The organism is Streptomyces sp. CA-106110 (assembly GCF_050936285.1).
GTDB lineage: Bacteria > Actinomycetota > Actinomycetes > Streptomycetales > Streptomycetaceae > Streptomyces.
In genome coordinates this window covers 1-112,085 of sequence record NZ_JBNJNB010000001.1, presented here as the reverse complement: position 1 = coordinate 112,085, position 112,085 = coordinate 1, and the positions used below count along the sequence as shown (strand labels likewise).

The 112,085-nt window shown below is 68.7% G+C and carries 103 protein-coding genes and 11 pseudogenes (1 of these 114 running past the window's edge); 47 read left to right on the top strand and 67 right to left on the bottom strand.

What is annotated here, in order from left to right; translation table 11 throughout:
• On the top strand, window positions 1-1,329 hold the 3' portion of the coding sequence (locus ACQEXA_RS00570) for an IS1380 family transposase (protein ID WP_433128096.1). 78 nt of this gene lie to the left of the window's left edge; the window shows 1,329 of its 1,407 coding nt (coding positions 79-1,407); the start codon falls outside the window, past its left edge; it ends in the stop codon at window positions 1,327-1,329.
• A gap of 100 nt (window positions 1,330-1,429) precedes the next feature.
• Here ACQEXA_RS00570 and ACQEXA_RS00565 read toward each other — a convergent pair whose 3' ends face one another.
• Window positions 1,430-2,047 carry a glycosyl hydrolase gene (locus ACQEXA_RS00565; RefSeq protein ID WP_433128094.1) on the bottom strand — a complete coding sequence of 206 codons (618 nt, stop codon included), beginning with the start codon at window positions 2,045-2,047 and terminating at the stop codon, window positions 1,430-1,432.
• A 387-nt stretch (window positions 2,048-2,434) separates the two neighbouring features.
• On the opposite strand from ACQEXA_RS00565, the gene ACQEXA_RS00560 reads away from it, so the two are divergent.
• Window positions 2,435-3,475: a LacI family DNA-binding transcriptional regulator gene (locus ACQEXA_RS00560; protein ID WP_432938474.1), complete on the top strand. Its 1,041-nt coding sequence runs from the start codon at window positions 2,435-2,437 to the stop codon at window positions 3,473-3,475.
• Between the two features lie 232 nt (window positions 3,476-3,707).
• Complete coding sequence (locus tag ACQEXA_RS00555; RefSeq protein WP_432938476.1) at window positions 3,708-4,448, top strand: class I SAM-dependent methyltransferase; 741 nt, start codon at window positions 3,708-3,710, stop codon at window positions 4,446-4,448.
• Between the two features lie 103 nt (window positions 4,449-4,551).
• Here ACQEXA_RS00555 and ACQEXA_RS00550 read toward each other — a convergent pair whose 3' ends face one another.
• A complete protein-coding gene (locus ACQEXA_RS00550) occupies window positions 4,552-5,316 on the bottom strand; it encodes a transposase (protein ID WP_433128092.1) in 765 nt (254 codons plus the stop codon).
• 138 nt (window positions 5,317-5,454) lie between these two features.
• Here ACQEXA_RS00550 and ACQEXA_RS00545 point away from each other — a divergent pair, with 138 nt between their 5' ends.
• Both ACQEXA_RS00545 and ACQEXA_RS00540 read left to right on the top strand, forming a co-directional pair.
• Entirely contained in the window at window positions 5,455-7,596 is a 2,142-nt protein-coding gene (locus tag ACQEXA_RS00545) for a zinc ribbon domain-containing protein (protein WP_433128090.1), read from the top strand.
• A gap of 175 nt (window positions 7,597-7,771) precedes the next feature.
• Window positions 7,772-8,002 (top strand): hypothetical protein, encoded by a 231-nt coding sequence (locus ACQEXA_RS00540; RefSeq protein WP_433128089.1) that lies wholly within the window; start codon window positions 7,772-7,774, stop codon window positions 8,000-8,002.
• Here ACQEXA_RS00540 and ACQEXA_RS00535 read toward each other — a convergent pair.
• The 4 genes from ACQEXA_RS00535 to ACQEXA_RS00520 all read right to left on the bottom strand — a co-directional run bounded on the left by ACQEXA_RS00535 (window position 7,999) and on the right by ACQEXA_RS00520 (window position 10,916).
• Complete coding sequence (locus ACQEXA_RS00535) at window positions 7,999-9,438, bottom strand: NF041680 family putative transposase (RefSeq protein ID WP_433128087.1); 1,440 nt, start codon at window positions 9,436-9,438, stop codon at window positions 7,999-8,001. The two genes, ACQEXA_RS00540 and ACQEXA_RS00535, sit on opposite strands and share 4 nt — an antisense overlap.
• A 77-nt stretch (window positions 9,439-9,515) precedes the next feature.
• Complete coding sequence (locus tag ACQEXA_RS00530) at window positions 9,516-9,767, bottom strand: helix-turn-helix domain-containing protein (RefSeq protein WP_433128085.1); 252 nt, start codon at window positions 9,765-9,767, stop codon at window positions 9,516-9,518.
• A gap of 145 nt (window positions 9,768-9,912) precedes the next feature.
• Window positions 9,913-10,422 (bottom strand): DinB family protein, encoded by a 510-nt coding sequence (locus ACQEXA_RS00525; protein WP_432938486.1) that lies wholly within the window; start codon window positions 10,420-10,422, stop codon window positions 9,913-9,915.
• The gene (locus tag ACQEXA_RS00520; RefSeq protein ID WP_432938488.1) at window positions 10,419-10,916 is read right to left on the bottom strand and encodes a hypothetical protein; all 498 of its coding nucleotides are present in this window, start codon (window positions 10,914-10,916) and stop codon (window positions 10,419-10,421) included. Before ACQEXA_RS00520 ends, ACQEXA_RS00525 begins: the two co-directional genes overlap by 4 nt.
• 291 nt (window positions 10,917-11,207) lie before the next feature.
• On the opposite strand from ACQEXA_RS00520, the gene ACQEXA_RS00515 reads away from it, so the two are divergent.
• Window positions 11,208-11,714: a DinB family protein gene (locus tag ACQEXA_RS00515; RefSeq protein ID WP_433128083.1), complete on the top strand. Its 507-nt coding sequence runs from the start codon at window positions 11,208-11,210 to the stop codon at window positions 11,712-11,714.
• 106 nt (window positions 11,715-11,820) lie between these two features.
• Here the strand turns inward: ACQEXA_RS00515 and ACQEXA_RS00510 are convergent, their stop codons facing one another.
• The 9 genes and pseudogenes from ACQEXA_RS00510 to ACQEXA_RS00470 form a co-directional block, all read right to left on the bottom strand.
• Window positions 11,821-13,137 carry an RNA polymerase sigma factor gene (locus tag ACQEXA_RS00510; protein WP_433128080.1) on the bottom strand — a complete coding sequence of 439 codons (1,317 nt, stop codon included), beginning with the start codon at window positions 13,135-13,137 and terminating at the stop codon, window positions 11,821-11,823.
• Window positions 13,134-13,481 carry a YciI family protein gene (locus ACQEXA_RS00505; RefSeq protein WP_433128078.1) on the bottom strand — a complete coding sequence of 116 codons (348 nt, stop codon included), beginning with the start codon at window positions 13,479-13,481 and terminating at the stop codon, window positions 13,134-13,136. Before ACQEXA_RS00505 ends, ACQEXA_RS00510 begins: the two co-directional genes overlap by 4 nt.
• A 301-nt stretch (window positions 13,482-13,782) precedes the next feature.
• Window positions 13,783-14,157: pseudogene (locus tag ACQEXA_RS00500) on the bottom strand (transposase); the annotation flags it as partial.
• A 110-nt stretch (window positions 14,158-14,267) separates the two neighbouring features.
• Window positions 14,268-15,158, bottom strand: coding sequence for a S41 family peptidase (locus ACQEXA_RS00495; protein ID WP_432938496.1), 891 nt, complete (start codon window positions 15,156-15,158; stop codon window positions 14,268-14,270).
• A gap of 325 nt (window positions 15,159-15,483) precedes the next feature.
• Window positions 15,484-16,101, bottom strand: a complete 618-nt coding sequence (locus ACQEXA_RS00490; RefSeq protein WP_433128076.1) for a mycothiol-dependent nitroreductase Rv2466c family protein — start codon at window positions 16,099-16,101, stop codon at window positions 15,484-15,486.
• 366 nt (window positions 16,102-16,467) lie between these two features.
• Complete coding sequence (locus ACQEXA_RS00485) at window positions 16,468-18,282, bottom strand: S8 family serine peptidase (protein ID WP_433128074.1); 1,815 nt, start codon at window positions 18,280-18,282, stop codon at window positions 16,468-16,470.
• A gap of 60 nt (window positions 18,283-18,342) precedes the next feature.
• On the bottom strand, window positions 18,343-18,816 hold the full coding sequence (locus ACQEXA_RS00480) for a hypothetical protein (protein ID WP_433128072.1): 474 nt from the start codon (window positions 18,814-18,816) through the stop codon (window positions 18,343-18,345).
• Window positions 18,817-19,100: 284 nt separating this feature from the next.
• Window positions 19,101-19,364, bottom strand: a complete 264-nt coding sequence (locus tag ACQEXA_RS00475) for a hypothetical protein (protein WP_433128070.1) — start codon at window positions 19,362-19,364, stop codon at window positions 19,101-19,103.
• 126 nt (window positions 19,365-19,490) lie between these two features.
• Entirely contained in the window at window positions 19,491-19,685 is a 195-nt protein-coding gene (locus tag ACQEXA_RS00470; RefSeq protein ID WP_433128069.1) for a hypothetical protein, read from the bottom strand.
• A gap of 27 nt (window positions 19,686-19,712) precedes the next feature.
• Here ACQEXA_RS00470 and ACQEXA_RS00465 point away from each other — a divergent pair, with 27 nt between their 5' ends.
• A complete protein-coding gene (locus ACQEXA_RS00465; protein WP_432938506.1) occupies window positions 19,713-20,087 on the top strand; it encodes a helix-turn-helix domain-containing protein in 375 nt (124 codons plus the stop codon).
• A 172-nt stretch (window positions 20,088-20,259) separates the two neighbouring features.
• Here ACQEXA_RS00465 and ACQEXA_RS00460 read toward each other — a convergent pair whose 3' ends face one another.
• Entirely contained in the window at window positions 20,260-21,153 is an 894-nt protein-coding gene (locus ACQEXA_RS00460) for a helix-turn-helix domain-containing protein (RefSeq protein WP_433128067.1), read from the bottom strand.
• A 100-nt stretch (window positions 21,154-21,253) separates the two neighbouring features.
• Between ACQEXA_RS00460 and ACQEXA_RS00455 the strand changes: the two genes are divergently transcribed.
• Together ACQEXA_RS00455 and ACQEXA_RS00450 are read left to right on the top strand one after the other, a co-directional pair.
• Complete coding sequence (locus ACQEXA_RS00455; RefSeq protein ID WP_433128065.1) at window positions 21,254-21,496, top strand: hypothetical protein; 243 nt, start codon at window positions 21,254-21,256, stop codon at window positions 21,494-21,496.
• A gap of 188 nt (window positions 21,497-21,684) precedes the next feature.
• Window positions 21,685-22,341, top strand: a complete 657-nt coding sequence (locus ACQEXA_RS00450) for an SDR family oxidoreductase (RefSeq protein WP_432938512.1) — start codon at window positions 21,685-21,687, stop codon at window positions 22,339-22,341.
• Between the two features lie 95 nt (window positions 22,342-22,436).
• Here the strand turns inward: ACQEXA_RS00450 and ACQEXA_RS00445 are convergent, their stop codons facing one another.
• Complete coding sequence (locus ACQEXA_RS00445) at window positions 22,437-23,660, bottom strand: IS110 family transposase (RefSeq protein WP_433134396.1); 1,224 nt, start codon at window positions 23,658-23,660, stop codon at window positions 22,437-22,439.
• Window positions 23,661-24,690: 1,030 nt separating this feature from the next.
• Here ACQEXA_RS00445 and ACQEXA_RS00440 point away from each other — a divergent pair.
• Window positions 24,691-26,154 carry an aldehyde dehydrogenase family protein gene (locus tag ACQEXA_RS00440; protein ID WP_433128063.1) on the top strand — a complete coding sequence of 488 codons (1,464 nt, stop codon included), beginning with the start codon at window positions 24,691-24,693 and terminating at the stop codon, window positions 26,152-26,154.
• 160 nt (window positions 26,155-26,314) lie between these two features.
• Here the strand turns inward: ACQEXA_RS00440 and ACQEXA_RS00435 are convergent, their stop codons facing one another.
• Together ACQEXA_RS00435 and ACQEXA_RS00430 are read right to left on the bottom strand one after the other, a co-directional pair.
• Window positions 26,315-28,675 carry an FtsX-like permease family protein gene (locus ACQEXA_RS00435; RefSeq protein WP_433128061.1) on the bottom strand — a complete coding sequence of 787 codons (2,361 nt, stop codon included), beginning with the start codon at window positions 28,673-28,675 and terminating at the stop codon, window positions 26,315-26,317.
• Window positions 28,672-29,364 (bottom strand): ABC transporter ATP-binding protein, encoded by a 693-nt coding sequence (locus tag ACQEXA_RS00430; protein WP_432938519.1) that lies wholly within the window; start codon window positions 29,362-29,364, stop codon window positions 28,672-28,674. The genes ACQEXA_RS00435 and ACQEXA_RS00430 overlap by 4 nt, the downstream gene beginning before the upstream one ends.
• A 203-nt stretch (window positions 29,365-29,567) precedes the next feature.
• Between ACQEXA_RS00430 and ACQEXA_RS00425 the strand changes: the two genes are divergently transcribed.
• Both ACQEXA_RS00425 and ACQEXA_RS00420 read left to right on the top strand, forming a co-directional pair.
• Complete coding sequence (locus ACQEXA_RS00425; protein WP_433128059.1) at window positions 29,568-30,806, top strand: sensor histidine kinase; 1,239 nt, start codon at window positions 29,568-29,570, stop codon at window positions 30,804-30,806.
• Window positions 30,803-31,519 (top strand): response regulator, encoded by a 717-nt coding sequence (locus ACQEXA_RS00420; RefSeq protein WP_432938524.1) that lies wholly within the window; start codon window positions 30,803-30,805, stop codon window positions 31,517-31,519. The genes ACQEXA_RS00425 and ACQEXA_RS00420 overlap by 4 nt, the downstream gene beginning before the upstream one ends.
• Window positions 31,520-31,558: 39 nt before the next feature.
• Here ACQEXA_RS00420 and ACQEXA_RS00415 read toward each other — a convergent pair whose 3' ends face one another.
• On the bottom strand, window positions 31,559-31,921 hold the full coding sequence (locus ACQEXA_RS00415; protein WP_432938527.1) for a Tn3 family transposase: 363 nt from the start codon (window positions 31,919-31,921) through the stop codon (window positions 31,559-31,561).
• On the opposite strand from ACQEXA_RS00415, the gene ACQEXA_RS00410 reads away from it, so the two are divergent.
• From ACQEXA_RS00410 to ACQEXA_RS00400, 3 genes and pseudogenes are all read left to right on the top strand, one after another.
• Window positions 31,920-32,048, top strand: coding sequence for a hypothetical protein (locus ACQEXA_RS00410; protein WP_432938530.1), 129 nt, complete (start codon window positions 31,920-31,922; stop codon window positions 32,046-32,048). The genes ACQEXA_RS00415 and ACQEXA_RS00410 overlap by 2 nt on opposite strands.
• A 360-nt stretch (window positions 32,049-32,408) precedes the next feature.
• A pseudogene (locus ACQEXA_RS00405) lies at window positions 32,409-32,859 on the top strand (CoA transferase subunit A); the annotation flags it as partial.
• A pseudogene (locus ACQEXA_RS00400) lies at window positions 32,856-33,492 on the top strand (3-oxoacid CoA-transferase subunit B). The pseudogenes ACQEXA_RS00405 and ACQEXA_RS00400, both read left to right, overlap by 4 nt.
• A gap of 20 nt (window positions 33,493-33,512) precedes the next feature.
• On the opposite strand, the pseudogene ACQEXA_RS00395 reads toward ACQEXA_RS00400, so the two are convergent.
• The 3 genes and pseudogenes from ACQEXA_RS00395 to ACQEXA_RS00385 all read right to left on the bottom strand — a co-directional run.
• Window positions 33,513-33,663 (bottom strand): annotated as a pseudogene (locus ACQEXA_RS00395) (IS982 family transposase); the annotation flags it as partial.
• Between the two features lie 348 nt (window positions 33,664-34,011).
• Entirely contained in the window at window positions 34,012-35,388 is a 1,377-nt protein-coding gene (locus ACQEXA_RS00390) for a Ni/Fe hydrogenase subunit alpha (protein WP_433128057.1), read from the bottom strand.
• Window positions 35,385-36,176, bottom strand: coding sequence for an oxidoreductase (locus ACQEXA_RS00385; protein ID WP_432938535.1), 792 nt, complete (start codon window positions 36,174-36,176; stop codon window positions 35,385-35,387). Before ACQEXA_RS00385 ends, ACQEXA_RS00390 begins: the two co-directional genes overlap by 4 nt.
• Before the next feature lie 184 nt (window positions 36,177-36,360).
• Between ACQEXA_RS00385 and ACQEXA_RS00380 the strand changes: the two genes are divergently transcribed.
• Complete coding sequence (locus tag ACQEXA_RS00380; protein WP_433128056.1) at window positions 36,361-37,581, top strand: RNA-guided endonuclease InsQ/TnpB family protein; 1,221 nt, start codon at window positions 36,361-36,363, stop codon at window positions 37,579-37,581.
• A gap of 62 nt (window positions 37,582-37,643) precedes the next feature.
• Here ACQEXA_RS00380 and ACQEXA_RS00375 read toward each other — a convergent pair whose 3' ends face one another.
• From ACQEXA_RS00375 to ACQEXA_RS00360, 4 genes are all read right to left on the bottom strand, one after another.
• The gene (locus tag ACQEXA_RS00375) at window positions 37,644-38,450 is read right to left on the bottom strand and encodes an FAD/NAD(P)-binding protein (RefSeq protein WP_432938541.1); all 807 of its coding nucleotides are present in this window, start codon (window positions 38,448-38,450) and stop codon (window positions 37,644-37,646) included.
• A complete protein-coding gene (locus tag ACQEXA_RS00370; protein WP_432938543.1) occupies window positions 38,447-38,896 on the bottom strand; it encodes a cyclic nucleotide-binding domain-containing protein in 450 nt (149 codons plus the stop codon). The genes ACQEXA_RS00375 and ACQEXA_RS00370 overlap by 4 nt, the downstream gene beginning before the upstream one ends.
• Before the next feature lie 28 nt (window positions 38,897-38,924).
• Window positions 38,925-40,088 (bottom strand): 4Fe-4S dicluster domain-containing protein, encoded by a 1,164-nt coding sequence (locus ACQEXA_RS00365; RefSeq protein ID WP_432938545.1) that lies wholly within the window; start codon window positions 40,086-40,088, stop codon window positions 38,925-38,927.
• Between the two features lie 204 nt (window positions 40,089-40,292).
• A complete protein-coding gene (locus tag ACQEXA_RS00360; RefSeq protein WP_432938548.1) occupies window positions 40,293-40,814 on the bottom strand; it encodes a hydrogenase maturation protease in 522 nt (173 codons plus the stop codon).
• Window positions 40,815-41,192: 378 nt separating this feature from the next.
• Between ACQEXA_RS00360 and ACQEXA_RS00355 the strand changes: the two genes are divergently transcribed.
• The gene (locus ACQEXA_RS00355) at window positions 41,193-41,459 is read left to right on the top strand and encodes a hypothetical protein (protein WP_432938550.1); all 267 of its coding nucleotides are present in this window, start codon (window positions 41,193-41,195) and stop codon (window positions 41,457-41,459) included.
• Window positions 41,460-41,539: 80 nt separating this feature from the next.
• Here the strand turns inward: ACQEXA_RS00355 and ACQEXA_RS00350 are convergent, their stop codons facing one another.
• Together ACQEXA_RS00350 and ACQEXA_RS00345 are read right to left on the bottom strand one after the other, a co-directional pair.
• Window positions 41,540-42,001, bottom strand: a complete 462-nt coding sequence (locus tag ACQEXA_RS00350; RefSeq protein ID WP_432939990.1) for a universal stress protein — start codon at window positions 41,999-42,001, stop codon at window positions 41,540-41,542.
• A 116-nt stretch (window positions 42,002-42,117) separates the two neighbouring features.
• A complete protein-coding gene (locus ACQEXA_RS00345) occupies window positions 42,118-42,993 on the bottom strand; it encodes a universal stress protein (RefSeq protein WP_433128054.1) in 876 nt (291 codons plus the stop codon).
• Between the two features lie 258 nt (window positions 42,994-43,251).
• Between ACQEXA_RS00345 and ACQEXA_RS00340 the strand changes: the two genes are divergently transcribed.
• Together ACQEXA_RS00340 and ACQEXA_RS00335 are read left to right on the top strand one after the other, a co-directional pair.
• Entirely contained in the window at window positions 43,252-44,169 is a 918-nt protein-coding gene (locus ACQEXA_RS00340; RefSeq protein ID WP_433128052.1) for a pyridoxamine 5'-phosphate oxidase family protein, read from the top strand.
• A gap of 1,067 nt (window positions 44,170-45,236) precedes the next feature.
• Complete coding sequence (locus ACQEXA_RS00335; RefSeq protein WP_432938556.1) at window positions 45,237-45,953, top strand: CBS domain-containing protein; 717 nt, start codon at window positions 45,237-45,239, stop codon at window positions 45,951-45,953.
• A 214-nt stretch (window positions 45,954-46,167) separates the two neighbouring features.
• Here ACQEXA_RS00335 and ACQEXA_RS00330 read toward each other — a convergent pair whose 3' ends face one another.
• From ACQEXA_RS00330 to acsA, 7 genes are all read right to left on the bottom strand, one after another.
• Window positions 46,168-47,721 (bottom strand): AAA family ATPase, encoded by a 1,554-nt coding sequence (locus ACQEXA_RS00330; protein WP_432938559.1) that lies wholly within the window; start codon window positions 47,719-47,721, stop codon window positions 46,168-46,170.
• Window positions 47,722-47,937: 216 nt separating this feature from the next.
• Complete coding sequence (locus ACQEXA_RS00325) at window positions 47,938-48,612, bottom strand: CBS domain-containing protein (RefSeq protein ID WP_432938562.1); 675 nt, start codon at window positions 48,610-48,612, stop codon at window positions 47,938-47,940.
• A 273-nt stretch (window positions 48,613-48,885) separates the two neighbouring features.
• Entirely contained in the window at window positions 48,886-49,131 is a 246-nt protein-coding gene (locus ACQEXA_RS00320; RefSeq protein WP_432938565.1) for an acyl carrier protein, read from the bottom strand.
• Window positions 49,131-50,594, bottom strand: a complete 1,464-nt coding sequence (locus ACQEXA_RS00315; protein WP_433128050.1) for a dihydrolipoamide acetyltransferase family protein — start codon at window positions 50,592-50,594, stop codon at window positions 49,131-49,133. Before ACQEXA_RS00315 ends, ACQEXA_RS00320 begins: the two co-directional genes overlap by 1 nt.
• Window positions 50,587-51,576, bottom strand: a complete 990-nt coding sequence (locus ACQEXA_RS00310; RefSeq protein WP_433128048.1) for an alpha-ketoacid dehydrogenase subunit beta — start codon at window positions 51,574-51,576, stop codon at window positions 50,587-50,589. Before ACQEXA_RS00310 ends, ACQEXA_RS00315 begins: the two co-directional genes overlap by 8 nt.
• Window positions 51,576-52,613: a pyruvate dehydrogenase (acetyl-transferring) E1 component subunit alpha gene (gene pdhA / locus ACQEXA_RS00305; RefSeq protein WP_432938572.1), complete on the bottom strand. Its 1,038-nt coding sequence runs from the start codon at window positions 52,611-52,613 to the stop codon at window positions 51,576-51,578. The genes ACQEXA_RS00310 and pdhA overlap by 1 nt, the downstream gene beginning before the upstream one ends.
• Complete coding sequence (gene acsA / locus ACQEXA_RS00300; protein WP_432938575.1) at window positions 52,610-54,475, bottom strand: acetate--CoA ligase; 1,866 nt, start codon at window positions 54,473-54,475, stop codon at window positions 52,610-52,612. Before acsA ends, pdhA begins: the two co-directional genes overlap by 4 nt.
• 434 nt (window positions 54,476-54,909) lie before the next feature.
• Between acsA and ACQEXA_RS00295 the strand changes: the two genes are divergently transcribed.
• Window positions 54,910-55,353 carry a universal stress protein gene (locus tag ACQEXA_RS00295; RefSeq protein WP_432938577.1) on the top strand — a complete coding sequence of 148 codons (444 nt, stop codon included), beginning with the start codon at window positions 54,910-54,912 and terminating at the stop codon, window positions 55,351-55,353.
• 682 nt (window positions 55,354-56,035) lie between these two features.
• Here the strand turns inward: ACQEXA_RS00295 and ACQEXA_RS00290 are convergent.
• Together ACQEXA_RS00290 and ACQEXA_RS00285 are read right to left on the bottom strand one after the other, a co-directional pair.
• The gene (locus tag ACQEXA_RS00290) at window positions 56,036-56,761 is read right to left on the bottom strand and encodes a CBS domain-containing protein (RefSeq protein WP_432938580.1); all 726 of its coding nucleotides are present in this window, start codon (window positions 56,759-56,761) and stop codon (window positions 56,036-56,038) included.
• A gap of 263 nt (window positions 56,762-57,024) precedes the next feature.
• The gene (locus ACQEXA_RS00285) at window positions 57,025-58,014 is read right to left on the bottom strand and encodes an Acg family FMN-binding oxidoreductase (protein WP_432938582.1); all 990 of its coding nucleotides are present in this window, start codon (window positions 58,012-58,014) and stop codon (window positions 57,025-57,027) included.
• Window positions 58,015-58,375: 361 nt separating this feature from the next.
• Here ACQEXA_RS00285 and ACQEXA_RS00280 point away from each other — a divergent pair.
• Both ACQEXA_RS00280 and ACQEXA_RS00275 read left to right on the top strand, forming a co-directional pair.
• A pseudogene (locus ACQEXA_RS00280) lies at window positions 58,376-59,201 on the top strand (universal stress protein).
• 94 nt (window positions 59,202-59,295) lie between these two features.
• Window positions 59,296-59,565: an SHOCT domain-containing protein gene (locus ACQEXA_RS00275; protein WP_432939995.1), complete on the top strand. Its 270-nt coding sequence runs from the start codon at window positions 59,296-59,298 to the stop codon at window positions 59,563-59,565.
• Between the two features lie 77 nt (window positions 59,566-59,642).
• Here the strand turns inward: ACQEXA_RS00275 and ACQEXA_RS00270 are convergent, their stop codons facing one another.
• The 3 genes and pseudogenes from ACQEXA_RS00270 to ACQEXA_RS00260 form a co-directional block, all read right to left on the bottom strand.
• Window positions 59,643-61,769, bottom strand: a complete 2,127-nt coding sequence (locus tag ACQEXA_RS00270) for a heavy metal translocating P-type ATPase (RefSeq protein ID WP_432939998.1) — start codon at window positions 61,767-61,769, stop codon at window positions 59,643-59,645.
• A 326-nt stretch (window positions 61,770-62,095) separates the two neighbouring features.
• Window positions 62,096-62,296 carry a DUF1918 domain-containing protein gene (locus tag ACQEXA_RS00265; protein ID WP_432938584.1) on the bottom strand — a complete coding sequence of 67 codons (201 nt, stop codon included), beginning with the start codon at window positions 62,294-62,296 and terminating at the stop codon, window positions 62,096-62,098.
• Window positions 62,265-62,345 (bottom strand): annotated as a pseudogene (locus ACQEXA_RS00260) (hypothetical protein); the annotation flags it as partial. The pseudogene ACQEXA_RS00260 and the gene ACQEXA_RS00265, both read right to left, overlap by 32 nt.
• Window positions 62,346-62,932: 587 nt before the next feature.
• Here ACQEXA_RS00260 and ACQEXA_RS00255 point away from each other — a divergent pair.
• Window positions 62,933-63,391 carry an Hsp20/alpha crystallin family protein gene (locus ACQEXA_RS00255; RefSeq protein WP_432938586.1) on the top strand — a complete coding sequence of 153 codons (459 nt, stop codon included), beginning with the start codon at window positions 62,933-62,935 and terminating at the stop codon, window positions 63,389-63,391.
• Window positions 63,392-63,515: 124 nt separating this feature from the next.
• A pseudogene (locus ACQEXA_RS00250) lies at window positions 63,516-64,121 on the top strand (CBS domain-containing protein); the annotation flags it as partial.
• Between the two features lie 58 nt (window positions 64,122-64,179).
• On the opposite strand, the gene ACQEXA_RS00245 reads toward ACQEXA_RS00250, so the two are convergent.
• The 9 genes from ACQEXA_RS00245 to ACQEXA_RS00205 all read right to left on the bottom strand — a co-directional run bounded on the left by ACQEXA_RS00245 (window position 64,180) and on the right by ACQEXA_RS00205 (window position 71,964).
• Entirely contained in the window at window positions 64,180-64,809 is a 630-nt protein-coding gene (locus tag ACQEXA_RS00245) for a V-type ATP synthase subunit D (protein ID WP_433128046.1), read from the bottom strand.
• On the bottom strand, window positions 64,806-66,215 hold the full coding sequence (locus tag ACQEXA_RS00240) for a V-type ATP synthase subunit B (protein ID WP_433128044.1): 1,410 nt from the start codon (window positions 66,213-66,215) through the stop codon (window positions 64,806-64,808). The genes ACQEXA_RS00245 and ACQEXA_RS00240 overlap by 4 nt, the downstream gene beginning before the upstream one ends.
• Window positions 66,212-67,900, bottom strand: coding sequence for a V-type ATP synthase subunit A (locus ACQEXA_RS00235; protein WP_432938595.1), 1,689 nt, complete (start codon window positions 67,898-67,900; stop codon window positions 66,212-66,214). Before ACQEXA_RS00235 ends, ACQEXA_RS00240 begins: the two co-directional genes overlap by 4 nt.
• Window positions 67,901-67,962: 62 nt before the next feature.
• Window positions 67,963-68,481: a hypothetical protein gene (locus ACQEXA_RS00230; RefSeq protein ID WP_432938598.1), complete on the bottom strand. Its 519-nt coding sequence runs from the start codon at window positions 68,479-68,481 to the stop codon at window positions 67,963-67,965.
• The gene (locus ACQEXA_RS00225) at window positions 68,478-68,741 is read right to left on the bottom strand and encodes a V-type ATP synthase subunit F (protein WP_432938601.1); all 264 of its coding nucleotides are present in this window, start codon (window positions 68,739-68,741) and stop codon (window positions 68,478-68,480) included. The genes ACQEXA_RS00230 and ACQEXA_RS00225 overlap by 4 nt, the downstream gene beginning before the upstream one ends.
• Window positions 68,738-69,154, bottom strand: coding sequence for an ATP synthase subunit C (locus tag ACQEXA_RS00220; RefSeq protein WP_432938603.1), 417 nt, complete (start codon window positions 69,152-69,154; stop codon window positions 68,738-68,740). The genes ACQEXA_RS00225 and ACQEXA_RS00220 overlap by 4 nt, the downstream gene beginning before the upstream one ends.
• Entirely contained in the window at window positions 69,139-70,602 is a 1,464-nt protein-coding gene (locus tag ACQEXA_RS00215) for a V-type ATPase 116kDa subunit family protein (RefSeq protein WP_432938605.1), read from the bottom strand. Before ACQEXA_RS00215 ends, ACQEXA_RS00220 begins: the two co-directional genes overlap by 16 nt.
• Window positions 70,589-71,449, bottom strand: coding sequence for a hypothetical protein (locus ACQEXA_RS00210; protein ID WP_432938608.1), 861 nt, complete (start codon window positions 71,447-71,449; stop codon window positions 70,589-70,591). The genes ACQEXA_RS00215 and ACQEXA_RS00210 overlap by 14 nt, the downstream gene beginning before the upstream one ends.
• A gap of 77 nt (window positions 71,450-71,526) precedes the next feature.
• Window positions 71,527-71,964, bottom strand: coding sequence for a hypothetical protein (locus ACQEXA_RS00205; RefSeq protein WP_433128042.1), 438 nt, complete (start codon window positions 71,962-71,964; stop codon window positions 71,527-71,529).
• Window positions 71,965-72,131: 167 nt separating this feature from the next.
• Between ACQEXA_RS00205 and ACQEXA_RS00200 the strand changes: the two genes are divergently transcribed.
• The 3 genes from ACQEXA_RS00200 (at window position 72,132) to mgtA (ending at window position 76,119) form a co-directional block, all read left to right on the top strand.
• Window positions 72,132-73,055: a CBS domain-containing protein gene (locus tag ACQEXA_RS00200; protein WP_432938612.1), complete on the top strand. Its 924-nt coding sequence runs from the start codon at window positions 72,132-72,134 to the stop codon at window positions 73,053-73,055.
• Window positions 73,056-73,389: 334 nt separating this feature from the next.
• Entirely contained in the window at window positions 73,390-73,566 is a 177-nt protein-coding gene (locus ACQEXA_RS00195; RefSeq protein ID WP_432938615.1) for a cation-transporting P-type ATPase, read from the top strand.
• A gap of 18 nt (window positions 73,567-73,584) precedes the next feature.
• On the top strand, window positions 73,585-76,119 hold the full coding sequence (mgtA, locus tag ACQEXA_RS00190; protein ID WP_433134394.1) for a magnesium-translocating P-type ATPase: 2,535 nt from the start codon (window positions 73,585-73,587) through the stop codon (window positions 76,117-76,119).
• Between the two features lie 304 nt (window positions 76,120-76,423).
• Here mgtA and ACQEXA_RS00185 read toward each other — a convergent pair whose 3' ends face one another.
• The gene (locus ACQEXA_RS00185) at window positions 76,424-77,266 is read right to left on the bottom strand and encodes an IS5 family transposase (protein WP_432935809.1); all 843 of its coding nucleotides are present in this window, start codon (window positions 77,264-77,266) and stop codon (window positions 76,424-76,426) included.
• 226 nt (window positions 77,267-77,492) lie between these two features.
• Here ACQEXA_RS00185 and ACQEXA_RS00180 point away from each other — a divergent pair, with 226 nt between their 5' ends.
• Window positions 77,493-78,890: an IS1380 family transposase gene (locus ACQEXA_RS00180; protein ID WP_433128040.1), complete on the top strand. Its 1,398-nt coding sequence runs from the start codon at window positions 77,493-77,495 to the stop codon at window positions 78,888-78,890.
• Between the two features lie 122 nt (window positions 78,891-79,012).
• Here ACQEXA_RS00180 and ACQEXA_RS00175 read toward each other — a convergent pair whose 3' ends face one another.
• The 5 genes and pseudogenes from ACQEXA_RS00175 to ACQEXA_RS00155 all read right to left on the bottom strand — a co-directional run bounded on the left by ACQEXA_RS00175 (window position 79,013) and on the right by ACQEXA_RS00155 (window position 82,695).
• Window positions 79,013-79,351, bottom strand: a complete 339-nt coding sequence (locus tag ACQEXA_RS00175) for an ATP-binding protein (RefSeq protein WP_433134824.1) — start codon at window positions 79,349-79,351, stop codon at window positions 79,013-79,015.
• Complete coding sequence (locus tag ACQEXA_RS00170; protein ID WP_432938617.1) at window positions 79,243-79,641, bottom strand: PAS domain-containing protein; 399 nt, start codon at window positions 79,639-79,641, stop codon at window positions 79,243-79,245. The genes ACQEXA_RS00175 and ACQEXA_RS00170 overlap by 109 nt, the downstream gene beginning before the upstream one ends.
• A gap of 53 nt (window positions 79,642-79,694) precedes the next feature.
• On the bottom strand, window positions 79,695-80,000 hold the full coding sequence (locus tag ACQEXA_RS00165) for a PAS domain-containing protein (protein ID WP_432938620.1): 306 nt from the start codon (window positions 79,998-80,000) through the stop codon (window positions 79,695-79,697).
• Between the two features lie 209 nt (window positions 80,001-80,209).
• Window positions 80,210-81,636: pseudogene (locus tag ACQEXA_RS00160) on the bottom strand (IS1182 family transposase).
• Window positions 81,637-81,975: 339 nt separating this feature from the next.
• On the bottom strand, window positions 81,976-82,695 hold the full coding sequence (locus tag ACQEXA_RS00155) for a response regulator (RefSeq protein WP_432938623.1): 720 nt from the start codon (window positions 82,693-82,695) through the stop codon (window positions 81,976-81,978).
• A gap of 521 nt (window positions 82,696-83,216) precedes the next feature.
• Here ACQEXA_RS00155 and ACQEXA_RS00150 point away from each other — a divergent pair.
• Window positions 83,217-85,910 carry a GNAT family N-acetyltransferase gene (locus tag ACQEXA_RS00150; RefSeq protein WP_432938625.1) on the top strand — a complete coding sequence of 898 codons (2,694 nt, stop codon included), beginning with the start codon at window positions 83,217-83,219 and terminating at the stop codon, window positions 85,908-85,910.
• 13 nt (window positions 85,911-85,923) lie between these two features.
• Window positions 85,924-86,655, top strand: a complete 732-nt coding sequence (locus tag ACQEXA_RS00145) for a CBS domain-containing protein (protein WP_432938627.1) — start codon at window positions 85,924-85,926, stop codon at window positions 86,653-86,655.
• Window positions 86,656-87,198: 543 nt separating this feature from the next.
• Here ACQEXA_RS00145 and ACQEXA_RS00140 read toward each other — a convergent pair.
• A pseudogene (locus tag ACQEXA_RS00140) lies at window positions 87,199-87,327 on the bottom strand (NADPH-dependent FMN reductase); the annotation flags it as partial.
• 129 nt (window positions 87,328-87,456) lie between these two features.
• Between ACQEXA_RS00140 and ACQEXA_RS00135 the strand changes: the two are divergent.
• The gene (locus ACQEXA_RS00135; RefSeq protein ID WP_433128038.1) at window positions 87,457-88,752 is read left to right on the top strand and encodes an ISAs1 family transposase; all 1,296 of its coding nucleotides are present in this window, start codon (window positions 87,457-87,459) and stop codon (window positions 88,750-88,752) included.
• Here ACQEXA_RS00135 and ACQEXA_RS00130 read toward each other — a convergent pair.
• The 3 genes from ACQEXA_RS00130 to ACQEXA_RS00120 form a co-directional block, all read right to left on the bottom strand.
• Window positions 88,745-89,269 (bottom strand): flavodoxin family protein, encoded by a 525-nt coding sequence (locus ACQEXA_RS00130; protein ID WP_433134392.1) that lies wholly within the window; start codon window positions 89,267-89,269, stop codon window positions 88,745-88,747. The genes ACQEXA_RS00135 and ACQEXA_RS00130 overlap by 8 nt on opposite strands.
• A 296-nt stretch (window positions 89,270-89,565) precedes the next feature.
• Entirely contained in the window at window positions 89,566-90,648 is a 1,083-nt protein-coding gene (locus ACQEXA_RS00125; RefSeq protein ID WP_433134390.1) for an alkene reductase, read from the bottom strand.
• 151 nt (window positions 90,649-90,799) lie between these two features.
• Window positions 90,800-91,573 (bottom strand): DUF899 family protein, encoded by a 774-nt coding sequence (locus ACQEXA_RS00120; protein ID WP_432938632.1) that lies wholly within the window; start codon window positions 91,571-91,573, stop codon window positions 90,800-90,802.
• Window positions 91,574-91,970: 397 nt separating this feature from the next.
• Here ACQEXA_RS00120 and ACQEXA_RS00115 point away from each other — a divergent pair, with 397 nt between their 5' ends.
• The 5 genes and pseudogenes from ACQEXA_RS00115 to ACQEXA_RS00095 all read left to right on the top strand — a co-directional run bounded on the left by ACQEXA_RS00115 (window position 91,971) and on the right by ACQEXA_RS00095 (window position 95,144).
• On the top strand, window positions 91,971-92,489 hold the full coding sequence (locus ACQEXA_RS00115) for a winged helix-turn-helix transcriptional regulator (protein WP_432938635.1): 519 nt from the start codon (window positions 91,971-91,973) through the stop codon (window positions 92,487-92,489).
• 350 nt (window positions 92,490-92,839) lie between these two features.
• Window positions 92,840-93,589 (top strand): ABC-three component system protein, encoded by a 750-nt coding sequence (locus ACQEXA_RS00110; RefSeq protein WP_432938638.1) that lies wholly within the window; start codon window positions 92,840-92,842, stop codon window positions 93,587-93,589.
• Window positions 93,586-93,900: a DUF2326 domain-containing protein gene (locus tag ACQEXA_RS00105; protein WP_433134388.1), complete on the top strand. Its 315-nt coding sequence runs from the start codon at window positions 93,586-93,588 to the stop codon at window positions 93,898-93,900. The genes ACQEXA_RS00110 and ACQEXA_RS00105 overlap by 4 nt, the downstream gene beginning before the upstream one ends.
• A gap of 156 nt (window positions 93,901-94,056) precedes the next feature.
• Window positions 94,057-94,494, top strand: a pseudogene (locus tag ACQEXA_RS00100) (IS1380 family transposase); the annotation flags it as partial.
• A 443-nt stretch (window positions 94,495-94,937) separates the two neighbouring features.
• The gene (locus tag ACQEXA_RS00095; protein WP_433128036.1) at window positions 94,938-95,144 is read left to right on the top strand and encodes a three-helix bundle dimerization domain-containing protein; all 207 of its coding nucleotides are present in this window, start codon (window positions 94,938-94,940) and stop codon (window positions 95,142-95,144) included.
• Window positions 95,145-95,197: 53 nt separating this feature from the next.
• Here ACQEXA_RS00095 and ACQEXA_RS00090 read toward each other — a convergent pair whose 3' ends face one another.
• A complete protein-coding gene (locus tag ACQEXA_RS00090; protein WP_432938642.1) occupies window positions 95,198-95,545 on the bottom strand; it encodes a YidH family protein in 348 nt (115 codons plus the stop codon).
• 523 nt (window positions 95,546-96,068) lie between these two features.
• Here ACQEXA_RS00090 and ACQEXA_RS00085 point away from each other — a divergent pair.
• Both ACQEXA_RS00085 and ACQEXA_RS00080 read left to right on the top strand, forming a co-directional pair.
• Window positions 96,069-96,680, top strand: a complete 612-nt coding sequence (locus ACQEXA_RS00085; RefSeq protein ID WP_433128034.1) for a hypothetical protein — start codon at window positions 96,069-96,071, stop codon at window positions 96,678-96,680.
• Window positions 96,681-97,349: 669 nt separating this feature from the next.
• Window positions 97,350-98,318 (top strand): ferritin family protein, encoded by a 969-nt coding sequence (locus ACQEXA_RS00080; RefSeq protein ID WP_432938648.1) that lies wholly within the window; start codon window positions 97,350-97,352, stop codon window positions 98,316-98,318.
• Window positions 98,319-98,423: 105 nt separating this feature from the next.
• Here ACQEXA_RS00080 and ACQEXA_RS00075 read toward each other — a convergent pair whose 3' ends face one another.
• Window positions 98,424-98,588: a hypothetical protein gene (locus tag ACQEXA_RS00075; RefSeq protein ID WP_432938651.1), complete on the bottom strand. Its 165-nt coding sequence runs from the start codon at window positions 98,586-98,588 to the stop codon at window positions 98,424-98,426.
• Window positions 98,589-98,817: 229 nt separating this feature from the next.
• On the opposite strand from ACQEXA_RS00075, the gene ACQEXA_RS00070 reads away from it, so the two are divergent.
• Window positions 98,818-99,468: a DUF305 domain-containing protein gene (locus ACQEXA_RS00070; RefSeq protein WP_433128032.1), complete on the top strand. Its 651-nt coding sequence runs from the start codon at window positions 98,818-98,820 to the stop codon at window positions 99,466-99,468.
• A gap of 395 nt (window positions 99,469-99,863) precedes the next feature.
• Here the strand turns inward: ACQEXA_RS00070 and ACQEXA_RS00065 are convergent, their stop codons facing one another.
• Together ACQEXA_RS00065 and ACQEXA_RS00060 are read right to left on the bottom strand one after the other, a co-directional pair.
• Complete coding sequence (locus ACQEXA_RS00065; protein WP_432938656.1) at window positions 99,864-100,037, bottom strand: hypothetical protein; 174 nt, start codon at window positions 100,035-100,037, stop codon at window positions 99,864-99,866.
• A gap of 505 nt (window positions 100,038-100,542) precedes the next feature.
• Window positions 100,543-101,322 carry a transposase gene (locus tag ACQEXA_RS00060; RefSeq protein ID WP_433128030.1) on the bottom strand — a complete coding sequence of 260 codons (780 nt, stop codon included), beginning with the start codon at window positions 101,320-101,322 and terminating at the stop codon, window positions 100,543-100,545.
• A 66-nt stretch (window positions 101,323-101,388) separates the two neighbouring features.
• Here ACQEXA_RS00060 and ACQEXA_RS00055 point away from each other — a divergent pair, with 66 nt between their 5' ends.
• From ACQEXA_RS00055 to ACQEXA_RS00045, 3 genes are all read left to right on the top strand, one after another.
• Window positions 101,389-102,318, top strand: coding sequence for a transposase family protein (locus ACQEXA_RS00055; RefSeq protein WP_432922089.1), 930 nt, complete (start codon window positions 101,389-101,391; stop codon window positions 102,316-102,318).
• Window positions 102,319-102,435: 117 nt separating this feature from the next.
• The gene (locus tag ACQEXA_RS00050) at window positions 102,436-103,701 is read left to right on the top strand and encodes an IS701 family transposase (protein WP_433128028.1); all 1,266 of its coding nucleotides are present in this window, start codon (window positions 102,436-102,438) and stop codon (window positions 103,699-103,701) included.
• Window positions 103,702-103,884: 183 nt separating this feature from the next.
• Entirely contained in the window at window positions 103,885-105,591 is a 1,707-nt protein-coding gene (locus ACQEXA_RS00045; protein ID WP_433128026.1) for an ISAzo13 family transposase, read from the top strand.
• 14 nt (window positions 105,592-105,605) lie between these two features.
• Here the strand turns inward: ACQEXA_RS00045 and ACQEXA_RS00040 are convergent, their stop codons facing one another.
• A complete protein-coding gene (locus tag ACQEXA_RS00040) occupies window positions 105,606-106,436 on the bottom strand; it encodes an ISL3 family transposase (protein WP_433128024.1) in 831 nt (276 codons plus the stop codon).
• Window positions 106,437-106,563: 127 nt separating this feature from the next.
• Between ACQEXA_RS00040 and ACQEXA_RS00035 the strand changes: the two genes are divergently transcribed.
• The 3 genes and pseudogenes from ACQEXA_RS00035 to ACQEXA_RS00025 all read left to right on the top strand — a co-directional run bounded on the left by ACQEXA_RS00035 (window position 106,564) and on the right by ACQEXA_RS00025 (window position 108,732).
• Complete coding sequence (locus tag ACQEXA_RS00035) at window positions 106,564-107,655, top strand: integrase core domain-containing protein (protein WP_433128022.1); 1,092 nt, start codon at window positions 106,564-106,566, stop codon at window positions 107,653-107,655.
• A gap of 31 nt (window positions 107,656-107,686) precedes the next feature.
• A pseudogene (locus ACQEXA_RS00030) lies at window positions 107,687-107,872 on the top strand (transposase); the annotation flags it as partial.
• A 299-nt stretch (window positions 107,873-108,171) separates the two neighbouring features.
• Window positions 108,172-108,732: an NADPH-dependent FMN reductase gene (locus ACQEXA_RS00025; protein ID WP_432938664.1), complete on the top strand. Its 561-nt coding sequence runs from the start codon at window positions 108,172-108,174 to the stop codon at window positions 108,730-108,732.
• A gap of 182 nt (window positions 108,733-108,914) precedes the next feature.
• Here the strand turns inward: ACQEXA_RS00025 and ACQEXA_RS00020 are convergent, their stop codons facing one another.
• Window positions 108,915-110,159 carry an IS110 family transposase gene (locus ACQEXA_RS00020; protein ID WP_433128020.1) on the bottom strand — a complete coding sequence of 415 codons (1,245 nt, stop codon included), beginning with the start codon at window positions 110,157-110,159 and terminating at the stop codon, window positions 108,915-108,917.
• A 318-nt stretch (window positions 110,160-110,477) separates the two neighbouring features.
• On the bottom strand, window positions 110,478-110,897 hold the full coding sequence (locus ACQEXA_RS00015; protein WP_432938669.1) for a transposase: 420 nt from the start codon (window positions 110,895-110,897) through the stop codon (window positions 110,478-110,480).
• Window positions 110,898-110,950: 53 nt separating this feature from the next.
• On the opposite strand from ACQEXA_RS00015, the gene ACQEXA_RS00010 reads away from it, so the two are divergent.
• On the top strand, window positions 110,951-111,631 hold the full coding sequence (locus ACQEXA_RS00010) for a hypothetical protein (protein WP_433128018.1): 681 nt from the start codon (window positions 110,951-110,953) through the stop codon (window positions 111,629-111,631).
• A complete protein-coding gene (locus ACQEXA_RS00005; protein WP_432938674.1) occupies window positions 111,631-112,032 on the top strand; it encodes an integrase core domain-containing protein in 402 nt (133 codons plus the stop codon). Before ACQEXA_RS00010 ends, ACQEXA_RS00005 begins: the two co-directional genes overlap by 1 nt.
• Window positions 112,033-112,085: the final 53 nt, after the last annotated feature.

The following is a 112,085-nucleotide window of genomic DNA, read 5'->3' as shown; positions in this document are numbered from 1 at the left end:
CCGGTGATGCGACTGGCCGAGCGGTGCGGGCTGGCCCGTCTGACGGCGGAGAAGGTGAAGCTTGGCGGGGCGAAGAACAGCGCGGGGGCCGCAGCCGACGCCAAGGTCATGAGCATCGTGGCCGGGATGGTCGCGGGCGCGGACAGCATCGACGACCTGGACGTCCTGCGGCACGGTGCAATGTCCCTCCTGTTCGACGGGATCCGTGCCCCGTCCACGCTGGGCACGTTCCTGCGTGCGTTCACCCACGGTCACGCGCTCCAACTCCACGCCGCGCACCGCCAGTTCCTGGCCGCACTGACCGCACACACCCCGCTGCTGCCCGGCGCGAGCGAGAAGGCATTCATCGATGTCGACTCCACCCACAAACGCGTCTACGGCCGGACCAAGCAAGGCGCGCAGTACGGCCGGTTCAAGGGAGTGCGCACCCTGCACCCCCTGCTCGCCACGATCTGCACCCCCAACTCGAGGCCGATGATCGCCACGGTGCGGATGCGGCGTGGCAAGGCAGCCGACTCCCGGGGCGCCCCGAAACTCGTCAGTGAGGCCCTGGCCACCGCCACGGAGGCCGGCTGCACCGGCCTGCGCGTCCTGCGCGCGGACTCTCAGTTCTACAACGCCGGCGTGATCGCCGCCTGCCGCCGGGCCAAAGCCCGCTTCTCGATCACCTGCAGCATGAACCCCTCCATCAAACGGGCCGTCCTGGCCGTCCCGGACAAGGCATGGCAGCAGATCACCTACCCCACCGCCGTGCCCGACCCCGACACCGGTGAGCTCATCTTCAATGCCCAGGTCGCCGAGATCCCCGCCTACACCGCGTTCACCGGCCGCAAGAAGGCCGAGCAGGTCACCGCCCGCCTCATCGTGCGCCGGGTCCGCGACCTGGCCAAACCCGCCACCGTCGGCGAGCAGGGCGAACTGTTCCCCGTCTGGCGCTACCACCCGTTCTTCACCGACAACCCCGCCCCCACCCTCCAGGCCGAGCGGGAACACCGCCACCACGCCGTCATCGAGCAGGTCATCGCCGACAGCAAAGCCTCCGCCCTGGCCCACCTGCCCTCGGGACACTTCCACGCCAACGCCGCCTGGCTGACCCTGTGGGCCATGGCCTACAACCTGCTGCGGGCCGCAGGCGCCCTGGCCTCCACCTTCCACGCCAAAGCCACCACCGCCACCCTGCGCGCCCACCTCGTCCGTGTCCCCGCCCGGATCGCCCGCTCCGCCCGGCGCTTGACCCTGCACCTGCCGAGACAATGGCCCTGGCAGGACCCCTGGACGCAGTTGTTCGCCACCCTCCACGCACCACCCGAAGCAGCCCGACGTTCCTGACCACTTCGCCCGCCAGGGCCCGACCGGAGCCGAAATCGTGGAAAAGCTGGGCAGACCAGCGGACACCTCCTGCCCATACCCGGGCCCCAACCTCAGAAGATCACTTCATGAGCCGACCGGTGGATCGAGGCTTAGACGGCTGCGCTGGGGGGAGCGTTTCGCCGGGCACGGAGGCGAACGTTAGGGCGCTGGCGCCCTGGTAGTAGTTCTTGTTCGCCGGCGGGCGCGGCAGGTGGACGTCTCCTGCCTGGCCGCTGGTGACCAACGTCTCGCTCCGTACCAGCTGCTGCATGGACAGGGCCGGTGTCACACCGGGCTCTCTGTTGGATGACCAGCCGGAGCAGTCATGGAGTGTCAGGTCGAGACCTAGGCGATGCGCCTCTGACAGGGCGTGGTTTTTCAGGTCGAGCCAATCGGGGCTGTAGTTGACCACGGGGCCGGGAGGCGTGCGGTCGCTGATTGCGAAGAGATGGACTTCCCCGGGGCCGGAATCGGCGATGGCTTCCAGGTCACGAGTGATGCCTTCGCTGGTGACTCTGTCGTTCATCCATTGCCGCCAGGTGTGCGGCTTGGTTGCAGCGGGAGGAGCGCCGAACGGATCGCCGCGGCCGTAGCGGAGTCCGCCATCACAGCCGTTGAATCGATATTTCTTGAGACGTCCAGGGCCATTGGAAGCGCTGGCCCCCGTTCTGAGGTAGTTCCTGCGGTTCAGGTCCACTGCGCGCTCCTTCGGAGCCTAGCTACCGCCTGCCTAGATCATTGGACTGACGCGTTGAGCTGGTGAAATGAAAGCAGACCAGCAAGCGCGCAGCCCTGATCCATGCACTGGCAGGCGCATGACACACCACTGTCGAGACCATGCCTCAATTGCGATTGAGCGATTGAGCGATTGAGACGATTCAACGATCCGTTAACGTAGAGCACAGAAACGGCGAGCGCTAGACACCGAACGAAGATCATTCGTACGGCCTCCTGTGCGCCCGGGGCTTCTCCCAACCGCAATCCCGGCGGGCTGAACGGCTTCGGGCGCTCCCGTTACCATGGTCAAGACATCTCGCGGGGCTGACCGGGGGCGCATGCCCAACCGGTAGAGACGTGCTGCCCGATGCGTGACGGTGAGGAGCAGGCCGTGGTGGTCGGGATCAAGGATGTGGCTCGCCATGCCGGCGTCTCCTCGGGCACTGTTTCCAACACGCTGAACCGACCCGACGTCGTGTCTCCGGCGACACGGGCGAAAGTACTCAAGGCGATCAAAGAGCTCGGCTACGTGCCGGACGAGTCGGCCAGACTGTTGCGTTCGGGCGAGAGTCGCCTGCTGGCCGCGCTCGTGCTCGACCTTGCCAATCCCTTCTTCGTCGACGTGGTGCGCGGCGCAGAGCTGGCGGCGCAGGAGGCCGGCCTGAACCTGATCACGTGCAACAGTGCCCAGAAAGCTGAAAGCGAGGCCTCACACCTCGAGATGCTCGCCCAGCAACGAGTGCGCGGCGTCTTGCTGTGCCCCGTCGACGACGACAGCGGACGCAGTATGCGCAGCATAGCCCGCAGCATGCTGCCCCACGTCCTGATCGACAGCAATCCTTCCCACTATGCCGCCTGTTCGGTGCTGGTGGACGACGTCCGAGGCGGTCAGCTCGCCGCCCAGCATCTGCTCGAAATGGGACATCGCCACATCGCGCTGGTGAACGGGCCGATGCGCCTTGCGCCGTGCCGCGACCGCGAGAAGGGCGTGCGGACGGTGATTGAAACGAGTACGGAGCGCGCCCGGCTGACCGTGTTTTCCGCGGAGGGCCTGGACGTAACCGCGGGACGGGAAGCGGGCCAGCGTCTGCACGAGGTCGCCGACCGTCCCACCGCGGTGATCTGCGTCAACGACCTCACCGCGCTGGGCGTCCTGCAGGCCATGACCGCAGCGGGCGTGCGGGTCCCCGACGAGATGGCCATCGTGGGATACGACGACATCGAGTTCGCCTCGGCCGCGGCGGTGCCATTGTCCTCCGTGCGGCAGCCGACCCGGCAACTCGGCCGCAGCGCAGCAAGGTTGCTGATCGAGGAGACCGACGCAACCAAGGCGGCCGACCACCAGCACCAGAAGGTGGTCTTCCTTCCTGAGCTCGTCGTACGGGAGTCGAGCCGACTCCAGCGGTAGCGGGCTGCCCGCCCCATCATCCAGGCCATCCGTCTCTGCACGAAACCCTTGACGCGGCAGACATAGCTGGCTAGCTTCTGGGGCCATCTTAAAAGGATTCAATCAAGAGTACCTGTTGCGCCTAGGGCTCGTCCGGCGAATCATGGGCCGAGCCTGGGCCGGACCGAGGCGAGGGCTGGCCAGTGCCCTAATCGTGTTGACCACCCCCGGCAGGCAGTGCTGGAGTCGGCACGTGGACAGCATCCCCGCCAACCGGCGGCTCTGGAACCAGATCAGCAGCGCCTACCAGCACGAGCACGACCCGCAAATCGGCGCCACACCCCGGCTGTGGGGCATGTACTCCATCCCCGACGCGCACCTGCACGCCCTGGGCGACGTCACCGGCAAGCGCGTCCTCGAACTCGGCTGCGGCGCCGGCCAGTGGTCCAGGGCGCTCGCCGCCGAGGGCGCCACCGTGGTCGGGCTCGACCTGTCCGAAGCCCAACTCGCCGCAGCGGCCCGCGCGATGGGAGCGGTCCGCTACCCGCTAGTGCAAGGCGCCGCCGAACAACTCCCCTTCGCCGCCGACAGCTTCGACCTGGTGTTCTGCGACTTCGGTGGGCTCAGCTGGGCGCCCCCGCACCTGGCCGTCCCGCAGGCCGCACGCGTCTTGGGCCGAGGCGGGCGCCTGGTGTTCAACGTCGCCAGCCCATGGTTCGAAGCTTGCTACGACGAAGCCGCCAGCCGCGTGACCACGACGCTGCAGCAGGACTACTTCGGGCTGAACACCATCGCCGAAGACGACGGCGCGACCAGCTATCAGCTCACCTACGGCGACTGGGTCAAGGTCCTGCGCGGCGCGGGTCTCATCATCGACGACCTCATCGAGCCGCGGCCCGAACTCGGAACACCCAACGGCTACAACGAAACCGAACCACCCGACTGGGCACACCGCTGGCCGGCGGAACTGCTCTGGGTAACCCACAAACCGTAAGTTCCGCCGCGCCGAGACGTGAAGGCATCCCCTCGCCGGACAGGCCCTAAGAGATATCCCGTTATGCGGTTCGGTGCGTGCCTCACCACCTCCGGGGCTTCAGTTAGCTGATGTCGATCTTGAGGTTGTGAAGCGCCGCGACGCCGGCGACGGCGTGGTTGATGGCGTCGCCGCGGCGGCGGCATTGCCGCAGGATTTGATGGTCTTTGAGGCGTGCGATGGTGTGTTCGGCTACTGCTCGCCGTTTCCGGAACCGTTTGTAGGTCCGATCTTTGATGATGCGGCCGTCTGGTCCGCGACGTGGTGTTCTGATGTGAGCGCAGCCGCGGTAGCCGCCGTCGCCGGCGAGCCGCGGGTGAGCTGGAAGGGTCCGGCCGAGAGTTTCCCGGAAGACGACGATGTGGTTGCGGTTCCCTGGCCATGCGTCACCGAGTGCGACGATGCGTCTGTCCCGGGCCCGGCAGACGACCTGCACGTTGACGCTGTGCCGGTAGTTCTTGCTTTTCGCGGTGTGCGTGTGGTCGTGGACGGGGATGAGGGTGCCGTCGACGACCCACAGCTCCCGCCGGTCACCCGGGGGCGGCCCCGGGAGTTCCCCGAGGAGCGGTGCGAGAGGGGAAATCACGCGGTGCACGGTGGAGTCGGTTGTTTCGAACAGTGACGCCAACTGCTGCCTTGTGAGGTTGGTCCGGTAGGCGAGGACGAGCAGCAGGACCCGGTCGGGGAACGGAAGCGCCCAGTTCCGGCCGTGGTCGGCGTCTGGTCTCCGTTCCCACAGCTGCTCGAGGAGGTGCTGCATCTGTGGCTCGGTGAGCCCGGTGAAGGCGCGGAGTTCAACGCTCGTGCAGCGGGCCGGAGTCAGGCGCATAAGGGCACGTTAGAACGCCAAGCACGTCCGTCGCCCAGCCGTTGTCAGTGGGCGTCTGTAGCTTTGGACTTGCTTGCCGGAGCTGCCAAGTTCCGGACAGGTCGTCGCCGTTGCCGTAGACAAAGGAGGTGGGATGCCGTGAGTGCAGAGCTGCTCGACCCGGTATCTGCCTGTGACGTGTCTGCCCGCCGGTTCCGTGGGAAGAACAAAGGCAAGCGGTGGACGCGTGGCGAGGGCACCGGGCTCGCGGTAATCCGGCTGCCGCTCGAGGTGAGAGGGCTCGAGGGCCAGTTGCGAGTAGAGCAACTGTACTGGGCGATGTGGTCGGTCAAACGCGCGTTGCAGCGCGATGCCCGGGCCGCGGTCGACGCGTACTGGGCCGGGGACGTGCGCCGCGATGTCGACGCGAAAGGGTGGCGTGTCGAGCTGGGCCTGTCCCGTGCGGGCATGGAACGCCGCGGGTACCGACACATGGAACGCTCCCGGCATCTGGGCCGGCACGTCACCAAAGCTTTGGTGATGCATCAGGCCGATGAGGTGTGGGAAGGCGTCAGTCGGCACCTGTTTCCCGATGAGTCCGGTCGCCGGTTCGGGCGGCCGAGGACCGGCACCTGGTGGGACTACACCCGCATCCCCGGCCGTGCCCGCTCGCACACCACGGCCCGCAAGTGGGAGACGTTCCGCCTGCACGGCACCCTTGCCGGGCATCTGGACGCCTACCGGCACCGGGACCTAGACCAGGCCATCACCACCCCGGAGCAGGCAGCCGGGCTGGCGCCGACCACGAGTGTTCTCGCGCAGCCGCGGCGCATGCCCGTGCCCGCCAGGCCCCGCCGAGTGGAGACCGGCGACGTCAGCGCGAAGGGAAAACCAAAAACCCGGGCTGCGACATGGTGGGACCACACCGGCCCGCTCGTCCTGGTGTTCACCGGCGGCGCCGACTCCCAGTTCGGCGACCTCGTCCTGCCTGTGCGGCTGCCTTCCGGTGCCGGCCGCTGGCCGCGGCTGGTGCACTTCTTGAACAATCCGACGACGTGGCACACGGTGGACCTGGTCCGCCGCCGAGACGCCTCGTCTCCTGGTGGGTGGGCATACGAGGCGCACCTGATGGTCCTCACCAGCGGATACGCGTCCCCAGCCACGAAGGCGCGGCGGGCTGCCGCAGCCGACCTGAACCGGGTCGGTGGGATCGACGGCAACGTCTCCAACCTGTCCGTCGTCTCCTTCCCAGACACCTTCGACCCAGCCGACGGCGCAGTGAGCTCGACCAGGGTCGAGCTCACCAATGACGAGCTGGCCTCACTGGAAAAGGCCCGCCGCAAGGAACGGGGCCGCAAACGTGCCCTCGACCGGTCCCGCCGCTCCACCAACCCCGCCCAGTACACGCCGTCAAAACGCCAGCAGGACCGCGCAGCGCGACGTGAAGCCGCCGACCTGCCCGAACGGCAGGTCCAGACCCCCGGCGGTGCGCGGGCGGCGAACAAGGCCGGGGTACCGAAACAGGCATACCGCCGGGACACCCTCTCGGCCGGCTACCGCTTCAACCGCGCCCGAATTGCCGAGGCCGCAGCCACCGCGGCCGCGGCCAGAGACCACCGGGCCCGGCGGATAGCCGAACGGATCGTCGCCGAACACGGTGCCAACCTGGTCGTCGAGGACTGCGATATCCGCACCTGGTTCCGGCTGTGGGGTCGCCCCCTGCAGGCCACCACACCAGGGCGGCTCATTGCCGCCATCGGCACGGAGTGCGAGAAGACCGGCGGACGCCTGCTGCGCGCGTCGACCTTCAACACGAAGCTGTCCCAGACCTGCCTGTGCGGCGCTGAAGTGCGGAAAACCCTCTCCGACCGGGTCCACACCTGCACCTCCTGCGGCCTGATCGCCGACCGCGACATGGTCTCCGCCGCACTCGCTGCACACGTCCGACTTGAAAACCCGGACGAACCCAGCACGGCGGGCCTGGACACTGTCCAAGCCCGCACCACACAGACCTTGTTCTCACCAGGGCTGCAAGAAGCCCTGTCGAGTCAACCGCAGCGCGGTGGCCGCCCCAGCAGGGGCCGCACCCACGCGGCAGCCCACGGTCCGGGAATCCCCGGCCAGCGGGCCTCTGCTCGACGAAACACCCCCGACCGGCACCGGCCCACCCCGAATGAGACCCGACCCGCGAATCAGCGGCACAAGGACCACGTCGGAACAGCCGCCCGCGCAGGAAACACCGCAGCCCGCGGCGGTATCCCTGCGCGGGAACTGATCGGGTGGCATCCCAATACGGGATGACTCTTAGCTCGTTACCTCGCCGGGCGCGATACGCCGGGGCGCTACCGGGGCTCGCCACCGGCAGGCCGAGGCATCTCGTCCGGCGCGTCCGGGCCGGAAGGCGGCCGGGAGTTCCGTACAGGACGAGGTCGACGAGCCGTTCGGGATAGTCGGTGGCGCCGACGACCATCGCCTCGTGCAGGTGCGCGGGCGTGCTGGCGACGTGGTTGATGACACCGCCGGCGATCGCGTCGAGGATCAGAGTCGGAGAAGCGTCCGGTGCGAGTTCGCCGCGGTCGATGGCCCGGCTCGCTGTCACCTGCTGCGCGAAGATCGACTCGACGATGCCCTCGAACAGCTTGGGTTGCGTGAGCGCCTCGACCCGCATGCGCAGCCCCGCGATGCCCCGGCTCAGCTTGATCTTTAACCTGCACGGTTCTTGTGTTCCGCGATGCTGAGATCGCGTTTCACGGTTTTACCGACGTCGTGGTTGGGTGCCCGGCGGCGGTTCTTCGAGCCGGTCGGGCGTCCGGGGCCGGGCCGGGAAGGTTTGGGTGCGGCCGCCGGACGGGCCGTCTTCGCTCGGAGGTTCCGAAACCCCCGCCGCACCCGCGCGGGCGTGAGCCGCCCCGGCTCGGCGGGCTTCTCCCAGGGGCGGCGAAGATCCTCGGCGAGTGGGCGGGCGAGCCGGAGCTGCGTGTGGGCGATGATGACCAGCCAGGTCCAGCGGTCCGCCGTATCGGGCTCACGGACCTTCGGACGGGTCCAGCCGAGCGTCTGCTTGATCATCCTGAAGGTGTGTTCAAGATCGAACCTTCGCAGGAAGGCCTGCCAGAACACATCGACCAGTCCAGCGCTCGCACCGGTGACCGACGACCACAGCCAGACCGGCTTGGGGTCACGGTCACCGGGCAGGTACTCGACCCTGAGGCGGATCAACGTGCCATGCAGAACGGGGAGGTCGCCCTCGTGGTCCAGCCAGGGCCCGCGGTGGGTGAGCCGGGGATGCATCCGGTCCCATGCCATCGCCTCGGCTTTCCCATAGCGGGTGGTGTCGGTGACGGTCGCCACCTCCGGCTCGTGCCAGGTGTCGGACTTGGCCAGGGTGAAGGTTCCGCCGTGCTTGCGGGGCCGGCCCCCCTTGGGGCTGTAACGGTGCGGTGGTGCGGGTCGAAGCAGCACCCGGTCGGAGCGGAGACGGCCCACCAGCTCGACCGGCAGGTCCGTGAGGACGAAAGCGAGGCGGGTGACGTCGTAGCCGGCGTCCATCACAATCAGGATGTCCGGGTCACCGTCGCTCCAGTGCCCTGCAGCGATGATCCGGTCGACAACTTCGCGGAGCTGGGCGGCGGTCACCGCAGTGGCGTCGTCGGCCGGGCCCAGCCGCACCGCGTCCAGCAGCGCGGTCCAGGATGTGCGTCCGGTCTCCAAGGCAGCGACGAAAGAGTAGGGCCAGCCCGGGATGAACTGCGAGTTGCTCTTGGCCCGCCCGTAGACATGACAGAACAGCCGCTCCGCGCTGGTCGGCGCATCGGGCCGCAGCCACGGCGAGACATCGACCGCCAGCACGATCCTCCCATCGGCCGCCCTGGGTAGCGGCAGGGACGCCAACGACCGGCGCAGACGTTCCACCTGGAGGCGCCCGCAGTTCAGCGCGTCGTACATCGCGCCGTGTCCCCGCTGGTGCTCCGCCACCAGCGTCAGGTCGACCAGCGAGGTGACCGGGCCGTCGGCACACAGAACCGCATCCGTCAGCTCGAACAGTGCATCCGCCCGCCGGGACAGGCAGGCATGGAAGTCCTCACGGAAGCAGGACAACACGGACAGCGACTCGACGCGGGCGGCGTCATCCAGAACACTCATCACAGCGGCCGTTTCTTGGTGCTTCGTTGCTCGACACTCCGAAGCCTCAAGGACGGCCGCGCCCTCTGTCCGGCGAATCAAGAACCCCGACAAGAAACGATCTTGCCGAGGTTAAAGATCAAGCTCAGTTGATGTTTCAGTACGATCCGCGCGAGGGTGACCAGGTCTTCGCAGACCGAGCCGGTGTCGATCGGTTCCAGTGGTACTTCCGTCACGGACAAGGCGGCGATGAGGATCTCCTCCTTGGACTTCCAGCGCCGGTAGACGGCGGGCTTGCCGACGCCCGCGCGGTTGGCCCGTGCCCTGCATGCCTGCCTGTGCTGGCGCAACGCCGGCGTCCGCCATCCCGATGTCCCTTGTCGCCCGGCGCCGTGAACGCGCTCGTATCCGCGGCGAGGAGGGCATCCGTTGGGGCGGATGCCTCCTGGCCGCTGTGGGCTGAAGAACTTGGCGAGCCTGATCCGGTCACTTCGATCAGCCGGTGTAGGGGTTGCCGCCGAGCCAGGTGGTGCCGTCGATCAGTTCGCGTGTTGCGTCCAGGTGGCCGCTGTGGCAGGCGACTTCGGTGAGTACGTGGATCAGGATGTGCCGTACGTCGGGCAGTCGCCAGGTCGGCCAGATCTGAACGGGCCAGGCGGCGGGTTCCTGTTCGGGCGTGGCGGCGGCGAGCACGGTGTCGGCCCGTGCGATGGCCGCCCGGTAGTCGGCGAAGACCTCTTGGGCGCTGATCGCCTCGGGTAGGTGCCAGTGTGCCTGCGCACCCGCCGTGAGCTGTTCGGTCACATCCGGCTCGCCCGCGATGACCCCCAAGAACCAGAAGCGTTCGACATCCAGGGTGAGGTGGCGCAGCAAGGCCAGGCAGCTCCAGCCGCTGGGCAGCATCGGCCGTCGCAGGTCCTCCTGGGAGAGCCCTTGGAGGATCCCGAGGACGTGCTCGCGCTGGCGGTCCAGGGCGTCCTTGAGGGCGGCGAGTTCGGCGTTCACCGGGTGGCGCACAGTTCGGCGAGGCGTGTGAGGGTGCTGGCCATGTGGGTTTGCCACCAGGCGCGCCCGCTGTTCACTTCCGCGCGTTTGTCCTGCGGCATGCGCGTACCGTCGAAGATCTCGGTCACGACCGTCGCCCCGGCCCGGTGTGGGAGCAGGTCGAAGATCCACCGGTGGCCCCACGCGGCCTTGGGTGTGGAGGCGTCCGGGTGCCCGGGACCGGGCCGCGGTTCCCAGCCGATGCGGCGGCCGGGCTGGTACTCGACGACGTGGTTGTTCATCTCGTAGTCGCCGTAGCGCTCGTCGTACATCCGCATCACGAAGACGTCCCCGAGGCCCGAGATGACGGCGCCGGCGACGCCGCCGCGCAGCATGCCCGAGCCGTCGATGTCCGGGTGCTGTCCGGGGTCGGCCAGGATCTGGAAGAGGTCTGCTGCCGGGGCGTTGATGCGCCGGGAGACCACCACCAGTGGCTCGCCTGTCGTCCTCGTCATCCCCGGCTCCTTCGTCAACCGCAGAGCATGAACCTGACCTTGGCCCGGACGCTACACCCCGGGTAGGACAACGCCGGGCCGAGAACCTGCGAGCCCCGTCCTGTGCCAAGACCCACCGAACCGGCTCGAGGAAGGACTGACAGCACGGGGGGTGTCCGGCGGATGATGCCGGGCGGCCTTGCCGGCGCCAAGTTGCTGGAGCGACCTGCCGGACAAGGAGGTGGGGGAGCAGGGCGGGCCTGTCGGTAATTGCCTCGACATCGGCCACGGTGATCGGCCACGCTTCGCGCGATGACCAGAATCGATGACACGCCGCCCGCGTGGGACGAGCGCACCCAGCTCACCACGTTCCTGGACTACGCACGTGACACCGCCCGCGCCAAGTGCGAGGGCGTCTCCGCTAAGAACGCATGCAAGGCGCTTTTGCCGGGCTCACCGCTGATGACCCTGAGCGGAGTGGTCAATCACCTCCGCTGGGTCGAGTACTACTGGTTCCAAGTGGTCTTCCTCGGCGAGGAAGACCGGGGCCCCTGGACCGAGGAGGACCCCGACCGCGAGATGCGGATCGCCGTCGACTTTCCGCTGGCGCAGTTGCTTCACGAATACGCCGAACAGAGCGCCCGCTACCGCGAACTGGTCGCCGGGAGCAGCCTGGACAAGCGGGCCCAGCGAGCCGTCCGCGACGGCCTCCACGTCGACCTGCGCTGGATCCTGCTCCACCTCACCGAGGAGACGGCCCGCCACAACGGCCACCTGGACATCCTGCGCGAGATGCTCGACGGCACGATTGGCGACTAGGCACTGTCTCCTCGATCTCACCCGGCCATGACCGATGAGTTTGGCGGGCCGCTATGTGTGCTTCCGCGCCGACCTGGTGTTCTCGAAAAGGGGTGAAGCAAGTGCGCTACGGCGGCGTCAACGAACTGCCCTTACGTGGGGTGGTCTGCTGATGGGTGAGGCGCGCGGCGAGGAACGCGCGCTCCGCCTCGTTGCCGGTCAGCTCCAGCGCCTCCCGGTACGCGGCCGCCGCCTGGTCTGTACGGCCGAGTCGCTGCAGCAGGTCCGCTTTGATCGCCGGCAGGTACTGGTACCGGGAGAGCGCGCCGTCTTGCTCCAGCGCCTCGACCTGCGCCAGCGCGATGGCCGGTCCGTGGGCCATCGATACCGGCACCGTCCGGTTCAGTGCGACGACCGGTGAGGGCCACAGCGACAGCAGCCTGTCGTAGAGGGCCACGATCTGTGGCCAGTCCGTCTCCTCGTACGTCGGCGCCTTGGCGTACAGCGAGGCGATCGCCGCCTGCAGCAGATAGCGCCCCGCGCGGCCCCCTCGCAGCCCGGCCACGATCAACTCGTGCGCCTCGGCCAGCGCGGCGCGGTCCCACACAGAGCGGTCCTGCTCCTCAAGCCGCAGCAGCCGGCCGTCGGCGCCGGTCCGGGTCGCGCGCCGGGCGTCGGTGACCAGGAGCAGCGCCAGCAGCCCGCGGACCTCGGGCTCGTCGGGCATGAGGTCCCGCAGGGCGCGGGCCAGGTGCAGTGCGCGGTCGGCCAGGTCGGTGCGCATGAGCGCGGGGCCTGATGGGGCGGTGTGCCCGGCGGTGAACAGCAGGTGGATCACGCCGAGCACGGCCGTCAGCCGGTCCGGCAGCTCCGCCGGGCGCGGCACCCGGTAAGGGATACGGGCGGCGGAGATCTTCTTCTTCGCCCGGGTGATCCGGGCAGCCATCGTCTGTTGCGACACCAGCAGCGCCCGAGCAACGTCCGGTGTCGGCAGCCCGCACACCAACCGCAGCGTGAGCGCGAGTTGCGCCTCCTGCGCGAGCGCGGGATGGCAGCAGGTGAAGATGAGCCGCAGCCGTTCGTCGGGTACGACACCCTCCGAGTCCACGACCTGCTCCTGCTTCTGTTCGCCCAGCTCGTCCAAGGCGAGCTCGTCGACGGCCTCTTCCGGCTCCACCAGCAGCGGCAGCTTCGAGCGGAACGTCCGCTCGCGGCGGATCGCGTCCATCGCCCGGCGCTTGGCCGCGGTGGTCAGCCACGCCGCGGGGTTGCCCGGGACCCTGTCGCGTTCCCAGGCCGACAGCGCCGCGGCGTACGCCTCCTGTACACACTCCTCGGCCAGGTCCAGGTCGCGGGCGACGCGCACTGTCGCGGCGAGCACGAAGGCCCACTCGCGCCGGTGCGCGTCGGCGACCGCCTGTCCTGCGTCCGTCGCAGCCGTCATCGCGCCATGGGCGTGATGCCGCCCGCGACGGGCCGCACCTCGACACCGCCGCGGCCCCACTGGACGGCGGGGTTACGACGCGCCAGCTCCAGGGCTGCGTCCAGGTCGGGAGCCTCGATGATGCAGACGCCGGCGATGACCTCCTTGGAGTCGATGAAGGGGCCGTCGGTGACCACATCACCGCGCAGCGAGGTGGCGGTGTCGGCGGACTGCAGCGCGTACGCCGTGATCATGGCGCCGGAGTCGATGAGGTCGTCGGCGTGGCGCTTGCTCGCCACCTGCTGGTCCAGGGTGTAGTCGCCGGCCGCGGCGTTGTCGAAGATGAGGATCGCATACTGGGCCATCACGGGTCTCCCTGGCTGTGTGTCTGGTCGGTACGCCTCTACGTCGGACGAGCGACGCGAATTCGACAGGCCTACCCGAAGTTTTCCAGATGCCCCCCCGGGCCGGCTCCCGGTACCTCGGCCGCTGAGGGGCGTCGGTCCTGGCATGACGACGTTCGTCCCGACGTTCCTCAACCCCCAGAACCGGGGCGCGGCTATGTGCGCAGCCAGATCATGAGCGCCGCCGCGGTGACGCTGCCCAGGAAGACGTAGCCGCGCGTGTCGAATCTCGTGGCCAGGGCCCGGCAGCTCCTCAGCGCGTTGATCGTCCGGCCGCTTCGCCGCCTCCGGGAGCCTTGGTGAGGGCGCCGTCGATGGCGATCTGGTCCAGGACGAGACCGACGACGCGGTCGTAGGCATCCAGCGCGATCCGCTTCAACCGCGCGAAGGGGCCCAGACGTGTCCACTGGTCGCGTGGGTTGCGGATGGTCGTGGCCGAGCACGTGGAGTCCGTGATTGCCTCGTACGAGCAGCCGCATCGCAAAACCTGGGGCAGCTTGTCGAACACGGTCCGGTCACTGATCCGGCGTCGGTGGCAGCCCGGCGGGTGGGTCGGTTCGAACTGTGGTCGCTGCGGCAGCAGGGCGGCGAATGGGTCCCAGAGCGGTTCGATCAGCCATGAAGGCAGCGCAGGCACAGATTTCTCCAGTGATCGCAGAGCGTCGCAACTCCATGATCACGGCACCTGTACCTGCCCCATCCGCCCCCGGCTTCCCCGCTGCTTGTCTGCACAGCGTCGAATGCTGCTCAGCCGGTCCGCGTGTGCAGGTGCTCCAGCGCCGCTTTGAGCGCGTCCCCGGCTGCGACGGCCAGGTCGGGCTCGACACCGACGCCTTCCCAGTTGGTACCGGTGACCGGGTTGATCGAGCGGGCGGCGGGAACGGTCACGGTCACGTGCGGGGCGACCGGAATACGGTCCGTAGGGTGGGCGCCACCGCGGGTGGTCTGGCCGATCAAGGTGGCGCGCCCCAGCACCTTCAGGTTGTACGCCAGCTCCTCGCCGCCGGAGAAGGTGAGGTCGCTGGTCAGCACGGTGACCGGGCGGTCCAGGTAGCGCGGTGCGGTCAGGTGCCCGAGGGTCCAGTACTGGCGGGTCGAGTCAGTGGCCCGCTCGTAGATGTCGTTCAGGTGTACCCCGTCGCCGGCGAAGAAGTAGCTGCACCACAACTGCACGCCCTCCGGTGAGCCGCCCCGACACTGCCGCAGGTCGATGACCAATGCCTCGGTGCCAGCGAGCAGTTGCATGGCGGCAGCGATCGCGGGACCACCCAGATCGGCGGGGGCGATCATGCGCAGGTCGAGGTAGCCGATGTTGTCGTCGAGCTGCTCCACCCGCCGGATACCGTAGTTGCTCTCCCTTGCGTACTGCTCGAAACGGGCGCGAGCGACGTCCCTTGGCTCCTCGTCCATCGACTGTGGTTCCTCGGTCCACAACAACCGCAAATGCTTGTCTGGGCAGACATTCTGGAGGTCGTCCGTGACTTGCTCGCACAGCTCCCGCACGTCCAGGTCCTGATATGCGCCTTCGTCCAGCCGACGCCGGATCGCCGCGTCGATGGCAGCCGTCTTCTCGGGGAACACGTAACCGGCGGTGATCTGGGCCAGCGCGGCTTGGAGTATCTCGTGATGAGTCGTCATGCGCGCGATGGTAGGTCCGGGTCGAACGGGTGCCCAACGGATTTCACGGCCGCTTGTTCACGTGCTCCGCTCACCGGCTTCCTCGACGATACGACCACCCAGCAGCGGACGCTGTGCGACGGCCCGCCTCATCCAGACCGCCTACCTGCGCAACCTCTGAGCGTCTTTGACCGTCGGTCAGGGCGTGGCGCCGGGGGAAGCGTGGAAGCGGCCGGTACGTCGGGTGGGGCTTCGGCGACGGGCTCTTCCCGCCTCTGAGTGCCCTGTGGCAGGGCGTCGTCGACGCGGGGGGCGTGGGTTGGAGTCTGGCCGCGCCGGACCCTGTTCAGTCGAAGGAAAGGCCTCCGGTCCTGGTTCGCTTGAGTTCGAAGAAGTCGGGGTGGGCGGCCAGTACCCGGAAGCTGTCGAAGAGTTGTGCGGCCTTGGCGCCTCGTGGGATGGCTCGTAGCACGGGACCGAACCATACGGCGCCGTCGACGTGCAGGGTGGGTGTGCCGACATAGCCGCCCGAGTCGGGTTCGGCGCCTGTGTCGTGGCTGCGGCGTACGGCCTCGTCGTACGCCGGATCGTGCGCGGCGGCGGCGAGGTCGGCCGCAAGTCCGAGTTCGGCGAGGGATTGGGCCACCACCTGGTCGAAGTCCTCTATTTTGCGCTCGTGGATTCGGGTGCCGAACGCGGTGTACAGGTCCCGCAGCACCTTGTCGCCGTGCCGCTGGGCGGCGGCCGCCGCGACCCGCACCGGGCCGATCGACTTGTCCACCAACTCTCTGTACCACCCGGGGAGTTCGTTCCCGGTGTTGTGCAGGTACAGGCTCATCGCATGGAAGCGGAGGTCGAGCGGGCGCTCGCGTTCGACCTCCAGCAGCCAGCGGGAGGTGATCCAGGCGAAGGGGCAGGCGGGGTCGAAGTAGAAGTCGACACGGGTGGGTGCGGTGTTCGTCATGTCCGTCACGCTAGTCGCGCAGTGGTCTGCCGGCTTGGGCCATTGAGCGGCGATGTCATTGGTCCATTTCGGCTGGCGCCGTCTGGCGTGGGTCGCATCCGCTCGCCGCCGGCGCGCTCTCGAAGAGAGGGGCGTCGACGGGGCGGCGCCCGGGGCGGCGCATCCGTCGTAGGGGCGGAAGGGATCGCCGTGCGTCTTGGCCACGGCGTGGGGGGAGTCGATTGCTCTGGTTTTTGTCGGTGGGTGGGCGGCGGCTTTTCTCGGCCCCTGACAAAGTCCTGTGGTTCCTCCGGATGGCCTGCAGGCCGAACGGCACCCGTTTTCTGGAGGCGGGTGCCGTTCCGTGTGCTTGGCCCGGGTGGGGATCTACCCGGCGATGGACAGGACGTAGGGTGCCAGGGCCGAGGGGAGTTGTACTCCGGGGACCAGCCACAGGGCGACGAGGGCGTCGGGTAGGCCGCGGCCGACGCGTGCCGCCTCCACCGTGCCCAGGGCGGCGAGTTGTCGGCAGCTGGCGGCGATGATCTCGAACAGGTGCTGGACCCGGCCGGGGCCACGGGGCAGCAGTTGTCCGTGGAAGTCTTCGTGGTGGGCGAGAACGAGGGCGGCCAGGCCCACGATGTGGGCCGAGGCGGTGCCGGTGCCGTCGAGGGCCGCGTAGCCGCCGTGCGGTGCGCAGGACAGGACCGCCACACCGGGTGCGGCGGCGTCGACTCCGGGGCCGTGGCAGCTGAACGGTGCGACGAAGAGGCCTTCCGGTGTCAGCTGGGGCCCGGTATGGGTGGCTTGGGAGGTGTCGGGCGGGTAGGAGCCGTAGGTGCCCAGCGCGCCCACGGTGAAGACGGTGGGTAGCGAGCCCGGGAAGGTGACCGGTCCGCCGGTGTCGCCGGCGGGGGCGACGCAGGCGATGCCCACGGCGCCGGCGTCGGCGAGTTTGCGGGAGACCAGTGCCGAGGGGTATGGGGTGGCCACCGCGATGTGGGCGATGTCGATCTCGCGGTCGATGCAGTGGTCCAGGGCGGCGATCAGGTCGCTGAAGTGGCCGTCGGGCAGCACTTTGCAGACGTCGATCTCGGCGTCGACCGCGATGCCGATGACGCCCTTGCCGGTGTCCGCCCCGGCGATGACGCCCGCCGCATGCGTACCGGTGCCCACCTCGTCCTTCGCCCAGCCCTCGTCCGTGCCGTGCACGAGATCGGTCCCGGAACGCACCCGTTGCTTCAGATCGGGGTGCTCGGCGCTGACGCCGGAGCCGATGAGCGCGATCTTGACGCCGAAGGCGCGGAAGGTGGGGGGCAGCCGGTCCAGCCGCATGGCCTGCTGGCCCCAGCCGTACTGCTGGCGCTGTTCCAGTTCCGGGTACACCTTGGCGAGCGGGGTGAGGGTGACGACGTTCTCTTGGGTCGCCGACAGGTCGGGGTGGTGGATCCAGCGGTCCGTGTAGCCGTCCTTGGGCCGGATGTAGAGGGACTGGACGGAGTGTTCGGATTCCGTCGCCAGGGTGATGGTGGCCGTCCCGTCGGCCCCGGTGATGCCCTGGGCCGGCCAGGTCGAGCCGATCAGGAACACCCCGGCGCCCGCCAGCGGTTCGCCGCCGGGGCCGCAGACGCGCAATGTGATGTCCACGGGGTGTTCCAGGGGCATGACCAGCCCCGGATCACGCAGCGGCACGGCTGCGGCGGTCGGCGTGGCGATCGGCCCGGCCGCGGACAGCGGCAGGTCCGGTTCGATGTGCACATGCAGCGATCGCATCGCCGGCACCTGGGCCTCGGCCGCCTCGACGACCGCGATCTCCGGGCAGGAGGGCTGCAGTCCGCTCGACTGGAGTTTTTCCGAGGGCCGGAGCCTGCGGATCACTTTGACCTCGGGCATCCGCTCGAGGCGGTCGCAGACCGCGTCCATGCTCAGTTCGGGCACTCCCAGGGGGAGCAGATGCTGCGGCAGCGGTGTCACCATGTACCGCTGTCGGCGCGGCCGCACCGTGAACGGTGACGGTGCGCCCTCCTTGCGTTCTCCCGCTTCCTTCCCCTCGGGTCCCGGCCCACCCGCCGCCGCGCCCCCGGACTCGCTCTCGCGATTGTTCCCGGGCCTTTCCTTGACCATCACGTCCACCTTCACCACGCCTACGTCTACGTCGTCCTTGTGCTCCTGGTCCGGGGACGGGCGGCTCGCGCTTTTCACGGTGATGCGGTGTGCCCGGGACGACCCTCCGGGCACACCGCACAGGGAGCCGCCCGGGCGTCAGCCGATACCGAAGGGCTGGCCCATCTGGCCGAAGCCGAAGCCGGGCTGCTGGAACTGCGGGAACGGCTGGCCGAACTGCTGCTGGCCGTAGCCGCCGCCCCACTGGCCCTGCTGGCCCTGCTGGCCCTGCTGGCTTTGTTGGACCAGCGTCAGGATCGCGGTCGGCAGCGCCTGCTGCACGGACTGCTCCACAGCGTTCCGCACGCCCTCGCGCAGCGTGTGCTGCAGGGCGACAGCCAGGTACGGGTGCGCCTGGTGGGCCAAGCCCTGTTGCTGCAGCTGCTGCTGGACCTGCTGGATCTGCTGCAGCGTCTGCTGCATGCGCTGCGCGACCTGCTGGCTGGCCTGCTGGCACGCCTGCTGGATCGCCTGCTGGACCACCTGCGAGAGCTGCTGCTGCGGCGCCCCGATCTGCTGGCCGATCTGCTGGCCGAACTGCTGCTGGGGTGGTGTACCGGTCATCACCGACATGAATGCTCCATTCGACGCCAGGGGAAGCCGACATAAGGGGATTATCTCGGCCTTTTCGGGATACCTCCGCCGTGTTGAAGCTAAGGTGACGTCACCTGGCCCGCAATCGGGCGAGCCGCTCAGGGGGAGGAATACCCCCGATTGGATCCGGCGCTGGTGCGGCAGTACGACAAGACGCAGTCCCAATGCGGGGGCCGGTACATCATCCGCCCAGTTCAGGCCGCTGATCAGCGATCAGCTGTCCGCGGCCCGTTACTGCCGGGGCCCTTGCCTTGGCATGATGATCAGCCGTGCTGTTGCGCCTGGCCTACCTCGCGGTCACCAGCACGTTCTCTCTGATACGCCTGCTGCCGATGAGTGAACGTGAGAAGGAGATCGAGATCCTGGTGCTCCGGCACCAGGATCTCGATCCTGCAACACCAGGCAGCAAAGTCGGTGTTCACGCCGGACGACCGGTTTCTGGTCGCCGGACTGCCCATCACCTGCCGTTGGACAAGGTTCGACGACTTCGGCTGCTGGAGCGCCCGGACACCATCCTGCGCCGGCACCGCAACTTCCTAAAGCGCCGTCACGCCGCCTCCTGTGCGCCACGGCGACGGGGACGACCCCGGATCGTCCGGTCGAGGGGATTGACACGGTGCCGGAGGGGCGCGGCTGTGGTGAGCCCGGATCGGTTACCCGGCGGGCAGGCAGGTGGGCGTCTTGCGGGCGGGGTTGCCTGCCCAGTATGCCTGGGCGGGGACTTGCTCGCCCTTCATGAGGAAGGAGTCGGGGGTGAGCGTGGAGGTGTCGCCCATCGTGACGCCGTAGTGGACGAGGCTGTTGACGCCGATGGTGTAGCCGGCGACCGCCTCGGAGGCATCCTGCACGAGTACCAAGCATGCGGCCTGACCAGCATGGACGTAGTTCCCGGCACCTACAGGGTGCTGGACGAGGTCGCTGAGAACCCCGGGGCCCACCACACACTGTCGGCCATGGCGCGCAGGGCAGGCGTCAGCGTCCGTCACGTGATCCGGCTCTTCTACGAAGAGGTGGGGACCACTCCGGCCCGGTATGTGGAGCAGATCCGGTTGGAAGCTGCCCGGGCGCTGCTGGAGACGGGTGATGACTCCATGCCGGTGGTGGCGCGGCGTACAGGGTTCGGCTCACCTGAGTTGATGCGCAGAGCATTTGTGCGGCACCTGGGGGTGACGCCTGGTGCGTACCGGGCCAGTTTCCGCACGACCGGCGTGGGCACGAAGGATCCGGTGTCCGAAGCGGTCTTGCCGTAGCCGAGGCGCAACGGGCCCAGGCGGTGGGCCGGCGGTTGCCTGGGGACGGTTTGGTGGCGAGATCGAGTGCGTGCCTAGGTGGGGTGCGGCTGCGGCGCGGCCTGTCACGGTTGCGAAACGGTTACCTGTCGGCCGCCGCGTCGCGCGCGTGGGCCGCGGGCGGTGTAAGGGATCAATCATGGCGTGAGGGCGCGGCCTGGTTCTGGTCGATGTCGTTGTCTTGGTCGGCTGTCCAGGAGGCGAGGAGAGACAGGTTGTCGTGTGAGGTCGTTCCCGGTTCGGCGGTGTAGGTGATCATCGTCAGGCCGGGTTCGGCGGCCAGGTGGAGGAGGTCGTAGCGCAGTTCGAGCGCGCCCACGACCGGGTGCTGGAATCGTTTGGTGCCTCGCCCGTGGGCGCGCACGTCGTGGCGGGCCCACAGCTCGCGGAAGGTGTCGCTGCGGGTGGACAGCTCGCCGACGAGGTCGGTCAGGGCGCGGTCCAAGGGGTTGGCGCCGGCTGCGGCGCGCAGCTGGGCGGTGAGGTCGTCGGCGACTTCGTCCCAGTCGCGCCAGAACTGTCGGGCGTGGGGGTCGAGGAATGTGAACCGGGCGAGGCTCGGCGCTGTGCGCGCGCCGGTGTGGAGCACGCTGTACAGGGCGCGACCGAGGGAGTTGGCGGCGATCATGTCGAGGGTGGGGCTGCGCACCAGCGCGGGGACGCCGACGAGGGCGTCGAGGACCGTCTGCAGCTGCGGGGCGATCGCGGCGGGCGAGGTGCGGCGGGAGCGGGATACGGCGGACGGTTTGTCGGCGCGGGCGAGGTCGATCAGATGGGCCTGTTCGGCGGCGTCGAGTCGCAGCGCCCGGGCAATGGCCTGCAGGACGCTGTCGGAGGCGTGGGTGAGCGCACCGCGCTCCAGCCGGATGTAGTAGTCGACGCTGAGCCCGGCCAGGGCGGCGACCTCCTCACGGCGCAGTCCAGGCACCCGCCGCTTGCGTCCGGCCACGGGCAGCCCGACCGACTGGGGGCTGATCCGGGCCCGGCGGGAGGCCAGGAACTCCTGAATCTGCCGGCGATGGTCCACGCCTCCACAGTAGGCACAGGCGGTGCGGTTAAGGAGGACTTGTCAGTACCCCCTTGACACGTCCTGCCGCACTGTCGGCCCTGCTGGTTGCCTTGAAGCCATGACCAGCAAGACCACGGCTGCCGACACCGCATGCGTGTCCGGCAATCCCGTACCTGCTCCCCTCGCACGCGGCATGAACCGCGGTCTGACGCTGCTGTTCGCGATTGCCGAGGGTGCCGCTGTCGGCAACGTGTACCGGGCTGAACCACTGCCCGGCACGATCGCCGGCTCGCCGCACATCAGCCCCGGTGCTGTGCCGCCTCGGGCATGCCGAAGGGGCGGGCCTGGCCGCGCCGGATGAGTTCCCTGACGGTTCCGGCGACCTCCTCGATCGGCACCTTTGGGTCGACGACCCACCGACCTTGCACAGATGCAGGCGGCCGGTGACGCGGCAGGCGTCCACGGCGAGTGCCCCCGCGAACACCTGGAACACCACGTCGAAAAGTGACCAACGATATGACTTCCCATCTCGTCGAAGAAAGGACCGCCATGGCCCTCGGAACCGCAGTGATCGTCGGTGTCGGACCTGGCCTCGGCCTCGCGATCGCCCGCACATTCGCCCATGCCGGACACCCGGTCGCCATGCTCGCCCGCGACAAGGCGAGGCTGGACACCTACGCCGCCGAGCTCGCCTCCACCGGCCAGGACGTCCGCGGCTACGCCGCGGACGCCGCGGACCCCGACAACCTGCGCGCCGCGCTCCACTGTGCGATCACCGAGCTGGGCGCTCCCGACGTGCTCGTGTACAACGTCGGTGTGCTTCGCAAGGACTCGCCCATCGACGGTGACGACCAGGATTGGGCCAATGTCACGGCCATCAATGTCCTGGGCGCCAGGGTCGCGGCCAACGCCGTCCTGCCCGAGCTGCGTGAGGGCCGCGGGAGCCTCCTGTTCACAGGCGGCGGCTATGCGCTGTCGCCCTCCAAGGAACACGCATCCCTGTCCGTCGGTAAGGCCGCGCTGCGCGCGTATGTGCACGTGCTTCACGACCAACTGGCGGGAACGGGCGTGCACGCGACCAGCGTCACGATCACGAGGGACATCGGCGGCGAAGCGCGCTTCGACCCGGCAGTGCTCGCCCAGGCATACCTCGAACTGCACAACCAGCCCGAGGCCGAATGGCAGCACGAGCTGATGCGTTATTGAACCGCTCACCGAGACATAGGCATGTCTCAGCGATCCACCCATTCCTGGGTGGAAGTCCCGTACCCAGCCGAAAGACATCTCACGTGCCTAAGAAGTCAAGCCGCGACGGCTGGAGCTGCTGAGAAGGAGGTGAATGCGTGATGCTCGTCGAAGAGCTGCCGGTTTTGCAGGCAGTGGTAGAGCTGGCCGAGCAGCCGGTTGAACAGGTGCCGCTGGGCCTGGGCATGCCAGTCCCCGGCCTCGCGTCGGCGGCGGTAGTGTGCGTCGGCTCCGGGCGAGCTGGTCAAAGCGGCGAAGGCCCAGAGGAATCCGGCGGTGATCAGCCGGTCGTTCTTGATGAAGCGGCGGCCGACGAACTTCTTCCTGCCCGAGGCCCTGGTGATGGGGGACGAGCCGGCGTATGCCTTCAGGGCGCGGGCGCGGGCGCGGGCGCGGGCGCGGGCGCGGGCGCGGGCGTCGGCGAAGCGGTCGCGGTCGTCTCCGATCTCGGCGAGCACCCGGGCGCCGAGTTGGACGCCGAGGCCGGGGAAGCTGAGCAGGATGTCAGCGTCCGGGTGCTTGCGAAAAGACTCCTCCACCGCCTCGGCCAGTTCGTCGGCCGCTCGACAGGCAGCGTCCAACTGAACGATGAATGCGGCCAGTTGATGTCCCATGGCATCTTCGACGCCCTGCGGCTGGCGGGCGTAGTCGCCGTGGAAGATCTCCCGCAGGCGTCTGGCATCGGTGTCGATGCCGCGGACGCGGCCGGCGCGCCGCAGCGCGGCCTGGAGCTGCGTGACCGAGAGCTTGGCCGCGCGGGCCGGGGTCGGGGCTGCGGTCAGGACGGCGCGGGCTTCGGGCCGGGCGAGGCCGTGCTGCTTGCCCTGGAAGGCGTCCAGGGCGGCCGGGTAGAACGTCTTCAGCAGCGAGCGGACCTGGTTGACCAGTTGCTGGCGGTGCCAGACGGCGTCCTGCTGGGCGCGGGCGAGCACGGTGATCGCGCGGGCCAGGTCGCTGTCGGCGGGAAGCGGCCGGTGGGCGTGCATGTCGGTGCGCAGGATGTTCGCCAGGACCAGGGCGTCGCCGGGGTCGGACTTCTTGCGGCTGACGCCGTGCCGGTCGCGGTAGCGGGCGGCGGAGAGCGGGTTGACCGCGTAGATCCGGCGCTTGCCGCTGCGCAGGGCAGCGACCAGCAAGCCGTGGCTGGTCTCGATGGCCACCGGTATCGGGTCGTCTGGGGTGTCGCCGTGTTCGGCGAGCAGCTCCAGCAGCACCCGGTAGCCAGCCTCGTCATCGGTGATCCGCCGCTTGGCCAGCAGCGTGCCGGTCTCGTCGACCAGGGCGACGTCGTGGTGGCGTTCGGCTCAGTCGATCTGCCCTGGAACCACCTACTCACGAATTAGGAGGCAGGCCATGGGTACACGCTTCGCAGCCGACCGCCTGGCATACACCTGGTCTTACACCGGCTCCACGTGCGGTTTTACCTCTCCAAGCTGCTCCCGGCGACGATGGGCCGAAGCCCGCGAATGAGGCGTTTTTAACCTGCCGCCGCAGGATCCGAGCGCCCGAACGACTTGGCTCTCGCCGACCGGACACCCCCAACCCACCAACAAACGACGACAGTTGGGGACATTCGATGAGAAAACAAGCAACAGTTGGCAGCCCCAACGCACGCCATGTGACCGGCTGGTTGAAGTCTGCAGATCACACAGCAGGCCCCACGGGCAGACCTCGGCGCGGACTGCCATGAACTTCCGACACGGAACACGAGTATGAAAATGAGCGACCACACAAAAATCATCGTTCTGGGAGCAGTCGCCCTCCTCCTTGCCGGCGGCCTCATCGTGATGCTTCAACACGCCTACAAGGCCTGAGAAGCCATCCGCTTACCGATCAACGGGCTTGTCTGGTCGAAGGGGGGTCCTGATCGTGTGGTGGCGGTGCGGTCGGTGCATGAAGGCAGACACCTCACGTTGCTGTGTCGTCAAGCCGAGGCGGCGGGTTTGGTGGGGAACGCGGTCTGTTCGTCGTCCGTCGGCGCCGAAGGCTTCGGGACCGTGTATCGCTTCCGGGCCGCCGACGCCAACGGGGGAGCCGCTACTTGTCGATCTCGCGGCGGCGCTCGGCATGCGAGTGATCCGCGCCACCACAGTACGGGACCTGGGGGAGGCACTTCGGGCCCCGAGCCTCCCATTTGCCTCTACGTGGAGATTAGAACCGTAGATTCCAAGTCAGCAGTCCCGCCCCCGCAAGCGTGGTGGCACGGGCCTGCGGCTGACAACGCGGCCCCGTCCGGCCGCAGTCAGGCCGGTGAGGTGTGGCGACAGGAGCCTCACGGCCGCCGCCGTCATCTTTGAAGGAGTTTTGCCGATGAAGACCGTCACCCACTGGATCGGCGGCAAGCCCTTCGGAGAGGCTTCAGGCGCCTTCGGTACGTGGGGCCCCGTGACCGACCCCACGACCGGAGAGGTCACCACACAGGTGGCGATGGCCGGCGCCGAGGAGGCCGACGCCGCGGTCGCCCCGGCGAAGGAGGCCTACGCCACCTGGCGTACGTCCCCGCTCGCTCAGCGGATCGCGATCCTGTTCCGCTACCGCGCCCTGCTGGACGCGCGCCGCGACGACCTCGCCGCGCTGATCACCGCTGAGCAGGGCAAGGTCCACGCGGACGCGCTGGCCGAGGTGGCCCGGGGCCTGGAGATCGTCGAACTTGCCTGCGGGCTTGGCATGGCGCTCAAGGGCGATACGTCCACGGAGGTGTCGAGCCGCATCGACGTGGCGTCGATCCGCCAGCCGCTCGGTGTGATCGTGGGTATCTCACCGTTCAACTTTCCCGCGATGATCAGTATGCGGATGTTTCCCATGGCGATCGCCTGTGGGAACACGTTTGTCCACAAGCCGAGCAGCACGGCCCCGTCCGCGTCCATGCTCCTCGCGGAGCTCGCGGCCGAGGCCGGGGTGCCTGACGGTGTGCTCAACATCCTGCACGGCGACAAGGTCGCGGTGGACGCGCTGCTCGACCACCCGGATGTGGCGGCCGTGTCGTTCGTGGGCTCCACACCGGTCGCCCGCCACGTCTACAGCAGGGCGTCCGCCGGCGGCAAGCGCGTCCAGGCCCTCGGCAGCGCGAAGAACCACATGCTGGTACTGCCCGACGCCGACCTCGACGCGGCGGCCGACGCCGCCGTGTCCGCCGCCTACGGCTTCGTGTACAGGACCGCCCTGGTTGTCGTCTGGGTGCGTGTACCCCGGCGTTCGGCGGCCGACGGGGCCGCTTCGGAAGACACGGGGGTCGGCCCGATGAGTATAGCGGTGGCCACGCCAGTACGGCTGAGCGTCCGACGCAGTGACGAGTCCATGGTGGAGGACTTGGAGTGGCAGTCGGTGCCGCTCGGACTGCTGCATGAGGCCCGACCGTGGCGGACGTTTCGCTGGTACAAGGGGCAGCAGCACTACTCAGGCACGTACTGGTCGGAACATCGCGCGGCCCTCCATGGTGGCCGTGTCGATGCCTGCTCGATGACATGCAGCCCGATCCCGCGCTCGCGCAGCTCGGCGCCGAGCGTCACCAGGTGCAGCAGGGAGCGGGAGAGCCGGTCGAGCCGGGTCACCTTCAGTGTGTCGCCCTCGCGCAGCAGCTGTATGACGGGGTCAAGTTTCGGGCGGGACGCCTTCGCACCGCTGGCGACGTCGACATGGATGTTGTCACGGTCGACGCCGTGGCGAAGAAGTGGCGTCGATCTGATGATCGGGGTTCTGGTCGGCCGTCGAGGTGCGGCGGTAGCCGATGAGCATGTGTCGGAATCTATCGGCTGGACCGTTCACCGACGTTGATTCCCAACGCGAGTTGTCGACACTGTCCACCTGCGGGTTCGCGATCACGTCTCCGAGTGTCGGCAGACGTTTGCCGACACTCACCCCGCGGCGCTTCTCGGGTGCTGTCCGCGCGTGCCTCGCGGACAGCACCCTGCACCCGGTCGTTTTGCCCCGCACCCTATTCGGTACGCAGAGCGGTGGCGGTGCGAGTGCGGGCGGCCCAGCCGGCGGGCAGGAGTGCGCCCAGGACGGCGATGAGCAGGCCGCCGAGTCCAAGCAGGACCAGTTCCGGCGTGTGGTAGACGTCGATGACGGAGGCGGGCATGTTGATTCCGGCGCTGTGTCCCATGGCGGGGACGGTCAACGCTTGCAGAGCTGCTCCGGTCGGTACGCCGATGGCGCCTCCGATCAGGCCGGTCAAGACGACTGAGGAGATGACCATGGCGATGGTCTGCCGGGGGGTCATGCCCAGCGCCTTGTGGACGCCGAGGTCGTGGACGCGTTCGCGGGTATCGAGGACGACGGCATTGAGCACGCCCAGGCCGGCGGTGACGACGAGCATCAGCGTGAGGATTGCGGTCAGTGTGTTGAGGGCGAGGATCACATCGCTCTTACCGGACTCGTCTGCCTGAATGGTGACGCCCAGGGGGCGCAGCGCGGTGTTCAGGGCGTTGCTGTAGCTGACCACGTCCGTGCCGGGCTTGACCGTGATGGAGTAGGTGAGGGGGCGCAGGTCCGGCTCGGCGGGGGCGAGGGTGGAGGCGTCGGTGAGGACTTCCATGGTCTGTGTGTGGGGGTCGAAGACCTCGCCGGTGATCCGGACTGGGATCGCATTGTTGTGGTAGTCCAGGGTGACGGTGTCCCCGATGTGGGTGTCGGTGGCAGTCAGGAAGGTGGTCGGCACGACGGCCTGGCCAGGTCCGTGGAACCAGCTTCCCGTGACCATCCGGTAGCCGGCCCCGGAGGCGTCGCCGGTGAAGGCGAAGACCGTGCTGGTACCCCTGATCCCCGGGACGGTCACCTCTGTTGTGGCGGTGCCGTAGTACGCCTTTGTCCCGGCTTGGGCGTTGATCGCAGCGGTGACCGCAGCCGGATCGGCCCCGGTCGGCTGCGAGGCGAGGGCGCCGGGACCACCGGAGGCGCGTTCAGGGCCGATGACGACGTCGGCGGTGTCGTGGTTCTTGGCGGCCTGGACCTGGCTCAAGGAACTGCCGATGCCGATGGCGAAGGTGACGGCGGTGGCGCCGAACACGATCGCTGCGGCCATCGCGACCGTGCGGGCGGGACGGGTGAAGGGGTGGGCCAGGCCGAGACTGACCGGCCGCGGAAGCGGGAGCTTGGCGGTCAGCCTGGCCGCCCACTGGCCCCGGCCGGGACGAGGGGTGCGTCCGACCGCGAGCGCGTCGACGGTACGCAGGCGTCCGGCCCGCAGTGCCGCTGCCCATGCGGTCACGCCCGCCAGGCCCAGCGTCCCGGCGATCACCGCGACGTCGACCCACGGAGCCACGCCCGAGGCCGTCGTGCCGTAGACCTGGTTGGTCGTGGACAGCACCGGGATGGCGAGGAGGTTGCCCGCGACGACGCCGACTGCGGCGCCGACCGCCGCCGGAACCAGCGCCTGGCTCGTGTAGGCCCGTACGACCTGGGCCGGTGTGAAGCCGATGGCCTTGAGGATGCCAATCCGTCGCACGCTCACACCGACTGCTCCGGCGACGGCATTGCCTACGATGAGCACTGCCATGACCACACCCAGGACGCCGAAAGCGATGAGGAACGGCACAAACAGCGCGGTGTTACGGTCGGTGCCTTGTTTGACGTTGAGCCAAGACTGCACCCCGGTCAGCGCTCCCGCCGGGACCGCTGCCGTCACCGCGGCGCGGTCGGCGGTGATCTGCTTGGTGGTGCCAGCCGCGGCGAAGCGGTAGAGCATCTGGTACCTGCGAGAGGCGCCGGGCGCGGTCAGCGAGGCGATCTGCGAGGGTGTCACCCAGCCGTCTGCGGTGCCGCTGACCGAGCGGGCCACGCCGACCACGGTCAGCGTCGGGCTGCCGGGAAGGCCGGGGACCTCAAGGGTGGCGCCCAGGCGATTTCCCGGGCCCGAGAAAGACAGCACGATCTGGCCCGGGCCTGTCACCCACCTCCCCGCCGCCAAGGTGACGTCGTCGACGGGGCCGCCGGGATCGGCGCGGCCGACCACCGTCATCGGGAGCAGGTCGACTCCCGCGAGGGCACCGGCGTTGGGCCCTCCGCGCGGGGTGACCACCGAGGTCGGGAACGGGCCGGACGCCGCAGTAACGCCGGACGCGTGGGCGGAGGTGGACAGCTGCCCGGCCGTGACCTTGCCTGCGTCGAACTGCGCGGTCAGATGCGCCCCGTGCTGCCCGGCGAAAGCAGTGTCGAAGGGCGCGCTGGAGGCAACCAGCAGCGACCCGCCCAGAACGGACGCGGTCACCGCCATCATCGCGGCAAGACCGGTCACCAGCGTCTGCACCCGGCGACGGCCGACCCCCGAGCGAACGACCTTCCCCAGGGCGCTCATCGTGCCGTCTCCATCGGGAAGTCGGCCGCGATCCGGCCGTCGACGAGCTGGATCGTGCGCGTCGCGCAGGCTCGCGCCAACGCAACATCATGGGTAACCAGGACGATGGTCTGCCCGTCGGCGTGCAGGTCGTTGAGCAGCTCCCTGACATCCTCACCGGCCTTGGTGTCCAGTGCACCGGTCGGCTCGTCCGCCAACAGCAGTGCCGGGTGGTTCATCAGGGCCCTGGCCACTGCGACGCGCTGCCGCTCACCGCCGGACAGTCGGCCGGGGTAGGCGCGGGCAAGCCGGTCGATTCCGAGCGCTTGGAGTAGTTCCGCCGCACGTCTGGCCGCTTCACCGCGCGCCATCCCGGCCAGTTGCGCCGGCAGCACGACATTGTCGGCAACCGTGAGGTCGTCCAGAAGGTTGAAGAACTGGAAGACCATGCCGACACTAGTCCGTCGGTAGCGCGCCGAGCTGGTCTCGCCGAGCTCGTCGACCCGCACACCGGCCACGGTGACCGTGCCCGTGCTCGGCCGGTCGAGACCGGCGATCAGGTTGAGCAAGGTGGATTTGCCGCTGCCGGACGGACCGAGGATGGCCACCGCCTCTCCGGACGCGACGGTCAAAGACACCTCTTGCAGGGCGGGCGGCCCCTCGTCGTAGCTGCGGCTCACATCGCACAGTTCGATCAACGGCGTGGTCATGGTCGTCTCCCAGGTGGGCCTGTCTGGCCTGGTCGACGCTAGGCGCGCCACCAGGCACAGGGCGTCAAGCTCAGGAGCCATTCCCGGTACCGCGCCAGGGTGAGGCCGACCGGAGTCATCCCTGCGATGTAGTCCACGGATGTATCGCAGGTGATCAGCCAGGTGGATGTCGCCAGGCCGGGAGCAGCGGTGAGAATGAGCAGATGGTGAACCTGCCGACAGCGGACCGACTGCGTGAACTGACCGGCCGCACGATACGCCCGATCGGCCGGCTGCCCCGGCCCGCTCGACGCAGCCGGGCATTCGACGCAGCGTTGGCCCTGCTCCTCGCCGCCGACGGCATCCGCTACGTCACGATCATGAATGAGGGGGCTGGGCCTGCCTCCTGGACCGGCTCAGTGCTCCTCGTGCCGCTCGTCTCGGCGTCCTTGGCCCTCCGTCGCAGGTATCCGCTGGCGGTGCTGTGGACCGTGATGGCTGTGACTCCGCTGATCATGCGCGACTCCGGGGATATCGCCTTCTACAGCGGCATGGTCTGCCTCGTCGCCGCCTACAGCGCTGCGGCCTATTGCCCGCACCGGGTGCCGACGCTGGTGACCCTGCCGGTGGCAGCCACGGTCCTGGCAGTCCTGTTCACCAACGCGCAGCTGCCCGAGTTCCCCAACGGTGTCATCGCGGTCCTGGTACTTGTCCCGGTCTTCGCCGCAGCGTACGAGTTTCGCATGTGGCGGCGGCGGGTCGATGAGGGGCGCGCACAGCTGTCCGCGCTGGAGCGCGAGCAGGTCGCGGCGCTGGACCGGGCGGTTGAGCTGGAACGCGCCCGCATCGCCCGCGAGTTGCACGACGTGGTGACGCACAACGTCAGCGTGATGGTCATTCAGGCCGGCGCCGCACGCAAGGCCATGGATGCGACCCCCGACCAGGCCCGTGAGGCGCTGCTCGCGGTCGAGAACGGCGGCCGGGCAGCGATGAGCGAGCTGCGTCAGGTCATGGGACTGCTCATGACGGACGCCGAAGGACCCGATGCGGACGCATCGGCGGATCTCACGCCGCAGCCGGGCCTCAACCGGTTGGAGGCCCTGGTCGCAGGGGTGCGGCAGTCCGGGATGGCGGTCGAGTTGACCTTGAGGGGACAGCCCGGCCCCGTCCCGCCCGGCATCGAACTCGCCGCCTACCGGGTAGTGCAGGAAGCGCTGACGAACACCGTGAAGCACGCAAGCGGTGCGTCGGCGGCAGTGATCGTCGAATATTCCGCCGACCAGTTGCGCGTGGAGGTCGTCGACACCGGTGGCCGCCCGAGCACCTCCGCGACCGCTGGGAACGGGCGCGGACTCATCGGCCTGCGCGAGCGCCTCGCCGTCTACGGTGGAACCCTGCACACCGGCCCCCGACCCCGCGGCGGCTTCCGCGTCACCGCACTGGTACCCCTGGAGGCACCGTGAGCGAGCCGCTGCGCGTGGTGGTCGCCGATGACCAGGCGCTGGTGCGTACCGGCTTCAGGATGATCCTGGCGTCCGAGGGCATCGAAGTGGTTGCCGAAGCGAACAATGGCGTCGAGGCCCTCGACGCGATCAGGCGCACCCTGCCCGACGTGGTCCTGATGGACATCCGAATGCCGGAAATGGACGGCCTGGAGGCCACCCGGCGCATCCTCAGCGGCACCGATATGGGCGCAGACGGCCTGCGCGTGATCATCCTGACCACCTTCGACCTCGACCGGTACGTCTATGCCGCGCTGTCCGCCGGAGCCAGCGGCTTCCTCCTCAAGGACGTCAGTCCCGAACACCTCACAGCCGCCGTCCGCCTGGTACGCACCGGCGACGCGCTGCTGGCCCCCGCCATCACCCGGCGCCTCGTCGAGCGGTTCGCCCGCCGAGACTCCGCAACCACGGCGGTCCACCGCGACCTTGCAGCGCTCACCCCGCGCGAACTCGAAGTCATGGGCCTGCTCGCCCGGGGCCTGAGTAACTCCGAGCTCGCCGACCGCCTTCGCCTCTCTGAGGCGACCGTCAAGACCCACGTCTCCCGCATCCTTGCCAAGCTCGGACTCCGCGATCGCGCACAAGTTGTCGTCGTTGCCTACGAAACGGGCCTGGTCAGCGTTGGCGGAACCGAGCCCGCTTCGCCTCCGCCCACCGGTCAACGGCAAATGTGAACAGCCGCTTCACGACGTCCGAATACCCTCAGAGCAGGGTCACGTGCCCATACGATCCCCAGCCGGCTCTTTGTCGTTCGTCTCTTCCACAGCACGGGGTCCGGGCACCGTGGTGGAAGCAAGGTTCAGGCGGGCGGCCATGTCGAGGTTCACCTCCCCGTACGGTGGCACGTGGGGCCAGAACAGCGGGGTCAGGCCGCGCCGGTCGGCGGGCGTGAGGAGGTCGGCCCACTCCGGTTCGCCGAGGATGTCCTGGAGCATCAGGGTGTTCACGAAGACCAGGGCCGATTGGAGGATGCGCAGGCACAGGACGAACATCTCCTGCTCGTCGGGCCGGTTCGAGGCGATCTCCCCGCCCTTGCCGTACGCGATCACGGAGTTGGCGCCATTGGAGGACTCCATGACGTTCAGGCCCTACGCGGTGGCGGCGCACCGCCGACGCTTTCCCGCGGCTCTACTGGGCATGAACCCGGACATCATCGGTGGACGACTCCGCGACGGCATGCTCACCGACTTCCGGCCCGGATGATCAATCGCGGGCCGAGGTTTCGCCTGGCATTCCCTTGATCAGGGTGCCCAGGATCTGCGCCCGTTTCGGCGCGCGCTGCCGCTGAACCCTGTGTGCACGCCGGGCCGGGCCGCGAACCCTGACGGGCTCGGTACGCCAGGGCGGCCTAACGTCGCTTTTGTGGCCTTCACTGCGGACAGCAGTCTTGTGTCCCGTGCCGCGCGTGAGGTCAGCCTGCGAGCAGACCAGCTGATCCACGATGAGGAGCGGTCCTTGCAGCGTGGAGTTCCTGAGGTGTGGGAAGACCCGGACATCGCCCTCATGACGGCAAAGAACGTCGCCGAGCACGTTCTCGCGGCCTTGGCGGGCCTGGCGGACCGCACGCTCGCCGAGCGGCTGCGCGGGGGCGACGCGGGGATCCCCGCCTTCTACACCCCCGCCGGAGTCGGAACCCAGGTGGCCGACGGCGGCCTGCCCGTACGCTACGCCCCCGGCGGGAGCGTCGCCCTCGCCTCCGCGCCCAAGGAACAGCAGGAGTTCGACGGCCGGACCTACGTCCTGGAGCGCGGCATCACGACCGACTACGCGCTGGTGCGCGCGGCGCGGCGACACCCACGGCAACCTGGTGTTCCGCAACGCCGCGGCGAACTTCAACCCGACGGCCGCCATGGCGGGCCGGATCACCATTGCGGAAGTCGAGGAACTCGTTGAACCCGGTGCCATCGATCCCTTACACGTGCACCTTCCGGGCGTGTTCGTCCAGCGAATCGTGGCGCTCACCCCGCGGCAGGCAGCCGACAAGCCCGTCGAGAACAGGACCGTGCGCCCATGAGCTGGACCCGCCTGGAAATGGCCGCACGCGCCGCCGCAGAACTCGCCCCCACTCGTATGTGAACCTCGGCATCGGCCTGCCCACCCTCATCCCCACGCACCTGCCTCCCGACTCCTCGGTCGTCCTCCACCCGGAAAAAGGCATCCTGGGCACCGGGCCCTACCCCACCGACAACGAGGTCGACCCTGACCTCGTCAACGCGGCAAGGAGACCGTCACTGTCCTGCCCGGAGCCGCGTTCTTCGACTCCGCGTCATCGTTCGCCATGATCCGCGGCGGGCATCTGGACACTGCCGTGCTGGGCGCCATGCAGGTCTCGGTCTGTGGCGACCTCGCCAACTGGACCGTTCCGGGCGCCATGGTCAAGGGCACGGGCGGCGCCATGGACCTGGTGCACGGCGCCCGCCGTGTCCTCGTCCTCATGGAACACGTCACCAAGGCCGGCGCCCCCAAGATCGTGAACGAGTGCTCGCTGCCGCTCACCGGGCAGCGCTGCGTCCATCGCGTCATCACCGAACTCGGGGTCATCGATGTCACCGCCGACGGCCTGCGACTCGTCGAGACCGCTCCCGGCCTCAGCCCCGCGTCCGTCCGGGACCGAACCGAGCCATCACTCCACTGGCACGAACGCTAGACGACTCCGCCCGAATACGATTAGTGATCGTAGGCGGTCAGCGAGCGGCTGACCGCCTGGCCGGTCCGGAAGTTGAGCCAGATCGCGGCTGCCAGGGCCAGCACGCGCTGCTACACGGACAATGATGCCCTCGACGGTCCGTCCGCCGTGTTGTTCCAGGTCGAGCTGGCCTGAAGAGAAAACGGCGTTCAGCAGGTCTTCCCCCCGGCCATTGTGTGGCTGGGGCGGGATCGGCCTGGACGTGGTAGCCGAGGGCTTCGAGTTGGCCGATGAGGCGGCAGGCCTGTCGGGCGGGGTCGTTGCGGCGCAGGAAGTAGTCGCCGCCGAGGTCGTGGTAGGCCTGGCTGTTGGCGATGAGCACACCCAGCGCGAGCGGCACCGCCCCCAAAGCCGCGGCGAACACGTCGGCCCCACTGAACGGCCCACCCCTCCGCCCAAGCCTCCGGTGGCGCTGTCGGTGCCATGGCCGCCACGTGGAGTACCGGTGGGAGCATGCAAGGGCGCTTGGCTGCTGACCCCTCAGCCCACCACCGGGTCCGGCGAGATGTCCAGGTCCAGGAAGTGGGCGGAGCACGAGATGCACGGGTCATGGTTGCGGATGGCCCGTTCGCACAGGCGGGTGAGGTCGGCGTCGGACGCCGGTCCCCTTGTCAGAGCGGCCTGGACGAGTACGCGCAGATCCTCCTCGATCGCGCCCTGGTTCTGTGCGGTGGGCGGGAGCAGGCAGGCTTCGGTGATGCGCCCGTTGTCGAGTGCATAGCGGTGGTAGAGCAGGCCGCGTGGTGCCTCGGTAGCGCCGTGCCCCACGCCCGACCGGGGCGGCACCTCCACATTCGGTCGTGGTGGGGGCTCGTATGTGTCGATGATCCGGATGGCCTCCTCCACCGCGTACAGGACTTCCACCGCCCGGACGAGGATGCTCTGGTATGGGTTTCTGCAGACTTTGCCCGGCTTGGAGTCATGCGTGCCGGTCGAAGGCGGGTCGCTCAGTCCGGCCTCCCGTGCGGCTTGGAGGGCGAGTGGGGAGAGCAGGTGGCCGTTGACGGCGTAGCGGGCGAGGGCGCCCGTGAGGTGCCTTCGGCCGTCCAGCCGGGAGTGCAGGGCCGTGGAGTAAGAGACTTGTTCCTCGGTGACGTGGTCCCGGAATTCGCCGACCGGGAAGCTGCGCGGTGGGAACGTCCTGTCGGCGGGGAGGACGCTGGGTACGCCCGACTCGATGGCGTAGGTGCCGGGCTCGGCCAGGGCGAGCAGGTCGGCGTCGCACTCGGCGTCGGGGAAGTCGAAGCCGGCGACCCAGCGCACGGTGTCCCAGGCGTCTTCGAGGGCGATGCGCAGGCGCTCGGTCAGCGGGCGGAGTTCGGAGCGGGTCGGCGTGCGATGGAAGCCGCCGAGGCGGACGTTGATGGGGTGGATGGCCCTGCCGCCCAGCAGCTCCATGATGGCGTTGCCCGTCTGCTTCAGACGCAGCCCTCGCTCGACGTGCTCCCTGTGCGTGCGTGCCATGTCGATCAGATCGTCGTGGCCGAGGAAGTCCGGAGCGTGAAGCAGATGGATGTGCAGCGTCTGGCTCTCGATCCATTCTCCGCAGTACAGCAGGCGGCGCAGGGCGGCGAGTTGGCCGTCCACGACGAGGCCGCAGGCGTCTTCGATGGCCCGGCAGGCGCTCAGCTGGTAGGCGACCGGACAGATCCCGCAGATCCGGGAGGTGATGTCGACGGGCTCGGTGTAGGCGCGGCCGCGGAGGAAGGCCTCGAAGAAGCGAGGGGGTTCGTAGATGCTCAGCCGTGACTCGGTGACGGTGCCGTCGGTGATCCGTAGATGCAGGGCGGCCTCCCCCTCGACGCGGGTGAGCGCCGGGATGCGGAGGACACGTGATGCGGCGGTGGGTTCGGTCACGGCAGGTCTTCCTCTTCCACCGCGGTGAAGGCGGTGACGTTGAAGGTGTGCAGGAATCTCCCGATGTCCTCGTCGCTCATTCCGTCGTGGCGCAAGACCGGGATGAGGGCAGGGATGTTCGTGGTTCCGGCGGGCCCGTAGCAGCCGTAGCAGCCACGCCCGAAGGTGGGGCAGAGCGCTCCGCACCCGGCGTGGGTAACGGGACCGAGGCAGGGCGTGCCGTGAGCGACGAGGACGCAGACGTTGCCGCGTTGCTTGCAGGAGAAGCAGACGCTGTGGTTCGGGATGCCGGGCTTGCGGCCGGCGAGGAAGGCGGTGATGACCTCCAGGAGCTGGCTGCGGTCGATGGGGCAGCCGCGCAGTTCGAAGTCGACAGGAACATGGGCGGAGATGGGTGTGGAGGTGGCGAGGGTCTCGATGTAGTCGGGGCGGGCGTACACCGTCCGTAGGTAATCCGTGACGTCGGCGTAGTTCCGTAGTGCCTGGACTCCTCCGGCCGTGGCGCAGGCACCGATGGTGACGAGGTACCGGGATGCCGCGCGGATGTGCTGGATGCGTTCCAGGTGCTCGGGGGTGGAGATCGATCCCTCGACGAGTGCCAGGTCGTACGGTCCGGGCGCGACATCGCTGGATGCTTCGAGGAAGTGGGCGATCTCCAACTGGTCGGCGATGCCCAGCAACTCGTCCTCGCAGTCGAGGAGGGTGAGCTGACAGCCGTCGCATGAGGCGAACTTGAACACGCCGAGCCGGGGGCGGGCCGGCTCCGGGTTCGGGGCGGGGTCGCTCATGTCACCGGGTTCCTCCGAGGATGCCCCGGCCTTCAGGCCGGGGAGGAATCGGACTCCTACGGAGCAGGGCAGGGATGGCTGGATTGCCGTTGGGGCGATCCGGTGTCGACCCCGCGCGGCGGTGCTGTCGCCCACGATGATCGAGAACTCTCAACTGTCAGTCCTCCCGGGTAGGTTCGGATGTATGACGACAGAAGCGACCGCGAAGGACAGCGGGCATGCCCGGTACACCTTCCGTGTGCGCCTGTCGAACACGGCCAGGCGCGGGCTCGATGCCGAGTGGGATCGCTGCCGCTGGATCTGGAACGAATGCGTGGCCAAGTCGAAGGCCGTGTATCAGCAGGCCAGGGCAACAGGCGAGAAGCTGACGTGTGGTCCGGCGCAGCTCGATAAGATGCTGACCGAGGCCCGCAGGGGGACGCCGTGGCTGGCTGAGGGCGCGAGCGTGCCTCAGCAGCAGGTGATACGCGACTTCGCCAAGGCCCGCGCCAAGGCCCTCAAAGACATCAAGGACCGGCTTCCGACACACCGTCGGGCGGGGATGCCCAGGTGGAAGAAGAAGCGGGAGGCGCGGCCGAGCCTGAACTACACCCGGCGGGGCTTTCGCATCAAAGACGGTCGTCTGCACCTGGCGGGCGGGATCGTGGTGAGCGTGGTGTGGTCGCGGGAGCTGCCCGCGAACCCCTCCAGTGTGCGCGTGTACCAGGACAGCCTCGGCCACTGGTACGCGTCCTTCGTCGTCCCGGCTCAGGTTGAGCCGCTCGCCCCCACGGGCCGCGTCCTGGGCGTGGACTGGGGTGTGAAGGAGACCGCCACCACCACGGATGACGCCTACGACCTCCCGCATGGCGAGTATGGCAAGCGGGCCGCGCAGCGGCTCGCGAGGTACCAGCGGATGATGGCCCGGCGGCGCCGTCCGAAGGGACAGCCCGCATCCGCCGGCTACCGAAAGGCGCAGGCCCAGGCAGCGAAGCTGCACAAGAAGATCGCGAGGCAGCGGGAGGACACCGGCCGCAAGTGGGCCAAGCGTGTGATGCGCGGTCATGACGGGGTTGCGGTGGAGGACTTCCGGCCGAGGTTCCTCGCGAAGACCACGATGGCCCGCAAGGCGGCCGATGCCGCCATCGCCGCAACCAAGCGTGCCCTGGTCGAGATGGGCCGCAAACACGCGCGAGACGTCCGTCTGGTGCACCCGGCGCACACCACGATGGACTGTGCGCGGTGCGGAGCGAGAACCAAGCACGCACTACCTCTCTCGATGAGAACGTATGCCTGCACCGTGTGCGGAGCCGTGTCCCCCAGGGACAAGAACTCCGCCCGCGTGATGCTGGTCCGGGCAGGTTGGAGCCCGGACGGTGTCGAGGGCGTAAGACCTCCTGGTCCGCTGGACCAAGAGGCGGCCTGAGCCGTGAATCCCCGCTCAACCCTGGAGGGTGGACAATCCCCTCCCTTCAGGGAGGGGAGCCTTCAAAGTTCCCGTACGGTCAGCAGTGGCTCGGCCAGGTCGTAGCCGACGACTGGGCCGTCACGGCAGAGCAGCAGGGGGCCGAGCTGGCAGTGTCCGCAGTGGCCGGTGGCGCAGCGCATGTTGCGTTCGAGGGAGATCTGGATGCGGTCGGGGCGCATCCCACGGTGGATCAGTTCGCGGGCGGTCGCGCGGATCATGACTTCGGGGCCGCAGACGAACGCGGTGGTGTGCGCCGGTGTGAAGTGTGCTTCGTCGAGCAGGGTGGTGACGACTCCGACCCGGCCGGTCCAGCCGCCGGTGGGGCGGTCGACGGTGACGGCGCCGAACGGGCGTCTCCAGGCGGGGAACTCGTCCTGGTACAGGAGGTCGTCGGGTGTCCGTGCGCCGGCGAGGACGTTCAGCCGCTCGTACTTGCGGTGTTCGTCCAGGACGGCGTGGATCAGGGGGCGCAGTGGGGCGAGTCCGATGCCTCCGGCGACGACGAGCAGGTCATGTCCCCGGGCGCCGGTCACGTTCCACCTCGTGCCGAACGGGCCGCGCACGCCGACTGCCGCGCCCGGTTGCAGACCGAACAGCGCACGCGAGACGGCGCCCACTGCGCGGATGGTGTGGGTGAGCCGACCGTCTTCGCCTGTGCGGGACACGGAGACCGGGATCTCACCGACACCGAACGCGTACACCATGGCGTACTGGCCCGGCGTGAAGGGCAGGAGGGACTTCCCGACCGGTTCCAGCTCGATCGTGACCGTGTCCGCTGTCTCACGGTGTCGGCTCGCGACCCGGTGGACGAGGGGGACGATCGTCATGGCTGCGTCCCGCCTGTCTGTGGGCCGTACAGGTCGAGCAGTCGGGTACGCGTCGCACGTAGCCGGTGTCCGATCGTCTCTGCGACCATCGTGATCAGCGCCAGGCCGAACGCCGGGTGGGTGGTGCAGAGGTCGCGGACCGCTGTGGCCTGGAACTCCCAGGCGGACACGGGGCTTCGGGTCTCGGCTCCCAGGTGCCACTGGCGGGGCGGGCACAGCCATGACCAGCCCACCAGGGCACCCGGGCCGATGGTTTCGACGACGGCGCGGCCGCGGCCGGGAATTTGGATGTCGAGCGCTACCGTTCCCGTGCGGATGATCCAGAAGCGGTCGGCCTCCCCACCTTCCTCGAAGAGCCGGTTGGAACTGGGGTATTCGACTTCGTGCGCGAGTCCCATGAGCTGTTCGCGGTGTTCCACCGGTAGCGACGCGAGCAGCCCCGTCATGGGCCGCAGTCCGTCCGCGCGTTCATATTCAGGCCCTCTTCTCCGTGGCCTCCCGGTGGAGGGCGTGCGCCTCTTCGGTAAGGTCGATGCCGGTGGGGCACCACACGATGCAGCGGCCGCAGCCGACGCATCCGGTGCTGCCGAACTGGTCGTGCCAGGTGCCGATCTTGTGGGTCAGCCACTGCCGGTAGCGGCTTCGCTTGCTCGCCCGGACCGGGCCGTCGTGCAGCAGGGTGAAGTCGAGGTCGTAGCAGGAGTCCCAGCGGCGCCAGCGCTCGGCGTGGTCACCGGTCAGATCGCTGACGTCCTCGGTAGTGGTGCAGAAACAAGTGGGGCAGACCATCGTGCAGTTGCCGCAGTTCAGGCAGCGGGCGGTGACGTCGTCCCAGCGGTCGGCCTCCAGGGTGTCGCGCATCAGGGCGTGCAGGTCGACAGGTGGCATTGAGCGGCCCATGTGCTCGGCGGCCCCTTGTACGGCTTCGACGGCCGCGGTGCGGGTGGTGTCATCGGCCGTCCGCCGCGGGAGTTCGGCAAGCACGGCGGCGCCCTCCTCGCTGCCGCTGCGGCACAGGAACCGGTGGCCGCCCTCGTCCAGCACTTCGGTGAGGGCGAGGTCGTAGCCGGTGTCCACGGCCGGTCCCGTGCCCATGGAGACGCAGAAGCAGGTGGCCCCTGGCTCCGTGCACTCGACAGCGATCAGGAAGGCCCCCGTGCGGCGGGAGCCGTAGGCGGGGTCCGGGAACCGGCCGCCGATCATCACACGGTCCAGAATGCGGATGGCCCGCAGATCGCAGGCCCGCACCCCGAGGAACGCGTACGACACGCTCTCCGATCTCTCCTCGCGCACTGTGAGCCCGCCGTCGGCGCCCCGGTCGGCGGTCCACTGGCGGACACGCTCGGGGTGGAGGAACGACTTCCAGGATTGCGGCCCCGCACTGTGCGCGAAAATGGCGGTATCCGTCCTGCGATGGATGCGATACCGCCCCGCCTCCAGCTCGACTCCCCAGCCGTGCGGCAGATCGTCGGCGGAGTCCAGTTCGGCGAGCACGATGGCCCGGTCACGAACCGTGGGGCCGATCACCGTACGGCCGCGCCGCCTGAGGACACGCACCAGTGCGTCGAGACCGTCCCGGTCGAGTACCGCCTCGAGCTGCCGGTCAGTGGCCGCTCCCGCGTTCTCTGGGTCGGTCATCCTCGTTCCTCTCGATCCTGGCCTCCGGGTCGGGACTGGGCAACGGCATCGGTCTACGACGCCTCCGCATTGGGCGGCCCGAACGCAGAGTACTGACTGACCATCAAATTCGATTGATGCACGGTCAAACCGGAGGGTCGATGTCCCCCAGGTGGGTGCAGCAGACGCCGGGTTCGTTGAGCCGGGCGCCGTGGGGGGTGCGCGTCAATCCGCGGAAGGTCTGTGTCGCGCGGCCTCGGCGTGCCGCACGATCTCCTCCTCGATGCGCTCCGCCAGCGGCCGTACCGCCTCGGCCACCGGGGGCGTCAGCCCTGTGCCCTGGGACCGGTCGGCGCCTTCGACCGCATAGACGATGAAACGGCGAGGACCTCGCCCCAGGCCCCGGGCGAGATGGACCGTCTCGGCCAGACCGAACCTGTGCGTGCTGTGGCGTCCAGCGCCGGCACGGCGCAGAAGAGCGTCCGGCGCGGGGCCCCACCGGTGAATGCGGCCAGGACATGCGGGAGAGGGGAAGCAGGCGTCCACGACAACAGCCAGACCGGTGGCCTCCCACAGCCCGATCAGTCGCCCAGGATCACCGTCGCACTCCTGCACCACGGTGCCCGGCGGCAGCGGTCTGGCCACGGCGCGCTCCCTCAGCAGCGCGATCAGTGCGTGCCCGACACCATCGTCCCGCCGGAACTCATTGCCGATTCCGATGACCACTGTTCTGACGGACGCCGTCACGAGACCGCCTCACCCCGAACTTGTTGCCTTCACCTCACGGGTCGAGCTTCAGGACTACGCCGAGCACGATTCCGTCCGCCGTGGCCTGCAGCGTTCGTGGAACTCGTCGACTCCCACGGACCCGGACCCATCATCGCCGCCGTCGACGCATTGACCAGCGAAACAGGGCCGATGATGTCACCGTCTCGACCCCCCCACAATTCCGGTGGCTCGCAACAAAGATCGCCGAAGACTTCCCCCGCCGTCGCATCAGCCCTGCAGTGCAACCAGGTCAAAGCACCCTGCCTCAACGACCATCCCGAGCCGGGCCTGCGCCTGTGGGTCGTGCCGGGCCCGTGCCGACTCGCCTTCGCTGAACAGGAACTGTGCTCCTACGGTGTGCAGGACGTTCGCGAGGAGCGCGCCGACGCGGCCCTGACCCCGGCCCTCGTGAGCACGAGGGCCGAACTGGTTCTGGTGCCCGAGGAGCAGCTGCGTCTGCACAAGGGCGGGCATACTGTTGCGCTACGCCGACCGTTCGTCCCCCACATGAACAGCCTGCCGCGGAACAGCGGCGCCTCACCCGGCCCTGACGGCAGTAGGGCGGGGATGGGGCTTCTGATGACGGTGAACCGTGCGCTGCACTCCACGGTGACGCGGGCCTGACTGCGCCGGCCACCCATCCCGCGTCAGTGACCGACCGGCCGGCCGGCTTTCCGATTCGATTGGCGTCGGCGTCGCGAGACTCAGGCTCCGCCGGATCCGCGGATCACCACGACGGGGCACGGGGCGTGCTGCACGCAGTGCTGGCCGACCGAGCCCAGCAGCGCCTCCTTGAATCCCCCATGCCCACGGTTGCCTACGACCAGCAGCTCTGCTCCAGCGGCGGCTTCGAGCAACACCGCGGCCGGGTGTCCGTGGGACGAGATGGGGCGGAGCTCGACCGGCCGTCCCGGTCCCGGTCCGAGGGCCTCGTCGATCGCCCGGTCCAGGATCTTGCACGCCTGAACCTGGTAGTCAGCTGGTTTCGTGTCTACGGGCGGCGCCAGGCCGTACCAGGCCGTCGGCAAGTCCCAGGCAATGATCGCGTCGACCACGCCGCCGATCAGCTTCGCCTGGGCGACCGCCCACTGGAGGGCTGCCTTTGACGGCTCTGAGCCGTCGACACCCACCACGACACGTGGAGCGGGCGCTGCTTTGTTCCTCATCATGTACCTGCCCGTTCGCGCTTGACTCCCATTTCCCACCGTCCCTGTGGCAGCAGTGGCGCGCCACTCCAGTCGGCGAGACCAGGGCGGTGTCCACAAGCTCGGCCGGGCACAGCTCAGTCGTGCGGGACGACGGCGACGGGGCAGCGTGCGTGATGGATGGCAGCTTCCGCCACAGGGCCGAGAGGGGGTCCCAGCACGGGATGGTGTCTGCGTCGGCCGACGATCAGTATCCCGGCGCCATCGGCGGCCTCTACAACCGCCCTCGCGGGACTTTCGAGACGGATGCTGTCGGCCACCTCCACGTGCGGATACTTTTCGCGCCAGGGGCGCAGGGCCTGGTTCAGATGCTTCCGTGCGTCCTGCCTCATGTTCTCAGTGATGTCGTGGTTCGCGCCCCAGGGCGCGTGTGCATGGAGAGGCAGGCTTCGGCCGTGGACGGCACGTAGCGGCACGCCCTGTGCCGCGGCGGAGTGAAAGGCGAAGTCGAGCAGGTCGTCGCAGGGACCGTGCAGTTTCAGCGCCACCACAACATGGCCTGCCGCATGAGCAGTGGGCGCCGGCATTTCTTTGTCTGTCGCGGCCCGGACCAGGACCACCGGCTGCTTGGCCTGTGCCACGACGGGCATACTGATGTCGCCCATGAAGTAGCTTTCGAGTAGCTCCAGCCCCCGCGAACCGAGCACAGTGATCTCGGACTCCGACGCCGCTTGCAGCAGCGCGTGCTGGGCGTCGTCGGCCACCAGGTCACCGACTACGGTGAGGCGGGGGTGGCGCTTCTGAAGTTCAGCCTGTGCGTTGTGCACGAGTCGCTTTGCCCAATAGTTCTGGTCGATCTCCGAGGGGACATGGACCGGTTCCGGCGCGAGCGACGGCCAGGCGTGCAGCAGGCGCAGTGTGAGTCCCCGCCGCTCGGCTTCGTCGGCGGCCCAGCGGGCAGCGGTCAGGCTCTCCGGTGAACCGTCCAGGCCGACGGTGACGACCGGCTTCATGGAGACCGCCTCCGTTTCGTAGGAAGCTGAAGGCACGTTCAGATCACTGCCGTCCTCCATCGTCGGAGGCCAGCACGCCGCCACACGGCGACGTCTCATACGAGGAGTACCTCCAAAGCTCTGGGGTCGCATGCGAAGGGTGCTGCATGAGGGTGCTGCGTTCTCCCTGCTCCGCGGATCCGGAGTCGCATCCCGTGCGGCGGCACGCCGTACGTGGCACGTTGGCTAGAGCATCATGGTGAGGAGATGGTGGCGATCATGCGAGCTCATCTCGGTGACCAACTCGTCATCGAGAGTCCGGGGACCGGTGCTGCCAGGCGCGACGGCGAGATCGTCGGACTCCACCACGAGGACGGAACACCTCCTTACGACGTGCGCTGGTCGGACACGGGTGAGGTGACGCTCATGTTCCCCGGGCCCGATGCGCACGTCCGTCACCTCGAGCCCGAGCCCGGCAGGTTCCACGCGCCTTCCGGGCATCGCATGGATGAAGCCGGTGGCGGCGTCACGGTGACGCCCCCTGAAGTGACGGGCGGCGCTGGCGCCATCGGTCGACGCGTGGTGGCCGAACGCAGGCGGCAAGGGCTGTCCCGCGAGGAGCTCGCCGATCGGGCCGGCATGGCGCCCGACTACCTCGCCCATCTCGAAGAACGGCTGGCCGACCCGAGTCTGGCGACCCTCGGCAGGCTGGCCGGCGCCTTGGGCACCACCGTCGCGTCCCTGCGCGGAGTCGGCATCGAGGCGCCGCCCGGCCAGGGCCAGGTGCTCCTCCACCCCGAGCTTCGGCCTCTGAGTTTCGACGAATGCCGCGTCCGGCTTGCCAGCCACGGTGTGGGGCGCGTTGCGGTGTCTACCCCGGACGGCCCGGCGATCATCCCGGTAAATTACGAGGTCGTCGACGGCGCGATCGTCTTCCGTACTGCCCCTGGCTCGGCCCCCGCGGCGGCCGCGGGAACGGACGTCGCCTTCGAAGTCGATCAAGTCGACGAGGCCATGAGCCAGGGTTGGAGCGTGCTCGTCGTAGGCCCGGCCAGCATCGTTTCGCAGCCCGACGCCGTACGCCGGCTGGCTGAACGAGCCCATACCAAGCCGTGGGCCGGGGGCCAACGCGAGATGTGGGTATCGATCCAGCCCACGCGCCTCACGGGCCGCCACATCGGCCCCGCCGGCGAGTAGGTGGCCGCGAGCTGCGGCTTGCTCGAACGCGCGCCGACGGCCACGAAGACGCGTCGAGATGGCCCTCACCAGCGGACGGAGCCTGCGCATGAGCCGGTCCGACCCTCACTCGAGCCCGTTGTCTGCTGCTCGGTAGTGCTCGAGGCGCCTTGACGTGGCCTCCTGGAGGCTCGACGTGCCGTTCTTCCAGCCCGGCGCGCCGCAAACCCGGTCCGATGGGCCCCAGGTCCCCCATGAGTGCCCGATCGGCCCAACTTCACTTCTGCTCCGAGGGGCACGCTTGATGGAGGAGTAGTCGCGGAAGGCAGGCGGTGCCGACGCTATGCGACGGGACGTGAGCCACGGCGCGTGTCACCGTCGGGATGCTGAGCAGCGTCAGGTACAGGCGGGGAGGCGACCAGGAAGGGGCGAGGATGCAGCCACAGGTAGGTGACGTACTGCGTTTCGCAGACGGAATCGTGGGAGGGCCGGAACATCAGGCCATCGTCGTGGAAGAACTCGGCTGGCGCGCGAGCCGGGAGGAGCGGTGACCAGGCACCACCCCGAAGCCGGGAGCAGGGCTGAACGAGCCACGTGTGGTGCGAAGCTGCCGTCCCACCGGGCGGCGCGGGGCAGGGATCGTGGGAGCCGGTATGCCGAGGACGGGTGCCTGTTCCTGCCCAGGACCGGGTGGCGACGCGTCGACACCCTACGGGTTCGGCGTCTGTTCGGTTGATGCCGCTCGCCCCCGTCTGTGAGCAAGAACACCATGCCGCAGTGCGCCTTGGCCGAGCGGGGCGCGAAGAAGAGTAGGGAAGAGGAGGACCACCCACTTCTTGTGGGTCCCAATTACGCGGTGCACGGTATCTCTCCGCTGCCCTCGCGCCTCATGTCCTCGTATTCAAAAGAACGTTGCCTGCGCATGGGGAATTCCCAGGTGCTGTAGGAGTCGGGAGCACCGACTGCAGCAGCCCGCCGGACCGTGCACCTGGTGGACCCGGCCGCACCTACGAAGCACAGTGGAAGGCAGGGGGCGAACATCGTCCGACGCACGACGCACGACGCGCAGGCGGGAAGGAGACATGACGATGACCACCCAGCACAGCACCGTCAGCGAAGTGATGACACGCGATGTCGTCACGGTTCGCCCGGAGACATCGTTCAAGGAGATCACGTCCGTCCTGTCCAGCCACGGCATCAGCGCAGTGCCCGTGGCCGACGAGCATGGTGCGCCGATGGGGCTGGTGTCGGAAGCCGATCTGCTCCGCAAGCAAGTCGGACCGTCCGAGATGGGTGGGCAGGCAACACCTCCCGGGTGGCCGCACGAGAAGACCAAGGCACGCGCGGAGAACGCCGCAGGGCTGATGACCACCCCTGTGGCCACCGCTCACGCCGACTGGCCGGTCGCCCAGGCGGCCCGTGAGATGGACCGCCACCACGTCAAGCGACTGGTGGTCGTGGACGAGGCAGACCACATCGTCGGCATCGTCAGCCGCCCGGACCTCCTGCGAGTCTTCCTGCGCCCCGACGAGGAGATCCGCGAGGAGATACGCGACGAAGTACTGACAGCGATACTGCGGCTGAGCGGACAGGAGGTGCAGGTCCAGGTTCACGATGGTGTCGTCACCTTGCGCGGCGAGGTCGAGAGGCGCAGTACCGCCCAGATCGCCGAACGGCTCGCCAACGGCGTGGACGGCGTGGTCACAGTCAGACCGTTGATCGACTATGGCATCGACGACAGGGCTGTCAAGGACCGACCGCAGCCGGGCACCGAGCCCATTGATCCTCGTCGGGACGATGCGTAGGCAGAACCTCTGCGCGGGCCTGTGGAGGTCCCGTGCCAGCCGGAGAAGGCACGAGCCCCTCGGCCGGGGCGCCGGCGATGACCGGCACCGCTGTCAGCATCCACCGGGATGCCGCACATCGCAGCGGCTGCTCGTACCCCGGGGGCGCCCGGATGGCCGCAGCGACGGCCCGGCGGTGGGTTCCCGCGTGGCGGGCGCGTTGCCGTTTCTCTTCTCAGTCCGCCTCCATATAGGGGCGGCGGAACACGGGTGCCTGACCGGTGCCCCATGGGCGTACGGCAGCCAGCGCCTGGACGACCGAGGATTCCAAGGGGCCGCTGGTGTCGATCGTGACGGCCTCCGGCCACAGCGGCTCTTTGGATGCCATGACGGTGGCCACGGCGAGGTCGGCGTCCGATGCTCCGGGGGCGCGGGCGTTCAGGCGAGCTGCCGACACGTCCCAAGGAGCCTGGCAGTGCAGGGCCACCAGGTCTGCGCCGGTGCGCTCGGCCACACGCACGGCGGCTTCGCGCTGTCTCGCATCGGACCAGGTGGCGTCCAGGACCACGGACTCGCCGGAGGACAGCAGCACGGACGCATGGTCGAGGAGGGTCGAGTAGGTCTTGTCCGACCACTCGGCTGTGTACAGCCCCTCGCCGTAGCCGGCTGCCGCGGACTCCTCCGGCCGGATACCCGCCAGCTCCTTGCGGAGGCGGTCACTGCTCAGCAGCGTGACGCCCAGGCGATCGGCCAGTGCGCCGGAAAGGGTGGACTTCCCGCTGCCGGGAAGGCCACCGACGAGCGTCAGACCGACTGCCGAGGTACGCAGATGACGTAGCGTCGTCGTGACCAGTCGCCGGGACGCCGCCTCGGCGTCGAGAGCGCCTTGGCGTGCCTGGATCAGGGAGACCTTGGCCCGGACGAACGCTCGATAGGCGACGTAGTGATGCCACAGGGAAGGGGGCGCGAGGTCGCCGGAGTATTCGCTGTACTGAGCGAGGAAGTAGGCCGCAGCCTCCGGGGCACCGAGCTGTTCCAGGTCCATGGCGAGGAATGCAGCGTCGTCGAGGCCATCGACGTAGCGAAGGTGGTCGTCGAACTCCAGACAGTCCAGGACGCGGGGACCGTCGTCCAGGCAGAAGATGTCTTCAGCGAGCAGGTCGCCGTGGCCATCGACGATCCGCCCTTGCTCGATGCGGGTGTCGAACAGATGCTTGCGGCCGGCGAGGTAGCGGCGCACCAGCCGCTCTACCTCAGCTACACCGTCGGGCAGAGCGCCGTTGTCAGCCATGGCCCGGACCTGTGCGAAGCTGCTTTCCCAACGCGAGGACAGCGCGTCCCGCGTGCCTTGTTCGTCCACTTCCCGGCTGCGGGGCGCGTCTGCGTGACGGGTGGCAAGCTGCCGGGCGACGGCCCGGAGTACGTTATCGACGGCGGCTCCTTCTCGTATCAGCTGAGAGAGGCGGCGGTCAGCCGGCATGCGGCGCATCACGACGAGCGGTTCGGGTTCCTCCGCGTCCGGGCTGCGGATCTCTCCCAGGCCCAGGTAGACGTCGGGGGCGAAGCGGCGGTTGAGAGTGATTTCGCGGTCGCAGGCGACTCGGCGAGCGGCCGCAGTGGTGTAGTCCAGGAACCCTAGATCGACCGGCTTCTTGAGCTTGTAGGCGCGATCACCGACGAAGAACACGATCGCGGTGTGGGTCTCGCGTACCTCAGCGCGCGGGAGTGAAGGAGCATCGAGTCCGGTACCGGCCCGCAGCGCGGACGCGTCCCTCTGATGCAGCGGCATGATCGGCTCCCCATACGTGGCTCGACTCAGTCAGGGCGGGACGGCGACAGACAGCACGCACGGTTGACAGCGGCTTCGGCCGGCCCGGCGCAGTGCGGCGGGTGGTTGCCTCGGCCTCGAGGCCTCGTGGCCCGGCTGGCTCTATGCCAACCGGGTTCGTCTTCCAGGGCCGCGTGCCGTTGCTCCAACCCTGCTCCGTACCCAGACCCCGATGTCTCACATGCCGATGGGGGGACGCCGGGCGTCGTCGGTCCCGTGCGTGATGTGCTCCGAGACGGAGACCACGCCGTCAACGCTCCGGCACAGCCGCTCGATGACGGGGATCAGACTCTTGAACTCGACAGAGCCGCCGAGGGTGACCTGTCCCTCGTGTACCTCGACGGTTACCTCCGAAGGCGCCAGGCCCATCGTCCGCCACAGCACATCGCCGGTGATCTCGTCGTGGATGGCGTCGTCGCGACGCAGGAAGATCCGCAGTAGGTCGCTGCGGCTGACGATGCCCTGCAGCCGGTCCGTCTCATCCACCACCGGAAGTCTTTTGACGTTGTGCACCTCCATCAGGCGGGCCGCCTCGACCACATTCCACTCCGGGCGCGCGCACACCGCAGGAGCCGACATCAGTTCCTCGGCCCTGGCGCCCTCGGCCTTGGCCTGCTCCCACGCCTCCAGATGCGGAATCGGTGTCCGGCCGGACGGGTCGGTCTGATCCGCGCACTTGCGCAGCAGGTCTGCCTCGGACACCACGCCCATGGGCCGATCCAGTTCGTCCACCACGGGTACGGCGGTGACGTCGTTCTCTGCCAGCAGCTTGACGATCTCCTTGAACGGCATGTCACGCCGTGCCCGGACGACCTGCCGGGTCATGAGCTCTCCGACCGTTCGGTGGTGCATTTCCGCGTTCCCCTTTCGGGTCCTGACAGCCAGTCGTGGTCATCGTGTCGCCGTGTCAGGAACCCGTCGACTGCAGGTGAGCTGCCCTGGCGATCAGTGCTCCCGAGACCGTCCTGTCCGGCCAACCGAGTCCGAGACCGGCACTCCACGCACCGGCATCTCGTACGTAAAGCACGTCGGATATAGCCACATTGTGAGGGAATGGCGGCGTCCATGCGAGCTCACTTCTCGACGCTCGGCTCGTCATCCAAAGCCGGACGACTGGCCACAGAGTCATGCAGTCCGGGAGACCAGGAAGGCGGTGCTGGCGTTCAAGGTCGTCAGCTGGGGGTAGTCGTCTTCGCCGATGCCCAGCCCGGTGCGCTCGGAGAGGAGCTCCACGAAGCTGAGGAAGTCGAGCGAGTCGAATTCGAGGGCATCGCGGAACGGGGCGTCCGGGTCCAGGTGGGTGACGTCGGCGCCGGGCACCACCCGAGTGATTGCTTCCTCGACGACGGTCAGGGCCTCGCTTCGATCCATCACAAGTCCTCGGGTTTCTGCAGCAAGCGGTCGACAGTGGTCAGGAACCGGGCTCCTACGGCGCCATCGGTGGCTCGGTGGTCGGCGGAGAGGGTGGCCGTCACGACTGAGCGCACCCCGACCATGCCGTGGTCGGCCCAAGGGCGTTCGACCACGGCGCCGAACCCGACCAGGGCCACCTGGGGCGGATGGATGACGCCGTAGACCACTTCGACGCCCTGGTCGCCGAGACTGGTGACCGTGAGAGTGCTGCCTGTGATCTCCGAACCGCGCAGCCGTCCCCTTTGGGCGCCCTGGACAAGGTTCTTGAGCCGGGCCATCAGCTCCAGGGGAGTCAGGGAGTCCGCGTTGTGGATGACCGGCGCGGCGAGCCCCCCGTCGCGCAGTGACACGGCGAAACCGAGGTGCACACCGTGGCCTGGGACGAACCCTCCGTCCTGCCAGAAACCGTTGATGTCGGGGACTTCCCGGGCAGCGGCGGCCACCGCCTTGAGCAGCAGAGCGGCGGGCACCATCCGTTCTCCCACCGGCAGCTCCCGGTTTTGCGCGCGCAACCAAGCGAGCGCCGCGTTCATGTCGATGGTCGTAGCGAGGTAGTAGTGCGGGATCTCCCGCTTGGCGCGGCTCATCAGCTCGCCGATCGCCCGGCGGATCGCTGCTGACGCCGGCGGGGCCGTCTCGGCCCCGAGCGGCACCTTCGAGGGAAGTAGGGCTTCGGGGGCGGCAGGTGTGGGCGGAGCTGCGGCCCGAGTGTGCACCGCCTCTTTCACGTCGGCCGCCCGCACGGCACCGTCCTCACCGGTGCCGTGCAGCATGCCGAGGTCGACGTGCAGCTCTCGCGCGAGACGCCGAGCGTAGGGCGTGGCGCGCACACGCCGACTGCCACCGGTAGCGGCGCGCTCGACATCGGTGCGAGTGATCCTGCCGCCGGGTCCGCTGCCGTGGACCGTCGACAGGTCGATACCCCGCTCGCCGGCGAGGTGCCGCACCAGCGGCCCGGCTTCGGCATGGATCACGGCGGGATCCGAAGCCGTCGCGGTGGCGGGCGGTGGTACACCTTCCGACGGCCTTCGGGCCGTCGGCCGCTGTGCGTGGGCCGGGGCCTTGCGCCTGCCAGGCGCCCTGCCCTTGGCCTGCTTCCCCGGGGGCGGGCCGGAGACCGGCCGGGCAGCCGCCCCAGCCCGAGTGCCTTCGTCCACTTGAGCCCGCGCTCCCGCCTTGGCCGCCTCCGCGGCTTCGATGAGAGCCAGAGGCGCACCCACGGGAACCCTGGTACCGGGCGAGATCAGAAGGCGGCCGACGGTCCCCGACTCGAAACACTCGATCTCGACGGAGGACTTGTCGGTCTCGACGACCGCGATCACATCGCCGCGCGACACCTTGTCGCCAGGTGCGACTAGCCACTCTTGGAGGGTGCCCGCCTCCATGTCCGCGCCCAGAGACGGCATGGTGAACTCACCCACGACGCCCCACCGCCTCACGGGCTGCGGCGGTGATGACATCCGCCCGCGGCAGGGCCGCCTCCTCCATGTGCTTGGCATAGGGAATCGGGACCTCGGCGCTGCACACCCGCGCGACCGGAGCGTCGAGTTCGTAGAAGGCCTGCTCGGTGATCCGGGCGGAAACCTCGGCGGCGAGACTGCCGGTGCGCCAGCCCTCGTCGACGACGACTGCATGATGCGTCCGGGACACGGAGGCCATGATGGTGCTGTCGTCGAGGGGCCGCAGGGTACGGAGGTCCACGACCTCGGCGCTGATGTCCTCGGCGGCCAGGAGGTCAGCCGCGGAAAGGGCCTTGGGCAGCGAACCCCCGTAGGCGAGCAGTGTGACGTCGTCCCCCCGGCGGCGGACGGCCGCCGAGGAGATGTCCAGGGAGCCGTCGGCGACGGCGAGTTCGCCGGAGACGTTGTACAAGGATCCGTGTTCGAAGATGACCACAGGGTCCGGGTCGGCGAGCGCGGGGGCGAGCATGCTGCGCGCGTCCTCCAGCGTCGCGGGCGCGAGCACCCGGATGCCGGGGATATGGGCGTACCAGCCCTCCAGGCTGTGGGAGTGCTGGGCCGCGAGCTGTCGTCCGGCGCCGGTGGTCATCCTGATGACGATCGGCACCGAGAGCTGCCCGCCGGACATGTGCCGCAGTGTGGCGGCGTTGTTGAGGATCTGGTCGAGCGCCAGCAGGCTGAAGTTGACCGTCATGATCTCGACGATGGGTCGCATGCCTCCGATGGCCGCGCCGATGCCCGTGCCGACGAACGCCGACTCGGACAGCGGAGTGTCGCGTACCCGGTCGGGGCCGAACTCCTCGACCAGACCCAGGCTGACACCGAAGGCCCCGCCGTATTTGCCGACATCCTCGCCCAGAAGGAAGACCCGCTCGTCGGACGTCAGCGCCTCTCGCAGGGCGTCGCGCAGAGCCTCACGGTACGTTGTCGTGACGGCTTTCATCAGTGTGCCTCCGGCAGGTCGCCGGTGTCGGTGCTGACATATCGCAGGAGGTCGGTGACCGGCTCGACCGCGGCCGCCTCGGCGGCTTCCACGGCGCGGGAGACCTCCTCGGTGGCGTGCCGGTCCAGTTCGGCGTACGACCTGTCGTCCAGCTCGCCCGCCGCCCTCATCCCCTCGCCGAGCAGCACCAGTGGGTCACGCTCGCGCCAGCGTTCGATCTCGGCCTTGTCGCGGTAGCGGTCCGGGTCGTACATGGAGTGGGCGCGGAAGCGATAGGTGCGCAGTTCCAGGAAGTGCGGGCCGTGCCCTGCCCTGATCCCCTCCACCGCACGGTGGGCCGCCTCCTCGACGGCCAGGACATCCATGCCGTCCACGGCCCAGGAAGGCATGCCATACGAGGCGGCGCGCAGGGCCAGGTCGGTCTGTGCGTGCTCGACGTGAAGGGGCGTGCCCATTGCGTAGAGGTTGTTCTCGCAGGTGAGCAGCAGCGGCAGACCCCACAGGGCGGCGAGGTTCGCGGTCTCGTGGAACTCGCCTTCGGCGAAGGCGCCGTCGCCGAAGAAACAGCACACGACGCCCGGTCCGCCACCCATCTTCTCGGCGAGGGCGAGCCCGGCGGCGAGGGGGATGCCGCCACCGACGATCGCGTTGCCGCCGTAGAAGCGGCGGCCTGCGTCGAACAGGTGCATGGAACCGCCTCGTCCGCGGCTGCACCCCGTGGCCTTGCCGTACATCTCCGCCATGACTGCGTCGGTGGGTACTCCGCGGGCGAGGGCGTGGCCGTGTTCGCGGTACGTGGAGACGACGGCGTCGGCCGCATCGAGGGCCTGGAGCACGCCGACGGCCACGGCTTCCTCCCCGATGTAGAGGTGCACGAAGCCCCGGATCTTCGCGGCGCTGTACAGCTCGACACAGCGCTCCTCGAAGCGGCGGATCAGCAGCATGGAGGCCAGCAGGTCACGACGGTGCTTGGCCGCGGCGTCCGGGTGCGTGCCGTGGCGGGCGGCTTCGGCGGCCTTCCCGCGAGTGGTGCTCATGACGGGTGCTCCGGGGTTTCAGGGTGAGCGGCGGCGTCCGGCGCGCTTCGTGAGACCGGCGACGCTGGGGCCTCGGGTGCTTCCAGGGTCGAGATGTCGCCTTCCGGCAGGCCGAGTTCGCGCGCCCGCAGCAGTCGCCGCATGACCTTGCCGCTCCTGGTGTGCGGGAGGTTCTGGTCGAAGGCGATCTCGCGGGGAGCCACCGCGGGCCCCAGTTTGCGGCGGGCGAAGGCGAGGAGGTCACGCCGGACGTCGTCGCCCGGCTCGATGCCCGGGCGCAGAGACACGTAGGCCTTCACGATCGCGCCGGCGGTGGGATCCGGGCGACCGATCACCCCCGCCTCCGCGACCTGCGGATGCTCCAGCAGCGCGCTTTCCACCTCGAACGGGCTGATGAGGTGGCCGGCGGACTTGATGACATCGTCTCCGCGGCCCACGAACCAGAAGTACCCGTCCGCATCTTTGCGTACGATGTCGCCGGTCAGGTACCAGCCGTCGGTGAAGCAGGCCGCGTACCGGTCCTCGTCATGCAGATAGCCGCGGAACATCGACGGCCAGCCCGGTCGCAGCGCCAGTTCCCCCTCCTGGCTCGGCTGCTCGACCTCTCGGACGTGGCCCTCGGGCGAGCGCCAGACCTTGCCGTCGGGCGTGCGCGCCAGGACGGTCGCGGTCATGCCCGGCAGGGGGCGGCCCATCGAGCCGGGCTTGAGCGGACAAGCCGCCAGATTGGCGATGACGATGCAGCCCGTCTCCGTCTGCCACCAATTGTCGTGCACCGGGAGCCCCAGCACATCCCGGCCCCACAGCACCACTTCCGGGTTGAGTGGCTCGCCGACCGACGCGATGAACCGGAGAGCCGAGAGGTCGAATGAACGCGGCAGGTCGTACGGGCCCTGCCGGGGTGTTGCCCGCATCAGCATCCGCAGGGCGGTGGGTGCTGTGTACCAGACCGTGACCCGCTCCTCGGCGAGGATGCCGTACCAGCGGCGCACGTCGAAGTCGCCCTCGTCGACGACGACCGTCACGCCGTGCGTCAGCGGAGCGATAATCCCGTACGACATGCCCGTGACCCAGCCGGGGTCCGCGGTGCACCAGTACCTGTCGTCCGGATGCAGGTCCAGCGCGTACGCGGCCGTGACGTGGTGGGCGACGACCGCCTCGTGCACATGCATCGCGCCCTTGGGCGCGCCGGTGGTGCCGCTCGTGAAGTGCAGCAGCGCCATATCGTCGGGGTCGGTGGGCGGCACGGCGAAGTCCTCGTCGGCGCTCGCCATCAGCAGGTCGAAGGAGAGGGTCCCGGGAAGGCCCTGGCTGCGGTCACCGACGATCAGAACGTGATCAAGTTCTGGCAGGCCGTTCCGCACCGGGGCGACTTTGCGCAGATACAGCTCTTCGGTGGTGACCAGGAAGCGGGCGTTGCCCAAGCGCATGCGCTGGGCAACAGGGTCCGGCCCGAAGGCCGAGAACAGCGGGCACAGCACGGACGTGTTCTTGAGCGTGCCCAGAACCACCGTGAAGAGTTCGGGACAGCGGCCCAGCAAGGTGAACACACGATCGCCGCGGGCCGCGCCGAGGGTCCGCAGCACCTGGGCGAATCTGTTCGTCCGCCGCGCGAGGTGCGCGTATGAGACCGACTCGGCCGTCCCGTCCCGGCGCACACAGCGCAACGCCACCCTGTCTCCCCGGCCCTCCTCCACGTGACGGTCCACGGCCTCGTACCCGATGTTCAGACCGCCTTTCGGCAGCCCTGACAGCCGCTCGCGTGCCGCGGTCCAGCTGAACCCGGCGTACGCCCGCTCATAGTCGGTGAGGACCGGGCTTACGGGAACCGGCGCTGTCTTGGCGATGACGTCCTGCGTCATGGCGATGCCTTCCTCGCCCCCGCGTCGTCCGGTGCACGTACTGCTCTCTCTCATGATCGGCGCGAAAGCATGCGTCCGCGAATGGACCCAGAGACCTGCTCGGGGGCTCGGCTGCGTCCTCCCCCCGCCCAGACACGCCCGGGCTCCGCTGCTGACCGCTCGGACCGGGCCCTCCTCCAGCGGTGCACGGCTGCCACGGCCGTCGTGCACCGTCACCTCCAGTCTTCCGCTCCGCTGCACACTGCCAAGGGCCGGTAGGCCCACTGGGCTGGGGAGGTACGGCCCACCCTGTGCACATGTCCAGAACAGAGACCGCACCCATATGCCATGCCTGCGGCCGTTTCCCGTGGCGGGCCGCCGTGGCGTCGCGCAGCGTAGAGGCGAGGGGGTGGATGAGCTGCACCGAGGAAAGGGCCGCAAGAGAGGTGGGACGGGTGGACGAGGAGGTCTTGGGGCCGCGTGTCGTGGTGGGCGTCGATGGGTCTGCGTCCTCGCACGCGGCGCTGCGATGGGCTGTCCGGTACGCCGGCCTGGTCGGCGGGAGGGTCGATGCCGTGGCCGCGTGGGAGCTACCGGGTACATACGGCTGGTCCGCCCCGGTCGTGGACACCGCTTTGGACGAGGACAACGCCCGGCAAGGGTTGGTCCAGGAGCTGAGGGACGTCCTTGGCGCCGAGGGAGCCTCTTCGGTCAGGGCACTTCTGGTGCGCGGCAACCCTGCCGACGTGCTGCTGCGGGCGTCCGAGGGGGCCGAGGCCCTCGTTGTCGGCAGCCATGGGCGTGGCGGTTTCGCCCGAGCTCTCCTGGGGTCCGTCAGCCACCGGGTCGCGCAGCACGCGAACTGTCCCGTCGTGATCGTCCGCTCGAAAGCCTCGTGACCGAGGACGCCGCGCGACATCGAACCAGCAACCGCCCATGCTCTTAAGAGAGCCCGAGGCCGACGGCAGCCAGCACCGGTGACCTCGCCATAGCGGTGGTGTCGATGTCGTCCCTGGAAGGCGGCGTGGATCTCCTTCTCGGTCGCTGTGCGGGACACGAGGAGGAGTTCGTCGCCCGGCTGGAGACGCACATCGGGGCCGGGCACCGTGGGCCGGCCGTCGCGGATGACGGTGGCGGCGACGGTACCGTTCGGCAGTGTGATCTCGGCCAGGGTGCGGCCGCTGCCCGTGACTCGTGCGTGATGGCGGTTTCGATGACCTCGACTCCCGCCTTGTTGAGTCGCAGAAGCGCCACCGTGTCCGTGACGCCGGTGGCTTCTTCGATGGAGTCGAAACGGGCCTGGCGCACCACCACCTCGGTTGACGAGAGACCGCGAGGGGAACTGCCTGGCGCGGAGAAGATCTCCCTGATCGGCCCGCTCTGCAGGGCGGCGCCAGGCTCGCCGGACGTGGGCGGCCCGTGGCCGCCGTCTCCCGGCGGTGTCAGAACGGCGGTGTCCATCGTCGTGTCCTGCGTCGGGACGCCGTCAAAGAGCCGGACGTGGAACGTTGTTGCCTGATCATGGGCAGAGGACCGGCGTGTAACCCGACGGACAGGCCGGGCCGCTGATCCGTCAGTGCCTCAGCCGCGGTGCCCGTATGTTTCCCGGCCGATGCCTTCCATGCCGCGCACCCGAGGCGGCTCCAGGTCGGACCCGATGTCGTCGTAGGTGTAACCGATCGTCTGATGGACCGCGACAACGCCATCAACGGTGCGGCACAGACGCTCGATGACCGGGATGTCCGTCCTCTGCTCGACACGCCCGGTCAGTGTCACCACACCCTCACGAACGTCGACCTGCACAGTACCCGGCGGCACACCGAGGGTCATTCCCAGGACGTCGTGGTGGATCTCGTCGCTGATGGCCGTGTCGCTGCGCAGGAACGGTCGCAGCAGATCGGCCCGGCTGACGATGCCGACCAATATGCCCGAGTCGTCGACCACCGGAAGCCGCTTGATCCTGTTGCGGTACATGGTCCGGGCGGTCTCGACGACGTTCCAGTCGGGCCTCGCCGTCACTACGGGCGCGGTCATCATTGTCTCCGCGGTCTCGGCGCTCGCGCGTGCCAGTTCTTCGAGACCGAGCCGGCGTCCCACTGTCCGGCCGTCCGGGTCGGGCAGGCTCGCGGCCTTGCGCAGCAGGTCCGCCTCGGACACGACGCCGACGGGACGTCCCTCGGCGTCGATCACGGGGACCGCGGTGATGTCGTTGTCACTCAACAGCTGGGCGATCTGCTTGAAGGACGCGTCGGGGCGTGCCGTGACGACGCTGTGTGTCATGACTTCTGCGATGGTCCGGTGCTGCATGGTCCGCACTCCTTGTGTTGCGTCTCCGTGTTTCCGTGTCCCGCACTCACGCTGGTCATGAGCACCGGGCAGTTGCGGGAAGGAGAACCACTGCCCGCGAGTGAGGGGGACCGTCGCTGTGTCGGCTGTGGCAGCGGACGCTGACTTCTCCAGTCGACCTCGCCCGGCTCGCGTGCGCTGGTGCCGAGTAGTCCAGTGGCAAAGGGCCGAAGGTCCCCGCCATGGCTCCGCGCACGGCACGGCCGCCGGCCGGTGGTGATCTGTCAGACGATGTCGAGCACATCGGCGACGGGGCGGCGCGGAGTGGGATGACCCTTGGGACCGTAGCCGAGGCGCATCACCATCTGTACGTATCCCATGGCCGACGTGGGATCGCGCACTGCCCACCGTAGTTCGGTCCATTCCAGGGGCTGCGAGGTCAGGGACGCGGTGAGGCCGTCCAAGGTGGCGAGGAGCCAGACCCGCTCCAGCGCCTGGCCCGCGCGCAGCCAGTCCGCCGGCCGGTCCTGTGCCGTACCCAGCAGGGCGATGTGGGGTCGCTTTTCGAACGGTGCCCAGCCGCGACCGGGGACGGCGCGTCCGGCGGCGAAGTCGCGTACGGGCGACTCGGCGCCCCATTGGGCAGGGCCGAACGCCTCGGCGGGGATCCCGTCCCAAGCCGTGGTCTCGCTCGTGGGCTCCATTCGCACCCAGCGCTCCGTCTCCTCACGTACACCGGGGGTCTGCGACTCGCGGCCCTCGGCGTCGTGCACCAGATCGAGTACCAAGCGCACATGCCAGTCGTTCGGGAAGACCAGCCGAGCGCCTTCGAGGAGGGCGGCCCCACGCAGCTCCCCTGCTACGACGTCCGGTATGTCGTCCTCGCGGAACGGGAACCGGCTGCTGTGGCGTCGGCGGATCGCCGGGTGGAGCGTGGCGAGGGAGTTGTCGGAGCGCGCGGTGCCGGTGAGGTCCACTTCGGCGAGCAGCGTTGGATCGGACTCGTCGGGCAGGAGCTGGGTGGCGGGCTCCCGACCTGCTGCTACCGCTGCCACACGCAGGTTGAGCAATGCGGCACCGCAGCTCAGATGAAGATTGCGGCCGTCGGGGTCTGTCATCGGGAGTTCGCGCTCAAGGTCGGCGTACAGCCGCAGGATGCCGCTGTTGCGCAGGAACCGGAACTTCCACGGTTGTGCGTTGTGCATGGACGGGGCAGCCGTGGCGTCCTCGATGAATGCGGCAACGGCGGAGGTGTCCAGGGTCGGTGCGGTCACTGGAGCCTCCCTTCCACGTCGGGCATGGCTTCTGTCGGTTGCCAGCGGGAGCACCGTCTCGTGCGCTGTGCCGCCCGCACGACCCATGAGACGGCCACGTGTCCAGCGTGGGAGCGCGCGGCGCGCCCGCGGTAGGGCCACCCGGTCCCTTTCGGTACCAAGTGGATCCGGTTACTCCGGACAGGCACCTCGGCTGATCCCTGGGAAGGCCGAGCACTCACCTGCCGAGCGCGCTGGAGACGCGTGGAGGGCTCTCCTCTGTCGGCAGCCGGCTTGTGCAACGACTTGGGCCGAATGCCGCTGACAAAGGACCGATCGACCCTCTCACCGGGCCGGCGTCGACGGATCCGATTCCAGCCTCGTGGCGGTGGACTGGGCTACGGACGAGGCGGCCGGCACAGCTTGCCGCTGTGGCTTGTGTACGCGTCCTTGCGGGAGCGTTACGAGGGCGTCCGGCCCGCGAGCAGCCTTCAGCGCCCGTCACCTCAGATGCCGAGGGCGGAGGACATCGTCGCCGAGGCGTGGAGCGCGCTCAGCACCGCAACCCGGAGGTCAAGGTCTTCGGCGATGTGGTGCCCGAAGATCCGGTGGTCGCCCTGTTGCACGAAAGCAGCAACGCCACGGCTCTGGTGACGGGTTGCCGTGGACGTGGTGGGCTGAAGGGATTGTTGCTCGGGTCGGTCAGTCTGACCGTGGCGGTCGCTCGCCCGGACCGGTGATCGTGATCCGCGGTGACCCAGCGGGATTCGAGCGCGCCCGTGGGCGGATCGTTCTCGGCCGGGAAACCGGGGACGAGCGGCGCGGCGGTGCGGTTCGCCTTCCGCGAGGCCGAGGCGCGACAGTGCGCCCTTGACGTCGTCCGTGCCTGGCGTCGCCCGGCATATGAACCCGGTGAGCATGCCCTGCTCTCCGGGAGTCGCAACCTCTACTACGAGGAGGGGGCGTCCATGCTGATCGACGCCCTGTTGCAGGAGAGCGCCCTGGAACACCCGGGCGTCCGGGTGAACCGATCCCCAGTCGAGGGACTGGCCTGCAGGGTCCTCGTGAACTGCTCGGCCGCCGCTGACCTCTTGATCATCGGTGGGCGGCGGCGTCGCGGCCACGGCGGCTTTCAACTGGGCACGGTGGCACATGTGGTGCTCCACCATGCCCAATGCCCGGTGGCGGTCGTACCGGAGCTGCCGTGATCTGTCGTCTCGGGCACACAGGCCCGCTTCGCGCCCAGCGCGAACCCCCGCCTGCTGGTCCGTCCGCACCGTTGTGTGCCGAGGAGTGACCGCGATGTACTACTGGAACCGCCGTGGCATGAATGGATGGGGCTGGTTCGTCGGGTCGGGTAGCGCGATCCTGTTCCTGACGCTGGTTGTCCTCCTGGTCCGCGCGATGAACCGCGGCTCCGGGCATGTGCACAGCCACGCGGGGTCGTTGCCCGAGCAGGTGCTCGCCGAACGATTCGCCCGCGGCGAGATCGACGAGGAAGAGTACCGGCGCCGACTGGCGGTACTGCGAGACGAACGCCCGGGCCCCACAAAACATGGACCTGCGCGGTGACCGGAGCGCACGCCGGTGTGGCTGCCCAGCTAAGACCAGGTGTCCTCAGGCCAGTCGGATGAGGCGGTGCACTGTGATCACACCAAGGAGAAGTAGCTCTCCTCCTCCTGGGCGAAGTGCAGGCGGAGGATGGTGTGGAGGCCGTACAACGAGGCGCGCAGGTCGTCGAGTTGTTCCGGCCGCAGTCCGCCTTGCTCGACGGCGAGGCGCACGTGGGCGGCGATGCGCTGGGCAAGACGCTCGATCTCGGCGTGAGCGCGGCTCATCGTGGCGGTGGTCTCCGGGCCGAGTTGCCGGTTCAGTGCAGGGTAGAGCTCGTGTTCCTCGGCGTGTTCGTGAGGGAGCAGGCGCTCCGTCAGCAAGCGGTCGATCTCGCGTACCGCGGTCAGGGCGTGGGGGCCGCGGTCAGTGGTGAGCAGGCCGGCCGCTTCCCGGATGGCGTCGAGGGTGTCCCTGAGGTCGTCGTGTTCGGTGGCGAATCGGTGGATGAGACTCTCCGCCTCCGGTTCCAGAGCCGGCCGGGTGCCGGGTGCGGGGAGCAGGGCGCGGAGCGCGTTGAGGATGACGGCCGTGTCGATGGCTTCCTGGAGGAGGGCGCCGGGCGCGGGAGGAAGCCATCCGAGGAGGGCGGCGGTCATCGCGGCCAGGGACATCGTCATGCCGGCGGCGGCACTCTGCACTGCGATGCGACGGGCGCGGGCGGCAATCTCCATGGCGTCCGCGAGGCGCGCCACACGGTCTGTGGTGAGGACGATGTCGGCGGCCTCGGAGGCGGATGTGGAGCCTCGGGCGCCCATGGCGACACCGACATCGGCTGCGGCAAGGGCGGGGGCGTCGTTGACGCCGTCACCGACCATGACCGTGACGGCCCGGCCGCTTTCCTCGCGCACCGTGGCGATCTTGTCGGTGGGCAGTTGCCCGGCCCGCACGTCGTCGAGGCCCAGGACCGCGCCGACTTCACGAGCGGGTTCGGGTCGGTCTCCCGTCAGCATCAGCAGCCGGTTCAGACCTGCCGTGCGGAGCCGGCGGATGGTGCGTGGCGCGTCGTGGCGCAGTGGGTCCCGCAGCAGCAGGGCACCGCAGAGAACGCTGTCCACGGTCAGCCAGACGGTCGCGGCCCCGTCCAGCAGGGCCCGGTTGTCCACGGCGCGCGCCCAGTCGGGCAGGTCGGCCGGGGGCAGCCCCGCCCGGCCGACGATGATGCGATGGCCGCTCAGGGTGCCGGTGACCCCGCGCCCGGGTTCCTCGGTGACACCTTCTGGGGGTGTGAGGGAAAGCGAGCGGGCTCTGGCCTCGCGGACGATGGCCTCGGCCAGGACGTGGGCCGACACCTGGTCGAGCGAGGCGGCCAGCCTCAGTACGTCGCCCGGCGACGGGCCGTCCGGAGCGCCGACCACCTCGAGGACCCGTGGGCGCCCCACGGTCAGAGTGCCGGTCTTGTCGATGACGAGGGTGCGGGCCCGACCCAAACGCTCCAGGGCGCCACCGTCCCGGACGACGACGCCCCGCCGAGCGCACTGCGACAGGCCGGAGACGATGGCCACTGGGGTCGCAAGAAGCAAAGGGCAGGGGGTGGCCACGACGAGGACGGCCACGGCCCGTGTCGCGGATCCGCTGACCAGCCAGGCGAGGGCCGCCAAGGCCAGCGACACAGGAAGGAACCAAACTGCGTAGCGCTCCGCAAGCCGCACCGTGGGAGCGCGCTCGGCTCCCGCCTGCCGGGCCAGACGCACGATTTCCGCGTAGGTACTGTCCGCCGCGATGGCCGTGGCCCTCATCTCGAAGACGCCTCCGGCGTTGACGACACCGCTGCGCACGGTCTCGCCCGCGTGACGCTCCACCTGTGCGGACTCGCCAGTCAGAACGGATTCATCGAGTACGGCCGGGCCGGCGGTGACCTCACCGTCGACTGGGACGACCTCGCCGGGGCCGACGACCAGCAGGTCACCGAGAACAACCTTGTCCAGCGGTACCACCGTGACGTCCCGGCCGTCGCGGCGGCGGGCGGAACGCGGCGCGTGCTCCAACAGCGAGCGCAGGTCGTGCGAGGCGCGCCGCTCCGCCGCAGCCTCCAGGCACCGTCCGGTCGCCAGCATCAACCCGATCAGTGCACCCGCCAGGTACTCGCCCACCGCCAGGGACCCGGCCAACGCCAGCACCGCGATCACATCGACGCCGATCCGCCCCCTGCGCAGGGCAGCCATCACCCAGGAGACTGCCGGAAGGACAGCCAGCGCGGTGCCAGCGGCCCAGCAGGCGTCGGCGATGTCGCGGCGCCCCAGCAGCCACGCGATCCCGCCGCCGAGCAGAGCGCCGGCGGTCACCACCAACAGCCCGGACTCCGGCAGACGCCGGCCCAGGCAAGCCCTCGTCAGAGCCTGGCTGTCCTTCCGGCGGCCAAGGGCGTCCTCACTCGACACGGTGCCCTCCACTTCGACCGGAAACCGTTGCGACGACGGGACAACGCGCGTGGTGCAGCACGCCGTGACTCACCGAGAGAAGCAGCATGCCGGCGAAGCCACCGGTGCTGTCATGAACCGTGTCCATCGCGCGCCCGGGCCTGCGCGAGGTGCTTGATGTACGCGTCGGGCCCGGGAAAGTACAGCGTCACCCGGTCGGTGTCCTCCCAGCGCACGTCGTACGGGGGGGCTGCCGTCCGGGTGGTGGACGCCGACGACCTTGCCCTCTCGTGCGATGACGCCCGGGGCGGTACCCCGTACGACGATCTCATCACCGACGTGGGCACGCATGCCGTCGCCCGTGGCCTCGGCAGGAGGCATGTCCGTCGCCCGGTGGCCCTTCTCGGCCAGGGCGGGTGCGCACATGGCCTCTCGCCTCCTCGACGCGGTCACGGAAAACACCTTCGATCGCTCCATGCAAAGCCCGTCCCTGCGGGTTTTGCATGGGCCGATGGTCCTCGGCCCGAGGACCATCGGCCCGCCGCTCGCTACGTAGGCCCCAACGCCGCCTTCCGGTACCGCTACCGTCATCGGGATGCGGGTCTGGGATTGGTGTGCCGTCGGCTCCCAGGCGCCCGACGGGGCAGAGCCACTGCTGCGCACCGTCATGCACGAGGGCAGGCGGACGGGCGCGCCGGACCGCTGGCAGTATGCGCGGGCGCGGCTCGCTCACGACATCGCCGCCCTTCCCCCAACGGCCCGCAGGATCCACGATCCCAAGCCGCTGCACCCGCTCCAACCTTCGCCGAGGGCAGCTTCATCACCGGGCGGCCGACGTACGCGACGAATCACCGTCGTCCCCTCCGCATATGTCCCCCGGTTCTCGGAAGTCACCGAAGGGACCATAGGGACCCTCGGTATGGGCTGTTCGGCCTCAGCGGTGAGCAGGGGCACGCGGTGAACTGGAGATGTCAACGGCCGCAATCGCAGTATTGGAGGCGGCAATGGCCACACTTTCACGCAGGCAGAGGTTCCCGTTCCCGGAGATTCCCGACTGGTTCGAGGACTTCCCGGCGCGTTTTGCGATGCCCACGATGGCCGACCTCTATGCGGTGCGCATCGAGGACTACACGGAGGGCGACCATTATGTCGTGCGGGCGGAGCTTCCCGGAGTTACGCCCGATGACATCGACGTCGCCATCAGCGAAGGCGTGCTGACCTTCAAGGCCGAGCGCACGGAACGGGAGGCGGAGAAGAACCGCAGTGAGATCCGCTACGGCTCCATGAGTCGCAGCGTGACACTGCCGCCGGGCGCCAATGAGGACGATGTCGAGGCCGACTACACCAACGGCATGCTCACCGTCAGCGTGGGCCTTGGGCGTGAAAAGGCCGAGGCCAAGCACATTCAGGTCAAACACCACACGTGATCCCGTACTCGGCGCGTCCCGGACGGGCGGGTCCTTGCCCGTCCGAGCCGCCGGTTCGCCCGGCCCGCAAACGTCATCTGACCGAGGAGCCGCTCTGGGGCACACGGAAAGGGGACGCCGAGCGATGGTGCACCGCAGCGTGGGTGATCTGATGACCCCCACCGCCGTGAGCGTGCAAGCGGACACGACCTTCAAGGAGATCGCACGCGTCCTCGACGAGTACGACATCACTGCCGTGCCCGTGGTCGATGACGAGGGCCGGCCCATCGGTGTGGTGTCCGAAGCGGACCTGCTGCGGAAGCAGACTTCCGGCGGCGTGGGGAGCACCGCGGGGGAAGTGATGACCAGTCCCGCCGTGGTCACGGAGCCGGAGTGGAACGTGGTCCGTGCCGCACGGACGATGGAGAGCCGGAAGGTCAAACGCCTCCCTGTGGTGGACGGTGACGGCCGCCTGATCGGCGTGATCAGTCGCAGCGACCTGGTGCTGCTCTTCCTCCGCCGGGATCGCGCGATCCAGGAGGAGATCCTGGAGGACGTCGTCGTACGGACGCTGGGCCTGCCTCCTTCGTTGCTTACAGTCGAGGTCACCGACGGCAGGGTCACGCTGAGCGGCAGGGTGGAGCGCAAGAGCCTTCTCCCCGTGGCCGTGCAGTTGTGCGAGGGGGTCGACGGCGTGGTGGATGTGGTCAACCGGCTCGACTACGACTGGGACGACACCGCGCAAGAGGCGAAGGTACCGCGTCGCCGCGATCGGTCAAAAAAGCGTGCCGGATCGCGAAGCGCCTTGCTCAGCCGCCGTCCCGATTGCGGGACGACGCACCCCAACGCCGTCGTACCGTCTCCTCGTGCTCCGCCTCCTCCAGACCCAGTTCCACGGCGGCCAGCTCGCGTGTCAGACGGGGAATCCAGTGCCGGCGCAGGGCGCGAACCCGTCGGCGCGTCCGTTCGGCCTCCGCGGCGATGAGTTCGGCCGCGGTGCGGGCAGCGGAGTACTCGGCGGCGGCGCGGACGGCCGCGCGGTACGCCGTCTCCGCGTGAGTGAATGCGGTGTTCCCGGGTGTCCGTTCCGCGGGAGAGCGTACGGGGGCCGTCCAGGACGCGGAGGAGGGGTGGCTCACTCCCATCAAGGCGGTCCACTCGACGTCGACTTCGGCGCGGTCGGCAGGGGACGCCTCGAAGAGTGCCTGCTCGCCACCGAGTAGCAGCCCGCGCACGCACCAGGTCTCCGCCTCGGCGAGCCTGTCCCCCCAGACACGGCCGGCTTCCTCCGCCGTCCGCCTCAACTCCCGCTCGCGGTCGAGCAGGAGTCGTAGTTTGCGTTCCAGCAGGTCCGCTCCGCGCAGAGCGGTACCCAGACTGTGCCGTAGCCGCAATCGGCCTGCGCGCCCGGGCGGTACCGGCCGTCGATGCGCGCTCATGACGTCGTCCCGTCCCTGCCCACGCCGTTGCCGCCGGCGGCGTAGGCGTCGAGCATGGCTGCCGGGATCATGCCGAGCTGGCTGCGGGGCAGGCTCAGCAGCACGTGCCAGGCGCGGTCCAGGGAGTCTTCGAGCGCCCGCCTTTCGTCTGCGTTCTGGGCGAGAAAACCGCGCAAGAACGCGTCTTCCAGGTCCAGGTACCGGCGGTCGGTCGGGCTGAGCGCCGGGCGTCCGATGAGGTCGGCCAGTTCCCGCACCTGCCGGGCGCGGGCCAGTGCGGCGATCAACTGCGCGGCGACGTACGGATGGTCGTCGCGGGTGCGTCCCGCACCTGCTCCTTTGCGCATCAGGCGCGACAGCGAGGCGAGCGGGTCGACCGGTGGATACACGCCGTGGGCGTGGGCGTCACCGGACAGCACGATCTGGCCCTCCGTGATGTAGCCGGTGAGGTCGGGCACCGGATGGGTGATGTCCCCGGCGGGCATCGTCAGTACCGGCACGACGGTCACCGATCCTGGACGGCCCCGGATCCTGCCGCACCGCTCGTAGAGGGATGCGAGGTCGCTGTACAGGTAGCCGGGATAGGCTCGTCGGGCCGGAATCTCGCCCCGAGCGGCGGACACCTCGCGCAGCGCCTCGGAGTAGGCGGTCATGTCCGTCATCACCACCAGGACATGGCGGCCCTCCCCGAACGCGAGGTGCTCCGCGACCGTGAGCGCGAGCCGTGGCGTGAGGAGCCGCTCGATCACCGGGTCGTTCGCGGTGTTGAGCAGCAGTACCAACTCCTTGGCGGCGGAGCGCTCCGCCAGCCCCTCGCGGACGAATGCCGCGTCGGCGTGCGTGAGCCCCATGCCGGCGAAGACGACGGCGAACGCCTCGCCGGCACACGTCGCCTGGGCGGCGATCTGAACAGCCATTTCGAGATGCGGCAGACCGGCGGCCGAGAACACGGGGAGCTTCTGCCCACGCACTAGGGTGGTGAGGACGTCGATGGCGCCGATCCCGGTCAGTACCGGCTCGGTGGGCGGCTCCCGGCGCACCGGGTTGATCGGCGCACCGCCGACCGCGGCGTCCACGGAACCCACCACCGGAGGCCCGCCGTCCGCCGGTTCGCCACGTCCATTGCACACCCGGCCCAGCCATCCGGCGCCGACCGGGATGCGCAGCGGCGCGCCCGAGAACCCGATGCGCGTGCCGGTCCGGTCCATACCTGCCGTGTCCTCGAGGACCTGCAGCACCGCGAGGTCCCGGTCCACCTCCAGTACGAGCCCGTGCCGGCACTCTCCGGAGTCGAGGACGATCGTGGCGAACTCGTCCCAGCCGACGCCGGTCACGCCCTCGACGACCACGAGCGGGCCGCGCAACTCCCGCACACCGGTGTACTCGACTTCGCTGTGCACTCTCATGCGATCTCCGCGAGCCGTGCCAGCACGGTGTCGCGGGCCGTCGCGACGGGAGCGGTCTCGCTCGGCCCCGCGTCCTCACGCGCTCGCAGCAGCGGCGTGAAGTCGACCGCTTCGACGGACTCCACTGGGGCGCCGGTGTCTGCCAGTTCCACGCAGCGGTCGATCACCATCAGGACGGCCTCGACGAGGGCCGCTGTCTTCTCGGGCGTGCAGTACGCGTCCGAGGGCGACAGTGCGTTTTGTTGAACGACCCCCTCGCGCACCAGCCGTCCGGCGAGCACGCTGACGCGTTCCCGCGGTGGAAGGGCCGTGACCCCGACCAGTTCCACGAGATCGGCAAGTCGGTCTGCCTCGGCGAGCAGGCCGGCCACCCGTGCGCGTCGCTCAGCCCACTGAGGATCGCCGGCGCGGGCGTGCGCGGCGGCCAACGCGGCGGCGTCACGGGAGAACGAGTCCGCCCACGAGACCGCCGGGTAGTGGCGCGCGTAGGCCAGGTCGCGGTCGAGATTCCACAGGCACCGCACGAACCGTTCGGTGTGGGCCGTGACCGGCTCGGTGCGATCACCGCCCGGGGGCGACACGGCACCGATGACGGTGACCGACCCGGTGGCGCCGCCGAGGGTGCGCACCGGAGCCGCCCGCTCGTAGAAGGCGGCCAGCTCCGAGGCGAGCCCCGCGGGATAGCCCTCCTCGGCGGGCAGTTCACCCATCCGGGAAGCGAACTCGCGCAGAGCCTCCGCCCAGCGTGAGGTCGAGTCGGCGATCACGACGACGTCGAGCCCCATATCCCGGAAGTACTCGGCGACCGTCGCACCCGTATGCACGCTCGCCTCGCGGGCCATCATCGGCATGTTGGAGGTGTTCGCGATGGTGACCGTGCGGTCTGCCAGCCGGCCCCCGGTACGGGGGTCGGTCAGCGCGGACAATTCCTCGATGACGTCGGCCATCTCGTTGCCACGCTCCCCACAGCCGACGTAGACGATCACGTCGACGTCGCACCACTTGGCGATCTGCTGCAGCAGCATGGTCTTGCCGGTGCCGAACCCGCCCGGGACAGCGACCGTGCTGCCACGGGCCACCGGGAACAGCAGGTCGACGGCCCGCTGGCCGGTGTGCAGCGGCACTGCAGACGACAGCCGCTCCCGCACCGGCCGTGGTCTGCGCACCGGCCAGATCTGCGCCATGCGCACCTCGTGTCCGTCCACCACGGCCGCCAGGGAGTCCCCGGCGTGGTCTCCCGCCTCTGCGATCCGCGCCACGACGCCGGAGCACCCGGGGGGTACGAGGACGTGCAGGGGGACCGACGCCGCGATGTCGCCGAGAACATCCCCTGCCGAAACGCGCTCCCCCTCGGCCACGCGCGGGGTGAACGGCCAGCTGCGACTTTCCGGTTCGGTGTTCCACTCGCCCGCCAGGAGGAAGTCTCCGCCACGGGTGAGGGGCCTGAGCAAGCCGTCGAAGACTCCGCCGAGCAAGCCAGGCCCCAGCCGCACCGAGAGCGGCCCGCCCTGCGGGGCGGCCGGATGCCCAGGCGCGAGGCCGCCGGTGTACTCATATGCCTGGACGGTGACGACATCACCGTGGATCGCGACCGCCTCGCCCGGCAGCCGGTCCTCGCCCAACAGGACCATGTCGTGCATGGCGACGCCGGTGGTGCAGGCGATCTCGACGAGGGGACCGGCCACGCGTAGAACATGCGGCGTTCCGCCTTCGCCGCGCCGATGGCTCACCGCGGCGAACGAGGACGTCATGGCGCCCACAGGTTCTCCGCCTCCGCGCCGAGGCGTTCCAGCGCGCGGTCCGCGAGGGCGTTCGCCGAGAGGTCGACCCGGCGTCCGGGGGTCTCGGCCATCACTCCGCCGTCGGCGGTGGTCGTGACCCGCGCACCGGTTCCGAGCAGTGTCCGGGCGCACGCCTCCAGCCGGACCCGGAGTACCTCTGTCTGTGTCAGCGCCTCGCGAACGCTCGCGCGCACCCGGTCGCGGAGGTCCGCATAGACCTCGGCGCGCGCGGCGAGTTCCCGTGCCCAGGCGTCCTGCCGCGCCCGCACTCGTTCCCGGGCCGCAGCGGCGGTGCCGTCCGCGAGACCCTGCTCCCGAGCCCGTTCCAGCAGTGACTCCGCCTCCACGCGCGCCGTGCGCACCGTTTCGTCCGCATCCGCCCGCGCACTGGCTAGTACGGCGTCGGCGTCCGCTCGCGCCGCGCGGAGCAGTTCGGCGCGCACGGGGGCCAACGGGTCGACGGGACCGGCAGCGGGAGCGGTCATGCCGGCATCACCGCCGTCAGAGGCCGGGAGGGATCAGGCTCCGCCGTCTCGGTCGCCAGGGCCTCGGCCGCCTCTGGCGTGACGATCACCAAGGAGACCGTCCCAGGCAGCGTCCGCCAGGCCTGGCGGACGGCGTCCGGGTGCTCCGCGACCATGACGTCGACTCCGGCGAGGGCCAGCCCACTCACCCTGTTCCGCGCGCCGATGGCGGCCACCGTGCCCATCGCCCTGCCCTTCCAGTTCATGCCTTTCCCGGTCATGCCTTCCCGATCAGCAGGATCGCGACCACCAGTCCGTAGACGGCGATGCCTTCGGCCAGACCCACGATCACCATGGCCCGGCCGAACATCTCGGGGCGCTCGCTGAGCGCGGCCAGCGCCGCCGCCCCGGTGTAGGCGACCGCGATGGCCGCTCCGATCGACGCGCCAGCCACCGCGATGGCGGCCCCGATCAACGCGGATCCGTTGACGGCGGCAGGCGCGGCGGCTCGGGCGGGAGCACCCTGCGCAGGCCCCGAGAGAGCCGTGGCGAGGAGCACGCACGCACCGACCAGTAGCGCGACGTTCGTTGCCAGGAGCCAGCGGAGCGTGTGTCTCGCCCGACGCCGGGGCAGTAGTCGTATGACACCGAGCACCGCGGCCAGTACGGGCAGGACCATCAGCCAGGTGAGCACCCGGTAACCTCCCTTTCAGCATCGGCCGCTGCCGCCGAGGGAACGTGCCAGGGGCGGAACGGACGGCCCTCCGTCTCGAAGAGCCGCGAAAAGATCTCGTAAAACTCCAGCCGCAGTGCTTGAACGCCAGCCACCAGCGCCTCCAGCGCGAGGGAGGCGGCGGTTCCCACGACGAACACCACCACAGCCCCGGTGACGCCTGCGGCTCCCCGCCCAGCGAGGCCGATAGTGCCCCGCCACACCAGATCCGCGAGCGCGGCATGGGTGAGGCCGAACGCCGCGAGCCGCGCGAACGACACGGTGTTGGTGCCCGCGCGCACCACGACATCGAACAGCCGTACCCCGGTCTCGGCCAGCCCTGCGAAGCCTCCCGCCGTGGCCCGGTACAGCCCCACCGCCACCAGCCCCAGCCCGGCCAGGGCGAGCGCCGCCCCGAGGACGGCCACAGTCTGGTAGTGCAGGGCCAGCCCCATGGCCGACAGCCCGAGCCCCAGGAAGAACAGAAGGCCCGCGCAGCCAGACGCCGCATACAGCGCCTTGCCCGGCCCGCCCTCGCGCCACCGGTTGACCGCACCGGCCCCATGGGCGACGGCCAACAGCCCCGCCCCGAAGACGACCGCGGCGGCCAGCAGGCGCGCAGGGCTCTTCATCGGGCTCAGCCACAGCACCGGCAGCACACCCGTCGGCCCGAAGAACTCGCCGTAGGCGGCACCCGCGAGCATGGCCGCCAGCCCGGCTCCGGCGAGAAAGGGCCACAAACGGCTGAACCGAGCGAGTCCGCGAGGCCGCCCCAACCGCAACGCCAGCGCACCGAGCAGCAGCAGCGCCCCATGACCCACGTCGCCGAACATGATCCCGAACATCACGACGTAGCTGATGCCGGCGGGCCACGACGGGTCGACGTCCGCGTAGGGCAGCGTGCCGTACGTCGCCACCAGAGGCGTGAACGACGCGGTCGGCGTCGATCGCAGCAGTGTCGGGGGATCGGCCCCGGGTGGGGTACGCAGCGGAACCAGCGCCCCGCCGGCGGCAGCGAGCCGCCGCGCGAGCCGTGGTACCTCCCTCGCAGGGCACCACCCGGCGAGCGCGGCCACCTCTCCACGCACCACGGCCCCCTGGGTGCGCGCCTCCAACTGCGCCTCGCCCGCCAGCAGCCCCAGGCTTCGCTGCTGTTCCAGGACCTCCAGATCGGGCTCGGAATCGGCCAGGACGGGAGCTTGACCGGCGGCCGACCGCAGACCTGCGGTCGCAGGCGGAGCCGGCTCGGGACGGCCTTCCAACCGCTGCAGCCGGCGTGCCGCCGGCCCTGGGACGGCCCCTTCCACCCGGTCCAGCTCGACACAGCCCGCCTCGGCGATCCGTACCAGCGTCTCCCGGAGCGCCGCGTGCGGTACGACCACCGCCACGCGCTGCATCCGGACCGGCGTCACCGCCTCAGACCAGGGCATCGAACTCCTCCAACGGCCGTCCGCCCCGTGCCGCGGACTCCAAGGCCGCGCGCACCCGCCAGGCGTCCACGGACAGAACCGCGACCGCCCCCACGACCCCCTCGGGCCCGTACCGCCCTTCCCGCAGCATGCCGAAACCGTCCTGCCCGATCACACGCCACCAGCTGGCCTCGGCCCGCCACAGCTCTCCCGGCTTACCGACGTCCTCCAGGACCCAGCGGGCGGCGGAGGGCAGGCGGTCGCGGAAGTCCGGGAACGACGGGGCGTCGACCGCCCGCGACCCCAGGAGCTCCGCCGCGTTCCGGCGCATGGGCTCTGACAGGCGGCGTTGGTGTACGAACAGCTCGCGCGCTGTCAGCAGGGCGGCCCGCGCCCGTGCCCAGCGCCGGGCCGATGGCACCGCTGCGGCCGTAAGCCGGGCAGCCGCTATACGCATGCCCGTGACCAGGGCCCACGGCGTATCCCCGCCCGGGTCGCCCCATGGCGAGGCCGCGAGCACGGTACGCAACTCGGCGGGCGTCGCGGCGTGTTCCAGAGCCCGCCAGGCGGTTTCCAGCGCACCGAGCCGGTACGGCTGCCATTGCGAGGCCCCAGGGGCCGTGCCAGGGCCTTCCTGCGACGAGAGCCGGGACGCGACATTGGCCACTTCGAAACCCGCGGCGAGCGGGCGCAGGAGTCGGGCACCGCCCGGGGGCAGCCAGCCTGCCAGCACCCGTAGATGCCAGAGCAGCGTGGCGGAAACCGCCCGCTGCGCCTCGGGCAGTCCGACCGCCGTCCGTGCGTACTTCCCGTACGGCGTCTCGGCCAGGTGATGCAGCGCGACCTCCAGGGACCCGGCGCTCGCCATCTCCCGGGCGCCTCCCCGGCCAGGGAAACGGCTGGCCAGAGCACGAGACCGGACCACCCCCGCGACCCAGCCGGCACTCACGGCGCTCCCCACGGTCCCTCTGTGCGGAGGGCGTCCGCCACCATGCGGTCCACCAGGGCCGGCATGCGCTCCCTGGCCCGCTCGTGCACCAGCGAGGCGGTGCGTTCCCCGGCCGCGACCCGGCCCTCCACCTCACGCAGGGCAGCACCGCGCGCAGGCATCGCGGCGTCCCGACGGACATGTGGAGCCTGAGCCCGCGCCGCCGCCACGATGTCTGCCGCCTGCCGTGCGGCACTCTTTCGAATCGCCGCGGCCTCCTGGTCCGCCGCCGCACGGATCCGGGCCGCCTCCTCCTGAACGTCTGACAGCAGCGCGAGTGACGGCTCCAGTTCCGCGGCGCGCTCCGCCGCCCGGTCGGCGGGAACTCCGGTGACGGCTGCTCCCGGCGCACCGGTCGGACGAAACCGCGCGAGGAAATCCCGCAGGCCCACCACGAGTGTCCTCCTGCCGGTCTGCCCCCACTGTCAGTCTCACCGCTCCTGTGCAGACTCGCATCGGATGGGCCGTATCGCCGCTCTATCAGGGCCGTTCGGCTCTTGGCCCGGGATGGCGGCACGCGAGACTGGGACGGTAGGCAACCCGACGGAGTCCGGAGGCCGCCATGAACAAGCGCGAGAACCACTCAACGGGCACCGAGGCCCGTCATGCCGTGCCGTCGCGCCAGTGGCGTCCCGGCGAGGAGGGGCGGCAGGACCTGCTTGTACGGTACCTGGGCGCAGTCGCCGCCGTGTCGGCCAGACACGCAGGGGAACCCGCCACCATGCCCCCCGCGACCGGCAGTACGCCATCCGTCTACTCGAAGCCGGGTCCGGTTCCCAAGGCGGAGCGTGAGACCGGCGGCACCCTTGAGGAGAAGCCGCCGCAGCCGCACACCGAGCCTGAGGCACCGCTGGTACGGGACGTGATGGACGTGCCCGCCTCATCGATGCGGGACGACCTTTCCTACCGAGAGATCGCACGCCTGCTGGAGCGCGAGCACGTGGGTGCGATCCCTGTGGTCGACGCCGACGACCGGGTCGTCGGCATGGTGTCGGAGTCCGACCTGCTGGCGAAGGTGGCATTCGAAGCCTCTGACCGCCGATCCGGCCCCCTCGGGATCGGGAGGCTGCGGGAGTGGCAGCTGCACGGCAAGGCGCGGGGGGAGACGGCAGCAGACCTGATGACGAGCCCCGCGATCACGGTGCTTCCCGGTGCGACCGTCGCCGAGGCCGCCTGGCTCGCGGCGCTGTCACGTCTGAAGCGCATTCCGGTCACTGACCACGACGGACACCTGGTCGGCATGGTGCGGCGAAACGCGCTGCTGCTGGCCCTGATCCGGGACGACACCGGAATTCGTCATGAGGTCGAGGCGAAGATCCACGCCTTCTGCTCCCCAACAGACCGCGACGCCGTCGAGGTGCAGGTCCACGACGGCGTCGTGAAGCTCATGGGACGGATGTCGCAAGCCTCGATGTCCAGGCTGCTGGCGGAGGTCGAAGACCTCGACGACGTCGTCGAGGTGAACAACCACCTCACAGCCGTCTGACCCATGGGCCCACACTCAAGTCGGACGCAAATGTGTCCGATGGCCCGGCTGGTGAGGGCTTGGGAGCGCCCGGATTTCGGCCTGGGCGTCACGAGGGGAGCGCCGCGAAGCAGGCGCGGAACTGAGTCCGGACGCCCCCTTCGGGGCGTGGACGGACCGGATCGCAGGTGGAGCGGCGAGACCGCTGTCAGCTCGCCCGCGGCCAGCGGTCGCCGTAGGGACCCGTTCTACTTGCAGTATTCGATCCTGGGGTGCGTGCTGTGTCGTCGAGGTCTTACGTGGCATGTGCCCCTCCCGCTATGAGAGCGGGCAGTCGCCCTGGGGATGGCCGGTGATGGCCACCACCCTCCCGGTGCGGCCCATAGTGGCCGCGGGCCATGCTGCTGCGGCGGCTGCCCGGCCGACCGCTGAGGTGCTGCGCGACCTGGGGGTGACCGGAGATGGTCTGACAGCGGACGAGGCGGAGCGGCGGCTGAAGGACTGGGGCCCCAATGCGGTCCACTCGCACTGAGCACGGGCATGGCTCGTTCTGTGGCATCAGCTGCGGTCTCCTCTGCTGGGCCTGTTGCTGGCCACGGCCATCGTCTCCTACTTCGTCGGCGAGCGTAGCGACGCTTTGATCATCGGGGTGATCGTGCTGCTCTCCGTCGGCCTAGGCTTCGTCAACGAGTACCGGGCGGAAAGGACCGCCCAGGCGCTTCACGCGAAAATCCACCATCAGGCGGTCGTGCTGCGCGATGGCCAGCCGCAAGAAGTAGAGGTGACCGGCCTGATCCCGGGAGATGTGGTGGAGTTGCGGCTGGGCGACATCGTGCCGGCGGATCTGCGGCTGCTTCAGGTCACTGGACTGGAGTGCGGCGAGTCGGTGTTGACCGGTGAATCGCTGCCAGTTGCCAAGGACACGGTCCCCGTCCCCGCTGGTACGCCGCTGGCAGAGCTGTCTGCATGCGCGCTGATGGGCACGGTCGTGCACTCCGGAAGGGGCCGTGGGGTCGTTGTCGCGACCGGCTCGGGAACCGAGTTCGGGAAGATCGCCACTGGGCTGAGCGGCCATCAGCTGGAGACCGAGTTCCAGGTTGGGCTGCGTCGTTTCTCGATGCTGTTGGTGTATGTCGCCGGGGCATTGACCACGTCGATCTTCGTCATCAATGTGGCCCTCCACAAGCCGCTAATCGACGCCCTTCTGTTCTCGCTGGCCATCGCGGTAGGGATCACTCCGCAGTTGCTTCCCGCAGTGGTCTCCACGAGCCTGGCCGCGGGGTCGCGTCGGATGAGTCGCCGCAAGGTACTGGTCAAGCGTCTGGTGTGCATCGAGGATCTCGGCGACGTCGATGTGCTGTTCACCGACAAGACCGGAACGCTGACACAAGGCCGCATCGACTTCATGCGGGCCGTACCGGTCGCGAGCATCTCACCGGAGGAGGTGCTGCGTCTCGGCCTGCTGTGCACCGAGACGCAAGTGACTGATCAAGGCCGGCCGGTGGGCGGCAACCTGCTGGACGCCGCTCTGTGGGACTCCCCGGTCTCCGCCTCCCAGCGCTCAGCCCTCAGCGGCTGGAGGCGGCTCGAGGTGCTGCCCTTCGACCATGAGCGGCGGATGGTCTCCGTCACAGTCGACAATCCCGCCGGCGTGACGATGCTGATCACCAAGGGTGCCCCCGAGGTGGTGCTGGAGCGTTGCGCACAGGTACCCGAAACTGCCCGTCAGGCACTGGACGCCGAGTTCGCCGCCGCCAATCGAGTTGTGGCAGTGGCGACCCGGCCCGCACATGCGGACACTGCCCTCACGTCCGCCGACGAGTGTGACCTTCAGTTGGCCGGCCTGCTCGTCTTCCTCGATCCGCCCAAACCCGGCCTGGCCGAGGCGCTGGGGCGGCTGGACGCACTGGGCATCACCATGAAAATCGTCACGGGGGACAACCCGGCGGTGGCCGCCAAGGTCTGCCACGACCTGGGGATGGGCGAGGTCGACGTCCTGACCGGAACCGACCTGGACACCATGGACGACGACCAGCTCACCGCCGCGATCGGGCACACCACGATCTTCGCCCGGGTCGGGCCCGAGCAAAAGGCCCGCATCGTACGCACCCAGCGGCGGACCGGTGGCGACGTCGCCTTCCTCGGCGACGGTGTCAACGACGCCCCCGCACTTCACTCCGCCGACGTCGGGATCTCGGTGGATTTGGCCACCGATGTGGCCAAGGATGCCGCCGATGTGATTCTGCTGGAGAAGGATCTCGGGGTCCTGGCGGATGGGGTGGCCGAGGGACGACGGATCTTCGCCAACACCATCAAGTACGTGCTGATGGGTACATCGAGCAACTTCGGCAATATGTTCAGCGCGGCCGGCGCCTCGCTGTTCCTCAGCTTCCTGCCGATGCTGCCGTATCAGATCCTGCTCAACAACCTTCTGTACGACAGCAGCCAGCTCGCCATTCCCACCGACGAGGTCGACGAGGAGCAGGTGCGCCGCCCGGCCCACTGGGACATCGCCTTCATCCGGCGCTTCATGGTGTGCTTCGGGCCCGTCAGCTCGTTGTTCGACTTCGTGACCTTCGCAGTGATGCTACGGGTGTTTCATGCCAACCCGACCCAATTCCACACCGGCTGGTTCGTGGAGTCCCTTGCCACGCAGACACTGGTGATCTTCGCCATCCGCACCTGCCGCATCCCCTTCTGGCGCAGCCACCCAAGCCTCCCGCTGACCCTGACCGCGCTCGCCGTCGTTGCTCTGGGCGCCGCCCTGCCGACGACCCCACTGGCCCGTGTCCTCGGATTCCAGCCCCTGCCGGTTGGCTTCTTCGGCGCGGTCGCCGCCATGGTCGCCGTGTACCTCCTCCTCGTGGAGATCGGCAAACGGATCTTCTACGGGACCGCGCGCGCACCAGTGCCACCACGACCTGCCATCGGTCACCGCCACCTGCGGCGCCGCGCCGCACAGTTCAGCACCATCACCCGACTGCGGCGACCCAGACCCCTCCGCCGTCCCCCGGCGCACGGACCACATACAGCCGGAGCCACCGGGGCCCAGCGGTCAAAAGCTCCTCGGATCCCATCGCAATGATCTACCGGATGGCCTGACACCCGGGCTTCCGAGCCGGCCTGTTGAACAGGCGGGGCCCACTGTGGCGATCACTCCTTGATCACGCTCTTGGCCGGGCGGACGGATGCGGCCGGTGCGCCGGAAAGCGTCTGTCCGGTCGTCTTGCCGCGGGGGCGTGGCGGGTTCCCCAGCAGTGGGTGAGCTGAGCGACGAGCAGGAGACCGCGGTCGCCTTCGTCGGTGGTGCGCGGGTGGCGCAAGTGCGAGGCAGCGCTGCTGGAGTCGGTGACCTCGCAGATTAAGAGGCCGCGCGGATAGGGGTGCAGTCATGGTCGGCGGCTGGGGCGTTCGCCCCAGCGGTGAGTCGTCCATGCTCGTCGGATCAGACTACGCACGGTGATGACAGTGTCGGTGAGGTCGAAGAATGCGTCGATGACGGTCGTGCGCCGCTCGTAGCAGCGGGCGAGCCGACAGAAGGCGTTCTGCCATGCGTGGGTGCGTTCGACATGCCAGCGTTGACTGGCCTGGATGGGTGCCTTCTCGCCTTTGTGTGCTATGCGTCCGTGCAGGCCGCGTTCGTTAAGTAGCGTGCGGGTCTTGTCCGAGTCGTATCCGGCGTCCAGGTGCACGGTGATGTCGTCGGGTAACGGCCCCAGGTCGTCCAGACGTTCCAGGGTGGGGGCGAGTAACGGGGAGTCGTGGCGGTTGGCGCCAGCCAGGACACGACCCAGGGGAATCCCGTACCCATCCGTCATACCCGAGCGTTTCAGGCCCTGTTTGCCGCGATCGACCGGGGAACGACCGGCGACCTCGCCGCCTCCGGGCGCCTTGGTGATGGAGCCGTCCACGGCGATCTGATCGAGAACGAGGCCGACGATCCGGTCATAGGAGTCCAGCGCGATCTGCTTGAGGCGGGCGAACACGCCGAGTCGTATCCACTCGTCGCGACGGCTGCGGATCGTGGTGGCCGAGCAGGTCGTGTCGGCGATCGCCTGGTAAGAACAGCCGAAGCGCAGCAGTTGCAGCAGTTTGTCGAAGACGATCCGATCGCTGATGCGTCGGCGGTGGCAGCCGAGTGGATGGTCTGGGTGGAACTCCGTCCGCCTGGGCAGCAGGGCCATGAATTGGTCCCAGAGCGGTTCGGTGAGCCATGATGGCAGCGCGGGCACAGGTCTCCTCAGTGATCACAGAGCGTCGCAACTCCATGATCACTGGGACCTGTGCCCGTTCGCTGTCGGGGTCCCCCAACCGCACCTATCCGCGCGGCCTCTAAACCTCGATCCACCGACCGATGCCTGTGGATGACGCTTGGGAATATGAAGAAGTGCCTTGTGACCTGCGATGATGGGAGTTCTTCACGCTTCCAGCACGCACAATCAGCAAGGCACTTCCGAGATGCAAGTTTCCCATACGCCAGCGGCGGTCTCCGCTGCGTTCGATGATCCGAATCTGATCGCGTATGCCGGGCTGGTCCCGGTGATGCGGCTGGCCGAGCGGTGTGGTCTGCCGCGACTGGTGACGGAGAAGGTCAAGTTGACCGGGGTGACGAACGGCGCGGGTGCGGCGGCGGACGCGAAGGTCACCAGCATTGTGGCCGGCATGGTCGCGGGTGCGGACAGCATCGACGACCTCGACGTCCTGCGGCACGGTGCGATGCCGACCATGTTCGGCGGCATTCGTGCCCCCTCCACGCTCGGCACTTTCCTGCGCGCGTTCACCCACGGCCATGCACTCCAACTCCACGCCGTGCACAGGAGGTTCCTGGGTGCGCTGGCCGCGCATACCCCACTGCTGCCCGGGGCCGACCAGATGGCGTTCATCGATGTCGACTCCACCCACAAACGCGTATACGGCCGCACCAAGCAGGGCGCCGAGTACGGCCGGTTCAAGGGCATCCACACCCTGCACCCACTGCTGGCCACGATCTGCACTCCACGGTCCCGGCCGGTGATCGCCGGGGTGCGGATGCGCCGTGGCAAGGCAGCCGACTCCCGCGGCGCCCCGAAGTTCGTCAGTGAGGCCCTGGCTACCGCCGCGGAGGCCGGATGCACCGGCCTGCGCGTCCTGCGGGCGGACTCCCAGTTCTACAACGCCGGGGTGATCGGCGCCTGCCGCCGGGCCGGCGCCCACTTCTCGATCACCGCCGGCATGAACCCCTCCATCAAGCGGGCCATCCTCGCCATCCCCGACCAGGCATGGCGGCAGATCACCTACCCGACCGCGGTGCCCGACCCCGAGACGGGGGAACTCATCTCGGACGCCGAAGTCGCCGAGATACCCGCCTACACCGCGTTCGCCAGCCGCAAGAAGGCGGAGCGGGTCACCGCCCGGCTGATCGTGCGCCGGGTCCGCGACCTGGCCAAACCCGCCACCATCGCCGAGCAGGGCGAGCTCTTCCCCGCCTGGCGCTACCACCCGTTCTTCACCGACAACCCCGCTCCGACGCTCCAGGCGGAGCGGGAACACCGCCACCACGCCGTCATCGAGCAGGTCATCGCCGACAGCAAAGCCTCTGCCATGGCCCACCTGCCGTCCGCGCACTTCCACGCCAACGCCGCCTGGTTGACCCTGTGGGCCATGGCCTACAACCTCCTGCGGGCCACCGGCGCACTGACCTCCGCCTTCCACGCCAAGGCCACCACCGCCACCCTCCGCGCCCACCTGATCCACGTCCCGGCCCGCCTCGCCCGCTCCGCCCGGCGCATCACCCTGCACCTCCCGCACAACTGGCGCTGGCAGCACGCCTGGACACACCTCTTCGACACCGTCCACGCCCCGCCCGAACCCGGCTGACAGTCCCTGCCCACCCCGCCCGCCAGGGCCCGACCGGAACCGAACCGTGGAAAAGCTGAGCAGACCAGCGGATACCACCTGCCCAGACACAGACACCGACCCGAAACCCGCTCAAAAACCGGTCAGAAGATCCATTCCAGGCCACGTCGGTGGATCAAGGCTAAAGCGCGGTCGCGGATCAGACTCAGCAGGATGGTGGCGCCGGCGTAGCGGATGGCGTTGGTGACCAGTTCGCTGACCACCACTTCGGTGGTGAACGCCGGATCGGTCAAGCCCCAGTTAGCCAGCTGTCGATCGACCAGAGTCAGGGTGGTGGCAACGATGGCGGGATCGCTGGGGAAAGTCCGGGACGCTACCTGGTCATCCCCCAAGGCGTTGGTCTGGGCGACGAGAAGCACCACTTCTTCGGGCGGCCGACCGGACAGCTCAGCGTAGATGACGGCGTCGCACGTTTCGTGCACCGATGTGCGAGGGTGGGCAAGGACGGGCCGCAGTCGGCCAGGGCCATGGAATACACCCGCTGCTGGCGGGGGTCTGCGGGAGGCCAGCCGGTCTGGACGTAGTCGATGACCGGTTCGCCGGTATCCAGCACGTGACGCAGCAGGTGCTCGACGACATCGGTCACCACGCTGGGCGCGACTTCGCGTGCGTGCCGCCCGGTGATGTCATCGGCGCGCACGCCGCGCATTCCGGACGAGGCGGTGTTGAAATGGACCAGCCGCAGATCGGTATCGAGAAGGTGCAAACCCATCGGCGACTGTCAGAAGCGCGTCGAGTGCCGCCCGGTCGAACACGCTCGGATCCCTACCACACGCCGAAGTCAGAAAGACCACCCAGCTCAACCGCGATGCCGGATCCAGGTGCGGGCTCATCCACGCTCGACATCCACCGGTAGAGCGGAGCGCTCGCGCGTGGCGACCGGAAGCCTCCCCGCATTGGTGGCCCGGCCGGGGCCGATGGGGGAGCGGTGCCACTGGGCCTGGCCAGCAGCGATGACAGCGGCCGGCCGACGACCTCCTCGGCTGGGTAGCCAGGCAAGCGGACTGCGTCCTCATTCCACTCGCTGATCAGTCCGTCGGCGTCCAGCAGAACCGTGGCCCGCGGCCTCACCAGCTCCGTAGCACCCCGCTAAGCCTCACCTGAGGTAGTCGACGCGCCACTGTCCCGTCCGCCTAGGAGCGTGGGTCAGTAGCGAGCAAGCGGCCCGCTGGCCGTGATCGGTCGACGGCCGCTCCGTCGGCATCTGTGAGGCTGTGGTTGGGGCCTGCCTGTCAGGTGTCCGGCTGGTAGGGCCTGTGAGGTGGCCGGGGAGGCCTGGCTCAGGCGGCCAGGGCGGCGAGTCCGGTGGCCCCGGCGTATCGGAAGATCTTGCGGAGGTTGTGGCAGGCGGCCAGCAGTCGCCACTCGGCGCGGGCGCCGTCCTCGCCGCGCAGGAGGAGTTGGCGGCCGTTCTGGCAGGTCATGATCTGGCCGAAGACGGGTTCGACGATGGCCTTGCGGCGGGCGTAGGCGGCCTGTCCGGGCTTGGTCCGCAGCTTGCGGGCCATCCGCTCCTTCAGGGTGGCGCCGGCGGGGATGCGTCCGCGGGGCGCGGGCGGGACCTGTTCGTCGTGGCTGAGTCGGCCGGTGGCCATGAAGGTGTCGGTGCCGCAGTCCAGTTGGCGGTCTTTCGCGGCTTCGAGGTTTGCTTCCGAGCAGTATCCGGCGTCGACCAGTGCCTGCCGTGGGTGGACGCCGGTGTTCTGGGCGGACTGGTCGAGCATGCTGGTGTAGTTCAGCGCGTCCGAGGGGTTAGTCGTCACGTCAGCGGCGGTGATGACCTGGTGCTTTTCATCCACGACGGCCTGGGCGTTGTAGGCCTGGATGTAGGCGCCGTCGCTGTTCTTCATGATCCGTGAGTCGGGGTCGGTGAAGTTGGCCTGGGCCTTCGGCTTCGGGCGGGCCTTCGCGGCAGCCGTGTCACCCGCGTCGGTCACGGCCTGCTCGTCGCTGGTACCGGTGCGGTCCTGACGGTGGCGTTCCTTGTCCTCGGCATGCGCGCGGGCCTTGTCGGCGGCCTCGGCCTCGATCTGCGCGCGGGCGGCCTGCAGCCTGGCCAGGCGCTTCTCACGCCGGTCCAGCTCGGCAGGCAGGTCCACCTCCTTGCCGTCCACGCCGAAGGTCTGGTCCTCGGCTTCGTCGGCGGCCTCCGCGTCGGCCAACAGGGCCTGAGCCTTCGCTTCCAGCTGGGCGATCTCGGCCTCTGTCCGCTCTTCCTTGTCGATCAGTCGGCCGTAGCTCACGCCTTGTGCTTGGAGGCGTTCGCTTCGAGCTTGGTGCCGTCCAGGGCGACGCGGCCCATCGTGACCATGCCGATCTTCTGGGCGAGGTGCAGCGACTGGGTGAACAGGTTGGCCAGGGCGTCCAGGTGCCGGCGGCGGAACCGAGCGATCGAGCGGAAGTCCGGGGCCTGGCCGGCGGCCAGGAAGCGGAACGCGACATCGTCGGCGCACCGGCGCTCGATGGCCCGCGAGGAGCGGATACCGGTGGTGTAGCCGTAGATCAGCAGCCGCACCATCAGCCGCGGATCGTAGGGCGGGTAGCCGCGCTTTTCGGTGTAATCCGCCAGGACCGGCCCGAGGTCGAGGACCTCGTCGACCAGGTCGGCGACGAACCGGGCGAGGTGGTCCTCGGGCAGCCAGTCGTCCAGCGACGGCGGCAGCAGCAGGACCTGGTGCGGATCGAACGCCCGGAACGTCTTGTCCACCGCCGCCGGACGACCCAGCGTCCTCTTCGGCTCGACTGGCTCGACCTCGAACAGCCCATCGCCACCATGCATACCATGATCATCCCGCATGAATAACCACGAACCGCAGGCGGGTTGCCGTTACTGAGACACGCTCCTAGCCCCCTGCTACCTGGCGGCCGCGACGGATCGCAACACTTCCGAGGCGGCAGGCCGACGCTACGCCCGCTCGGCGACGACGCGGCAGGAATGGGCGGCGTGCAGTCGCGTCTGCCCCACCTCGACGGTAGCCATGGGCGCGAACCTCTTTCCGGGCTGTGCCTGAGGGGACCCTGTTCCGGACTTCCGGGTGAAGGCAGCTCAGCTCCCCGTACCCCTCTCAAGGTGCAGGGAGGGCCCCAGCTCAGTTGTTTCCAGGTGGGAGGCGACGACCGCGGCCTGGACGCGGCGCTGTACGCCCAGCTTGGCGAGCACCCGCGAGATGTGGTTCTTGACGGTCTTCTCCGACAGGTAGAGCTTCTTGCCGATCTCCCGGTTGGTCAGTCCGTCTTCGATCAGTGCCAGGATGTCCCGCTCGCGCTGGGACAGACTTGCCAGCTCGGGTGCCAGAGCCGGCTGCTGGGCGGGGTCGTTGCGCAGGGAGTGCATCAGGCGCGCGCTGGTCGCGGGGTCGAGCATGGACTGTCCGGAGGCGACGGTGCGGACCGCCGAGATCAGGTCGGAACCCTTGATCTGCTTGAGCACATAGCCCGAGGCACCCGCCATGATCGCGTCGAGCAGCGCGTCCTCGTCGTCGAACGACGTCAGCATCAGACAGGCCAGCTCCGGCATGCGATCGCGCAGCTCACGGCAGACGGTGATGCCGTCGCCATCCGGGAGACGTACGTCCAGGACCGCGACGTCCGGCCGGACCGCCGGGCCGCGGACGAGCGCGCGCTCGACGGTATCCGCGTCGCCGACCACCGCGATGTCGGGTTCGGCGTCCATCAGATTGGCGAGGCCGCGTCGTACCACCTCATGGTCGTCCAGCAGGAAGACCCGGATCGGGTTCTGCTCGGTGAAGGAGCGTGCCTCGGCCATAACGACCCCTCGTTTCCCTGCGACGAATGGTCTGCGGACGGACTGGCGACGGCCATGACTTTGCCTGTCATTTCCCTCGTGGGCCTCTTCGAGTGCGGGATCGCCGTGTCGGGCGGTTGCCGTATTGGATTGATCGTATGCACTCCGGCCGTGAGGGCTCATGTGCGACGGGTATGCCACCGGGGCGGTCTTTTCGCTGGTCACGGCGTGTTGTTCGCGGAGGTGCCGCCGGAACACGGCGCCCATTGAAGAAACACCGAGTGCCCCGTTTGGGGTACTTGCGCAGCTTATGGCGCCGCCGTCTGTGTCAACCTCACAGTGAGACACGGGCTGCCTTCAGCCCGGCAAGGCAAGCCCAAACCAACGGTTCACCGTCTCCCAGCCGTGCTCTTGAGGGCGCAGAGCACGCGGGCCCGATTTTAGGGCCGATCGGCCCCTGCGCTGCCTCCGGACAGCCCATGTGACCACCTCCTCGTCCGCTGGATGCTCGAAGCGTCGACAGGCTCGGGAGGAGGTCCGTAATGACGGACCGCATACTCGCCCAGCGCCCGGTGCACGCCCTGCTCGCGGACGGCACCACCGTGTGCATCCGGCCGGTAGCATCGGGTGATCACGAGCCGTTGCGGGAGTTCTACACGGAGATGTCCCCAGAGAACCTCCGGATGCGGTTCTTCGTGGCGAGTCCGCGGTCCGCCGCCCGGGCGGCCGACCGCGCGTGCGCCATGAATCGTCCCGGACACCGGGCCCTGCTCGCCGAGGCACAGGGCCACGTGATCGGTCTCGCCGAGTACTACACCGGAGAGGACAAAGACGAGGCCGAGATTTCCATCGCGGTCGCCGACAGGCTGCACCACCGGGGCGTCGGCACGCTGCTCGTCGAGCACCTGGTCTCGGCGGCCCGCGCCGACGGCATCACCACGTTCACAGCCGACGCGCTGAGCGAGAACCGCGAAGTGCTCCGGCTCTTCGCCGACCTCGGGCTGCGCACGGCACGCCACTTCGAGGGTCCCGAGGTGCATTGCACCGTCAGGCTCGATGAGGACGACACATACCTTTCGGCTGTGGAAGAGCGAGGCCGGGCCGCCGACGTGGCGAGTCTGGAGCCGCTGCTGCAGCCGGAGGCGGTCGCTGTCGTGGGCGCGGGTCGCACGCCGGACTCGGTGGGGCGGGCCATCCTGCACCACCTGCGCTCCGGCGGCTTCACCCGCAGGCTCTTCGCCGTGAATCCCCACGCCTCCTCGATCCTCGGCGTGCCCTCCCACCCTTCGGTCAGTGCCCTGCCCGTGACCCCGGACCTCGTGGTCGTCGCCGTGCCTGCCGCCGCCGTCCCAGCCACTGCCGAGGACTGCGGCAAAGCGGGAGTGCGGGCGCTCCTGGTCGTCACCGCAGGCCTCGAGCACACCCAGGCCGAGGCCCTGCTGGGCGCCTGCCGCACGTACGGCATGCGGCTTGTCGGGCCCAACTGCCTGGGTATCGCCAACACCGACCCGGAGTTTCGCCTGGACGCGACCTTCGCCGCCGACCACCCACGACCTGGGACTGCAGGCGTGGCCGTGCAGTCCGGTGGGGTGGGGATCGCACTGCTGGACGGACTGTCCCGACTGGGCATCGGTGTGTCGTCCTTCGCGTCGCTCGGCGACAAGTACGACGTCAGCAGCAACGACATGCTCCAGTGGTGGGAGAGTGACGGCCGCACCGACCTCGCCCTGCTTCACCTGGAGTCCTTCGGCAACCCGCGGGCGTTCTCCCGTACCGCGCGGCGCGTGACCCGTCGCATGCCCGTCCTGACCGTGGACGCCGGCCGCACCGAAGCGGGGCGCCGTGCCGCCGCCTCGCACACCGCGGCAGCCGCCACCCGCACCATGACCCGGCACGCTCTCTTCACGCAGGCCGGCATCACCGCCACCCGATCGGTCCGCGAACTCGTGGAAACAGCCGCCCTGATGTACTCACAGCCACTCCCTGGGGGTACCTGCGTCGCGGTCGTCACCAACGCGGGTGGTGTCGGGGTCCTCGCGGCTGACGCCTGCGCGGAGGCGGGACTCGTCCTGCCGCCGCTTGCTCCCGAAGTGATGGAAGACCTGCTCGCCGTGCTACCTCGTGGTGCCGCCGCGGGAAACCCGGTCGACACCACCGCCGCCGCCTCCGAAGACCAACTCCGGGACTGCCTGGACTGGCTCCTGCGCAGCCCCGTCATCGACGCCGTCCTGGTGGCCCTCGTACCCACCGCGGTCGCCGCCGCCACCGGCGACGACCTGGTCCGGGCTCTCACCGACGGTCCCGCACACCGGGCACGACCGATCGTCGCGGTACGCCTTGAACAAGACCTGCCCGTGAAGCTACTGCCCGCCGGCGGCGGCGGATCCATTCCCTCGTACGGCGAACCTCAGGCGGCGGCACGGGCGCTGGCCCATGCCGCCCGCCGCGCTTCCTGGCTAGCCCGGCCCGTGGGCACTGTCCCCGACCTCGAGGGAGTCGACACCCGACTCGCCCACGAGATCGCCGACACCTACCTCACCGGACACCCGGACGGCGGCTGGCTCGAACCGCGCACCTGCGCCGACCTCCTGACCTGTTACGGCATACGCCAACTCCCCTGGGCCTGGGCTGAATCGGAAAACGACGCCGTCCTCGCCGCCGACCGGCTGCGCGGCCCCGACGGGCGGGTCGTCATCAAGGCCCACTGGCCGGGCCTGCTGCACAAGAGCGAGCAGCACGCCGTCCACCTCGATCTTCAGGACGACGCTCAAGTGCGCGCCGCCTTCCAGGACTTCGAGACACGGTTCAAGGGCCGGATGACGGGCGTGATCGTCCAACCACTCGCCGCGCGCGGCACCGAACTGTTCGCTGGTGTCATCCAGGATGAGGTCTTCGGACCGCTCGTGCTGTTCGGGATCGGCGGCACCGCGACCGACGTGCTGGCCGATCACGCCGCCCGCCTCGCCCCGCTCACCGACCACGTCGTCCACGACTTGATCATGGCGCCACGCTGCGCTCCGCTCCTGTTCGGAGCGCACGGCGTCGAACCCGTCGATCTGGAAGAGCTGGAACAACTGCTGCTGAGGGTGTCCCGCATGGCGAGCGACCTGCCGCAGCTTGCGGAGGCCGACTTCAATCCCGTCCTTGCGGCGCCAGGCGGAGTCACCGTACTCGACGTGCGCGTACGCCTGTTGCCACGCAGGCCCCGGGACCCGTATCTGCGCCGTCTTCGCTGAGGGGAGAACGGACATGAGGCACAACAAGGTCGGTTCCGTGATGACCGCGGATGTCGTCCGAGCCGAGTACGCCACTCCGTTCAAGGAAGTCGCGCGGCAGCTCGCGGACCGCCGGATCAGCGGGCTGCCGGTCGTCGACGAGGATGAGAAGGTCATCGGTGTCATCTCCGAGACGGATCTGATGGCTCGGCAGGCGGAAGCACTCGAGACGGAGGAGGAGAAGCGGCACTTCGCGTTTGCCGAGTTGATGCCCAGGGCCTGGAGAGAGGCTGCTAAGTCCAGGGCTTTCACCGCCGGTCGGTTGATGTCCTCGCCGCCTGTCACCGTGCATGCCGACCAGACCATTGCCCAGGCCGCGCGGATCATGGCCGATCGGCACGTGGAACGGCTGCCGGTGCTGGACGAGGAGAACCGTCTCGTCGGTATCGTCACCCGTCGGGACCTTCTCCAGGTGTTCCTTCGGTCCGACGCGGAGATCCGCGCCGAGGTGATCGAGGAGGTGCTGGTGCGAGCGCTGTGGCTGGCGCCCAGGAGCATCGACGTCTTCGTGGTGGAAGGCGTGGTCACCCTCGCCGGCCGTTTGGAGCGCAAGAACGAGACCGAAATAGCCGTCTCCATGACCAGGCAGATCGACGGTGTGGTCGCGGTGATCGACCAACTCGACTACCGCTTCGACGATTCCCGCACGCCACCCGATGAGCGGTCACGACTCGGCATTGCCGAAGACTGGCTGCGCAATCCCTGAAAGGAAGTGACGGTCATGGCCGCACAGCCCGCGTCGAACACGGTGAAGGGGCACCCCACGGGCGACCTCGGTCGCCGGATCGCACTGTGGCGTCAGGAACTCGGCTTGTCCCGCGAAGAAGCGGCCGACCGGGCCGGCATGGCTTCCAGCTATGTCGAATACCTGGAGGAGCAGCCCACCGCTGCACGCGACGCGGCTGCTCTCCTCAGGCTGGCCGGGGCACTCAAACACGCTTTCCAACTAGACGGTGGCGGCCGGCCGAGCGCTTGGTCCTGCCCGGGTGAGCGCTCAGAGATGGCTCGTCACCGCGGTCTCGACTTCGGTGCGGGGTGGGAGCGGGGTGTGCCACCCAAGGTGCCTCCAGGTCTGTCCACCATGCGGCCGGACACGGCCTCGTTGGTGGCCGACGGTGCAAGATCCAGCCGCACCCGCTGCACTCGGTCTTGGCAGGGGCCTGGCGAACTACCGTCGCGGATGTGTGGTCCGGACAGCGGAATCCGGACCACACGTACCAAGTCCCTTGATCGGTACGGCCACGGCTTCTTACGCGGCAGCCGCCCGGCCGACAGCGAACGTCGCGGCGATGTGCGTCACTCTGCGGCCAAGGTGCTCTGCGGTTGCGATGTCTGCCTTATGCACTCCCTCGGCCCCCAGATCGGCAGGGGACTGGGCAGGGCCCCGGCGTTTGCCCGGCTCGTCCGACCTTGGGTCGGTTGACGTCGGCGGCGGGCCCCGGAAGCAGGCGAACACGGCCCCTGTGGATCATGGAGTTCTCTACGCTTCAAGATCCACGAAGGTGCCGTGTTCGTCCCACCATCATCCCCCATCCCTGCTCCTGTCTGCCCCGCACCCCGCCTGCAAGATCTGCGTGAGGGTGCCGCCCGGGATCAAGTCGGCAGCCTGGTCGCGGAGTTCGAGTCACTCACCGATCCGCGCGGAGCCAGCGGTGTGCGTTACCGGCTCTCCTCCCTGCTGGCCCTGGTGGTCTGCGCGATGACGCCCGCGGGCCACGACTCGATCACTGCGGCAGCGGAGTGGTGCCGGCGTGCGGCCCCCGAGGAACTGGCCGCCTTCGGCCTGCCCTACCACCCGCTCCTGGGCCGTTACCGGGTGCCGAGCGAGAAGACCCTGCGCAGCGTGCTGGGGCGCCTTGATCCGGCCGAACTCAGCGCGGCCGGGTTCGCCTACCTGACGTCCCTGCTCTCCGACGAGCGCGCGCATCCCGCGCTGCTGATGCCGGACGGCGGCCCGGAACGCGAACAGCGCCGGGCCCACCAGGCTGCCGCCCAGACCGATCCGGTGCGTCAAAGGCGCCGGGCGATCGCGGTGGACGGCAAATGCCTGCGCGGTGCCAGGCGCCCTGACGGCAGCCGGGTCTTCGTGCTCTCCGCGGTCCGCCACGGCGACGGCATCACCCTGGCCTCCCGCGAGATCGGCGCGAAGACGAACGAAATCCCCGAGTTCGCACCCCTGCTCGACCAGATCGACGACGTGGAACTCGCCGGCGCGGTCATCACCGCCGATGCTCTCCACGCCCAGCACGCCCACGCCGCCTACCTGCACGAACGCGGCGCCCACTACCTCCTCACGATCAAGAACAACCAGCGCGGTCAGGCCCGCCAACTCCACCGGCTGCCCTGGAAAGAGGTCCCCGTGATCCACCGTGACGACACCCGCGGCCACGGCCGCCACGAGCAGCGCCACGTACAGGTCGTCACCGTCGACGGCCTGCTCTTCCCCAACGCCCGTCAAGTCCTGCGCATTCAGCGCAGGCGCCGCCTCTACGGAGCGAAGAAGTGGTCCAGCGAGACCGTCTACGCCATCACCGATCTGCCCGCTGAGCAGGCATCTGCCGCCGAGATCGCCGCCTGGGCTCGCGGGCACTGGACCGTGGAGAACACCGTCCACTGGGTGCGTGATGTCGTCTTCAGTGAGGACAAGTCCCAGGTCAGGACCCGCAATACGCCAGCCGTGCTCGCCGCCGTCCGCGACCTGATCCGCAGTGCACTCAAACTCGCCGGGTACGTCAACACCGCCGCCGGACGCCGAGCCCACACCGAACGCCACCGCGTCCTCGCCCTCTACGGCATCACATGATCAACCAGACATCCGAGGCAAACGCCGGGGCCCTGGGGGACTGGGCGCCTGCACCAAGGGCGAAGCCGAGCCGGTTCAGGTCGTTCTCGGAGGCCTGCGAAGTATTCCAGCCCGGAGGCAGGCCGAGGCTGACCCAAAGCATGCCGAGCTGGGCGGCGAGCACGCTGAAGAACTGGAGGGTATGCAACTTGTCGCCGCTCTTCGACCCGGAGTTGGTGAACCCGGCGGCGATTTTGTCGCGCCACGCGCCGGACTGGAACCGCTTCGTGGTGGCCTCGCCAAAGACGTGGAATGCGCCGGACGCTGTCCCCATGTAGGTGGGCGAGCCGAAGATGATCGCGTCCGATGAGTCCAGGACCGACCACTGTTCTTCGGTGATCTCGTCAACCCTGATCAGATGCACGACAGCACCGGCCTGGGCAGCGCCGGCACGGACGGCCTCGGCGAGCACGGCGGTGTGGCCGTAGCCCGAGTGGTAGGCGATGGAGACAACCGGACTGTTGGTAATTGAACGCATGAAATTCCTTCGCAATGTTTAATCGTGGTTGGGGCGATTCGTTTCGACGGGGGTGCGGGTCGGCTCGGCGCGGCGGTGCCACCGCGCTCCGAAGGCACGGGCCGCTCGGCCACCCAGCGCTGCTCGGCCACCGGGGATGCCACACACACTGGGCCTCGGACTCCGCCTGGTAAGACAGCTCCCACCCATCGGTCCGGCGGAGCGTCCAGTCATCCCCTTCAAAGCGGGTAAGGAGGAGCCACGGCCGAGTCACTCGCTTCCGAGGCCACCCGGCCTGGCCGTGATTCAAGCCTCCTTCACCCCTCCAGCAGGGAGTAATCGGTGTAGCCGGCAGCATCCGGACCGTAGAAGAGATCCCGTTTCGGTTCGGCAAGCGGCGCATGGGAAGCGAACCGCGCCGGCAGATCGGGATTGGAGATGAACGGCTGTCCGTAGGCGACCAGATCCGCCAGGTCGTCGGTCAGGACCGCGTTGCCCCGGTGCTGGTCGAACCCGACGTTCGCGATGATGGTGCCTTGATAGACCTTCCGGATGTGCCGGAACATGCCATCGCCGGCCAGGTCCTCCAACGGTCCTCCGGCGGGGTCGGCCACCATCCCCATGAGCAGGAGATGTGACAGTTCATAGTCGTTGAGCCGTCCGAGCACGTACTCGCTCTCGGCCAGCGCCTCGGGCCCGGAGACGAACTCTCCCGTCTCCGACCAGGCGGGTCCGGCCTTCAGACCGACGCGCCGCAGGTCGACGAACTCGCCGACGGCTTCGATGGTCTCGAAGAGGAACCGGGCACGGTTCTCGATCGAGCCGCCGTAAAGGTCCGTGCGCACATTGGTGCGGCGATTGAGGAACTGGCTGATCAGATAGTTGAAGCCCGCCTGCAACTGCACACCGTCGAATCCCGCCGCCATGGCGTTGCGGGCCGCCCTCGCAAAGTCGGCGATCGTCTGCCGGACGTCCCGCGCCGACATCGCCAGGGGCTCCACGGTCGGCTGGCGGCCGGACGACGTCGGAGACAGCAGCCCGGGGTTCACCGCCGACGGCGCAAGGGGCGGACGGCCGTCGAAGAAGTCGGGGTGAGAGGCCGAGCCGGTGTGCCACAGCTGAGCGAAAATGACACCGTCCGCCTGGTGGACCGCGTCCGTCACGCGCTTCCATCGGGCGACCTGCTCGTCGGTGAACAGCCCCGGGACGTCATGCCATCCGACCGCGTCCCGGCTGATCCACACGCCCTCGGAAATGATCAGACCTGCCGACGCCCGCTGGGTGTAGTACTCGACGTGGAGGTCGGTGGGCAGGAGGTCGCTGTTGCGTGCGCGACTCCGGGTCAGGGGGGCCATGACCACGCGGTTCGCCAGAGGGACGTCACGCATGAGGTACGGCATAAGCAAGGGCTGCATTGGTTTGACTCCTGATATGGGGGGAGATCGGAGGATCCTGGGGCGTGACCGGCGGCATTTCGCGCGACGCTGCCCTGCCCCGTAAAGCACGGAAATGCGGTTTAGTGAATGTAAATGGGCGGGAATTCGAGGACTTCTACTCGTCGTACTGAAGCGCGGGGTAATCGGCCATACTTCCGCGTCCGTTCGGCGTCAAATCGAGAACGCCCAAGATCGACCAGACTGGGGCCATTGCGGTGGTGTCTGCCGCCGCGAACTGCAGCTCGCTCGCCCACCGGTGGTGGATCCCGTCCTCGTCGCGTGAGAACACATTCAGAACCGGCAGCTGCTCACCCTCCGGCGTTTCCCCGTGATAGTCGCGGCCGAAGGTGTTGTTCCGTGAGGACAGCAGCCGGAGATTGTGCCAACCGCGTTCTTGTCCATAAGTGCTCAACCGGGCGGGGTCCGTCTTGGCGACCACAGCGAGGTTGATCCGTGCGGCGAGGTGAAGAGCGGGACCGTCGAGCCCGTCAACGAAGGAGGTGCATGACGGGCACGGCTGTTCGGCAAGCGGCAGCAGGGCTGTCTTGCCCCGGGCGGCACCCTTTCGCGAATCTTCCGACCAGCGCGGGAACATCATGTTGTAGATGACCAGCGTGTCCTTGCCCGGTGCGAACAATTCCGAGAATCTCACCTCGCTGCCATCGTCCGCGGACTCGAAGACGTAGTCCTCCTTGAGGAGGCCGCCGACCGGGAGTGCCCGGCGCTGGGCGGCGACCTGCTCGGTCATCCGCCGGAGCTCATCCTCCGACTCCAACAGCTGGTTGCGTGCGCGTCGGTACTCGCTTGACTCGCCAGGAAATTGGATATTCGGGTCGTAGAGTATGTTCTCCCACTTGTTCATTTCGCGCGGAGCGCTCTCGGCAGTCATTGTTTCCATCCATTCCTGTGCTCCGAACCCTCCTCCCTTCCAGACTAGGGAAATTCGGAGCGTCCTTGCATGTTCTGCGGTTCTTTATTGCGCTCGGTACTGGCCAGCGGCTCGGCGATGGGCGCGGGGACGACAAGCAAGCCCGAGTTGCGCCGTGAAGGCGGCCGCAGCGGGCAACGCGTGGATCCGTCAGTGGGCGCCGGATACCCCGCGGTCCGTGTGGGTCCGTGGCGGCCGGCAGCGCACGCCTGGGCCCTCGCTGGGCCCCCGGTCTGCGTTCCTGGCCGCCCTCGTCACCGTTCCTCCGAGCGAGGAAGGTAGTTCATTGACCGAACTATGGCCATTGCGTCACAGGGGGCTAGTTCTGTCAATGAACTATTGCTGGTAGCCTTGGGCTATGGCTCTTCCGAAGGACTACGCAGGACAGCGGTGCTCGCTCTCGCGTGCTCTCGAGATCGTCGGCGAGCGCTGGACGCTGCTGATCGTGCGCGACGCGTTCTACGGCGTGCGCCGCTTCGGCGACTTCGCCGCGCACCTCGGGCTGTCGCGTGCCGTACTCACCGAGCGCCTCGAGACCCTGCGTGAGGCCGGTGTGCTCACGGAGACGCGGGGAAGTCACGGCTTCAGCGAGTATGTCCTGACCGACAAGGGTGTGCGCCTGTGGCCAGTCATACGCGACCTGCTCAGCTGGGGCGACGATTACTACTCGGACAATGGCCCGCGCCGGATTTTCCAGCATGTCCAGGACGCGGGCATGGTCTCGCCGGACGGAACGTGCGCCACCTGCAGCAGCGTTGTTCCACCGTCGGATCTGCTGGTACTTCCCGGCCCCAGCGACGACGGGCCCGGGGACGACTTCGTCAGCAAGACCCTCACTACCGCACACCGCCTACTCGAACCCGTTCGCGGCCACTGAAGCGATGCTGTTCTTGTGCTAGCGGACGAGCTCCCGCACATCGGGCATGTGTCCTGGAGCTTCGACGGCGGCGTTGTGGAGCAGACAGCCGCGAGTACTCGCGACACCGAGGGCCCGAAGAACGTCTCGGCGATCAACGCTGCGACCTGCGGCTTAGCTGTCGATGGTTGTCAGCGTTGGTCATCGTTGAGCGCCCTTCCGCGGCCCCGAGACGGCCCACGATCCACCATTGAGACCGTTCCGGGCCAAAGGCTGCCGACCGCCTCACGGGTCGGGTTCTGTGGGTCAGGCGTCGCATCGTCGGCACCACCGCCGACCTGCGCAGCCAGATCACTCTGGCGCAGGCTCAGGTGGAGCGGCTCCAAGCGCAGATCGCGGAGTTCAGGGTCGTCCCCGAATACGAGCGGATCAAGGAACAGGCCGACGGCATCGCACGGCAGATCAGGCAGCTCGCCCAGGACGACGTCATCGACCAGAGCAACCTGGAGGAGCTGCAGCAGACCGTCAACGAGGTCGCGGACGTCGACACCGAGTACCTCGAGCCGGTCTACCGGGAACTGGGGATCGTCCTGATCAATCAGGTCCGCCGCCGCTTCGAGGACGTACAGACCTTCCACCACTCCGTCATCCGCAACCGCCAGCGCTTCCTCGAGGCGGAAGTCGCCGAGGTGACCGAACGGTTGGAGGGCCGCCGAACCGAGCGCGCCAGGTTTGGAGAAGAACAGGCACGCCTGCTGCGCATCCTCAACGACGGTGGCGCCCTGGAAGCGCTCACCGCACTGCAACAAGCCCTGGCCCGCGAACAGGCCACCCTCGAGGCCCTGCGTCACCGCTACGAGGCAGCGCAGACGCTGGAGGCCAGCGCCTGGCAGATCACCGCGCAACGGCTGCAATTGCAGCAGGCCGTCACCACCGACCTCGACGAGCGTGCCGAGCAGACCGCCGAGGCCACTCTGCTGTTCTCCCAGTACGCCCAGCGGCTCTACGGGCAGGGCCGAGAAGCTTATCTGGCCATCGAGGCTGGACCCAACAGCCTGCAGCTACGGCCGCACATCCACACCGACGACAGCCGCGGCATCGGCAACATGGTCATCTTCTGATTCGACCTGACCGTCGCCGTTCTCGCACACCGCCATGGCCGCGGACCCTCATCCACGACAGCCACCTCTTCGATGGCGTCGACGCACGTCAGCTCGCCGCCGCTCTCTACCTGGCCGCCGACGTCACCCAGGACGAAGGCCTGCAGTACATCGCCACCTTCAACAGCGACGACCTCGACAAAGCCACCCGCCTGGGCTTCGAACCTGGCCCTTACATCCGGCAGCCCCACCCAAGGGACGAGAGATCGACACCGGCGGGCTCTGCGACTTCCGTTTCTGACCAGACCTGCCAGGCCGGACTTCGACCGTAGGACGTAGAACCATCGCCCGGCTTGGCATGTCTAAGCCTCGATCCACCGACCGATGCCTGTGGATGACGCTTCGGAGAATGAAGAAGCGCCTTGTGACCTGCGATGATGGGAGTTCTTCACGCTTCCAGCACGCACAATCAGCAAGGCACTTCCGAGATGCAAGTTTCCCATACGCCAGCGGCGGTCTCCGCTGCGTTCGATGATCCGAATCTGATCGCGTATGCCGGGCTGGTCCCGGTGATGCGGCTGGCCGAGCGGTGTGGTCTGCCGCGACTGGTGACGGAGAAGGTCAAGTTGACCGGGGTGACGAACGGCGCGGGTGCGGCGGCGGACGCGAAGGTCACCAGCATCGTGGCCGGGATGGCCGCGGGTGCGGACAGCATCGACGACCTCGACGTCCTGCGGCACGGTGCGATGCCGACCATGTTCGGCGGCATTCGTGCCCCCTCCACGCTCGGCACTTTCCTGCGCGCGTTCACCCACGGCCATGCCCTCCAACTCCACGCCGTACACAGGAGGTTCCTGGGTGCGCTGGCCGCGCATACCCCACTGCTGCCCGGGGCCGACCAGGTGGCGTTCATCGATGTCGACTCCACCCACAAACGCGTCGTGCTTGTTCGACGGCCTGTTGCAAGAACGCTTCTGGAGTCTGGCGCTCGGCGGCTGCGCGCCTGCAGATCCGTTCCTGAGTCTCCACGCTCGTGGGGATGCTCATGAGGTACTTACCGTCGGGCCCCGGGAAGAGACTGCAAAGTACGTCGATTGGAAGGGCGTCTTCCAACCGCTTCCAGATCTTCCGCATGGCCATGCGTTGGTTCTTGGCGGACACCAGGACTACGAGCCGTCTGCGGTCGTCTGCGGCCGCTAGATGCAGGGAGCCTTCCCCCTGCGGCCTTCAGTTCGACGGCTTCAATAGAGCGGGTCAGGGCGATCTCGATGGCGTGCAAGGTCACTGCTTGTCCTCCTGCTGCGCGTTCGGCGTGTGAGAACCGGCACGGCCGGTCAATCGAGCGAGGGGCCCTGACGTCAGGGGAGCCGTGTCGATCGACCTGGACGAAGAAGCCGCGCTGTGGCGTGTCACCGAGCACCTCAAGATCTCCTACGGCGACCGCCGCACACCGGCCGAGGTCGAAGCGGCCGTCGACGAGGCGCGCGCGTCATTCACAGCGCTGCCGATCCGGACCCACGTGCCCGTTCTCGTGGAACGCAAGGCCCGCCGCATCCTCGGTGAGCACACAGGCTGAGGGCCTCCCGAACCGGACCCGGTGTCATGCATCGGCACGATGGAACGTGCTTGTCAGATGAGCACGATGACGACGAGCAGGGCGAGCAAGGTGACTACGGTGGCAGTCGTGATGACTCCGAATCGTGCAGGGGCGTAGAGGCCGGCATCGAGTTGTTGCCCGACAGATCGGTACCGGTATGTGCCGTATCCACTGATGTTGAGCTCGGCGAGGATGAGGATGCCATCGGAGGCGACGGCGTGGACTCCTCGGTGGGGGGCGAATTTGGCGACGGCCACTCCGAGGGCGGCCACGCTGATGCCGGTGCGCAGCCAGGCGAGGTAGGTGCGTTCGTTTGCCAAGTGGTCCCGGGCGCGGCCGCCGGCGTTGGGTGACGGGCCCTTGGGCGTGTCCGGGTTCACGGTTCAGCTGGTTCGTTCGCACTGGGTGTGGGGTCCAGGTGCCGGTGTGGGCGGGCTCGGGTTGACCGGGGCCTTGTGCCGGTCATCGTCCCGGGCAGGAACCGCAGTCGGGACGTCTTTGGTCACGGACGTCGTCACCGGCGGATACTCGTGCAGCCGTGCCTCCGTGGCCGACTGATCCAGCCGCTCATCCGCCATCGGCTTCTCCCGGGCACTCCTACGGATCCCGTTGACCCGACGCTATGAGGCCCACCCCTGACCCGCATCCCAGCCCTGCTCAACGGGTGAACCGGTGCCAACGGGGGCGGCAGCTGCTTGTACCAACCGCAATGACCTTGCGACGAGAGGTTCGGGGGGAAGAGGCCTGCCAAGCGGCTGTTGAACCCTTCCCGTCATGCCGAGAGGTTGGGCCGTCCGTCCCCCCGTCGAGGACCTTCGACCCGTACCGGCCTGCGGGCTCCTTCGACACGTTGGGTGGTGACAAGGACTCCTTCCACCACCACATCATCGGAGGAGAAACGTCATGGCCGTCCACCACGCGCACTGGCTCCCGCACCGGGACAAGACCGTTCCTCCGGCCGACCAGCCCTGCGATCTCGCCGGGCGGGACGGGTTCACCCTCGCCGCAGCCAGGGTGGTAGCAGGCGCGCGGCTGATCATGAGCTTTGTGTTCCTCTGGGCCTTCCTGGACAAGACCTTCGGCTTTGGCTACGCCACACCACCGGCCAGAGCATGGATCAACGGTGGCTCACCCACGATGGGCTTCCTCGGGCGCGTCAACGTCGGTCCCATGGAGTCGACCTTCCACAACTGGGCCGGCGCAGCCTGGGCCGACTGGCTGTTCATGCTGGGGCTCCTGGGCATCGGGCTCGCCCTGCTGGGCGGCATCGCGCTCAGGCTCACCGCGATCTGCGGAACAATCATGCTTGTCCTGATGTGGGCTGCGGAATGGCCGCCCGCAAAACACCTCTCCGACGGATCTCCGAGCATGTCCACCAATCCTGTAGTGGACTACCACATCGTCTACGCGGTGCTCCTGATCGTGCTCGCCGCAGTGGGCGCCGGAAACACGTGGGGGCTGGGCCGTGTCTGGGCGTCCCTGCCGCTGGTCCGCAACCATGCCTGGCTCCGCTGACACCGGGCCGCAGATCGGCGACGCACAGGTGGTGATCGTGTCGGCGAGGTCGAAGGAGGCGCCGATGACGGTGGCCTGGCGCTGGTAGCGGCGGACGAGCCGGTGGAAGGCGTTCTGCCAGGCGTGGGTGCGCTCGACGTGCCGACGCCGACTGTCCCGGATGGGCGCCTTCTCGCCTTTGTGCGCGATCCGGCTGGTAGGCCGTAAGCAGAGTGCGGGTCTTGTCGGAGTCGTGGCTGGCGTCCAGATGCACGGTGATGGGGCCGGTCCGTGTGCGGCGGCACAGGCCGGGCCCGCTCACGGGTTCGACGCCACTTCGGTACTGGGAAATGACGCCGAGGGAGCAGAGGTGGGAACACGGCGGTCACCTGGACGACTTGAGTACTGACCCTCCCGCACAGCTACCAGCGCGGCAAGACAGTCGTCTATGGCCGCGGCCGCACCGCCCTGATCGGCGGCACACAGGTGGGCGAGTATTTCTTCCTGGATGACGCCCATCCGGCGATGGTGGCTCTGGTGTATGCCGACACGCAATCACTGTGTGTATTCACTCGAAAGGATTGCGTGAAGGAGCGGGGGTGTATGTGTGCGAGTCACATGAGGAGAGGGCGCCCGCACTCAAAGTGCCCCGAAGGAGCTCGCACCCAAAGTGCCCCGAAGGAGGACGTCATGTCCCGCCACTCGATACGTAGGCTCCTGGTCGGTCTGTGCACGCTGACGGCAGCCTCGCAGGCTGCCACGGCCGTGGCCCTTGCAGTGCCGGCCGATCAGCACCGGGCCACGTACAGCGCCGCCCGGGCTCTGCGCCCGCAGACGCTCTCCGACCTGACCACCGCGATGAAGGGCGAGGGGTTCGCCTACGCCTCCTACAACCTCTACGGCGCCCAGGCCGACCGAGAAGGCCATCCGGCCGTGGGCAATCTCTTCCGGACCACAGCGCAGACCGAGCTGAACGAGCACCTACACGAGGCGGCCACCCTGGCTGGCGTGGTCGGAACGGACGCGGACAACCTGCGCCAGGCCATCAACGGCGAAACCTACGAGCATCAGGTCATGTACCGCGGCTTCGCCGACCAGGCCCGCAAGGACGGAGACATCAAGGCCGCCGAGCTGTTCACGGAGATCGCCGCGGACGAGGGACGCCACCGCGACGCCTACCGCACCGCTCTCACGGTCGTGACCACCGGCCGCGGCACCATCCCGGCGCCACCGAAGGCCGACACGATGTCGTTGCCCGCTGGCATGCCGAAGGTGAAGGCTGCTCGTACCCTGGCCAACCTCGACACCGCCCTGCACGGGGAAGCACTCGCACACGCCAAGTACATGCTCTTCGCCGCCCGCGCCCAGCAGACCGGCAACCCTGCGCTGGCCCGCCTGTTCGAGGGCACCGCCGGGGTCGAGCTGCACGAACACTTCGCCAGCGAAGCGGTTCTGGCCGGCCTGGTCCGCACGACGAAGGACAACCTGAGCAAGGCCATCACGGGGGAGCACAACGAAGCGACCACCCTGTACCCGGGATTCGCCGAACGGGCCACTGTCGTCGGCGACACCCCAGCCGCCCGCTACTTCCGCGATACCGCCGCCGACGAGGCCAAGCACGCAGCCGCCTTCCAGCAGGCACTCAACCAGCTGCCCTGACTCCGGCCAAGCCGCGAGACCGTCCGGAGGCGAGGCATGAACGACCGGCCGGTCGACGCGTCACATGGGCCGACCCGGGCTGCCACTGGCGCGGCGGCTGCCGCGTCACTGCCTGCCGCCGGCCAGGCCTGTCGAGAAACGGCCATGCCAGGCCGCCGTCGCATCCGAGTCACCGATCTGGTGCGCGTCAATGGCCGCGCCGACGGCCACGACCAGGGCGATCACCAGCGCCGCGACGCGCACCGGTGGGGAAGAGGCCAGTCGCGCCACGGCCGACCCCCGCCCTCGGGGAGCTGTCGGCGCCCGCGTTGCAGATGAGTGGCAATACGCCTGGGAGAGACGCTAGATCTCCAATGAGGCCGCCAAGCGCACCATGTCAGCGGCTGTCGGAGGGGTCTGCGGTGCGACAAATGGCGGTTGTGACGTGCCACGCTCCGCGGTTCAGCGCCGGTGGTCGTATAGCTTGGACCTCGCTGTCACGCCCGTTGGAGTCTGGCACATGCTCCTCTCCCATACATCACACCGCAGCATCGCCCTTGCTGCCGTCGGAACAGCGGCGGCCCTCGCCGTGACCGCTTGCGGCGGGGGCGGCGCAAGCAGGGGCGGCATCAGTTCGTCCACCCCGGCAACCGTGTCGCCGAGCGCCACCGCGTCGGCGACGGCCTCGGCGGGGCAGCACAACCAGGCTGACGTCCGCTTCACCCAGGAGATGATTACCCATCACCATCAGGCCATCGTCATGGCGAACATGGCGCCCCAGCATGGTGCTTCCCCGGACGTGAAGGCCCTGGCCGAGAAGATCAAGAAGGAGCAGACCTCGCAGGTCGACACAATGGCGCACTGGCTGACCTCCTGGGGCGAACGGGTACCACCAGAGCAGAGCGGCCTGGGACCGGGCAGCCCGAGCGGGATGCCCGGCATGATGACCGAACAGAAGATGGACGAGCTCAGGGACACCAGGAGCACAAGCTTCGACAAGATGTTCCTGACCATGATGATCGAACATCACCAGGGCGCGGTAGAGATGGCCAGCACAGAGAAACAACAGGGGGCCTACGGGCCGGCCAAGGAGATGGCCAGCAAGATCGCCACGACGCAGACGGCGCAGATCGCCCAGATGCGCACCATGCTGGCCGGCAGCACGCCCTGAGTTCCACTGGCAGGCAACCGCCCAGACCACAGATTGGTTCCGACAGACTTTGGCGCGCAGTCGCGTCCCCTCTCACCTGCGCATTGTCACAGTAGGCGGTAAAGCAGCACCTCAACCTGGCCTCGCTGCAGGCCACCGCCGTCATCGACCGCTTGGGCGACACACTACGAACGGCGGTCCTGTGGGGACTTCGGAACCGACAGCCCGTGCGGCCTCCTCTTCGCCGTCGCGATCGGCGTTGCGCCCGCCACGTAAACCGCCCGCCGAGGTTGTGCCCTGGCAGCGTCCAAGAACTGATCGGTTCTTGGACAGGGGGCGCCGGGACGTGTGGAGGACATATCGGGTGTCCATGAAGGGTGTCCACGGTGGCCCCTTCGTAGGCACGAAGGGCGTGGTCACCGAGTGACGATTGTGGCGACCAGCGTGGCCATGAGCGTCACGTCCGCCAGTGCGACGCCGATCGGCGCTCCCCACGTGGGGTGTTGGCGTACGAGGTATGCGAGACCGCCATAGATCAGCAGACCGACCAACACCAGCAGCAGGACGATCAGTAGGGCAAGCGTAGACACGGAAAGCCCCCTCGGCTCGGGCATCAGGTGCCGCGTATGGTGCGCCTTTTGCGACGTGGAGTGCGCGCGTAAGGGTGCCTCGCCAAGCAGGTGAGGCACCCCGTTGTCGGAGCCGGTGGACGGCCACCAGGATCTGCTGGTGAGCCGTGGCTCGGTGAAGACGCCTCTGTGACCCCAGACCGGCAAACGATCGCCGGGCAGGCGGCCGGGTGGGTGCGGTTCGCCATTTGGCGAGGTCGCCGGAGGTGCCCCGGGCCGTGTCGACGGCGGCGATGAAGCAGGGCGGGATGTCCGGGGAGGTCGGTGTGCGCCGCGCCTTGGAGTCGAGGCCTGCTCTCGGGGCCGTAGATGGTCTGCAGGTACTCGCGGCCACGGCACTTGATGCAGCGGCCCGCGTGCTGAGCGACCTGGAGAAGGACAGGCCTCACCCGGCGTCTGGTTGTGGTTGCGGGTGCCGAAAACCGGCTCTGTCCCAATTTCCGTGATGGGGCGTTCGTTGGGTTGGTCATTGGGCCGCCAGGACGCACGTGCGTAAGAGGGGGAAACCGGCCCGGCCGTACATCCTCCGCTTGATCAGCTTGGTCTTGGTGATGGTGCCCTCGACGACGCCGGTGCTCCAGGGCAGCGTGACCCCGGCCAGGACGGCCGACCAGTCCTGCTCGATCCCGCGGACGAAGGAGCGCAGTTCCGGTTGGTCGTCGGCGAGAACTGCGGTGGTCCACGCCCGCAGCCGGGTGCGGTTGCGCTCGCCCGGCCGGGTCACCAGCGCGGCGAAGCCGCGGACGTGCCCGGTGAGAGCGTCCAGTTCCGGGCAGACCTCCAACGCCTGTTTCAACTGCTGCCGGTCGCCGGGACGCAGACGCTGGGGATCGGACATGATCCAGGCGGTGAGCCGTTTGACCTTCGGCGCCTGCGCGGCCGGTGGCGCCTGCTGCGCGGCGATCAGCGGGGCGAGGTAGCGGCGGACCAGCTGGACGGTGCCGGTATAGCCCAGGGCCCGGATCTCCTCGCACAGCCGGGTCGGAGAGTGCATCCCCTGGTCCCACCGCCGGTGCAGGTAGGGCGTGAAGTCCTCCAGTGCGGTCACCCGCCCGCCCAGGGCCTTGGCCAGGACCTCCTCCACGCTTGCGGCGCGGGCGAAGCGGCGCACGGAGCGCATGCCCAGGCCCAGTTCGCGGGCGATCTCGCCCAGCGCGTAGCCCTGGTCCAGCAGGCCGTGCACGGCGGTGAACCGCTGCCGGGTCCGCTGCACCAGCACCCGGTCCTCGAACGCCGCCGCGATCACTTACGGCTTGGTGCGCGATAGCTGACACCCCCTGCCTAGGTACGCGAACGGCCGTGCGGGACGATCATGATTGTGACGTCAGGATGGGCCCGCACGGCCTTGAGGCATCGTATCTGTACGGGGATCCCGCGCCGCCGCTTAAGCAAGCTGATTGTGGAGCTGGCCGACCCGTGGACGGCCCGTGAGGAGTCCCGGCTGCGCGAACGCCGAGGCCACGACCGGCAGCGCGCCGCAGGAGCCGGCCCCGACCACGAACTGGTCTTCACCGACCGGGTCATTGCCACCCTGGTCGTCCTGCGCTTCCAACTCCCGCACGCCGCCCTCGCCGTGTTCTACGGCGTGGACCGCTCCACGATCACCCGCGCCGTTCACGAGGTACGCCCCCTGCTCGCCGCCCGCGGTTTCGCTATCCCCGATGGCCCCGACCTGCGGCTTCGCTCCCTGGCTGATGTCTTCGCCTACGCCGCCTCCCACGGTGTGGAACTGCGGATCGACGGTACCGAGGTCCGTGTACGCCGCCCCCGGGCGAACAAGCCCGGCCGCCGGGCGTTCGTCTCCGGCAAGATGAAGCAGAACACCAAGAAGGCCAGCGTCATCAGCGACGAGAAGGGCCGCACCCTGTGGACCGGGGCCATCCGGCCCGGCCGTATGCACGATCAGACCGCGCTGAAGACCGAAGGCATCTCGGACCTGTTCGAGCAGTTCCCCCAGGTGAAGGCCAAGGTGGACGCCGGATACCGAGGCCTGGCCAAACAGTTTCCCAACCAGGTCGAAGCCCCGCCGCTGAAGCCGAAGAAGGATTCCCCGCCCGAAGAAGTAGCTGTCTGGGAGGCCGCTCGCAAGAAGCAGTCCTCCGAGCGGATTCCAGTCGAGCACGCCAACGCCGAGCACAAGCAGTGGCGGTCCCTCCAGCGCTGGATCGGACGCCGCGAGTACTACGACGAGACCCACCTGGCCATCGCCAGCCTGGTCTCCGACCGCACCGCCGAGCGGTGATCATCCACCAGCCAACCCGCCAGGCCAACACGACCCGACCTCAATCGCGCACCAACTCGTTAGTAGGACTTTGTTAGCTCGGAAATATTGTGTGCCGGATTTGTGTTGATCTGTTCTGTGACGCCAGAAGAGATCAACGAACTGCGCCCCCGCCTGGAAGCCTTCATCGCCCCGATGCTGGCCGAGCTCCCCCGCGCCGACCAGCGGGAGAAGGGAGAGCTCTACGTCCGGGGCCTGATGATGGATGGGCAACGCAAGTCCATGCAGCCCATGGCCGAACGCCTGGGCGTGGACCACCAGCGCTTGCAGCAGTTCATCTCCTCCTCCACCTGGGACTACACCCGGGTCAGAGCCAACATCGCCACCTGGGCGAGCGGGGCGTTCCCCGTGCGGGCCTGGGTCGTCGACGACACCGGCTTCCTCAAGGACGCCGCCTCCGTCAGCAGTCCCGGAGTGGCCCGGCAGTACACCGGCACCGCGGGCAAGATCACCAACTGCCAGATCGGCGTCAGCGTCAACCTCATCGGCGACACCGCCTCGGCGGCGGCCAACTGGCGCCTGTTCCTGCCCGAGAGCTGGGACCCCGCCCTGATCGACGACCCCGAGCAGGCCGCCCTGGTCCGCACCCGGCGCCGACGCTGCGGCATCGGAGAGGACTTCGGCCACCGGGCCAAGTGGCACCTGGCACTGGACATGCTCGACGAGATGGCCGGGGACTGGGGCCTGCAGCCCCCACCGGTGGTCTGCGACGCCGGCTACGGCGACATCACCTCCTTCCGCCTGGCCCTGGAAGAGCGCGGCCTGGCCTACGTCGCCGCGGTCAAGGCCACCACCAGCGCCCACCCCGGGCAGGCCGTCCCGCAACAGCCCCCCTACGCCGGACGCGGCCCGCGCCCGCGCCCGCGCTACCCACAGGATCCGTCCTCCCTCAAGGAGTTGGCCATGGCTGCCGGGCGAACGGCAGGACACTATGTGACCTGGCGGCACGGCACCCGCACCAGCAGGAGCAACCCTTCCGCCGCGATGCGCTCGCGGTTCCTGGCCCTGCGCGTGCGCCCGGCCAACCGGGACATCCCCCGTGCCGACGACGGCTGTCTGCCCGAGTGCTGGCTGCTGGCCGAATGGCCCCCGGGAGCGGCGGAGCCGACCGACTACTGGCTCTCGAACCTGCCCGTCGGCACTTTGCTGCGCGACCTGGTCCGCCTCGCCAAGATCCGTTGGCGGGTGGAACACGACTACCGGGAACTGAAGTACGGCCTCGGAGTGGACCATTTCGAAGGACGCAACTTCACCGGCTGGCACCGTCACGTGACCATGGCCGCGCTGGCCCAGGCGTTCTGCACAGAGCTGCGGCTGGACCCAAAAGTCCCTGCTCGGGCCTGACGCTGTACGCCGTCCTGAAGGCACTCCAGACCCTTCTGGCGCTGTGGACCGGGATATGCCGAGCTTGCCGCCAACCACTTCTGCGGAACCAGCAACAAGCCCGAGCTCCCACCTAACAAAGCCCTATTAGGGCGCGCAGAGAATCAAGGTGTTGCTTCCGTGGATCTGGCTCGTTGATGTGATATGGCCATATCGCAGGAGACTCGTGATCAACTCTTTGTGAGATTAGCGGTGTTGGTTCCGCACCTGGACGAGCGTCAGCGCCGTCTGCTGATGGGAACCGAGGCCCGGATCCTGGGACACGGCGGGATCCGGGCGGTCGCGCAGGCGGCCGGGGTCAGCGAGACCACCGTCCGCAAGGGCGTCGACGAGCTGGAGGCGGGTGCGGAGCCTTCGGGACGGGTCCGCCGCCCCGGCGGCGGGCGTAAGAGGGCGGCCGAGGTGGACGAGGGGTTGCGTCCTGCGCTGTTGGCGCTGGTCGAGCCGGATATGCGTGGGGATCCGATGTCGCCGCTGCGCTGGACGACGAAGTCGACGCGCAAACTCGCCGGTGAACTCACTCGGCAGGGCCATCGCGTTTCGGCGGACACCGTCGGTGACCTGCTGCGCGAGGAGGGCTTCAGTCTGCAGGCCAACGCCAAGACGATCGAGGGCAGCCAGCATCCCGACCGCGACGCGCAGTTCCGCTACATCAACGAACAGGCCCGCGATCACCGAGACGCCGGGGATCCGGTGATCAGCGTGGACACGAAGAAGAAAGAGCTGGTCGGCGAGTACAAGAACGCTGGGCGTGAGTGGCAGCCTCAGGGCGAGCCGGTGCAGGTCAAGACGCACGACTTCCTCGACCGGCAGGGGCCGGGCAAGGCGATCCCCTACGGGATCTACGACATCACGGCGAACACCGGCTGGGTCAACGTCGGGTGCGACCACGACACCGCGGCCTTCGCGGTCGCTTCGATTGGCCGCTGGTGGCATGCCCGTGGCCGGCACGACTACCCGCATGCCGCACGGCTGCTGATCACCGCGGACGCCGGCGGCTCCAATGGCTACCGCACCCGCGCATGGAAGACCGAACTCGCAGCCCTCGCGGCCGAGACCGGCCTGCAGATCACGGTCTGCCACATGCCGCCCGGCACATCGAAATGGAACAGAGTGGAGCACCGGCTGTTCTCCCACATCTCCATGAACTGGCGCGGCAGACCGCTGACCAGCCACGACGTCATCGTGAATACCATCGCAGCCACCACCACCGGCACCGGGCTCCGGGTCGAGGCCGCACTCGACACCAACACCTACGACACCGGCATCAAAGTCACCGACGCCGAGATCGACGCCCTGGCGATGAGCAGGCACCGCTTCCACGGAGACTGGAACTACACGCTCCACCCCGCCGATGCCCCGCCCACTCCCGGCCCGAGGACGGATCCCGCGACCGTCGCCCGGCCGGCTGCAGCACCGGCTCGCATCGACGGCTCCATGCTCTGGGACCCTGAGCTGACCGGCATGACCTTCGTCGAACTGGACACCCTGCTCAACGATCTGATCCCTGCCCTGGCCGAACAGCGCGAGCGGCTCCGCCACGAGCGACGGGGCGGCGAACGACACCGAACACGCGGCGCAGGGGCCAAGGACAAGCTCTCCGACGCCGACCGGATCCTGGCCACCGTGCTCTACCAGCGCAAGATCGGCACCCATGACTTGCTTGCCCAGCTCTTCGGCGTCACCAGAAGCACCCTCACCCGCGCTGTCCAGGAAGTGCGACCCCTCCTGGCCGAGGCCGGCCACACGATCCCGCCGTCGACAGCCAGATTCCGCACCCCAACGGACCTGGCTACCCACCTCGACAGGTACGGCAACCAGCCACCAACGAAGATCAAACCAGCATGTTGATTCTCTGCGCGCCCTTAGGCGGCGGCCCTCTCGCCGGGTGTGTGCGCCTGGGCCAGCCCCTCGCGCAGCGGAGCGCGCAACCGCGACACCGCCCGCTCGACGTGCTGGCCGAGGTTGTGCCACAGGTGCCAGCGGTCCGCGACGTGGACCGCGCGCGGCGCGCCCCGGTGGCCGCCCTCGTCGTAGGCGCCGTCCCGGTCCCGGCAGATCACCGTCACCCCCGGATGCGCGGCGAGCCAGTCGGCCACGGTGTCGGCGTCCTTGGCGGGCAACAGGTCGACCGGGCGGTGGGTCTGGCAGTCCACCAGGATCGTGCCGGCCCGGTGGCCGCGGCCCAGGGCGAAGTCGTCGATCCCCAGGACGGTCGGCGTCGGCGGCGCGGGATCGGGAAGCGCCGCGAGCAGCCGCAGGAGGGTCATCCGGCCCACCCTGGCGTGCAGCACCGCCGCCAGCCGCGCCCCGGCCCGTCCGGACAGCACCACCGCGATCGCCGTGAGGGTGCGCTGCAGCGCGGCGGTCCGCCGCCCGTGCCGGAACGTCAGGTCGGGCACCTGCTCGGCGAACGTGCGACGCCGGCAGGCGGCGGCGTCGCAGAACAGCCGCCGCACCGACAGGTCGATCACCACCGGCCGGTAGCCGATCGCCGCGTCCGCCAGGCGTCGCCGGTAGCGGCTGTGCACCCGGGCCGAGGCCGTCCCGCAGCCCGGACACGCCACCGGCCCGCCACGCGTCTCCGCCGTGATCGTCAGGGCGCCGTCCGCCTCCTCGACGCCCAGGACCCGGACCCCACTCAGGTGCGGGAACAGCAGGGGGAAGACCTGGCTACACACCCCGCACGCTGCCACCCCGGCCCCACCTGTCAACCATCACGGAAAGTGGGACAGAGCCCGAAAACCCCATCCATGGCCTGTGACGTGCAGGTTCTCACGAACGGTCGTTGGCTGCTGGACAAGCGTGTCAAGCTGATCGATCGTGCTGCTGCGACTGCCCTACCTCGCCGTGTCGAGCGTGTTCGCCTTCATTCGGCTGCTGCCGATGAGCGATGTTGACAAGGACATCGAGATACTCACGCTGCGGCATCAACTGGCCGTCCTGCAGCGGCAGATCGACAGGCCGCGCATCATGCCGGCGGACCGCGCTTTCCTGGCGGCTCTCCTCCACCGGCTCCCGAGGCCCAAGCTGCGGCAGCTTCACCTGCTTGTCTCCCCGGACACGATCCTGCGGTGGCACCGAGATCTGATGCGCCGTTGCCACGCCGATGCCTCCCGTCGCAAGCGGTCCGGCAGACCGCCGACCCAGCGCAACATCCAGGCTCTCGTCCTGCGCTTGGCCCGCGAGAACAGCTCCCGGGGGTATCGACGCATCCACGGCGAACTCGCCGCCCTCGGCGTCAAGGTCGCACCCTCTACGGTGTGGGAGATCCTGAAGCGGCACGGGATCGAGCCGGTGCCCGAACGCGACCGTCAGACCTGGGCCGCGTTCCTGCGCGGCCAGGCCCACGTGATCCTGGCCGGTGACTTCTTCACCGCCACCACGCTGAACGGCGCGAGCTTGTACGTCTTCGCGGTCATCGAGCACGTCAACCGCCGCATCCGCGTCCTCGGCGCGACCGCCCATTGCACTGCGGACTGGGTGACCCAGGCTGCGAGGAACGTGGTCATGGACCTCCAGGACGCCGGCGCTACCGTCACGCACCTCATCAGGGACCGCGACAGCAAGTACACCCGTGCGTTCGACGTCGTCTTCGAGGCCGAGGGCATCGAGATCGTCACCACCGGTATCCGCGTTCCCCGCATGAACTCAATCATGGAACGCTGGGTGCAGACCTGCAGACATGAACTCCTCGACCGCATCCTGATCTGGGACCTGCCCCACCTGCTCCACGCGCTCACCGAGTTCGAGTCGTTCTACAACCAGCATCGGCCGCACCGCAGCCTGCACAGCGCGGCACCCCTGCGGCCAGTTCCCGAACCGATCACCGAACCCGGCCGACTCCACCGGCTGGACATCCATCGACGTGCTCGCCTCGGCGGCCTCCTCCACGAGTCCGCACATGCCGCCTGAACAGCGCGGACGTAATAATCGGCACCCGCACCTGCCCCGCCGTTGGGTCGTCGAAAGGTCCTTTGCCTGGCTGCTACGCAGCCGGCGTCTGGTCCGTGATTACGAAAGACGCACCGACGCCAGCGAGACCGTCATCCTGTGGTCGATGGCCATGCTCATGAGCCACCGCTTGGCCGTCCGACACCAGCAGCGTCCTGCTCCGGGGCGGGCGGCGTGAACCTGCCCGGCTTCTCCTCAACCAGCCAGCCCCGTTCCACCAGTCGTTCAACCGCGCCCGCGCTCCCTCGACACGGGAGGCGGACACGCTGTCCCAGCGCAGTCCCGTGAGTGGGATGGGGTGGCTTTGGGGGGGGCGTGCTGCTCCCCGGAACGCTGCTCCCCGGAACCGCGCGGCCTGCCATGTCATGCCGGGCCGCGCGAGGGTGGTAGAGCCGCAACGGATCATCGTCCTGGCGGCTTCCCGTTCGCGAAGCAGACGTGTATGCACACTGCTCTTATGTATGGAAAAGGTCAAACATGGCCAAGATCGGAATCATCGTCGGCAGCACCAGGCCCGGCCGTAACGCAGAGGCCGTCGCCCACTGGGTCTACGAGTCCGCCGCCCAGCGCACCGACGCGGAGTTCGAGATCGTCGATCTGCTGGACTACAAGCTGCCCATTCTGGACGAGGCCTACCCGGCGACGTTCGGCAACTACACCCAGCCCCACACCAAGGCCTGGGCCGAGAAGATCGCTTCCCTCGACGGCTTCATCGTCGTCACCGGCGAGTACAACCGTTCCATGCCGGGTGCGCTGAAGAACGCCATCGACTTCATCTACGCCGAGTGGAACAACAAGGCCGTGGGCTTCGTCAGCTATGGCTCGGCCGGCGGCGCCCGCGCCGTGGAGCACCTGCGCGGCATCGCGGCCGAGATGCAGCTGGCCGATGTCCGCTCCCAGGTGACCCTCTCCCTGTTCACCGACTTCGAGAACTTCACCACCTTCAAGCCGGCCGACATTCACCGTGACGCGCTCGTCACGACCCTGGACCAGGTCGTGGCGTGGTCCAAGGCCCTTGCTCCGCTGCGCGCCAGCTGAACCGGCCGCAAGCCGACTGATCAGGTGCGACCTTCGGCACGCCTGACGGCGATGGCCACGTGCTTGCCCTGACGGCAGTGACGGCGACTCGCCGCAGAGGGGATTGCGACACCCCACTGCAGCGGGTCGCGTTCAGCGTCTCTGGTCCGAAAATGACGTCTGACTGACCCCGGCCGTGACTGTCACGGCGCTTCGATTGGTTCGAAGCGGACGGTGAGTCCGAGGGCGTTGGCCTGCCGGGTGATGCGCCGCAGGGCTCGTTCGGGGTTGTGCTTGGTGTAGTAGTCGCCGCCGAGATCGTGGAAGCCGGTGTCCTGGGTGAGTATGTGCCACACCGCGGTGAGGATGGAGTGCTCCAAGGCGACCAGGGCCTTCTTCTTTCCCAGGCGGGGCATCAGCCGCATGTAGCGGGCACCGAGGTAGGTGCGATCCCGGGTGCGGGATGCGGCCATGGCCGCGGTGCCCAGGGCTGCGCCGAGCCAGCGGTTGCCGTGTCTTCTGCGCCCGGACTTCTGTTTGCCGGCGGACTCGTGGTGCCCGGGACAGACCCCGGCCCAGGAAGTCAGGTGTCCGGCGGTGGCGAAGCGGGCCATGTCGCCACCGGTCTCCGCGATTAGCACCTCGGCGACGGCCTGCCCGACCCCGGGGATGGTCTGCAGCAGCTCAAGCTGCCGCGCAAAAGGGCGCATCTCCTCCTCGATCCGCCTGGACAACTCCGCGATCGTGGTCTTGAGGTGGTCGATGCGCTCCAGGTGGAGTCGGCACAGGAAGGCGTGGTGCTCGCCGAAGCTCCCGGTCAGCGCCTCCACCAGCTCGGGGATCTTGGGCCGCATGCGGGCCTTGGCCAACTGTGCGAGGGCGTGGACGTCACGTTCCCCGTCGATCAGCGCGTCCAGCATGGCCCGCCCGGACACCCCCAGGATGTCGGTAGCCACCGTGGAGAGCTTGATCCCGGCGTCCTCGAGCTCCTTCTCCAGGCGCTGGGCCTCCCGGGACATCTCACCGGCCAGGGTGGAACGGTAGCGGGTCAGGTCGCGCAGGTGTCGGATCGGCTCCGGCGGCACGAACGAGGCCTTGAGTAGTCCGCACTCGCCCAGCTGGCACAGCCACGCTGCGTCCGCGACATCGGTCTTGCGGCCGGGCAGGCCCTTGGCGTGGGCCGCATTAACCAGGATCACGTTCAGGCAGTCTTCCAGCAGGTAGAAAGCCCCGCGCCAGTAGTCGCCCGTGGCCTCCATAACCACCAGGGTGACCCGCTCGGCGACCAGCCAGTCCCGCAGCTCAAGCAGCGCGTTCGTCGTGGTCGCGAAGGTCCGGATCTCCTGCCAGCGCGAACGCCTGCCGCTCGCGCTGGGCGTGCGTACGCACGCCTTCAGGTCCTTCTTGCCGATATCCAGCGCCGCGCACCGCTCATGCAGCACATCCATGAAAGCCCCTCCCACCCGTGATCGACGCCAAAGGTGCGCCGTCCGGAGGAGCCACAGGGCTGAAGAGTCTGGTCCGCGTGCTGCCGCAACAATTGACGGTTCCTGCAAGCGGCTCCCGACGCCATACTGACGCTCGAGCTCACAGGCATCACAGATTCGCCGGCGTCCCGGACGGACACGCCCCCGATTTTCCCGGCCTCACGGCGGCCGGCGCAGCCGGTCTGGGTTACTGACGCGTAAATAGCAGCAGGTCAGGGTGGTGTGGGCAGCACTGGGTGCCCGGTGGCCGTGGGGTTGCTGGGTGTCCGGGGTTGTCGGTCAGGCTGCGTGCTCCCTCGGGTTGAGGGTGACGGTGTAGCCGAGCTGGTTGAGCTGGTTGATCGCGCGGCGGGTGGCGCGTTCGGGGTCGCGTTGGGTGAAGTAGGTGCCGCCGAGTTCGTGGTAGGGGACGTTGTCGGTGAGCATGTGCCAGATCGCGGTGATGATCGAGTGTTCGACGGCGACCAGGGCCCGCAGCGGGCCGCGGCGTGAGGTCAGGCGTTTGTAGCGGGCCTGCAGGTAGGTGTCCTTGGTTCGCACCGCGCCGAAGGCGGCCACGCCGAGGGCGCCCTTGAGGTAGGGGTTGCCGGGGCGGACCTTGGTGTTCTTGGTGCGGCCGGCGGACTCGTGGTGGCCGGGGCAGACCCTGTGGGTGCCGACAACCCTGTCACCTGTGCTGAGCTGCGGCTTCAGGGTCACGGTGTGATCACATCGAAAGTGCTAGTGAGCCCGTCCGCGCACGCTGGGGAATCGTGACGTTCCGTCTGGTCTACCGATTCGGCTGCCTCCTGCTCGGCTGGCTGCGCCTGCTGGCCCGCTCCTCCGCGGCCAAGGATGTGGAGATCCTGGTGCTCCGGCACCAGCTGGCCGTCTTGCAGCGCAGCAGTCGCAAGGCCGTCTTCACCGGCGGGGACCGCGCGATGCTCGCAGCCCTGCTTCGGCTCCTGGGAAAGCGTCACCGTTCGGCGCTGAAGCTGCTGGTCACCCCGCGTACCGTGCTGCGCTGGCACGCGAGACTGGTCGCGAAGAAGTGGACCTATCCGCACCGCCGCCCGGGCCGCCCGCCCAAGTCCGAGGCACTGCGTGCTTTGGTGCTGCGCCTGGCCCGCGAGAATGACGGAGGGGGGTATCGCAGGATCCATGGCGAGCTGCTCAACCTGGGCTGGAAGGTCGCCGCCTCGACGGTGTGGGAGATCTTGCAGCGTGCCGGGGTCGATCCGGCGCCCCAGCGCGCCGACCGCTCCTGGGCGAAGTTCCTGAAGGCCCAGGCCGCCGGGATCTGGACGACCGACGTGTTCCACGTGGACACGGTCTTCCTGCGCCGCCTGTTCGTCCTGTTCTTCGTCGAGCACGGCACCCGGCGGGTGCACATCGCCGGCGTCACCCGCAACGTCACCGCCCATGGGCGACCCAGTGCGCCAGAAACCTGCTGATGAGCCTGGACGACGTGCGCACCGCCGGCATCCGGTACCTGATCCGCGACAACGCCGGCTCCTTCACCGAGGGCGTCGACGCGGTCTTCACCGCCGTTGGCGCCCGCGTGGTGCCCATCCTCCCCGGTGCGCCCCGGATGAACGCGATCGCCGAGCGCTGGGTCGGATCCTGCCGACGCGAAGCCACCGACCGCATCCTGATCACCGGCGAGCGGCACCTGCGCCTCGTCCTCGACGAGTACGCCCACCACCACAACGGACATCGGCCTCACCGATCACTCGGCCAGCGATGCCCCGACAGTATCGGCGCGCCCGAACCGCCCGCCGCCGATGGCCCATCGCGCATCCTCCGGCGGGGCCGCCTCGGCAGCCTCATCCACGAATACGCGCAGGTCGCATAGGGTGACGGGGGTAGTCGGCACGCACAGGTCTCGGTGAACAACGTCGCGAAGCT

What these genes read in the sequence shown, in the direction of transcription:
- ACQEXA_RS00495 (WP_432938496.1), bottom strand. Translation starts at nt 15,158, where the DNA reads ATGACGACTCATCACGAGATACTCCAAGCCGCGCTGGCCCAGATCACC.
- ACQEXA_RS00310 (WP_433128048.1), bottom strand. Translation starts at nt 51,576, where the DNA reads ATGAAAGCCGTCACGACAACGTACCGTGAGGCTCTGCGCGACGCCCTG.
- ACQEXA_RS00055 (WP_432922089.1), top strand. Translation starts at nt 101,389, where the DNA reads ATGATTGTGACGTCAGGATGGGCCCGCACGGCCTTGAGGCATCGTATC.
- ACQEXA_RS00520 (WP_432938488.1), bottom strand. Translation starts at nt 10,916, where the DNA reads ATGACGAGGACGACAGGCGAGCCACTGGTGGTGGTCTCCCGGCGCATC.
- ACQEXA_RS00440 (WP_433128063.1), top strand. Translation starts at nt 24,691, where the DNA reads ATGAAGACCGTCACCCACTGGATCGGCGGCAAGCCCTTCGGAGAGGCT.
- ACQEXA_RS00415 (WP_432938527.1), bottom strand. Translation starts at nt 31,921, where the DNA reads ATGGAGTCCTCCAATGGCGCCAACTCCGTGATCGCGTACGGCAAGGGC.
- ACQEXA_RS00150 (WP_432938625.1), top strand. Translation starts at nt 83,217, where the DNA reads ATGACGGACCGCATACTCGCCCAGCGCCCGGTGCACGCCCTGCTCGCG.
- ACQEXA_RS00290 (WP_432938580.1), bottom strand. Translation starts at nt 56,761, where the DNA reads ATGCAGCACCGGACCATCGCAGAAGTCATGACACACAGCGTCGTCACG.
- ACQEXA_RS00080 (WP_432938648.1), top strand. Translation starts at nt 97,350, where the DNA reads ATGTCCCGCCACTCGATACGTAGGCTCCTGGTCGGTCTGTGCACGCTG.
- ACQEXA_RS00180 (WP_433128040.1), top strand. Translation starts at nt 77,493, where the DNA reads ATGCAAGTTTCCCATACGCCAGCGGCGGTCTCCGCTGCGTTCGATGAT.
- ACQEXA_RS00115 (WP_432938635.1), top strand. Translation starts at nt 91,971, where the DNA reads ATGGCTCTTCCGAAGGACTACGCAGGACAGCGGTGCTCGCTCTCGCGT.
- ACQEXA_RS00435 (WP_433128061.1), bottom strand. Translation starts at nt 28,675, where the DNA reads ATGAGCGCCCTGGGGAAGGTCGTTCGCTCGGGGGTCGGCCGTCGCCGG.
- ACQEXA_RS00335 (WP_432938556.1), top strand. Translation starts at nt 45,237, where the DNA reads ATGACCACCCAGCACAGCACCGTCAGCGAAGTGATGACACGCGATGTC.
- ACQEXA_RS00505 (WP_433128078.1), bottom strand. Translation starts at nt 13,481, where the DNA reads ATGGCCCAGTATGCGATCCTCATCTTCGACAACGCCGCGGCCGGCGAC.
- ACQEXA_RS00550 (WP_433128092.1), bottom strand. Translation starts at nt 5,316, where the DNA reads ATGCGCCTGACTCCGGCCCGCTGCACGAGCGTTGAACTCCGCGCCTTC.
- ACQEXA_RS00455 (WP_433128065.1), top strand. Translation starts at nt 21,254, where the DNA reads ATGACCAGCAAGACCACGGCTGCCGACACCGCATGCGTGTCCGGCAAT.
- ACQEXA_RS00085 (WP_433128034.1), top strand. Translation starts at nt 96,069, where the DNA reads ATGGCCGTCCACCACGCGCACTGGCTCCCGCACCGGGACAAGACCGTT.
- ACQEXA_RS00370 (WP_432938543.1), bottom strand. Translation starts at nt 38,896, where the DNA reads ATGACGGGGCTGCTCGCGTCGCTACCGGTGGAACACCGCGAACAGCTC.
- ACQEXA_RS00210 (WP_432938608.1), bottom strand. Translation starts at nt 71,449, where the DNA reads ATGGCGAGCGCCGGGTCCCTGGAGGTCGCGCTGCATCACCTGGCCGAG.
- ACQEXA_RS00275 (WP_432939995.1), top strand. Translation starts at nt 59,296, where the DNA reads ATGTACTACTGGAACCGCCGTGGCATGAATGGATGGGGCTGGTTCGTC.
- ACQEXA_RS00340 (WP_433128052.1), top strand. Translation starts at nt 43,252, where the DNA reads ATGCGAGCTCATCTCGGTGACCAACTCGTCATCGAGAGTCCGGGGACC.
- ACQEXA_RS00145 (WP_432938627.1), top strand. Translation starts at nt 85,924, where the DNA reads ATGAGGCACAACAAGGTCGGTTCCGTGATGACCGCGGATGTCGTCCGA.
- acsA (WP_432938575.1), bottom strand. Translation starts at nt 54,475, where the DNA reads ATGACGCAGGACGTCATCGCCAAGACAGCGCCGGTTCCCGTAAGCCCG.
- ACQEXA_RS00230 (WP_432938598.1), bottom strand. Translation starts at nt 68,481, where the DNA reads ATGACCGCTCCCGCTGCCGGTCCCGTCGACCCGTTGGCCCCCGTGCGC.
- ACQEXA_RS00320 (WP_432938565.1), bottom strand. Translation starts at nt 49,131, where the DNA reads ATGGATCGAAGCGAGGCCCTGACCGTCGTCGAGGAAGCAATCACTCGG.
- ACQEXA_RS00535 (WP_433128087.1), bottom strand. Translation starts at nt 9,438, where the DNA reads ATGAGTGTTCTGGATGACGCCGCCCGCGTCGAGTCGCTGTCCGTGTTG.
- ACQEXA_RS00215 (WP_432938605.1), bottom strand. Translation starts at nt 70,602, where the DNA reads ATGCCCTGGTCTGAGGCGGTGACGCCGGTCCGGATGCAGCGCGTGGCG.
- ACQEXA_RS00480 (WP_433128072.1), bottom strand. Translation starts at nt 18,816, where the DNA reads ATGTCGGTGATGACCGGTACACCACCCCAGCAGCAGTTCGGCCAGCAG.
- ACQEXA_RS00560 (WP_432938474.1), top strand. Translation starts at nt 2,435, where the DNA reads ATGCGTGACGGTGAGGAGCAGGCCGTGGTGGTCGGGATCAAGGATGTG.
- ACQEXA_RS00025 (WP_432938664.1), top strand. Translation starts at nt 108,172, where the DNA reads ATGGCCAAGATCGGAATCATCGTCGGCAGCACCAGGCCCGGCCGTAAC.
- ACQEXA_RS00195 (WP_432938615.1), top strand. Translation starts at nt 73,390, where the DNA reads ATGGCCACCACCCTCCCGGTGCGGCCCATAGTGGCCGCGGGCCATGCT.
- ACQEXA_RS00265 (WP_432938584.1), bottom strand. Translation starts at nt 62,296, where the DNA reads ATGAGATCGTCGTACGGGGTACCGCCCCGGGCGTCATCGCACGAGAGG.
- ACQEXA_RS00385 (WP_432938535.1), bottom strand. Translation starts at nt 36,176, where the DNA reads ATGAGCGACCCCGCCCCGAACCCGGAGCCGGCCCGCCCCCGGCTCGGC.
- ACQEXA_RS00490 (WP_433128076.1), bottom strand. Translation starts at nt 16,101, where the DNA reads ATGACGAACACCGCACCCACCCGTGTCGACTTCTACTTCGACCCCGCC.
- ACQEXA_RS00120 (WP_432938632.1), bottom strand. Translation starts at nt 91,573, where the DNA reads ATGACTGCCGAGAGCGCTCCGCGCGAAATGAACAAGTGGGAGAACATA.
- ACQEXA_RS00255 (WP_432938586.1), top strand. Translation starts at nt 62,933, where the DNA reads ATGTCAACGGCCGCAATCGCAGTATTGGAGGCGGCAATGGCCACACTT.
- ACQEXA_RS00130 (WP_433134392.1), bottom strand. Translation starts at nt 89,269, where the DNA reads ATGCGTTCAATTACCAACAGTCCGGTTGTCTCCATCGCCTACCACTCG.
- ACQEXA_RS00330 (WP_432938559.1), bottom strand. Translation starts at nt 47,721, where the DNA reads ATGCCGCTGCATCAGAGGGACGCGTCCGCGCTGCGGGCCGGTACCGGA.
- ACQEXA_RS00245 (WP_433128046.1), bottom strand. Translation starts at nt 64,809, where the DNA reads ATGAGCGCGCATCGACGGCCGGTACCGCCCGGGCGCGCAGGCCGATTG.
- ACQEXA_RS00410 (WP_432938530.1), top strand. Translation starts at nt 31,920, where the DNA reads ATGACGTTCAGGCCCTACGCGGTGGCGGCGCACCGCCGACGCTTTCCC.
- ACQEXA_RS00170 (WP_432938617.1), bottom strand. Translation starts at nt 79,641, where the DNA reads ATGGGTTTGCACCTTCTCGATACCGATCTGCGGCTGGTCCATTTCAAC.
- ACQEXA_RS00225 (WP_432938601.1), bottom strand. Translation starts at nt 68,741, where the DNA reads ATGACCGGGAAAGGCATGAACTGGAAGGGCAGGGCGATGGGCACGGTG.
- ACQEXA_RS00020 (WP_433128020.1), bottom strand. Translation starts at nt 110,159, where the DNA reads ATGGATGTGCTGCATGAGCGGTGCGCGGCGCTGGATATCGGCAAGAAG.
- ACQEXA_RS00045 (WP_433128026.1), top strand. Translation starts at nt 103,885, where the DNA reads ATGGCCATATCGCAGGAGACTCGTGATCAACTCTTTGTGAGATTAGCG.
- ACQEXA_RS00430 (WP_432938519.1), bottom strand. Translation starts at nt 29,364, where the DNA reads ATGACCACGCCGTTGATCGAACTGTGCGATGTGAGCCGCAGCTACGAC.
- ACQEXA_RS00070 (WP_433128032.1), top strand. Translation starts at nt 98,818, where the DNA reads ATGCTCCTCTCCCATACATCACACCGCAGCATCGCCCTTGCTGCCGTC.
- ACQEXA_RS00155 (WP_432938623.1), bottom strand. Translation starts at nt 82,695, where the DNA reads ATGGCCGAGGCACGCTCCTTCACCGAGCAGAACCCGATCCGGGTCTTC.
- ACQEXA_RS00240 (WP_433128044.1), bottom strand. Translation starts at nt 66,215, where the DNA reads ATGAGAGTGCACAGCGAAGTCGAGTACACCGGTGTGCGGGAGTTGCGC.
- ACQEXA_RS00510 (WP_433128080.1), bottom strand. Translation starts at nt 13,137, where the DNA reads ATGACGGCTGCGACGGACGCAGGACAGGCGGTCGCCGACGCGCACCGG.
- ACQEXA_RS00375 (WP_432938541.1), bottom strand. Translation starts at nt 38,450, where the DNA reads ATGACGATCGTCCCCCTCGTCCACCGGGTCGCGAGCCGACACCGTGAG.
- pdhA (WP_432938572.1), bottom strand. Translation starts at nt 52,613, where the DNA reads ATGAGCACCACTCGCGGGAAGGCCGCCGAAGCCGCCCGCCACGGCACG.
- ACQEXA_RS00515 (WP_433128083.1), top strand. Translation starts at nt 11,208, where the DNA reads ATGACCAGAATCGATGACACGCCGCCCGCGTGGGACGAGCGCACCCAG.
- ACQEXA_RS00465 (WP_432938506.1), top strand. Translation starts at nt 19,713, where the DNA reads ATGGACGTAGTTCCCGGCACCTACAGGGTGCTGGACGAGGTCGCTGAG.
- ACQEXA_RS00425 (WP_433128059.1), top strand. Translation starts at nt 29,568, where the DNA reads ATGGTGAACCTGCCGACAGCGGACCGACTGCGTGAACTGACCGGCCGC.
- ACQEXA_RS00365 (WP_432938545.1), bottom strand. Translation starts at nt 40,088, where the DNA reads ATGACCGACCCAGAGAACGCGGGAGCGGCCACTGACCGGCAGCTCGAG.
- ACQEXA_RS00350 (WP_432939990.1), bottom strand. Translation starts at nt 42,001, where the DNA reads ATGAGGAACAAAGCAGCGCCCGCTCCACGTGTCGTGGTGGGTGTCGAC.
- ACQEXA_RS00125 (WP_433134390.1), bottom strand. Translation starts at nt 90,648, where the DNA reads ATGCCGTACCTCATGCGTGACGTCCCTCTGGCGAACCGCGTGGTCATG.
- ACQEXA_RS00270 (WP_432939998.1), bottom strand. Translation starts at nt 61,769, where the DNA reads ATGGCTGCCCTGCGCAGGGGGCGGATCGGCGTCGATGTGATCGCGGTG.
- ACQEXA_RS00450 (WP_432938512.1), top strand. Translation starts at nt 21,685, where the DNA reads ATGGCCCTCGGAACCGCAGTGATCGTCGGTGTCGGACCTGGCCTCGGC.
- ACQEXA_RS00380 (WP_433128056.1), top strand. Translation starts at nt 36,361, where the DNA reads ATGACGACAGAAGCGACCGCGAAGGACAGCGGGCATGCCCGGTACACC.
- ACQEXA_RS00200 (WP_432938612.1), top strand. Translation starts at nt 72,132, where the DNA reads ATGAACAAGCGCGAGAACCACTCAACGGGCACCGAGGCCCGTCATGCC.
- ACQEXA_RS00325 (WP_432938562.1), bottom strand. Translation starts at nt 48,612, where the DNA reads ATGCACCACCGAACGGTCGGAGAGCTCATGACCCGGCAGGTCGTCCGG.
- ACQEXA_RS00345 (WP_433128054.1), bottom strand. Translation starts at nt 42,993, where the DNA reads ATGAAGCCGGTCGTCACCGTCGGCCTGGACGGTTCACCGGAGAGCCTG.
- ACQEXA_RS00005 (WP_432938674.1), top strand. Translation starts at nt 111,631, where the DNA reads ATGAGCCTGGACGACGTGCGCACCGCCGGCATCCGGTACCTGATCCGC.